This window comes from Agromyces sp. NSFZ, from assembly GCF_056156205.1.
Map to the genome: position 1 here is coordinate 2,078,846 of NZ_CM149585.1, position 112,309 is coordinate 2,191,154.

Annotated in this window: 106 protein-coding genes, 1 tRNA gene and 1 other RNA gene (2 of these 108 cut by a window edge); 53 read left to right on the plus strand and 55 right to left on the minus strand. The window is 70.3% G+C overall.

The features are described from left to right. Positions 1-1,195: the 3' portion of a hypothetical protein gene (locus tag ACVFI9_RS09820; RefSeq protein ID WP_474766116.1), read on the plus strand. It extends 26 nt beyond the left edge of the window; 1,195 of the gene's 1,221 nt are visible here — the last part of the coding sequence; its start codon lies off the left edge, out of view; its stop codon occupies positions 1,193-1,195. Further along, positions 1,192-3,885 (plus strand): multicopper oxidase domain-containing protein, encoded by a 2,694-nt coding sequence (locus tag ACVFI9_RS09825; protein ID WP_474766118.1) that lies wholly within the window; start codon positions 1,192-1,194, stop codon positions 3,883-3,885. Before ACVFI9_RS09820 ends, ACVFI9_RS09825 begins: the two co-directional genes overlap by 4 nt. Positions 3,886-3,897: 12 nt before the next feature. On the opposite strand, the gene ACVFI9_RS09830 is transcribed toward ACVFI9_RS09825, so the two are convergent. Further along, the gene (locus tag ACVFI9_RS09830) at positions 3,898-4,266 is read right to left on the minus strand and encodes a VOC family protein (RefSeq protein ID WP_474766120.1); all 369 of its coding nucleotides are present in this window, start codon (positions 4,264-4,266) and stop codon (positions 3,898-3,900) included. A 95-nt stretch (positions 4,267-4,361) separates the two neighbouring features. Here ACVFI9_RS09830 and ACVFI9_RS09835 point away from each other — a divergent pair, with 95 nt between their 5' ends. The 4 genes from ACVFI9_RS09835 (at position 4,362) to rnpB (ending at position 6,930) form a co-directional block, all read left to right on the plus strand. Beyond that, positions 4,362-4,823, plus strand: a complete 462-nt coding sequence (locus ACVFI9_RS09835) for a MarR family winged helix-turn-helix transcriptional regulator (protein ID WP_474766121.1) — start codon at positions 4,362-4,364, stop codon at positions 4,821-4,823. Between the two features lie 67 nt (positions 4,824-4,890). Then, positions 4,891-5,685, plus strand: a complete 795-nt coding sequence (locus ACVFI9_RS09840; protein ID WP_474766225.1) for a Nif3-like dinuclear metal center hexameric protein — start codon at positions 4,891-4,893, stop codon at positions 5,683-5,685. A 37-nt stretch (positions 5,686-5,722) separates the two neighbouring features. Then, complete coding sequence (locus tag ACVFI9_RS09845) at positions 5,723-6,460, plus strand: zinc ribbon domain-containing protein (RefSeq protein ID WP_474766123.1); 738 nt, start codon at positions 5,723-5,725, stop codon at positions 6,458-6,460. Positions 6,461-6,535: 75 nt separating this feature from the next. Continuing rightward, an RNA gene (rnpB, locus tag ACVFI9_RS09850) (RNase P RNA component class A) lies at positions 6,536-6,930 on the plus strand. A gap of 171 nt (positions 6,931-7,101) precedes the next feature. Here the strand turns inward: rnpB and ppgK are convergent. Together ppgK and map are read right to left on the minus strand one after the other, a co-directional pair. Further along, positions 7,102-7,857: a polyphosphate--glucose phosphotransferase gene (gene ppgK / locus ACVFI9_RS09855; RefSeq protein WP_474766124.1), complete on the minus strand. Its 756-nt coding sequence runs from the start codon at positions 7,855-7,857 to the stop codon at positions 7,102-7,104. Between the two features lie 43 nt (positions 7,858-7,900). Continuing rightward, positions 7,901-8,764 carry a type I methionyl aminopeptidase gene (map, locus tag ACVFI9_RS09860; protein WP_474766125.1) on the minus strand — a complete coding sequence of 288 codons (864 nt, stop codon included), beginning with the start codon at positions 8,762-8,764 and terminating at the stop codon, positions 7,901-7,903. 11 nt (positions 8,765-8,775) lie between these two features. Between map and ACVFI9_RS09865 the strand changes: the two genes are divergently transcribed. Beyond that, positions 8,776-8,961 carry an SPOR domain-containing protein gene (locus ACVFI9_RS09865; protein ID WP_474766126.1) on the plus strand — a complete coding sequence of 62 codons (186 nt, stop codon included), beginning with the start codon at positions 8,776-8,778 and terminating at the stop codon, positions 8,959-8,961. Between the two features lie 117 nt (positions 8,962-9,078). Here the strand turns inward: ACVFI9_RS09865 and panB are convergent, their stop codons facing one another. Next, entirely contained in the window at positions 9,079-9,966 is an 888-nt protein-coding gene (panB, locus tag ACVFI9_RS09870; protein WP_474766127.1) for a 3-methyl-2-oxobutanoate hydroxymethyltransferase, read from the minus strand. Between the two features lie 87 nt (positions 9,967-10,053). Between panB and ACVFI9_RS09875 the strand changes: the two genes are divergently transcribed. Both ACVFI9_RS09875 and ACVFI9_RS09880 read left to right on the plus strand, forming a co-directional pair. Then, positions 10,054-11,391 (plus strand): glutamine synthetase family protein, encoded by a 1,338-nt coding sequence (locus ACVFI9_RS09875; RefSeq protein ID WP_474766128.1) that lies wholly within the window; start codon positions 10,054-10,056, stop codon positions 11,389-11,391. A gap of 10 nt (positions 11,392-11,401) precedes the next feature. Beyond that, positions 11,402-14,419 (plus strand): bifunctional [glutamine synthetase] adenylyltransferase/[glutamine synthetase]-adenylyl-L-tyrosine phosphorylase, encoded by a 3,018-nt coding sequence (locus ACVFI9_RS09880; RefSeq protein WP_474766130.1) that lies wholly within the window; start codon positions 11,402-11,404, stop codon positions 14,417-14,419. Positions 14,420-14,643: 224 nt separating this feature from the next. Here the strand turns inward: ACVFI9_RS09880 and glnA are convergent, their stop codons facing one another. Continuing rightward, positions 14,644-16,068 (minus strand): type I glutamate--ammonia ligase, encoded by a 1,425-nt coding sequence (glnA, locus tag ACVFI9_RS09885; RefSeq protein ID WP_474766131.1) that lies wholly within the window; start codon positions 16,066-16,068, stop codon positions 14,644-14,646. Between the two features lie 139 nt (positions 16,069-16,207). Between glnA and ACVFI9_RS09890 the strand changes: the two genes are divergently transcribed. Beyond that, a complete protein-coding gene (locus ACVFI9_RS09890; protein WP_474766132.1) occupies positions 16,208-16,642 on the plus strand; it encodes an RDD family protein in 435 nt (144 codons plus the stop codon). A 78-nt stretch (positions 16,643-16,720) separates the two neighbouring features. On the opposite strand, the gene ACVFI9_RS09895 is transcribed toward ACVFI9_RS09890, so the two are convergent. The 3 genes from ACVFI9_RS09895 to lipB all read right to left on the minus strand — a co-directional run bounded on the left by ACVFI9_RS09895 (position 16,721) and on the right by lipB (position 19,145). Continuing rightward, entirely contained in the window at positions 16,721-17,443 is a 723-nt protein-coding gene (locus tag ACVFI9_RS09895) for a DUF4191 domain-containing protein (protein WP_474766133.1), read from the minus strand. A 74-nt stretch (positions 17,444-17,517) separates the two neighbouring features. Beyond that, positions 17,518-18,507, minus strand: coding sequence for a lipoyl synthase (lipA, locus tag ACVFI9_RS09900; protein WP_474766135.1), 990 nt, complete (start codon positions 18,505-18,507; stop codon positions 17,518-17,520). Continuing rightward, positions 18,504-19,145 carry a lipoyl(octanoyl) transferase LipB gene (gene lipB / locus ACVFI9_RS09905; protein WP_474766137.1) on the minus strand — a complete coding sequence of 214 codons (642 nt, stop codon included), beginning with the start codon at positions 19,143-19,145 and terminating at the stop codon, positions 18,504-18,506. The genes lipA and lipB overlap by 4 nt, the downstream gene beginning before the upstream one ends. Positions 19,146-19,270: 125 nt before the next feature. Here lipB and ACVFI9_RS09910 point away from each other — a divergent pair, with 125 nt between their 5' ends. Beyond that, positions 19,271-20,881, plus strand: coding sequence for a protein kinase family protein (locus tag ACVFI9_RS09910; protein ID WP_474766138.1), 1,611 nt, complete (start codon positions 19,271-19,273; stop codon positions 20,879-20,881). Here the strand turns inward: ACVFI9_RS09910 and sucB are convergent. The 3 genes from sucB to ACVFI9_RS09925 form a co-directional block, all read right to left on the minus strand. Continuing rightward, positions 20,878-22,542 carry a 2-oxoglutarate dehydrogenase, E2 component, dihydrolipoamide succinyltransferase gene (gene sucB / locus ACVFI9_RS09915; protein WP_474766139.1) on the minus strand — a complete coding sequence of 555 codons (1,665 nt, stop codon included), beginning with the start codon at positions 22,540-22,542 and terminating at the stop codon, positions 20,878-20,880. The two genes, ACVFI9_RS09910 and sucB, sit on opposite strands and share 4 nt — an antisense overlap. 67 nt (positions 22,543-22,609) lie before the next feature. Further along, on the minus strand, positions 22,610-23,983 hold the full coding sequence (gene lpdA, locus ACVFI9_RS09920) for a dihydrolipoyl dehydrogenase (protein ID WP_474766140.1): 1,374 nt from the start codon (positions 23,981-23,983) through the stop codon (positions 22,610-22,612). Between the two features lie 97 nt (positions 23,984-24,080). Beyond that, positions 24,081-25,547 carry a leucyl aminopeptidase gene (locus ACVFI9_RS09925; RefSeq protein ID WP_474766141.1) on the minus strand — a complete coding sequence of 489 codons (1,467 nt, stop codon included), beginning with the start codon at positions 25,545-25,547 and terminating at the stop codon, positions 24,081-24,083. Positions 25,548-25,634: 87 nt separating this feature from the next. Between ACVFI9_RS09925 and ACVFI9_RS09930 the strand changes: the two genes are divergently transcribed. The 4 genes from ACVFI9_RS09930 to ACVFI9_RS09945 all read left to right on the plus strand — a co-directional run bounded on the left by ACVFI9_RS09930 (position 25,635) and on the right by ACVFI9_RS09945 (position 30,236). Further along, on the plus strand, positions 25,635-26,561 hold the full coding sequence (locus ACVFI9_RS09930; protein ID WP_474766143.1) for a proteasome assembly chaperone family protein: 927 nt from the start codon (positions 25,635-25,637) through the stop codon (positions 26,559-26,561). 264 nt (positions 26,562-26,825) lie between these two features. Further along, positions 26,826-28,232, plus strand: a complete 1,407-nt coding sequence (locus ACVFI9_RS09935; protein WP_474766144.1) for an RNA polymerase sigma factor — start codon at positions 26,826-26,828, stop codon at positions 28,230-28,232. Between the two features lie 7 nt (positions 28,233-28,239). Then, positions 28,240-29,496 carry a Mur ligase family protein gene (locus tag ACVFI9_RS09940; protein ID WP_474766145.1) on the plus strand — a complete coding sequence of 419 codons (1,257 nt, stop codon included), beginning with the start codon at positions 28,240-28,242 and terminating at the stop codon, positions 29,494-29,496. Next, positions 29,493-30,236, plus strand: a complete 744-nt coding sequence (locus ACVFI9_RS09945; RefSeq protein ID WP_474766147.1) for a type 1 glutamine amidotransferase — start codon at positions 29,493-29,495, stop codon at positions 30,234-30,236. The genes ACVFI9_RS09940 and ACVFI9_RS09945 overlap by 4 nt, the downstream gene beginning before the upstream one ends. A gap of 281 nt (positions 30,237-30,517) precedes the next feature. Here ACVFI9_RS09945 and ACVFI9_RS09950 read toward each other — a convergent pair whose 3' ends face one another. Then, positions 30,518-30,754, minus strand: a complete 237-nt coding sequence (locus tag ACVFI9_RS09950) for a DUF7455 domain-containing protein (protein WP_474766149.1) — start codon at positions 30,752-30,754, stop codon at positions 30,518-30,520. Between the two features lie 143 nt (positions 30,755-30,897). Here ACVFI9_RS09950 and ACVFI9_RS09955 point away from each other — a divergent pair, with 143 nt between their 5' ends. After that, on the plus strand, positions 30,898-32,976 hold the full coding sequence (locus ACVFI9_RS09955) for a DNA gyrase/topoisomerase IV subunit B (protein ID WP_474766151.1): 2,079 nt from the start codon (positions 30,898-30,900) through the stop codon (positions 32,974-32,976). Here the strand turns inward: ACVFI9_RS09955 and ACVFI9_RS09960 are convergent, their stop codons facing one another. Continuing rightward, positions 32,977-34,314: an FAD-binding oxidoreductase gene (locus tag ACVFI9_RS09960; RefSeq protein ID WP_474766153.1), complete on the minus strand. Its 1,338-nt coding sequence runs from the start codon at positions 34,312-34,314 to the stop codon at positions 32,977-32,979. Between the two features lie 335 nt (positions 34,315-34,649). Next, on the minus strand, positions 34,650-37,124 hold the full coding sequence (locus ACVFI9_RS09965; RefSeq protein ID WP_474766154.1) for a DNA gyrase/topoisomerase IV subunit A: 2,475 nt from the start codon (positions 37,122-37,124) through the stop codon (positions 34,650-34,652). A 72-nt stretch (positions 37,125-37,196) separates the two neighbouring features. On the opposite strand from ACVFI9_RS09965, the gene ACVFI9_RS09970 reads away from it, so the two are divergent. Next, a complete protein-coding gene (locus ACVFI9_RS09970; protein WP_474766156.1) occupies positions 37,197-38,345 on the plus strand; it encodes an alkaline phosphatase family protein in 1,149 nt (382 codons plus the stop codon). A 38-nt stretch (positions 38,346-38,383) separates the two neighbouring features. Here ACVFI9_RS09970 and ACVFI9_RS09975 read toward each other — a convergent pair whose 3' ends face one another. Then, on the minus strand, positions 38,384-38,968 hold the full coding sequence (locus ACVFI9_RS09975) for a DUF3043 domain-containing protein (protein WP_474766158.1): 585 nt from the start codon (positions 38,966-38,968) through the stop codon (positions 38,384-38,386). Between the two features lie 37 nt (positions 38,969-39,005). Between ACVFI9_RS09975 and ACVFI9_RS09980 the strand changes: the two genes are divergently transcribed. The 5 genes from ACVFI9_RS09980 to ctaF all read left to right on the plus strand — a co-directional run bounded on the left by ACVFI9_RS09980 (position 39,006) and on the right by ctaF (position 44,134). Further along, the gene (locus ACVFI9_RS09980) at positions 39,006-40,430 is read left to right on the plus strand and encodes a M20/M25/M40 family metallo-hydrolase (RefSeq protein WP_474766160.1); all 1,425 of its coding nucleotides are present in this window, start codon (positions 39,006-39,008) and stop codon (positions 40,428-40,430) included. A 100-nt stretch (positions 40,431-40,530) separates the two neighbouring features. Next, positions 40,531-40,881: an iron-sulfur cluster insertion protein ErpA gene (gene erpA, locus ACVFI9_RS09985; protein ID WP_474766161.1), complete on the plus strand. Its 351-nt coding sequence runs from the start codon at positions 40,531-40,533 to the stop codon at positions 40,879-40,881. A gap of 200 nt (positions 40,882-41,081) precedes the next feature. After that, positions 41,082-41,978 (plus strand): aa3-type cytochrome oxidase subunit II, encoded by an 897-nt coding sequence (gene ctaC, locus ACVFI9_RS09990; RefSeq protein WP_474766163.1) that lies wholly within the window; start codon positions 41,082-41,084, stop codon positions 41,976-41,978. Further along, the gene (ctaD, locus tag ACVFI9_RS09995) at positions 41,975-43,711 is read left to right on the plus strand and encodes an aa3-type cytochrome oxidase subunit I (RefSeq protein WP_474766165.1); all 1,737 of its coding nucleotides are present in this window, start codon (positions 41,975-41,977) and stop codon (positions 43,709-43,711) included. Before ctaC ends, ctaD begins: the two co-directional genes overlap by 4 nt. Continuing rightward, the gene (gene ctaF, locus ACVFI9_RS10000; RefSeq protein WP_474766167.1) at positions 43,712-44,134 is read left to right on the plus strand and encodes an aa3-type cytochrome oxidase subunit IV; all 423 of its coding nucleotides are present in this window, start codon (positions 43,712-43,714) and stop codon (positions 44,132-44,134) included. It begins immediately after the preceding gene. Positions 44,135-44,208: 74 nt separating this feature from the next. Here ctaF and ACVFI9_RS10005 read toward each other — a convergent pair whose 3' ends face one another. From ACVFI9_RS10005 to ctaE, 6 genes are read right to left on the minus strand one after another with little or no spacing between them, the layout of a single operon-like run. Beyond that, positions 44,209-44,862 (minus strand): methyltransferase domain-containing protein, encoded by a 654-nt coding sequence (locus ACVFI9_RS10005; RefSeq protein WP_474766168.1) that lies wholly within the window; start codon positions 44,860-44,862, stop codon positions 44,209-44,211. Between the two features lie 20 nt (positions 44,863-44,882). Continuing rightward, on the minus strand, positions 44,883-45,734 hold the full coding sequence (locus ACVFI9_RS10010; RefSeq protein WP_474766170.1) for a methyltransferase domain-containing protein: 852 nt from the start codon (positions 45,732-45,734) through the stop codon (positions 44,883-44,885). A gap of 32 nt (positions 45,735-45,766) precedes the next feature. Beyond that, positions 45,767-47,404, minus strand: a complete 1,638-nt coding sequence (qcrB, locus tag ACVFI9_RS10015; protein WP_474766172.1) for a cytochrome bc1 complex cytochrome b subunit — start codon at positions 47,402-47,404, stop codon at positions 45,767-45,769. After that, positions 47,401-48,477: a cytochrome bc1 complex Rieske iron-sulfur subunit gene (qcrA, locus tag ACVFI9_RS10020; protein WP_474766174.1), complete on the minus strand. Its 1,077-nt coding sequence runs from the start codon at positions 48,475-48,477 to the stop codon at positions 47,401-47,403. Before qcrA ends, qcrB begins: the two co-directional genes overlap by 4 nt. A 38-nt stretch (positions 48,478-48,515) precedes the next feature. Continuing rightward, complete coding sequence (gene qcrC, locus ACVFI9_RS10025; RefSeq protein ID WP_474766176.1) at positions 48,516-49,310, minus strand: cytochrome bc1 complex diheme cytochrome c subunit; 795 nt, start codon at positions 49,308-49,310, stop codon at positions 48,516-48,518. A gap of 51 nt (positions 49,311-49,361) precedes the next feature. Next, complete coding sequence (ctaE, locus tag ACVFI9_RS10030; RefSeq protein WP_474766178.1) at positions 49,362-50,000, minus strand: aa3-type cytochrome oxidase subunit III; 639 nt, start codon at positions 49,998-50,000, stop codon at positions 49,362-49,364. Positions 50,001-50,130: 130 nt separating this feature from the next. Here ctaE and trpD point away from each other — a divergent pair, with 130 nt between their 5' ends. Next, on the plus strand, positions 50,131-51,183 hold the full coding sequence (gene trpD, locus ACVFI9_RS10035) for an anthranilate phosphoribosyltransferase (protein WP_474766180.1): 1,053 nt from the start codon (positions 50,131-50,133) through the stop codon (positions 51,181-51,183). A gap of 60 nt (positions 51,184-51,243) precedes the next feature. Here trpD and glpK read toward each other — a convergent pair whose 3' ends face one another. After that, positions 51,244-52,764, minus strand: a complete 1,521-nt coding sequence (gene glpK, locus ACVFI9_RS10040; RefSeq protein ID WP_474766182.1) for a glycerol kinase GlpK — start codon at positions 52,762-52,764, stop codon at positions 51,244-51,246. Between the two features lie 102 nt (positions 52,765-52,866). Further along, a complete protein-coding gene (locus ACVFI9_RS10045) occupies positions 52,867-53,592 on the minus strand; it encodes an MIP/aquaporin family protein (RefSeq protein WP_474766227.1) in 726 nt (241 codons plus the stop codon). Positions 53,593-53,859: 267 nt separating this feature from the next. Here ACVFI9_RS10045 and dhaK point away from each other — a divergent pair, with 267 nt between their 5' ends. The 3 genes from dhaK to dhaM are packed head-to-tail and all read left to right on the plus strand — an operon-like array spanning position 53,860 to position 56,254. Further along, positions 53,860-54,861 carry a dihydroxyacetone kinase subunit DhaK gene (gene dhaK / locus ACVFI9_RS10050; RefSeq protein ID WP_474762092.1) on the plus strand — a complete coding sequence of 334 codons (1,002 nt, stop codon included), beginning with the start codon at positions 53,860-53,862 and terminating at the stop codon, positions 54,859-54,861. Between the two features lie 9 nt (positions 54,862-54,870). Then, a complete protein-coding gene (dhaL, locus tag ACVFI9_RS10055) occupies positions 54,871-55,518 on the plus strand; it encodes a dihydroxyacetone kinase subunit DhaL (RefSeq protein WP_474762093.1) in 648 nt (215 codons plus the stop codon). Position 55,519: 1 nt separating this feature from the next. Then, positions 55,520-56,254: a dihydroxyacetone kinase phosphoryl donor subunit DhaM gene (gene dhaM / locus ACVFI9_RS10060; protein ID WP_474762094.1), complete on the plus strand. Its 735-nt coding sequence runs from the start codon at positions 55,520-55,522 to the stop codon at positions 56,252-56,254. Between the two features lie 33 nt (positions 56,255-56,287). Here dhaM and ACVFI9_RS10065 read toward each other — a convergent pair whose 3' ends face one another. Next, positions 56,288-57,052: an SDR family NAD(P)-dependent oxidoreductase gene (locus tag ACVFI9_RS10065; RefSeq protein WP_474762095.1), complete on the minus strand. Its 765-nt coding sequence runs from the start codon at positions 57,050-57,052 to the stop codon at positions 56,288-56,290. Between the two features lie 65 nt (positions 57,053-57,117). On the opposite strand from ACVFI9_RS10065, the gene ACVFI9_RS10070 reads away from it, so the two are divergent. Further along, a complete protein-coding gene (locus tag ACVFI9_RS10070) occupies positions 57,118-57,453 on the plus strand; it encodes a hypothetical protein (protein WP_474762096.1) in 336 nt (111 codons plus the stop codon). Positions 57,454-57,456: 3 nt separating this feature from the next. On the opposite strand, the gene ACVFI9_RS10075 is transcribed toward ACVFI9_RS10070, so the two are convergent. Further along, on the minus strand, positions 57,457-58,398 hold the full coding sequence (locus ACVFI9_RS10075; RefSeq protein ID WP_474762097.1) for a helix-turn-helix transcriptional regulator: 942 nt from the start codon (positions 58,396-58,398) through the stop codon (positions 57,457-57,459). Between the two features lie 94 nt (positions 58,399-58,492). Here ACVFI9_RS10075 and ACVFI9_RS10080 point away from each other — a divergent pair, with 94 nt between their 5' ends. Then, a complete protein-coding gene (locus ACVFI9_RS10080; protein ID WP_474762098.1) occupies positions 58,493-58,882 on the plus strand; it encodes a VOC family protein in 390 nt (129 codons plus the stop codon). Positions 58,883-58,939: 57 nt separating this feature from the next. On the opposite strand, the gene ACVFI9_RS10085 is transcribed toward ACVFI9_RS10080, so the two are convergent. Beyond that, entirely contained in the window at positions 58,940-59,551 is a 612-nt protein-coding gene (locus ACVFI9_RS10085) for an SRPBCC domain-containing protein (RefSeq protein WP_474762099.1), read from the minus strand. Between the two features lie 2 nt (positions 59,552-59,553). Further along, entirely contained in the window at positions 59,554-59,904 is a 351-nt protein-coding gene (locus ACVFI9_RS10090; RefSeq protein ID WP_474762100.1) for an ArsR/SmtB family transcription factor, read from the minus strand. 186 nt (positions 59,905-60,090) lie between these two features. Here ACVFI9_RS10090 and helR point away from each other — a divergent pair, with 186 nt between their 5' ends. From helR to ACVFI9_RS10105, 3 genes are all read left to right on the plus strand, one after another. Further along, the gene (gene helR / locus ACVFI9_RS10095) at positions 60,091-62,235 is read left to right on the plus strand and encodes an RNA polymerase recycling motor ATPase HelR (protein ID WP_474766229.1); all 2,145 of its coding nucleotides are present in this window, start codon (positions 60,091-60,093) and stop codon (positions 62,233-62,235) included. A 218-nt stretch (positions 62,236-62,453) separates the two neighbouring features. Beyond that, positions 62,454-63,293, plus strand: coding sequence for an AraC family transcriptional regulator (locus tag ACVFI9_RS10100; protein ID WP_474762101.1), 840 nt, complete (start codon positions 62,454-62,456; stop codon positions 63,291-63,293). 63 nt (positions 63,294-63,356) lie between these two features. Beyond that, positions 63,357-63,938 (plus strand): dihydrofolate reductase family protein, encoded by a 582-nt coding sequence (locus ACVFI9_RS10105; RefSeq protein ID WP_474762102.1) that lies wholly within the window; start codon positions 63,357-63,359, stop codon positions 63,936-63,938. 29 nt (positions 63,939-63,967) lie between these two features. Here the strand turns inward: ACVFI9_RS10105 and ACVFI9_RS10110 are convergent, their stop codons facing one another. The 7 genes from ACVFI9_RS10110 to ACVFI9_RS10140 form a co-directional block, all read right to left on the minus strand. Next, complete coding sequence (locus tag ACVFI9_RS10110) at positions 63,968-64,189, minus strand: amphi-Trp domain-containing protein (RefSeq protein ID WP_474762103.1); 222 nt, start codon at positions 64,187-64,189, stop codon at positions 63,968-63,970. A gap of 726 nt (positions 64,190-64,915) precedes the next feature. Then, on the minus strand, positions 64,916-65,536 hold the full coding sequence (locus tag ACVFI9_RS10115; RefSeq protein WP_474762104.1) for a dihydrofolate reductase family protein: 621 nt from the start codon (positions 65,534-65,536) through the stop codon (positions 64,916-64,918). Further along, on the minus strand, positions 65,536-66,039 hold the full coding sequence (locus ACVFI9_RS10120) for an SRPBCC family protein (RefSeq protein ID WP_474762105.1): 504 nt from the start codon (positions 66,037-66,039) through the stop codon (positions 65,536-65,538). The genes ACVFI9_RS10115 and ACVFI9_RS10120 overlap by 1 nt, the downstream gene beginning before the upstream one ends. Positions 66,040-66,042: 3 nt before the next feature. Next, on the minus strand, positions 66,043-66,384 hold the full coding sequence (locus ACVFI9_RS10125) for an ArsR/SmtB family transcription factor (RefSeq protein ID WP_474762106.1): 342 nt from the start codon (positions 66,382-66,384) through the stop codon (positions 66,043-66,045). Positions 66,385-66,460: 76 nt separating this feature from the next. Next, positions 66,461-67,693: an RNA polymerase sigma factor gene (locus ACVFI9_RS10130; RefSeq protein ID WP_474762107.1), complete on the minus strand. Its 1,233-nt coding sequence runs from the start codon at positions 67,691-67,693 to the stop codon at positions 66,461-66,463. Further along, positions 67,690-68,019, minus strand: coding sequence for a YciI family protein (locus tag ACVFI9_RS10135; RefSeq protein ID WP_474762108.1), 330 nt, complete (start codon positions 68,017-68,019; stop codon positions 67,690-67,692). The genes ACVFI9_RS10130 and ACVFI9_RS10135 overlap by 4 nt, the downstream gene beginning before the upstream one ends. 148 nt (positions 68,020-68,167) lie before the next feature. Next, positions 68,168-68,650 carry a MarR family winged helix-turn-helix transcriptional regulator gene (locus ACVFI9_RS10140; RefSeq protein ID WP_474762109.1) on the minus strand — a complete coding sequence of 161 codons (483 nt, stop codon included), beginning with the start codon at positions 68,648-68,650 and terminating at the stop codon, positions 68,168-68,170. A gap of 22 nt (positions 68,651-68,672) precedes the next feature. On the opposite strand from ACVFI9_RS10140, the gene ACVFI9_RS10145 reads away from it, so the two are divergent. From ACVFI9_RS10145 to ACVFI9_RS10165, 5 genes are all read left to right on the plus strand, one after another. Further along, positions 68,673-68,921, plus strand: a complete 249-nt coding sequence (locus ACVFI9_RS10145; protein WP_474762110.1) for a hypothetical protein — start codon at positions 68,673-68,675, stop codon at positions 68,919-68,921. 86 nt (positions 68,922-69,007) lie between these two features. Further along, entirely contained in the window at positions 69,008-70,522 is a 1,515-nt protein-coding gene (locus ACVFI9_RS10150; RefSeq protein ID WP_474762111.1) for a deoxyguanosinetriphosphate triphosphohydrolase family protein, read from the plus strand. Positions 70,523-70,642: 120 nt separating this feature from the next. Then, positions 70,643-71,086 carry an iron chaperone gene (locus tag ACVFI9_RS10155; protein WP_474762112.1) on the plus strand — a complete coding sequence of 148 codons (444 nt, stop codon included), beginning with the start codon at positions 70,643-70,645 and terminating at the stop codon, positions 71,084-71,086. 334 nt (positions 71,087-71,420) lie between these two features. Next, positions 71,421-71,789: a hypothetical protein gene (locus ACVFI9_RS10160; protein WP_474762113.1), complete on the plus strand. Its 369-nt coding sequence runs from the start codon at positions 71,421-71,423 to the stop codon at positions 71,787-71,789. Continuing rightward, positions 71,786-73,357, plus strand: coding sequence for an FAD-dependent monooxygenase (locus ACVFI9_RS10165; RefSeq protein ID WP_474762114.1), 1,572 nt, complete (start codon positions 71,786-71,788; stop codon positions 73,355-73,357). Before ACVFI9_RS10160 ends, ACVFI9_RS10165 begins: the two co-directional genes overlap by 4 nt. A gap of 23 nt (positions 73,358-73,380) precedes the next feature. Here ACVFI9_RS10165 and ACVFI9_RS10170 read toward each other — a convergent pair whose 3' ends face one another. From ACVFI9_RS10170 to ACVFI9_RS10180, 3 genes are read right to left on the minus strand one after another with little or no spacing between them, the layout of a single operon-like run. Continuing rightward, the gene (locus ACVFI9_RS10170) at positions 73,381-75,729 is read right to left on the minus strand and encodes an ATP-binding cassette domain-containing protein (protein WP_474762115.1); all 2,349 of its coding nucleotides are present in this window, start codon (positions 75,727-75,729) and stop codon (positions 73,381-73,383) included. A gap of 2 nt (positions 75,730-75,731) precedes the next feature. Further along, a complete protein-coding gene (locus ACVFI9_RS10175) occupies positions 75,732-76,142 on the minus strand; it encodes a VOC family protein (RefSeq protein WP_474762116.1) in 411 nt (136 codons plus the stop codon). A gap of 4 nt (positions 76,143-76,146) precedes the next feature. Continuing rightward, the gene (locus ACVFI9_RS10180) at positions 76,147-76,596 is read right to left on the minus strand and encodes a helix-turn-helix transcriptional regulator (protein WP_474762117.1); all 450 of its coding nucleotides are present in this window, start codon (positions 76,594-76,596) and stop codon (positions 76,147-76,149) included. 128 nt (positions 76,597-76,724) lie between these two features. On the opposite strand from ACVFI9_RS10180, the gene ACVFI9_RS10185 reads away from it, so the two are divergent. Then, positions 76,725-77,192, plus strand: coding sequence for a hypothetical protein (locus ACVFI9_RS10185; protein ID WP_474762118.1), 468 nt, complete (start codon positions 76,725-76,727; stop codon positions 77,190-77,192). Between the two features lie 133 nt (positions 77,193-77,325). Beyond that, positions 77,326-77,934: an HdeD family acid-resistance protein gene (locus ACVFI9_RS10190; protein ID WP_474762119.1), complete on the plus strand. Its 609-nt coding sequence runs from the start codon at positions 77,326-77,328 to the stop codon at positions 77,932-77,934. Positions 77,935-78,033: 99 nt separating this feature from the next. Here the strand turns inward: ACVFI9_RS10190 and ACVFI9_RS10195 are convergent, their stop codons facing one another. Both ACVFI9_RS10195 and ACVFI9_RS10200 read right to left on the minus strand, forming a co-directional pair. Continuing rightward, positions 78,034-79,680: a RecQ family ATP-dependent DNA helicase gene (locus ACVFI9_RS10195; protein WP_474762120.1), complete on the minus strand. Its 1,647-nt coding sequence runs from the start codon at positions 79,678-79,680 to the stop codon at positions 78,034-78,036. Positions 79,681-79,760: 80 nt separating this feature from the next. Beyond that, positions 79,761-80,528 carry an SDR family oxidoreductase gene (locus ACVFI9_RS10200; RefSeq protein WP_474762121.1) on the minus strand — a complete coding sequence of 256 codons (768 nt, stop codon included), beginning with the start codon at positions 80,526-80,528 and terminating at the stop codon, positions 79,761-79,763. A 141-nt stretch (positions 80,529-80,669) separates the two neighbouring features. Here ACVFI9_RS10200 and ACVFI9_RS10205 point away from each other — a divergent pair, with 141 nt between their 5' ends. From ACVFI9_RS10205 to ACVFI9_RS10225, 5 genes are all read left to right on the plus strand, one after another. Beyond that, positions 80,670-81,146, plus strand: coding sequence for an NfeD family protein (locus ACVFI9_RS10205; RefSeq protein ID WP_474762122.1), 477 nt, complete (start codon positions 80,670-80,672; stop codon positions 81,144-81,146). Positions 81,147-81,214: 68 nt separating this feature from the next. Continuing rightward, the gene (locus tag ACVFI9_RS10210) at positions 81,215-81,691 is read left to right on the plus strand and encodes an NfeD family protein (protein WP_474762123.1); all 477 of its coding nucleotides are present in this window, start codon (positions 81,215-81,217) and stop codon (positions 81,689-81,691) included. A 29-nt stretch (positions 81,692-81,720) separates the two neighbouring features. Next, complete coding sequence (locus ACVFI9_RS10215; protein ID WP_474762124.1) at positions 81,721-82,680, plus strand: SPFH domain-containing protein; 960 nt, start codon at positions 81,721-81,723, stop codon at positions 82,678-82,680. 9 nt (positions 82,681-82,689) lie between these two features. After that, positions 82,690-83,442, plus strand: coding sequence for a glycerophosphodiester phosphodiesterase family protein (locus ACVFI9_RS10220; protein WP_474762125.1), 753 nt, complete (start codon positions 82,690-82,692; stop codon positions 83,440-83,442). Positions 83,443-83,528: 86 nt separating this feature from the next. Beyond that, positions 83,529-83,891, plus strand: coding sequence for an RNA polymerase-binding protein RbpA (locus tag ACVFI9_RS10225; RefSeq protein WP_474762126.1), 363 nt, complete (start codon positions 83,529-83,531; stop codon positions 83,889-83,891). Here ACVFI9_RS10225 and lnt read toward each other — a convergent pair. The 9 genes from lnt to ACVFI9_RS10270 form a co-directional block, all read right to left on the minus strand. Next, positions 83,848-85,416, minus strand: coding sequence for an apolipoprotein N-acyltransferase (gene lnt / locus ACVFI9_RS10230; RefSeq protein WP_474762127.1), 1,569 nt, complete (start codon positions 85,414-85,416; stop codon positions 83,848-83,850). The genes ACVFI9_RS10225 and lnt overlap by 44 nt on opposite strands. Before the next feature lie 29 nt (positions 85,417-85,445). After that, positions 85,446-87,875 carry a DEAD/DEAH box helicase gene (locus ACVFI9_RS10235; protein ID WP_474762128.1) on the minus strand — a complete coding sequence of 810 codons (2,430 nt, stop codon included), beginning with the start codon at positions 87,873-87,875 and terminating at the stop codon, positions 85,446-85,448. 26 nt (positions 87,876-87,901) lie between these two features. After that, the gene (gene tatC / locus ACVFI9_RS10240) at positions 87,902-88,690 is read right to left on the minus strand and encodes a twin-arginine translocase subunit TatC (protein ID WP_474762129.1); all 789 of its coding nucleotides are present in this window, start codon (positions 88,688-88,690) and stop codon (positions 87,902-87,904) included. A 14-nt stretch (positions 88,691-88,704) separates the two neighbouring features. Then, entirely contained in the window at positions 88,705-88,977 is a 273-nt protein-coding gene (tatA, locus tag ACVFI9_RS10245; RefSeq protein ID WP_474762130.1) for a twin-arginine translocase TatA/TatE family subunit, read from the minus strand. A gap of 99 nt (positions 88,978-89,076) precedes the next feature. Beyond that, the gene (locus ACVFI9_RS10250; protein WP_474762131.1) at positions 89,077-90,099 is read right to left on the minus strand and encodes a helix-turn-helix transcriptional regulator; all 1,023 of its coding nucleotides are present in this window, start codon (positions 90,097-90,099) and stop codon (positions 89,077-89,079) included. Beyond that, positions 90,099-91,127, minus strand: a complete 1,029-nt coding sequence (locus ACVFI9_RS10255; RefSeq protein ID WP_474762132.1) for a helix-turn-helix transcriptional regulator — start codon at positions 91,125-91,127, stop codon at positions 90,099-90,101. The genes ACVFI9_RS10250 and ACVFI9_RS10255 overlap by 1 nt, the downstream gene beginning before the upstream one ends. A gap of 50 nt (positions 91,128-91,177) precedes the next feature. Further along, positions 91,178-92,113 (minus strand): FKBP-type peptidyl-prolyl cis-trans isomerase, encoded by a 936-nt coding sequence (locus ACVFI9_RS10260; protein WP_474762133.1) that lies wholly within the window; start codon positions 92,111-92,113, stop codon positions 91,178-91,180. Positions 92,114-92,156: 43 nt separating this feature from the next. Then, positions 92,157-93,203, minus strand: a complete 1,047-nt coding sequence (locus ACVFI9_RS10265; RefSeq protein WP_474762134.1) for a tRNA (adenine-N1)-methyltransferase — start codon at positions 93,201-93,203, stop codon at positions 92,157-92,159. Next, positions 93,200-93,874 carry an HAD family hydrolase gene (locus ACVFI9_RS10270; RefSeq protein WP_474762135.1) on the minus strand — a complete coding sequence of 225 codons (675 nt, stop codon included), beginning with the start codon at positions 93,872-93,874 and terminating at the stop codon, positions 93,200-93,202. Before ACVFI9_RS10270 ends, ACVFI9_RS10265 begins: the two co-directional genes overlap by 4 nt. A gap of 75 nt (positions 93,875-93,949) precedes the next feature. Between ACVFI9_RS10270 and ACVFI9_RS10275 the strand changes: the two genes are divergently transcribed. Then, a complete protein-coding gene (locus ACVFI9_RS10275) occupies positions 93,950-94,891 on the plus strand; it encodes a PAC2 family protein (protein WP_474762136.1) in 942 nt (313 codons plus the stop codon). A 47-nt stretch (positions 94,892-94,938) separates the two neighbouring features. On the opposite strand, the gene ACVFI9_RS10280 is transcribed toward ACVFI9_RS10275, so the two are convergent. Together ACVFI9_RS10280 and ACVFI9_RS10285 are read right to left on the minus strand one after the other, a co-directional pair. Beyond that, the gene (locus tag ACVFI9_RS10280) at positions 94,939-95,745 is read right to left on the minus strand and encodes an undecaprenyl-diphosphate phosphatase (protein WP_474766230.1); all 807 of its coding nucleotides are present in this window, start codon (positions 95,743-95,745) and stop codon (positions 94,939-94,941) included. 57 nt (positions 95,746-95,802) lie between these two features. Then, complete coding sequence (locus tag ACVFI9_RS10285; protein ID WP_474762137.1) at positions 95,803-97,128, minus strand: M20/M25/M40 family metallo-hydrolase; 1,326 nt, start codon at positions 97,126-97,128, stop codon at positions 95,803-95,805. 114 nt (positions 97,129-97,242) lie between these two features. On the opposite strand from ACVFI9_RS10285, the gene ACVFI9_RS10290 reads away from it, so the two are divergent. From ACVFI9_RS10290 to ACVFI9_RS10315, 6 genes are all read left to right on the plus strand, one after another. Beyond that, positions 97,243-97,326 (plus strand) — tRNA-Leu (locus ACVFI9_RS10290). A gap of 133 nt (positions 97,327-97,459) precedes the next feature. Continuing rightward, a complete protein-coding gene (locus ACVFI9_RS10295; protein WP_474762138.1) occupies positions 97,460-98,182 on the plus strand; it encodes a hypothetical protein in 723 nt (240 codons plus the stop codon). After that, the gene (locus ACVFI9_RS10300) at positions 98,179-99,726 is read left to right on the plus strand and encodes a DNA polymerase Y family protein (RefSeq protein ID WP_474762139.1); all 1,548 of its coding nucleotides are present in this window, start codon (positions 98,179-98,181) and stop codon (positions 99,724-99,726) included. Before ACVFI9_RS10295 ends, ACVFI9_RS10300 begins: the two co-directional genes overlap by 4 nt. Before the next feature lie 35 nt (positions 99,727-99,761). Beyond that, positions 99,762-103,178, plus strand: a complete 3,417-nt coding sequence (locus ACVFI9_RS10305; protein ID WP_474762140.1) for an error-prone DNA polymerase — start codon at positions 99,762-99,764, stop codon at positions 103,176-103,178. A gap of 44 nt (positions 103,179-103,222) precedes the next feature. After that, positions 103,223-104,473 (plus strand): MFS transporter, encoded by a 1,251-nt coding sequence (locus ACVFI9_RS10310; RefSeq protein WP_474762141.1) that lies wholly within the window; start codon positions 103,223-103,225, stop codon positions 104,471-104,473. Positions 104,474-104,571: 98 nt separating this feature from the next. Then, positions 104,572-105,084: a hypothetical protein gene (locus ACVFI9_RS10315; RefSeq protein WP_474762142.1), complete on the plus strand. Its 513-nt coding sequence runs from the start codon at positions 104,572-104,574 to the stop codon at positions 105,082-105,084. Here the strand turns inward: ACVFI9_RS10315 and ACVFI9_RS10320 are convergent. Continuing rightward, the gene (locus ACVFI9_RS10320; protein ID WP_474762143.1) at positions 105,081-105,617 is read right to left on the minus strand and encodes a GNAT family N-acetyltransferase; all 537 of its coding nucleotides are present in this window, start codon (positions 105,615-105,617) and stop codon (positions 105,081-105,083) included. The two genes, ACVFI9_RS10315 and ACVFI9_RS10320, sit on opposite strands and share 4 nt — an antisense overlap. A gap of 9 nt (positions 105,618-105,626) precedes the next feature. After that, on the minus strand, positions 105,627-105,791 hold the full coding sequence (locus ACVFI9_RS10325; RefSeq protein ID WP_474766232.1) for a hypothetical protein: 165 nt from the start codon (positions 105,789-105,791) through the stop codon (positions 105,627-105,629). 303 nt (positions 105,792-106,094) lie between these two features. On the opposite strand from ACVFI9_RS10325, the gene ACVFI9_RS10330 reads away from it, so the two are divergent. After that, on the plus strand, positions 106,095-106,967 hold the full coding sequence (locus tag ACVFI9_RS10330) for a DUF3097 domain-containing protein (protein WP_474762144.1): 873 nt from the start codon (positions 106,095-106,097) through the stop codon (positions 106,965-106,967). A 176-nt stretch (positions 106,968-107,143) separates the two neighbouring features. Further along, complete coding sequence (locus tag ACVFI9_RS10335; protein WP_474762145.1) at positions 107,144-108,235, plus strand: VIT1/CCC1 transporter family protein; 1,092 nt, start codon at positions 107,144-107,146, stop codon at positions 108,233-108,235. 80 nt (positions 108,236-108,315) lie between these two features. Here the strand turns inward: ACVFI9_RS10335 and ACVFI9_RS10340 are convergent, their stop codons facing one another. After that, on the minus strand, positions 108,316-108,792 hold the full coding sequence (locus tag ACVFI9_RS10340) for an Lrp/AsnC family transcriptional regulator (RefSeq protein ID WP_474762146.1): 477 nt from the start codon (positions 108,790-108,792) through the stop codon (positions 108,316-108,318). A gap of 161 nt (positions 108,793-108,953) precedes the next feature. Here ACVFI9_RS10340 and ACVFI9_RS10345 point away from each other — a divergent pair, with 161 nt between their 5' ends. Continuing rightward, complete coding sequence (locus ACVFI9_RS10345) at positions 108,954-110,123, plus strand: trans-sulfuration enzyme family protein (RefSeq protein ID WP_474762147.1); 1,170 nt, start codon at positions 108,954-108,956, stop codon at positions 110,121-110,123. Positions 110,124-110,167: 44 nt separating this feature from the next. Here ACVFI9_RS10345 and ACVFI9_RS10350 read toward each other — a convergent pair whose 3' ends face one another. Further along, a complete protein-coding gene (locus ACVFI9_RS10350) occupies positions 110,168-111,598 on the minus strand; it encodes a UDP-glucose dehydrogenase family protein (RefSeq protein WP_474762148.1) in 1,431 nt (476 codons plus the stop codon). 70 nt (positions 111,599-111,668) lie between these two features. Further along, positions 111,669-112,309, minus strand: partial view of a right-handed parallel beta-helix repeat-containing protein gene (locus tag ACVFI9_RS10355; RefSeq protein WP_474762149.1) — the 3' portion only. 478 nt of this gene lie beyond the right edge of the window; only the last 641 of its 1,119 coding nucleotides appear in the window; the start codon falls outside the window, past its right edge — the gene reads right to left on this strand; it ends in the stop codon at positions 111,669-111,671.

The window sequence follows — 112,309 nt, forward strand, 5'->3', positions numbered from 1 at the left end:
AGCGGGCGACGCCCGCGTCGACGCACGGGACATCCCGGCCCTCGCGGATCGTCGCATCGGTGACCACGGCCGACGCCCGGTTCCCCTGCGTGCCGTCTGGATGCTCCCTGCCGCGGTCGGGCTCCTCGCGGGACTCGATGCGGCGCTGCTCCTGCTCGGACTGCCGGCACCGATCACCTCGGAGCGGCTCGCGCAGGTGCACGGGATGGTGCTCGTGCTCGGCTTCGTCGGCACGCTCGTAGCCCTCGAGCGGGCCACCGCCCTCGGTCGATGGATGGGATTCGCCGCGCCGGCGCTCCTCGGCGCCGGCGCCGTGCTGCTCGTCCTCGACATCGTGCCGCTCGTCGTGGGAAAGGCCGTGCTGGTCGCGGGCTCCGCCGCGTTCACGCTCGTGTACCTGCCACTGTGGCGTCGCCAGCGCGACGCCGCACTGCTCACGCAGCTGCTGGCCGCCGCACTCGGCTGCGCCGCGGCGATCCTCTGGCTCGGTGACGTCGCGGTCGATCGACTGTTCCCGTGGCTCGTCGCGTTCGTGGTGCTCACGATCGCCGCCGAACGGGTCGAGCTCGCGCGCATCACCATGGGGCCGCGCGCGGGCGAGCGCCTGCTGCTCGCGGGCTGGGCGATCGTGGCGGCGCTCGTCGTCTCGCTCGTCTCGGCCGACGTGGGCGCGACGCTGCTCGGCGCGACGCTCGCGGTGCTCACCGTCTGGCTCGTGCGACACGACGTCGCCCGGCGCACGATCAGGGCGCGCGGCGTGACCCGGTTCATGGCCGCGTGCATGCTCGGCGGCTATGCGTGGCTCGCCGTCGCCGGCGGCATCCTCCTCGTCGGCCACCCGGATGCGAGGCCGGGCTACGACGCCGTGCTGCACGCGGTGTTCCTCGGCTTCGCGATGTCGATGATCATGGCGCACTCCACCACGATCCTCCCGGCCGTGCTGCGTCGGCCGCTGCCGTACCGGCCGGTGTTCTGGGTGCCCGTCGTGCTGCTGCATGCGGGGCTGGTCGTGCGGATCGCGCTCGGCGACGGGCTCGGCGGCATGCCCGCATGGCAGCTCGGGGGAGTGCTGAACATCGCGGCGCTCGTGCTGTTCCTCGTGCTCTCGGTCGGCAGCTCCGTGATCGGCGAGCCGCCTCGTGCCGAGCGGCGGCGCGTGGCGGCCGACGGCGCCGCCGGGAGCGCGGCGTCGTGAGCGCCCCGCCCCGCTCACGCGGCTTCCAGCCCCTGCGCGACCTGCCGACGGTCCTGTGGCTCGTCCTCCTCCTCGTCGTCGTGTTCGCGCACCGCGACCTGCCGGCGCCGCGGTGGCTCATGCTGCACCTGCTGCTGCTCGGTGCCGTGACCCATGCGATCCTCGTGTGGAGCCAGTACTTCTCCTTCGCGCTGCTGCGTACGAAGCAGGGCGCCGCCGACCGCACCCGTCAGTCATGGCGGCTCTCGCTCTCGAACTCGGGGGCGCTGCTCGTGCTCGTCGGGGTTCCGACGGGCATCTGGGCGCTCACGCTGGCCGGTGCGGCGGCCCTCGTGTCGGCGGTGGTGTGGCACGCCGCGAGCCTCGTGGCGAGGGTGCGCGGGGCCCTGCCGGGCCGATTCGGTGGCACCGTGCGGTACTACGTCGCCGCGGCGTCGTTCCTTGTCGTCGGCGCCGGACTCGGAACATGGCTCGCGCGCGGGCTCGGCGCATCCGACGCCGAGGGCCTGGTGCTCGCGCACGCGCTCATCAACCTCCTCGGCTGGGTGGGGCTCACCGTCGCCGGAACCCTCGTGACGCTGTGGCCCACCATGCTGCGCACGCGAGCCGACGAGCAGGCGGGACCCGCCTCCGTTCGAGCGCTCCCCGTGCTCGCCGGTGCCGCCGCGGTCGCCGCGGTCGGTGCCGCCGCCGGGCTGGAGCTCGTCGTCGCCGTCGGACTGCTCGGGTATGCGGCGGGCCTCGGGCTCATCGCCGTCGGCATGCTGCGTGCGGCGCGCACGGCACCCCCGCGCAGCTTCGCCGCAGGCTCGGTGGGCGCCGCGGTGCTGTGGTGGGCGGGTTCGCTCCTGGCGATCGCGATCGCCGCGCTCGGCTCCTGGGCGACGGGCGTCGGCTTCGCACCGGTGCATGGCCTCGTCGATGCCGTCGTGCCGTTCATCGCCGCCGGCTTCGCCGTGCAGGTGCTCATCGGCGCCCTGAGCTACCTGGTTCCGGTGGTGCTCGGCGGCGGCCCGACCCCGGTGCGCGCCGGTACGAGGATGCTCGATCGCGGCGCGGCGCTGCGTCTCGCGACGGCGAACGCCGCGCTCGTGGTGTGTGCGCTCCCGGTGAGCAGTCTCATGCGAGTGGTGGCCTCCGTGCTCTACGTCGCCGCCATCGCGTCGTTCCTGCCGCTGCTGTTCGCCGCCATGCGCGCGCAGCGCCGCGCCAAGGCTGCGATCGCGCGCGCCGGCGCGCCCGGCGCGCCGACCGGGCCGGATCGTCCGCACGGCCCGATCACGCCCGAGGGGGACCGCCTGCCCGGCCAGCGGGCCGGGCAGGCGATGCTGGGGCTCATCGTGGTCGTGCTCGCGGTCGTCGCCGCCGCGGCGGCGCAGCCTCAGGCGCTCGGACTTGCGACCGGCAGCTCAGGGAGCGTGCTCACCGCCGCCACCGCCGCCGCCGACCGGACGCCGGTGCAGACGGTCGAGGTGACCGCCGCCGACATGCGATTCACGCCCGACCGCATCGAGGTGCCGGCCGGTACCCGACTCGTCATTGAACTCACGAACGCCGACGACGAGCAGCTGCACGACCTGGTGCTCGAGAACGGCGTGCGCGCCCCGCGACTCGCGCCCGGCGACTCGGCGCGGCTCGACGCCGGCGTCGTCACCGGCGACCTCGAGGGGTGGTGCTCGATCGTGGGCCACCGCGCCATGGGCATGACGCTCGACATCGTCGCGACGGGCGCATCGTCCGAGTCCGCCGCAGGGCACGACCACGCGGCATCCGGCGTCCGCGCCTCGGACGCCGCGGCCGACGCGGCCTACGATCCGACCGCCGAACCCGGCGACGGGTTCACGCCGCACGAGGCCGAACTGGAACCGCTGCCCGCATCCGACGGGCCGGTGACGCACCGAGCGACCTTCACCGTGACCGAGCAGGTCGCCGAGGTGGCGCCCGGCGTGCGCCAGACGCTCTGGACCTTCAACGGCGCGGCACCCGGGCCGACGCTGCACGGGCGCGTGGGCGACCGGTTCGAGATCACGCTCGTCAACGACGGAAGCATCGGGCACTCGATCGATTTCCACGCGGGCGCGCTGGCACCCGACGAGCCGATGCGCACGATCGAGCCTGGCGAGCGGCTCAGCTTCTCGTTCACCGCCGAACGGGCGGGCATCTGGATGTACCACTGCGCCACGATGCCGATGAGCGCGCACATCGCGAACGGGATGTTCGGCGCGCTCGTCATCGAGCCCGACGGGTTGCCCGAGGTCGACCGCAGCTTTCTGCTCGTGCAGTCGGAGTCGTACCTCGGGCCGCCGGACGGCGAGGTCGACGTCGAGCAGCTCGCCACCGGCGATCCCGACCTCGTGATGTTCAACGGCTACGCCGATCAGTACGCCCACGCGCCCCTCGCCGCTCGCGTGGGGGAGCGGGTGCGGGTGTGGGTACTCGACGCCGGGCCGGTTCGAGCGACGAGCTTCCACGTCGTCGGCGCGCAATTCGACACGACGTGGTCGGAGGGCGCGTACCTGCTCGATGCCCGGGACGGCGGCGACGGCGGCGCACAGGTGCTTCCGCTCCTGCCCGCCCAGGGCGGATTCGTCGAGCTCGCGTTCCCCGAAGCGGGCCACTACCCGTTCGTCTCGCACGTCATGATCGACGCCGAACGCGGTGCGCGTGGGATCTTCGAGGTCAGCGAGTGACGGCCGACGGCGTCAGCGGCCGTCGTGCACCGTGATGGCGTAGCCGTCGGGGTCGAGGAAGCTGAAGGTCGCGCCGAACGGCCCATCGAGGGGCGGTGCCACGATCGGCACGCCGCTCGCGGCGAGCGCGTCGTGCAACGCCCGCGCATCGTCGGCGTGGAGCCACAGCGCGACGCCGAGCCCGGGTCGCTCCGCCGCCTCGAGGTCGACGCCCGGAAGCGGCTCGCGCACCGCGAAGGGGATGGGGCTCGTGTCGAAGACCACCGCCCCCGGCGGGGATGCGACCGCTCGGGTGAGCCCGAGGTGCCGTTCGTAGAAGGCCGCCGCTCGAGGCAGGTCGAGCACCTGCAGGGCGATGAAGTCGGGTCCGGTCACGTTCATGGTGGTCTCCGTGTTTCTCACTCGAATCGGATGTCAGGAAAGTGACACCCGCATGTCAGGATCCTGACATTCTGAATGTATGTCAAGCTACTGACATGCGACCGACGATGGAGGACCTCGGCGAGGTCATCGGCTACGTCCTCAAACGAGCCCAGTCAGCACTGCGGGCACGCATCGACGAGGCACTGCGACCGCTCGGGCTGACCACGCCGCAGTACGCGTGCCTCGAACTGCTGCAGCGGACGCCGGGCATCTCGGGGGCGGAGCTCGCGCGGGGCGCGTTCGTGACCCGGCAGACGATGAACGTCGTGCTCCGCGGGCTCCAGGACCGAGGCCTCGTGACCCGCGCCGATGAAGCGCCATCCGGCCGCGCGCGACCGGTCACGCTCACCGGCGAGGGCGCGCAGCTCCTGGCCGAGGCAACCGACCGGGTCGCCGCGATCGACCAGCTGATGATCAGCGGCCTCTCCGACGCCGAACGACTCGACCTCCTCGACTACCTCGGGCGGTGCATCACGGAGCTCGAGGGACGGCCCGACGGCCGGTCGCCCGCCTGACGCGCCCGGTTCCACCTGGTACGGCGACGATAGGCTGGGGCGCGTGCCAGTCGTACTCGCCGAGGTCATGTCCACGATCGATCGGCTGTGGCCCATGGAGGGCGCCGAACCCTGGGACGCACCCGGCCTCGTCACCGGAGACCCGGATGCCCCGGTCCGACGCGTGCATCTCGCCGTCGACGCGGTCGGCAGCACGGTCGACGAGGCCATCGAGGCGCGCGCCGACCTGCTCATCGCCCACCACCCGCTGCTCCTCCGCGGGGTCACGACGATCGCCGAGGACCGTTACAAGGGCGCCCTCCTCGCACGGCTGATCCGGGCGAACTGCGCCCTCCTCGCGGCGCACACCAACGCCGACGTCGTGGAACACGGCACCTCGGCGGTGCTCGCCGACCGCCTCGACCTCGTCGACGTGCGCCCGATCGTACCCGGCACCGACCCCTCTCTCGGCCTCGGGCGCGTCGGCCGGCTCGCCGAACCCACCACGCTCGGCCGACTCGCGCGCCGCCTCGCCGAGATCCTGCCCGCGACGGCCACGGGCGTCCGTGCGTCGGGCGGCTTCGACGATCCGGTTCAGACGGTGGCGCTGTGCGGCGGTGCCGGCGATTCCCTCCTCGGCGACCCTTCGGTGCGTGCTGCCGACGTGTACATCACCGCCGACCTCCGGCACCACCCGGCATCCGAGGCCCGTGAGCAAGCGCTCCTCGGCGGCGGGCCCGCGCTCATCGACGTGTCGCACTGGGCGAGCGAGTGGCTCTGGCTCGACGCGGCCGCCGCCGAGCTCCGCACGGCGCATCCCGAACTCGACGTGCAGGTGAGCGAACTCCGCACCGACCCCTGGGACTTCCAGGTCGTGCAATGATGACCACTTCCCCCTCCGACCCCACGAGGAGCACCACGTGAAGGCAACCCCCGCCGACCAGCAGGAACTGCTCAGGCTCCAGGCGCTCGACACCCGCCTCCAGCAGCTCGCACATCGGCTCGGTTCCCTCCCGCAGGCAGCCGAGCTCACCGAGCTCGGCAAGCGCGACACCGCCGTGCGCGGCCGGCGCGCCGAGGCGATGGGCACCCTCGAGACGGCTCGCGGCGAACTCACTCGGCTCGAGTCCGACGTCGCGATGGTCGAGGCTCGCATCGCGCGCGACGGCGACCGGCTGCAGCACACCTCTTCGGTGAAGGATGTCACCGCCCTCGAGTCCGAGCTCGCGTCGCTCGCGAAGCGGCGCTCCGACCTCGAAGACCAGGAACTGGTCGTCATGGAGCGCGTCGAGGACGCCGAGCGCGAGCTCGCCGCGATCGACGAGGATCGCGCGTCGATCGCGGCAGCCATCGAGAAGCTCGAGGCCGAGCGCGACGAGGCGGCTGCCGGACTCGCCCTCGAGCGCGACGCCGCCGAGCGTGATCGCGTCGTCGTCTCGGGCGAGGTGCCGGCCGAGCTGCTCGCGTTCTACGAACAACGACGCGCCCGCGGTGCCGGCATCGGCGCGGCACTGCTGCGCCAGCGCACCTGCCAGGGCTGCAACATGACCCTCACCGGCTCCGATCTCGACACCGTGCGCAGGGCCGCAGCCGATGACGTGCTGCTCTGCCCCGACTGCGACCGCATCCTCGTGCGCACGGAGGAGTCGGGCATCTGAGCGGGCGGTCGCGGTGCCCCGATGGACGCCGACGAACCGGAGGTCCGGTTCCGGCCGGTACTCTGGAAGGGCGAGTGGGTCGGCAAGACGGCCGCGTCATCCGGATCCTGCGCCTTCGGGCGTGGTGACGGATGCCGAGGAACGTCCGGGCTCCACAGGGCAGGACGGTGGGTAACACCCACCCGGGGCAACCCGCGAGACAGTGCCACAGAAAGCAGACCGCCTCGGGCTTCGGCCCGCGGTAAGGGTGAAACGGTGGGGTAAGAGCCCACCAGCGGCCGCGGTGACGCGGTCGGCTCGGTAAACCTCGTCCGGAGCAAGGCCAGACAGGGAACCATGGGGCGGCCCGCCCCGTTCCCGGGTAGGCCGCTGGAGGGTCACGGCGACGTGGCTCCGAGAGAGATGGCCGTCCAGCCGGTGTCGCGCAAGCGCCCGGTGAACAGAACCCGGCGTATCAGCCGGCCCGCTCGCACCCTGAGGCGTGGCGCCGCCTGAAGCGATCGCGCAGCGATCGCGCAGCGATCGCCGGCGGCGACACGCCACAGGGTGCGCCGTCGAGAGGTTTCGAGCGTCATGGCGTCGGCGGGAGCCCGACCCCGTGCGCTCCGAGAACGGCGTGATGTCGAGAACGAGTGCCGGACTCAGTGCGTCGCCAGCGACGCCGCACCGAGGATGCCCGCGTTGTTGCGGTGCACCGCCGGCACGATCGGGGTCTGCAGGTCCAGCAGCGGCAGGAACTGCTCGTGGTGCTTCGACACGCCGCCGCCGACCACGAACAGGTCGGGCGAGAAGAGGGACTCGAGGTGCGAGTAGTAGCGCTGCAGGCGCTCCGCCCACTGCTGCCAGCTCAGCGACTCGCGTTCCATGGCCGAGTACGCGGCACGACGCTCGGCATCGTGTCCGTCGAGTTCGAGGTGCCCGAGTTCCGTGTTCGGCACGAGCGCACCGTCGTTGATGAGCGCCGACCCGATGCCGGTGCCGAGGGTGGTGAGGATCACGACGCCGTCGACCCCGGCCACCGCGCCGTATCGGAGTTCGGCGATGCCCGCGGCATCCGCATCGTTGATGAAGTGGATCTCGCGCCCGAGCGCCTGCTCGAAGAGCTCCTCGGCGGGCAGGCCGATCCACTCCTCGGAGATGTTCGCCGCCGAGAGCGTGCGGCCGTGCTTGACGACGGCGGGGAAGCAGAGGCCCAGCGGCAGCTTCGTGCCGTCGGCTTCCTCGGCGATGCCCGCGAGCAGTTCCTCGGCGGCGTGCAGGATGTCGCGGGGCCGACCGCCCTCGGGCGTGCGCACCTTGAACCGCTCGCTGACGAGCTGCCCGGTGCCGAGGTCGACGACCGCCCCCTTGATGCCCGTGCCGCCGATGTCGATGCCGATCGCGTGGTCAGTCGCCATGGCGCCACACTATCGCGGGGGTCCCCGGCAGCTGAGCGCAGGGTCAGGGAAGCGTCAGGATCTCGGCACCGCGCTCGGTGACGACGAGGGTGTGCTCGAACTGCGCGGTGAGCGACCGGTCGCGCGTCACGACCGTCCAGTCGTCGTCCCACACGTCCCAGGTGATGGCCCCGAGGGTGAGCATCGGCTCGATCGTGAACACCATGCCGGGCTCCATGACCGTGTCGAATTCGGGGGCGTCGTAGTGGGGGATGACGAGCCCCGTGTGGAACGCCCGGCCCACGCCGTGCCCGGTGTAGTCGCGCACGACGCCGTAGCCGAACCGCTTCGCGTACGCCTCGATCGCGCGGCCGATGACGTTCACCTGCCGACCCGGGGCGACGGCCCGGATGCCACGGGCGAGCGCCTCGCGGGTGCGCTCGACGAGCAGCGCCGTCTCGTCGCGCGGCTCGCCCACGACAAACGTGTGATTGAGGTCGCCGTGGTATCCGTCGAGGTAGGCGGTGACGTCGAGGTTCACGAGGTCGCCGTCGTCGAGCACGGTGTCGTCGGGGATGCCGTGGCAGATGACCTCGTTCACCGACGTGCACGACGACTTCGGGTAGCCGCGGTATCCGAGCGTCGACGGGTAGGCGCCGCGGGACACCACGAAGTCATGGGCGATGCGATCGAGTTCGTCGGTCGTGACGCCTGGCCTGATGGCGGATGCCGCGGCCTCGATCGCGCCCGCGGCGATACGCCCTGCGGCGCGGATCCGCTCGATCTCCTCGGGCGTGTATCGGTCGCCGTCGCGGTTCGGCGTGGGCGCAGCGCGACCGACGTACTCGGGGCGTGCGATACCCGGCGGCACCTCACGGATCGGCGACAGGCGACCGGGGATCAGGTGGCCGGAGGGGTCCTTGGGCATAGGATCAGCCTATGGCCGAGGACGTCGAACACCTGTTCTGGTACAACATGAGGACCGGTGGGGTCGAGCAGGGCTTCCAGTCGCCGGCGGTCGAACGGGTAGGGCCGTTCGAGACCCGCGAGGAGGCCGAACGAGCCCTCGAGATCCTGCGCGCGAACAGCGCGAAGTGGGCCGAGGAGGAGGCGGCCGAAGACTGACCGGCCGCTGTCACCGTCGCGCAATCGCGCCTCCCGTGTTCCCGTTCCCGCGTCGCGTGGCCGGCGCAGCGGCAACGCGACGCGGGAACGGGAACACGGGGTGAACCCCCGGAACGCTTACTCGTAGCTGTGCTCGGCGTCGGGGTAGCTGCCCGACTCGACGTCGGCGCGCCATGACCGCGCCGCCTCGCCGAGGACGCCCGCCAGGTTCGCGTACTGCTTCACGAACTTCGGCACGCGCCCGATGGTGAGACCCGCCCAGTCGGTCCATACGAGCAGCTGCCCGTCGGTGTGCGGTCCCGCCCCGACGCTGATGGTCGGGATCTCGAGGAGCTCGGTCACCTGCCGCGCGGCATCCGCCGGCACCATCTCGAGCACGACGGCGAAGGCACCCGCCTCCTGCACCGCCTTCGCGTCGGCGAGGAGCTGCTGCACGCCTTCGCCGCGACCCTGGATGACATGGCCGCCGAGGCCGTGCTCGCTCTGCGGCGTGTAGCCGATGTGGCCCATGACGGGGATGCCCGCGCCGACGATGCGCCGGATCTGCTTGGCGCTGCGTTCGCCGCCCTCGAGCTTCACCGCGTGGGCCCCGGTCTCCTTCATGAACCGCACGGCGGTCTTGAGCGCGTCCTCCGGGCCGTTCTCGTACGAGCCGAACGGCATGTCGGCCACGACGAAGGCACGTTGCACGGCACCGGCGACGGCCCTCGTGAGCGGGATGAGCTCGTCGAGCGTCACCGGCAGGGTGGTGTCGTAGCCGAGCACGGTGTTGCCCGCCGAGTCGCCGACGAGGAGGAAGTCGATGCCCGCCTCGTCGAAGATGCGCGCCGTGAGCATATCGTAGCTCGTGAGGCCGGTGATCTTGATGCCCTCGCGCTTGGCGTTCTGGAAGTGCCGCGTGCGCACGCGCTTCGGTCCTCCGGTCGCCGCGGCGCCGCCGTACGGATTCGTCTCGGCAGGGGAGGAGCTCGCGGATGCTGGGTCGTTCACAGGCTGCTCTGGCATGTCGCCAGTCTGGCACAACGGGACATCCCGCCCGGCGCTGCGCCCGTCGCCGAACGGCTACCCTGAGAGGTGCGAGAGAGGGTGTGGATGGATAAGCAGCGCGACTTCGTTCTCCGGACCATCGAGGAACGCGGGGTCAAGTTCGTCAGGCTCTGGTTCACCGATGTCGTGGGCACACTGAAATCGGTCGCGATCGCGCCGGCCGAGGTCGAGGGCGCGTTCACCGAGGGCATCGGGTTCGACGGCTCGGCCATCGAGGGGCTCAGCCGCACCTACGAGTCCGACCTGCTGGCGTTCCCGGACCCGACCACCTTCCAGACCCTGCCGTGGCGTGGCGACATCGACCCCACGGCGCGCATGTTCTGCGACATCACCACGCCCGACGGCGAGCCCGCAGTCGCCGACCCGCGCAACGTGCTGAAGCGCACGCTGGCTCGCGCGGCCGATCGCGGCTTCACGTTCTACACGCACCCCGAGATCGAGTTCTACCTGCTGAAGGCGTCGAAATACGGGCCCGACGGCCCGCAGCCGGTCGACTCGGCCGGATACTTCGACAACGTGCCCGGCGGCACCGCGCACGACTTCCGCCGACGCTCGGTGCGCATGCTGGAAGACCTCGGCATCTCGGTGGAGTTCAGCCACCACGAGGCCGGGCCGGGCCAGAACGAGATCGACCTCCGCTACGCCGACGCCCTCACGACGGCCGACAACATCATGACCTTCCGCACCGTGGTGAAGGAGGTCGCCATCGAGCAGGGCGTCTACGCGACGTTCATGCCGAAGCCCTTCTCGCACAACCCCGGCAGCGGCATGCACACGCACCTCTCGCTCTTCGAGGGCGACGCGAACGCGTTCTTCGAGGCGGGCGCCCAGTACCAGCTGTCGAAGATCGGCCGCCAGTTCATCGCCGGCCTGCTGCGCCACGCCAACGAGATCTCGGCCGTGACGAACCAGTTCGTGAACTCGTACAAGCGCCTCTGGGGCGGCGACGAGGCGCCGAGCTTCATCTGCTGGGGCCACAACAACCGCTCCGCCCTCGTGCGCGTGCCGCTCTACAAGCCCAACAAGGGCCAGAGCGCGCGCGTCGAGTACCGCGCCATCGACTCGGCGGCGAACCCCTACCTGGCCTTCTCGCTGCTGCTCGCAGCCGGGATGAAGGGCATCGAGGAGGGGTACGAGCTGCCGTCAGAGGCCGAAGACGACGTGTGGGCGCTCACCGACAGCGAGCGCCGTGCGCTCGGCTACCACCCGCTGCCGGCGAGCCTCGACCACGCCATCGAGTACATGGAGGAGTCCGAGCTCGTCGCCGAGACGCTCGGCGAGCAGGTCTTCAACTACGTGCTCGCGAACAAGCGGGCCGAGTGGCGCGACTACCGCTCGCAGGTGACGCCCTTCGAGTTGCAGCGCAACCTCGAGATCCTCTGACGCGAGACGGATGTCACGACAGGCGCCAACCCTCGGACGGCTCGCTCGCGCGGGCTTCGACGATCTCGACCGGGCGTCCGCCTCGCTCGAGGAGGTCGCCGCTTCGACGGGAATCGACGAGGAGCGACTGCTGGCCGCGCTCGCGCACTCGGGCGACCCCGACGAGGCGCTCGCGGCGATCCGACGGCTCGAGGAGCGGGCGCCGGAGCAGCTGATCGAGGTGCTTCGCCAGGATGCCTCCGCCGAGCGCCTGACGCGGCTGCTCGGGGCGTCGCGAGGATTCGCCGACTTCCTGCTGCGGCATCCGGCCGAACTCGCCGTGCTGCAGCAGGAGCCGATGCACCCGCTGGCGGCCGATGACGCGCGAGCCGTGGTGACGGCCGCGCTCGACGGCGTCGACGTGCCGCAGGCCCAGTTCGCCGATGCGGCGACGGCGGCCGTGCGGGTGCGCTACCGGCGACTCCTGGCGGGCATCGCGGTCTACGACCTCACCCGCCCGAGCACCATCGAGGCGGTCGACACCGTCGCGGCGGGGCTGGCGGATCTCGCGGGTGCCGCACTCGACGCCGCCCTCGCGGCGGCTCGCCGGGTCGTCGCCCGCGCCGAGGGCGAGCCTGCGGCGCCCGGCCGGTATCCCGCGCGGGAGGTCGAGGCCACCCGACTCGCGATCATCGGCATGGGCAAGGCCGGTGCGCGCGAGCTCAATTACGTGAGCGACGTCGACGTGATCTTCGTGGCGGAGTCCGCCGACGAGGACATCGTGTCGACGGCGCGCGCGATCGACATCGCCACCCGGCTGGCGATGGTCACGATGCGGATGATCGCCGAGCACGGCATCGAGCCGCCCCTGTGGGAGGTGGATCCGAACCTCCGGCCGGAGGGCAAGGACGGCGCGCTCGTGCGCACGCTCGACTCGCACCTGCAGTACTACGACCGCTGGGCGAAGAGCTGGGAGTTCCAGGCGCTCCTCAAGGCACGGCCGCTCGCCGGCGACCTCGAGCTCGGCGGTCGCTACGCCGCCGGGGTCGCACCCAAGGTGTGGGCCAGCTCGGCTCGCGACGGGTTCGTGGAGTCGGTGCAGCGCATGCGCGAACGCGTCACCGAGCACATCCCCGCCGACGAGGTCGACGTGCAGGTGAAGCTCGGCCCGGGCGGCCTGCGCGACATCGAGTTCACCGTGCAGCTGCTGCAGCTCGTCCACGGGGCGAGCGATCCCGGGATCCGTCAGCCCGGGACCCTGCCCGCCCTCGCGGCCCTGGCCGAGCGCGGCTACGTGGGCCGTGAGGAGGCGGCGGAGTTCTCACGCGACTACCGGGTGCTGCGGGTGCTCGAGCACCGGCTGCAGCTCGATCGGCTGCGTCGCACGCATCTCATGCCGCGCGAACCTGCGCGGCTGCGCATCCTCGCCCGAGCCTCGGGCCTCGCACGGAATGCCGAGGACCTCACCGCGCTCTGGCAGGGCACCCGACAGCGGGTTCGCGGCCTGCACGAGCGCCTGTTCTATCGGCCGCTCCTCTCCGCGGTGGCCGCGCTGCCCGCGGGCGGGCTCGAGCTCACGAGCGCGCAGGCCGAGGCGCGACTCGCGGCGATCGGCTTCCGCGACCCCAAGGGCGCCCTCGCCCACATCGGCGCGCTCACGGCCGGCGTCTCGCGCCGCGCGACCATCCAGCGGCATCTCATCCCGGTGCTCATCTCGTGGTTCGCCGAGGGCGCCGATCCCGACTACGGGCTGCTCGCCTTCCGTCGGCTGAGCGATACGCTCGGCACCACGCACTGGTACCTGCGACTGCTGCGGGACTCGTCGGATGCCGCGCTGCGCCTCACCCGGGTACTGTCGGGCTCGAGGTTCGCCGGCGAGCTGCTCGAGCGCAGCCCCGAGGCGGTCGCCTGGCTCGAGGACGTCGAGGAGCTGCGCCCGCGACCGCTCGCGGCGCTCGAGGACGAGAAGCGAGCCGTGATCGCGCGGCACGGCGATGCGGATGCCGCGGCGAAGGTGCTCCGCGCCATCCGCCGCCGCGAGGTGTTGCGCCTCGCACTCTCGGCGATCCTCGACGTCTGCACCGTCGAGGAGCTCGGCCGCGGACTCTCGGACGTGACCGAGAGCCATATCGCCGCCCTCGTCGAGGCGATCCGCGGGAGTGATCCCGACGGTGTGGAGTTCGCCGTCATCGGCATGGGCCGTTTCGGCGGACGCGAGCTCGGGATCGGCTCCGACGCCGACATCGTCTACGTCTTCAGGCCCACGGATGCCTCGCCGGAGGCCGCACAGGCGAAGGCGCTGCGCATCGTGTCCGAGCTCGTCCGCCTCAGCGAGGACGCGCGTCTGCCGTTCGAGCTCGACGCCGACCTGCGGCCCGAGGGCCGCAACGGCGTCGTCGCCCGCTCGCTGGATGCGTACCGTGCGTACTACGCCAGGTGGTCGCTGACCTGGGAGGCGCAGGCGCTGCTGCGGGCGCGCGGCGTGGCGGGCGACGCCGCGCTCATCCACGACTTCACCGAGCTCGCCGACAGCGTGCGGTACCCGGCCGAGATCTCGGACCACGACATCCGCGAGGTCAAGCGCATCAAGGCCCGGGTGGAGAACGAGCGCCTGCCGCAGGGCGCCGACCCCACGAGGCACCTGAAGCTCGGACGCGGTTCGCTGTCGGACGTCGAGTGGTTCGTGCAGCTCGTGCAACTCGAGCACGGTGCCGCCGAGTCGTCGTTGCGCACGACTTCGACGCTCGAGGCGCTCGAGGCGGCCGTCGAGCACGGCTACGTCACGTCGTCCGACGCGAGCGTGTTGCGGGCCGCCTGGGTGTTCGCGTCGCGCGCGCGCTCGGCGCTCACGCTCTGGCTCGACCGGACCACCGACGTGCTGCCCGTCGACCGTTCACAGCTCGAGGGCGTCGCCCGCATCATGGGCTATCCGCACGGATCGGCGAGCCGCCTCGAGCACGACTACCTGCAGGTCACCCGGCGCGCCCGGGCGGTCTTCGAGCGCGGCTTCTACGGCGTCGAGCCGCGGCGCGAGCCCACCACGAGCTGACCTGCCGGGCACTACGGCTGGTAGCGGACGGCATGCGCCACGAGCACGGTCGGCAGCCAGGTGTCCACGCCTCTCACGGTACGCCAGCATTCTCGAACACGAGGAATCCTCAACCATCGCGTCATGGCGTCGCCGAGTCGACATCCACCGACGGTCGGCACGAGCGAACGAACGACGGCCCCGCACCACTCGGTGCGGGGCCGTCGTCCTGGGGGGAGCAGGGATCAGACGCCGTAGTACAGCTCGAACTCGAACGGGTGCGGGCGCTGCGCGAGCGGCTTGATCTCCTTCTCGCGCTTGTAGTCGATCCACGTCTCGATGAGCTCGCGAGTGAACACGCCGCCCTCGAGGAGGAACTCGTGGTCGGCCTCGAGCGCGTCGAGCACGGCGTCGAGGGTGCCGGGAACCTGCGGGATCGCCTTGGCCTCCTCGGGCGGCAGCTCGTAAAGGTCCTTGTCGACCGGCTCGTGCGGCTCGATGCGGTTGCGGATGCCGTCGATGCCGGCCATGAGCTGCGCGGCGAAGGCGAGGTACGGGTTGCCCGAGGCATCCGGAGCGCGGAACTCGATGCGCTTGGCCTTGGGGTTGGTGCCTGTGATCGGGATGCGGATGGCCGCCGAGCGGTTGCCGGCCGAGTACACGAGGTTCACGGGAGCCTCGAAGCCGGGCACGAGACGGTGGAAGGAGTTCACGGTCGGGTTCGTGAACGCGAGCACGGCGGGCGCGTGCTTGAGCAGGCCGCCGATGTACCAGCGCGCGGTGTCGGACAGGCCACCGTAGCCGGCCTCGTCGTAGAACAGGGGCTTGCCCTCGTTCCAGAGCGACTGGTGGGTGTGCATGCCCGAGCCGTTGTCGCCGAAGAGCGGCTTCGGCATGAACGTGGCCGTCTTGCCCCACTCGTTCGCGGTGTTCTTGACGATGTACTTGAACTTCAGGATGTCGTCGGCCGCGTGCACCATCGTGTCGAACTTGTAGTTGATCTCGCCCTGGCCGGCCGTGCCGACCTCGTGGTGCGAGCGCTCGACGTCCAGGCCGACCTCGATGAGCTTGAGCACGATGTCGTCGCGGAGGTCGGCGTGCTGGTCGACCGGCGAGACCGGGAAGTACCCGCCCTTGAACGGGGTCTTGTTGGCGAGGTTGCCGCCCTCCTCGACGCGGCCCGAGTTCCAGGCGCCCTCGCTGGAATCGACCGAGTACGAGCTCGAGTGCTGGTTCACCTCGTAACGAACGTCGTCGAAGATGTAGAACTCCGCCTCGGGGGCGAAGAACGCGGTGTCGGCGATGCCGGTCGAGGCGAGGTACTTCTCGGCCTTCTTCGCGACCTGACGCGGGTCCTTCGCGTAGATCTCGCCGTTGCGCGGGTTGTAGATGTCGAAGACCATGACGAGCGTGCGCTCCGCACGGAACGGGTCGACATAGGCGGTGGAGACATCCGGGATCAGCTGCATGTCCGACTCGTGGATCGACGCGAACCCGCGGATCGAGGAGCCGTCGAACAGCTGGCCGACCGTGAAGAACTCCTCGTCGACGGTCGACGCCGGGATGTTGAAGTGCTGCTGCACACCCGGCAGGTCGGTGAAGCGGATGTCGAGGAACTTGACATCCGTCTCCTTGATGAAACTGAGCACTTCAGACGAATCACTGAACATGTGACGAACACTCCAAGGGGGCGGGTGGGGACCGGACGAACTTGCACAGCCGTAAGCGACGGTATCGGTGCGCGATTACCCGACCGTGACGCGGATGTTTCGGCCATGTTACGCGGGGCCCGGTCGGTAGAATCGAGCCGTGCCAGCAACCGAGCCTCGAACCTCCGGCGAACTCGAACCCAGTCGGTGGCCGGGGGAGCGACTGGGACTTCCCGAGACGGGCCCGAACTCGGTCGGCCGCCTGGGCCGGCGTCTCGCGGCGCTCGCCATCGACTGGGCGTCGGCGATGATCCTCGCCCTGGTCTTCCTGCCGTACGACTCGGCGCTCTACTCCTGGCTCACGCTCGGCATCTTCGCCGTGCTGCAGGTGCTCTTCATCCCCACGATCGGCGGGAGTGTCGGCCATCGGCTCGTCGGGCTCCGCGTGGTGCCCGTCTCGGGCGGCTGGGTCGGCTTCTGGCGCCCCGTCGTGCGCACGGCGCTGCTCGCCATCGTGGTGCCGGCGGTCATCTGGGACTCCGACCAGCGCGGCTTCCACGACAAGCTCGCGGGCACGGTGCTCATCCGGGCGTGAACGGCGAAGCGGCATCCGCCGACGACGGATGCCGCTTGCCACACGAGCCGGGCCGGGCGGAGTGCCGGGCGGGCCGGGTCAGCGCATCTTGCCGCGCTGCGGCCGCACCTTCATGGGATCGACGCCCTTCGGGATGGGCAGTTGGGTCTGCAGCGAGTTCAGTCGGTTCGCGACCGCGAGCACCTCGGGCTTCGTGAGCGTGCGCTTCGTCTTGCGCAGCGTAGCGGGGAGGCGGTACAGCTCGATGGAGCCCTCTTCATGGCCCACCGAGATGAGCGTGATCGGAACGTTGGGAAGCACGCGTGCGACCTTGCGCTGCTCGTCGTCGAGCATGCGCTTCGTGCGGCTGACCGGACCCTCGCTGATGAGCGCGACCCCGCCGCGTCCGACGGCCCGGTAGACGGCGTCCTGCGTCTTGCCGTTCACGGCGACGGGCATCTCGTTGCCCGTCCAGCCACCGCGGAGTCCGCTGCGGAGGACGGCCCCGACGGCACCCGGCTGGCCGTCGATCTGCGAGTACGCGGCGCGCTCTGCTCGGCGTCCGAGGACGACGAGGGCGAGCAGGATGCCCGCGAGCACGCCCGCCACGATCCACAACGCGATCGTGAAGCCGTTGCCCTCGCCGAGCCACAGCGCGAGCGCGAGGCCCACGAGCACGGGAGCGAGGAAGCTGAGGAGCATGAGCCACTGCGCGCTCGAATCATAGCGGCGGGTCATCTGGAAGACCTGCCACATCTGCTTCATGCGGCCGGGCTCTTTGCGGGGTTTGGGGGTGGACCCCGCGTCCTTGGTGCGTGCCATGGTGACTAGGATACCGGCGTGCGAACGCCGCCTCCGACCGTGTTCTCGCAGGGCGGAGGCGGCACCCGGATGCCTCAGCCGACCGCCTGCGCGAACCCGAGCGACGTGTCGGCGAGATGGGCGAGCGCCGGCGGCAGCTCGCGTCCCTTCGCCTGCATGGACTGCGCCCAGAGGCGGCCTGCGCGGTACGACGAGCGCACGAGCGGCCCCGCCAGCACGCGGAGGAAGCCGAGCTGCTCGGCCTCCTCCTTGAGCTCCACGAACTCCTCTGGCCGTACCCACCGATCGACCGGCAGGTGCCGGGGACTCGGCCGGAGGTACTGCGTGATCGTGATGATGTCGGTGCCCGCGTCGCGCAGGTCGCGGAGCGCCTGCGAGACCTCGGCTCGCTCCTCGCCCATGCCGAGGATGAGGTTGGACTTCGTGATCAGCCCCGCGTCGCGGCCCTGCGTGATCACGTCGAGCGAGCGCTCGTAGCGGAAGGCCGGCCGGATGCGCTTGAAGATCCGCGGCACCGTCTCGACGTTGTGGGCGAAGACCTCCGGCCGAGCCGAGAACACCTCGGAGAGGAGCTCGGGGTTGCCCGAGAAGTCGGGCACGAGGATCTCGACGCCGGTGCCGGGCGACTGGCGGTGGATCTCGCGGATCGTCTCCGCATACAGCCACGCGCCCTCGTCGGGCAGGTCGTCGCGGGCGACCCCCGTGACGGTGGAGTACCGCAGCTGCATGCGCACCACCGACTCCGCGACGCGACGAGGTTCGTCGACGTCGTACTCGGCCGGCTTGCCCGTGTCGATCTGGCAGAAGTCGCATCGCCTCGTGCACTGCGAGCCGCCGATGAGGAAGGTGGCCTCTCGGTCCTCCCAGCACTCGTAGATGTTGGGACAGCCGGCCTCCTGGCAGACCGTGTGCAGTTCCTCGCTCTTCACGAGGTGCTGGAGCTGCCGGTACTCGGGACCCATCTTCGCGCGCGTCTTGATCCACTCGGGCTTGCGCTCGATCGGCGTCTGGGCGTTGCGGACCTCGAGGCGCAGCATCCGGCGCCCCTCGGGTGGGGTGCTCATGCGGCGACCGCCGCCTCGGCCTCGGCGAGGAACCGCTGGGTGATCGGCTCGACGAGCTGCTCGGGCGTCACTTCGCGGCCGAGCTCCTGCGTGATGGTGGTGACTCCGGCATCGCGGATGCCGCAGGCGACGATGCGGTCGTAGGGCTCGAGCGAGTTGCTGCAGTTGAGCGCGAACCCGTGCATCGTGACGCCGTCGGCGACGCGGATGCCGATCGCGGCGATCTTGTTCTCGAGGCCCGGCGGCCCCACCCAGACGCCCGAGCGGCCATCGACGCGACGGCCGTCGACACCGAGGTCGGCGAGGACGTCGATGAGGATGCCCTCGAGCCGGCGCACGTAGCCCACCACGTCGATGGGTTCGGCCAGGTGGAGGATCGGGTAGCCCACGAGCTGGCCCGGGCCGTGCCAGGTGATCTTGCCGCCGCGGTCGACGTCGATGACGGGGGTTCCGTCGGTCGGCCGTTCATCGGGCGCGGTGCGCTTGCCGGCGGTGTAGACGGAGGGGTGTTCCAGGAGGATGACGGTGTCGGGGCGTTCGCCCGCGACGACCGCGCGATGGACGGCGCGCTGAAGGTCGAGACCCTCGATGTACGGCACGGAGTTGGCGCTTAGCCCCGCGACGACGAAGTCGAGCATGCGGACCAGTCTAGGCGGCTCCCGCGGGTGCTCGACTCCTCCTCCACACGCTCGAGTCGTGGATCATCGTCCTGCCACGCCGACGCGGCGGCCGACTGCCGTCCCTTCTCACCGAGGATGTCGGCATGAGCCGGGACCGCCGTCAGCCGCACGTCGCCGCCGCGTCATCCGTACGCCCGGCCGCACCGGCGCCGCTCGCCGACGGCCTCGCGGGCTACCGTCTGCTGCGGAGGATCGCCTCAGGTGACCGGGCCGACGTCTACCTCGCGACGACGGATGCGGCATCCGATTCCCATGGCGAAGCCACCGCCGGGCCGACGGATGCACCGACGGCCCTCGTCGCGGTGCGGGTCTATCCCGCGCACGTACCCGACGACACCGTCGCGGCCGAGATCGAGGCGATGTCGACCGACACGAGCGGGAGCCTGCCCGCCCTCTTCGATGTCGCCGGATTCGACGACGGACGGTGCTGCCTGGCCGTGGAACGCGTCTCCGGCCCGTCGGTCGCCCGGCTGCTCATCGACCGCAGCCTCTCCGCCGGCGAGGCGGTCACGATCCTCGCGCCCATCACCGTGGCCGTTGCCGAACTCGCGACCAACGGGTTCGTGCACACGCGACTCTCGGCCGGCGACGTGCTGCTCGACGAAGCGGGCCGACCGCGGCTCATCGGGCTCGGAGCCCTCGGTCGCCTCCCGGGGCCCGAGCACGCCGCCGAGCGCACGGCACTGCTTCGCGAGGGCCACGCCGCCCTCGCCGAGCTGCTCGAGGAGGTCGGGGCGGCCGTTCGGCCGGCCGGCGCGCTCGACGCCGCCATCGCCCTCGTTCGGGCCAGGCTCCGGGAGCGGCCGTTCCTGCGGTGCGAGGCCGAACTCGAGCGCCTCCTGTTCGCGGCCGCCGTGCCCGAGCCGATCCAGGGTGTCGCCGTGCGGGCGGCACGGGCGGCGTGGGTTCCGGCCCGCGTCACCATGCCGGTGCAGGCGGGCGCGGGCGAGGGCCGTGCGCAGCTCGGGCCGGCGCAGGAGGCGCCCGTGCACCGAGCCGGCGGCGTTCGCCGGTTGCTCGGCCTGGCGCAGCTGCCCGAGGATCTCCATGAGCGCCTGACCGACGCGACGACGGCGTCTTCGACGGCGCGTCTGCGCGAGCGCTTCACCGCGGCATTGCGCGCACGCCGCGGCGCCCTGACCATCGGGGGGCTCCTGGGCGGGGGAGCGCTGGTGCTCCTGCTCACCCTCGTGCCCCCGGCGACGGCCGACGGCGGCAAGCCGGGTCATGATGCGGCGACCGCTGCGACCGGCGCTCCCGTGGCGTCGGCCGACGTGCCGGCCGCGGCGACCGCCGCCGAGTCGCCCGAGACGCCGGGTGAACCGACGGCATCCCCGGTTCAGCGAGCGCTGCCTGGATCCGAAGAGGCCCGCGGCAAAGATCCGATCGCCGCTGCGCGCTGGTTACTGGAGCGGCGCACCGAGTGCTTCGCCACCCTCGACCTCGACTGCCTCGACGAGGTGCTCCAACGCGGTTCGGCCATCGAGATCGAGGATCGAGCGGCGCTCCTCGCCGCTCGCGACGGCGCCGCGGCGCCCGCCGTGACGTTCGATGCGTCGGAGGCGGTCGTCACCGTCGAGATGGGCGATGCCGTGCTGATCGCGATCTCGCGCGCCGGGCCCGAACGCGAACCGGCCTCGCTCCTCGTGGTGAGGGGCGAGGCCGGATGGCGTCTGCGCGAGATCTTCGACTAGATCCCGAGCACCGACTCGAAGTCGCCCTCCTCCAGCCGCTCCTTGACCGCGGTCAGGAAGCGGGCGGCGTCGGCGCCGTCGATGATGCGGTGGTCGTACGAAAGTGCGAGGTAGATCATCGAGCGGATCGCGATCGCGTCCGAGCCGTCCTGGCTGACGACGACCGGTCGCTTCACGACGATGCCCGTGCCCAGGATCGCCGACTGCGGCAGGAACACGACGGGCGTGTCGAACAGCGCACCGCGCGAGCCGGTGTTGGTCAGCGTGAAGGTGCCGCCCGAGAGCTCGTCGGGCTTCAGCTGGTTGTTGCGCGTGCGGTCGGCGAGGTCGGCGATCTGCGCGGCGAGGCCCGCGATGTCGAGGTCGCCCGCGTTGCGGATCACCGGGGTGAGCAGGCCGCGCTCGGTGTCGACCGCGATGCTCATGTTCTCGGTCGGCGGGTAGACGATGCTGTCGCCGTCGACCGTCGAGTTGATGATCGGATAGGCGCGAAGCGCCTCGGCCGCCGCGAGGGCGAAGAACGGCAGGAAGGAGAGCTTGTTGCCGGTCTTCTCCAGGAACGCGCCCTTGACCCGATCGCGTAGCCGGGCGACACGCGTCACATCCACCTCGACGACCGTGGTGAGCTGCGCGGTCGAGGTCATGGAGACCACCGCGCGCTCGGCGACGACCTTGCGCAGTCGCGTCATCGGCACGGTCGTGCCGCGCAGCGGCGACGTCGCGAGCGGGGTGCGCGCAGGCGCGGCGGCGGCCGCGGGAGCGGCGTTGGCCGAGATGACGTCCTGCTTGCGGATGCGGCCGCCGACACCGGTGCCCGTGACGTTCGCGAGGTCGACGCCCTGCTCGTTCGCGAGCTTGCGCACGATCGGGGTGACGTAGCCGCTGGGTCCGGCGTGCGATCCCGACGGCGCTGCGGCAGCCGGGGCCGGAGCCGGGGCGGCGGGCGCTGCCGCGGGAGCGGGAGCGGGAGCGGGTGCCGGAGCAGCGGGTGCCGCCGCGGGAGCGGGAGCAGGAGCGGCCGGCGCCGCCTCGGGGGCGGGTGCCGGAGCGGCCGGCGCCGCCTCGGGGGCGGGTGCGGGAGCGGCCGGCGCCGCCTCAGGCGCGGGAGCCGCAGCAGCCGGTGCCGCCTCGGGGGCGGGAGGAGGAGCGGCCGGTGCCGCCTCGGGGGCGGGTGCCGGAGCAGCCGGTGCTGCCGGGGGCGCTGCGGGAGCAGCCGCAGGTGCGGCGGGCGCGGCCTCAGGTGCCGGTGCCGCAACGGGAGCGGCCTCCGCCGCCGGCGCCGGTGCAGCCTGCGGTGCCGCCGCGGGCGCGGGCGCCGGTGCGGCGGGTGCGGCCTGGGCGGGCGCGGCTTCCGCCGGAGCGGCCTCAGGTGCAGCCGGAGCCGCCGCTGCGGGGGCCGCCGCCTCGGGCGCGGCAGCGGCCGAGCCGTCGCCGATCGTGACCAGGGGCGTGCCGACCTCGACGGTCTCGTCCTCCTGGACGAGGATGGCTTCGATGACGCCCGCCACGGGCGATGGGATCTCGGTGTCGACCTTGTCGGTCGAGACCTCGAGCAGCGGCTCGTCGACCTCCACACGGTCGCCGACGTTCTTCAGCCATCGGGTGACCGTGCCCTCCGTGACACTCTCGCCGAGTGCCGGGAGGCTGACGGATTCGCTCATGCGCTTGTCTCCTTCACAGCGTGTGACGCTTTCTAGCTTATTGCAGTCGAAATTCCGGGACGCCGGGTCAGCTCACGTGGAGCGGCTTGCCGGCGAGCTTGAGGAAGGCCTCGCCCATGGCCTCGTTCTGGGTCGGGTGGGCGTGGATGAACGGCGCGATGTCCTCGGGGTACGCCTCCCAGTTCACCGCGAGCTGGGCCTCGCCGATGAGCTCTCCGACGCGGGAGCCGATCATGTGCACGCCGACGATGGGACCGTCGTTCACGCGCACGACCTTGATGGACCCGCTGGTCTCGAGGATGTGGCTCTTGCCGTTGCCGGCGAGGTTGTACTCGTACGACGAGACCTGGTCGGCGCCGTACTTCTCGGCCGCGCGTGCCTGGGTGTAGCCGATGGAGGCGACCTCGGGCTCGCAGTAGGTGACCTTGGGGATGTTGACGTCCTCGACGAGGATCGGGTTCAGGCCCGCGATCTCCTCGGCGACGAAGATGCCCTGCGCGAACCCGCGGTGCGCGAGCTGGAGGCCGGGCACGATGTCGCCGACCGCGTAGACGCCCGGCACGTTGGTGGCGAGGCGCTCGTCGGTGATCACGAAACCGCGGTCCACCGTGATGCCGGCCTCTTCGAACCCCAGTCCCTGCGTGGCGGGGCCGCGGCCGACGGCGACGAGCAGCAGCTCGGCCTCGACGGTGTCGCCGTTCTCGAGGGTCACGACCACGCCGTCGTCGTGCTGCGTGACGCCCTGGAAGCGGACTCCCAGCTTGTACTCGATGCCGCGCTTGCGGAAGGCGCGCTCGAGCTGCTTGGAGACCGACTCCTCCTCGTTCGGCACGAGGTGGGGAAGCGCCTCGATGATCGTGACCTCGGAGCCGAACGACTTCCAGACGCTCGCGAACTCGACGCCGATCACGCCGCCGCCGAGGACGGCGACCTTCTTCGGCACGAAGTCGAGCTCGAGCGCCTGCTCGCTCGTGATGACGCGGCCGCCGATCTCGAGGCCCGGAAGCGAACGCGAGTACGAGCCCGTGGCGAGGATGACGTTCTTGCCGACGATGCGGTCGTCGCCGACCTGCACGGCGTTCGATGCGACGAGCCGCCCCTCGCCCTCGATGACGGTGACGCCGGCGGCCTTCACGTGCGCGCCGAGACCCTTGTACTTGCCGGCCACGATCTTCTCGCGGTACGCGGTCACGGCGGCGATGTCGATGCCCTCGAAGACCGAGCGCACGCCGAACTTCGCGGAATCGCGCGAGTTGTCGGCGATCTCGGCCGCGTGCAGCAGCGCCTTCGTGGGGATGCAGCCCCGATGCAGACACGTGCCACCCAGCTTGTCCTTCTCGACGAGCCCGACGGTGAAGCCCAGCTGCACGGCACGCAGCGCCGCCGCGTACCCTCCGCTGCCGCCACCGAGGATGACAATGTCAAAGTTCTGCTCGGACAACCGCAATCTCCCTTGCGCACCAGATCTGCGACACGGCCGACCCCCGGGGAAACAGGGGGCAGGGTGTACGGGCGACGAACTCGCCCATACGACCTTACTACCCTGCCGAGAGGTCCTCGCCCAGCCGGATGAGCGCCCGAACGGCGACGCCCGTGCCCCCGGAAGCGGTGTATCCCCACGCCCCGCCGGTGTTGAACGCGGGGCCGGCGATGTCGAGGTGGGCCCATGGGATCCGGTCGCTCGAATCCGTGCGCTTCCCGATGAACTCGCGGAGGAAGACGCCGGCGAGGAGCATCCCGGGCACGGTCGTTCCGAGCTTGGTGTTCGTCAGGTCCGCGATGTCCGACTTGAGGAGCGATCGGAGGTCTCCGGGCAACGGCATCGGCCACACCGACTCGCCGACGGCGTCGGCGGCTGCGCGCGTGCGCGCGACGAGGGCGTCGTCGCCCATGAGCCCCGAGACGCGGTGCCCGAGGGCCACGACCTGAGCGCCGGTGAGGGTCGCGACATCCACGATCGCATCGGGTTGCTCGGCACTGGCGGCGGCGAGGCCGTCGGCCATCACGAGCCGCCCCTCGGCGTCGGTGTTGAGCACCTCGACGGTGGTACCGCCGTGGGTCCGCAGCACGTCGTTCGGCCGCAGGGCCGTGCCCGACGGCAGGTTCTCGGCCAGGCACAGCCAGCCGGTGACCCGGATGGGGACGTCGAGTTCGGCGAGCGCGACCAGCGCCGAGAGCACGGCCGCTGCGCCGGCCATGTCCATCTTCATGCCGACCATCGAGGCCATGGGCTTCAGCGAGAGTCCGCCGGAGTCGAACGTGATGCCCTTGCCGACGAGGGCGAGATGCACGGATGCCCTGTCGGGGGCGTACTCGAGGCGCACGAGCCTGGGGCCGCGGCTCGAACCCCGGCCCACGGCGAGGATGCCTCCGAAGCCGTCGGCCTCGAGGTCGGCCTCGTCCCAGACCCGGGCGGAGATGCCGGCCGTGCGCCCCGCTTCGACCGCGAGCTCGGCGAGGTGCTCGGGGGAGAGGTCGCCGGGCGGGGTGTTCACGAGGTCCTTGGTTCGCGCGACCGCGGTCACGATGGAGCGCACGCGCTCGAGCCGGACGCCCGAGACGTCGGTGTGCAGGGTCACGCGGCCGACGGGCGCCTTCGCCTCGGCGCGGTACCCGTTGAACGCGTAGGCACCGAGGCCGGCGCCTTCGAGCAGCGCCTCGGCGGAGTCGACGTCGGCGGCGGGAATGGCGACGGCGACCGAGCCGACGCCGGCGAGCTGGCGTACCGCGCTGCCGGCGGCCAGGCGGAGGCCCGTGGCATCCGACCGCTCGCCCATGCCCGCGACGGCCACGATCGCCGGCCCGGCGCCCTGCGCGGGGAGGCGCGTGAGCTCGTCGGCTGCGCCGCTCGCTCCGAGCTTCGACAGGAGCGGAGCCACCCATCCGTACTCGGCCGGTGCGAGGAGCTCCACGCCGGAATCTGAGGGTCGGGCGGCGAGCAGGAGCACGTCGGCCTCGGAGGCGCTGACGGGATCGGTGGAGCTGGCGAGATCGGGGACGGTCATGCAGCCGATGGTACGTGTTCGCTCCGAGCGTCACGCCGCAGCGCCGCCGGCGGCCGAGCCGCGACGGCCCGTCAGTAGGCTGAAGACATGCGCGATCCCCGTTCCCTGTACGAGTTGAATCCGGACGTCGTGGTTCCGCCCGGACTCCCGCTCGTCGCGGGACTCACCGGGTTCGCCGATGCCGGCGCCGCGGTGGCGCAGACCACTGAGTACCTGCTCTCGACGCTCGAGAGCACCGTCGTGGCCACCTTCGACGCCGACGAGCTGCTCGACTACCGGGCGCGCCGGCCGATCATCCTGTTCGCGGCCGACCACCTCACCGACTACCGCCCGCCAAGACTCAGCCTCGATCTCGCGCGCGATGAGCTCGGCCAGCCGTTCCTCCTCCTCACGGGGTACGAGCCCGACTTCCAGTGGGAGCGATTCGGCTCCGCCGTGCTCGGCCTCATCGACGATCTCCAGGTGTCGTCGACGACGTGGATCAACTCGATCCCCATGCCGGTGCCGCACACCCGGCCGATCGGCATGACGGTGAGCGGCAACCGCAGCGACCTCATCGAGGCGATGTCGGTGTGGCGCCCGACCACGCAGGTGCCGTCGAATGCGCTGCACCTCGTCGAGTACCGCCTGCAGGAACGCGACCACGCGACCACGGGCTTCGTCCTGCTCGTCCCGCACTACCTCTCCGACACGGAGTACCCGGTCGCCGCGGTCGCCGCCCTCGAGGCGATCAGCGCCTCGACGGGGCGCATCTTCCCGACCGACGCCCTGCGCGAGCAGGGGCGCGAGTTCGTCGCGCGCATCGACGAGCAGGTCGCCGAGAACAGCGAGCTCGCCAAGCTCGTCGGCACGCTCGAGGAGCGCCACGACTCCTACATGGAGGGCACGTCACTGCGGTCACCGCTCACCGACGAGGCGGGCCAGCCGCCGTCGGCCGACGAGATCGCGGCGGAACTGGAGAAGTTCCTCGCCTTCCGCCGCACCCGCGACGACGAGTCGCCGCTCGGCGGCTGACGCGGGGAGAACGCCCCTGAGCGGGAATTCCCGGCGCCCCGGATTCGTTGTCATCACTGGGAGAAGCGGGCGATGAACGCGCTCGCGGAGGCGTGACTGTATAATGGGGGCAGGACCCGTTCTGGTCCGCTGGCACGACACGTTTCGCGCCGAACAAGCGGACTTGACATGGGTCCTCATAGTGTCCGAAAACGACCGGGCCGAGAACACGAGCCGCGCGTCCATGAGGGCACGCGCCGCTCGACGGTAGGAGAGGTTCAACGAATGGCAACGACGAAGGCTGCGACGTCGGCGAAGAGCGAGGCGGAGAAGCCCGCTGCGACGCGTGCGACGGCCGCGAAGTCGAGCGCCGCGAAGACGAAGACGCCCGCGAAGGGCGCTGCCAAGACGGCGACGAAGAGCGCTGCGTCCGCGGGCAAGACGCCGCGCACGAGCACCGCGAAGTCGACGGCCAAGCCGCGCGGCAAGGCGAAGGCCGGAGGCGCCGGCGCCGATGAGGACGAGATCGAGCCCGAGGAGCTCGACGACGTCGAGGTCGACACCGACATCGAGGTCGAGGCGGAAGCCGTCGACACCGAGGCGGTCGACGCGGACGCGACGGAGACGCCCGACGCGGCATCCGTCGCCGACACCGACGACGACACCGACGAAGAGGCGAAGCCCGTCGCGGTCGAGCCGCACCCCACCGGCGCGCTCGTGCTGCGCGCGGTCGACGACGAGGACGAGGTCCCGGTGTACTCGTCGGCCATCACCGGTGCGACCGCCGACCCCGTCAAGGACTACCTCAAGCAGATCGGCAAGGTCGCGCTCCTGAACGCGGCCGAAGAGGTCGAGCTCGCCATGCGCATCGAGGCCGGCCTCTTCGCCGAGGAGAAGCTGTCGCACATGTCCGACGCCGAGAAGCGCTCGCAGCTCGGTCGCGAGCTGCAGTGGGTCGCGAAGGACGGCCAGCGCGCCAAGAGCCACCTGCTCGGGGCGAACCTGCGTCTCGTGGTCTCGCTCGCCAAGCGCTACACAGGCCGCGGCATGCAGTTCCTCGACCTGATCCAGGAGGGCAACCTGGGCCTCATCCGTGCGGTCGAGAAGTTCGACTACACCAAGGGCTTCAAGTTCTCGACCTACGCCACGTGGTGGATCCGCCAGGCCATCACGCGCGCGATGGCCGATCAGGCGCGCACCATCCGCATCCCCGTGCACATGGTCGAGGTCATCAACAAGCTCGCCCGCGTTCAGCGCCAGATGCTGCAGGACCTGGGTCGCGAGCCCACGCCAGAAGAGCTGAGCCGCGAGCTCGACATGACCCCGGAGAAGGTCATCGAGGTGCAGAAGTACGGCCGCGAGCCCATCTCGCTGCACACGCCCCTCGGCGAAGACGGCGACAGCGAGTTCGGCGACCTCATCGAGGACACCGAGGCGGTCGTGCCGGCCGACGCCGTGGGCTTCACCATGCTGCAGAAGCAACTGGAGTCGCTCCTCGACTCGCTGAGCGAGCGCGAGGCGGGCGTCATCCGCATGCGCTTCGGCCTCGGCGACGGCATGCCGAAGACGCTCGACCAGATCGGCGACACCTTCGGCGTCACGCGTGAGCGCATCCGCCAGATCGAGTCGAAGACCATGGCGAAGCTCCGCCACCCGTCGCGCTCGCAGTCGCTCCGCGACTACCTCGAGTAGGCCGCCGGTGCGCTACGCGCCGGCGATCCTCGTCGGCAGGCTCGTCCGATTCGCCGCCCGGCTGCGTAAGCCCGGCGGCGGATCGGCGATTCCGGGCCTGATCGTCAATCGGATCGCGCCGGGCTACCTCAAGCGAACGCTTTCGGGCTTCCCGCAGGGCCTCGTGGTCGTCTCGGGATCCAGCGGCAAGTCGACCACCACGAAGATGCTCGTCGCGATCCTGCGCGCGCACGGGGTCGACGTGTTCACGAACCCATCGACGGCGAACATCAGCCAGGGGCTCACGTCCGCGCTCCTCGAGCGCGCCGACTGGCGGGGCCGCGTGCCCGGCGACATGGCCGTGCTCGAGATGGACGAGGGTCACGGCGCCCTGGTCATGCAGGGGGTCGACGCGCGGGCCGTCGCCCTCACGAACGTCATGGTCGACCAGATCGATCGGTTCCATGACTCCGACATGGTCGCGGCCATGCTCGCGAAGATCGCCGCACGCGCGAACGAGTCGATCATCGTGAACGCCGACGACGCGTACCTCGAGCGGCTCGCCGCTCAGGTGTCGCCGGATGTCGCGGTGCATCGCTTCGGCGTCTCGCAGGCGGTCGTCGACGGCGCACCCCGTGGGCTCGGGTACACCGAGTCGACGGCGGCCCGGCTGGAGCCGGGCGGTGGCGTCATCGTCGAGGGCGTCGACGGTCGCACCGCACTCATCAACGACGGTCGGTCGTTCATCACGACGTCGCTGCCCGCCCGCGGCGTGCATTACGCCGTCGACGCGGCCGCCGCGTACACGACGGCCAAGGCGGTGCTCGGCGAACGATTCTCCGCGAGCACCGCGAACCAGGCGCTCGGCGCCATCCCACCCGTGTTCGGTCGGGGCGAGCGCGTGACCGTGCGCGGCCAGGAGGTCGAGTTCGTGCTCGTGCAGAACCCGACGAGCTACCAGCTCAACGTCGACAGCATCGAGCCGGGCACCGAGCAGATCCTCTTCGCCATGGGCTCCGACGTGCGCGATCCCTCGTACTTCTGGCCGACGGATGCCTCGTCGCTTCGCCGGGTGGCGATCGTGAGCGGCTCGAAGTCCGCCGAGGCGGCGCTCATGCTCGCCTACGACGGCGTGGAGATCGACCGCGTGGACTCCGACCTCGCGCGCGCACTGGACGACTTCCTCGCCCTGCCCGCCCCGGCGAGGGGCGTGAAGACCATCGTCTTCACGGCCGACTCGATGCGTCGCACGCGGGCCCACCTCGGACTCTCGGGAGCGGAATGACCCTCACCATCGTCGCGCTGCTGCCTGCGCACCAGAACACGAACGGCGACGCCGAGAACGCGGCTGTCCTGCGCCGGCGCGCCGAGTGGGCGGGGCTCGACGCGCGGGTCGTCGCCGTGGACGCGCGGGAGCAGCTTCCCGAACGCGTCGACGCGATCGTGCTCGGATCGGGCAGCGACTCATCCATCGAGCGGAGCCGCGCCGTGCTGCTCACGATGCACGACGAGCTGCGCACCTGGGGCACCGAGGGCGTGCCCATCCTCGCCGTCGGAACCGGCTGGGAGCTCTTGAGCTGGGGCATCGAACGTGCCGACGGCTCGAGCATCGAGGGCCTCGGCATCCTGCCCGGCCGCGCCGTGCCGTCGCCGGCCCGGGTCACCGGCGACCTCGTCGTCGCCTCGCCGCGGTTCGGCACGCTCGTCGGCTTCGAGAATCACGCCCGCGACTACGTCGGCGCCGAGGGTTCACCCCTCGGGCGGGTGCGCTCCGGCACCGGGAACGGGCGCGCGTCGGGCCAGGAGGGCGTCGTGATGGGCTCCGTCGTGTGCACCCACCTGCACGGACCCGTGCTCGCGAAGAATCCGGCGTTCGCCGACCACCTCCTCGGCATCGCCGCCGAGCGCGCCGGCCTCACATACGAGCCCGGCCCGCGCGCCGCCGTCGTCGACGCGTACGCGACCGCCGCCAGGGAGGCGCAGCTCGGCGCCGTGCGCGCGGCAGCACCGCTCACGCACGCGTAGTCGCGGCATCCGTCGCCTCGCATCGCACGTCACGGTGCCGAATCCCGGGTTTCGGCGACTCGACCCACCCGAACCCGGGATTCGGAAACGGAGTAGTCAGCGCGAATCCCGGGATTCGGCGACTCGACCCACCCGAACCCGGGATTCGGAAACGGAGTAGTCAGCGCGAATCCCGGGATTCGGCGACTCGACCCACCCGAACCCGGGATTCGAAACCGGAGTCGTCGCGCAACGCGGAACGCCCCGGCCGAAGCCGGGGCGTTCCGTCGTGAATCGGTGTGTCAATCGCGGTCGTCGGTGAGCAGGCGGCTCGACTCGTCGTGCCAGCTGTGCGCGATCTGGGAGAGCTTCTCCTGGTGCTTGCGGCCGTGGTGGGCGCAGAAGAGCAGCTCGCCGTTGGCCACGACGACGCGGATGTAGGCCTGCGCGCCGCAGGCGTCGCAGCGGTCGAGCGCGGTGAGCTCATACGGGGTGTCGAGTTCATCGACCGCACCGGTGGTCTCGGTGTACTGGGTCATGGCTCCTCCTCCTGCTCGACCTCGTGTTCCGTTCCTCAATGAAAGCACGGCAAACGGGGTGATCCTCCCGTTGCGGCTGGCATTTCGCTGTGCGCGTAGCGCCTCGCGCGTCGTGTCCTCCGGCGTCAGTAGGCTTGACCGACGTGAGCTCCGACTATTCCGCCCGCCATCTCTCCGTCCTCGAGGGCCTCGAGGCGGTCCGCAAGCGACCCGGCATGTACATCGGCTCGACCGACTCCCGAGGCCTCATGCACTGCCTGTGGGAGATCATCGACAACTCGGTCGACGAGGCGCTCGCGGGCCACGGCAACGAGATCGGGGTCGTCCTGCACCCCGACGGCAGCGTCGAGGTGCGCGACCGCGCACGAGGCATCCCCGTCGACGCCGAGCCCAAGACGGGACTGTCGGGCGTCGAGGTCGTCTTCACCAAGCTGCACGCCGGCGGGAAGTTCGGTTCCGGCTCGTACGCGGCCTCCGGCGGACTGCACGGCGTCGGGGCATCCGTCGTCAACGCCCTCTCCGAACGACTCGACGTCGAGGTCGACCGAGACGGCCGCACGTGGGCCATGTCGTTCCACCGCGGCGAGCCCGGCATCTTCACCGACACGGGGGAGCCCACCCCCGATGCGCCCTTCACGCCGTTCGAGGAGCACAGCGAGCTCCAGGTCGTCGGCAAGGTCGCGAAGGGCGTCACGGGTACGCGCATCCGGTACTGGGCCGACCGGCAGATCTTCACCAAGGGCGCCGAGTTCCAGACCGACGAACTGCTCGCCCGCGCTCGTCAGACCGCGTTCCTCGTGCCGGGCCTCACGATCGACGTCACCGACGAGCGCGGCGCCGAGCCGCACACGACCTCGTTCCAATTCGAGGGCGGCATCTCCGAGTTCGTCGAGCACCTGGCGACGGATGCCCCGCTCACCGACGTGTGGCGTCTCACGGGCACCGGCGGCTTCACCGAGACCGTGCCCGTGCTCACCGAGGGCGGCGCCATGGTCCCCACCGAACTGCAGCGGGAGTGCCACGTCGACATCGCACTGCGCTGGGGCACCGGCTACGACACGATCGTGAAGTCGTTCGTGAACATCATCGCCACGCCCAAGGGCGGTACGCACCACACGGGCTTCGAGCAGGGGCTCCTGAAGTTCCTCCGCCAGCAGGTGGAGCAGAACGCGCGCCGCCTGAAGGCCGGAAACGACAAGCTGGAGAAGGACGACGTGCTCGCCGGGCTCACGGCCGTCGTCACGGTGCGCCTGCCCGAGCCGCAGTTCGAGGGTCAGACGAAGGAGGTCCTCGGCACTCCGGCCGCGCGCGCGATCGTGGCCAACGTGCTCACGAAGGAGCTCGGGGCGCGGTTCTCGTCGCCGAAGCGCGACGACAAGGCGCAGTCGGCGCTCCTGCTCGACAAGGTCGTCGCCGAGATGAAGTCGCGCATCTCGGCGCGGGCGCACAAAGAGACGCAGCGGCGCAAGAACGCGCTCGAGAGCTCGTCGCTGCCGGCCAAGCTGGTCGACTGCCGGTCGACGGATGTCGCGCACAGCGAGCTCTTCATCGTCGAGGGCGACTCGGCGCTCGGCACCGCGAAGCTCGCACGCGACAGCGAGCACCAGGCGCTGCTGCCGATCCGCGGCAAGATCCTCAACGTGCAGAAGGCGAGCGTGTCCGACATGCTCGGCAACGCCGAGTGCGCCTCGATCATCCAGGTGATCGGCGCCGGGTCCGGTCGTAGCTTCGACCTCTCGGCCGCGCGGTACGGCAAGGTCATCATCATGAGCGACGCCGACGTCGACGGCGCCCACATCCGCACCCTGCTGCTGACCCTCTTCTTCAGGTACATGCGGCCGATGATCGAGGAGGGCCGCGTGTTCGCCGCCGTCCCTCCGCTGCACCGGGTGGTGGTGATGAACCCCGGCTCGAAGCCGAACGACACCATCTACACGTATTCCGAAGCCGAGCTGCAGGGCGTGCTCGCGACGCTGAAGAAGCAGGGCAAGCGGTACCAGGATCCGATCCAGCGCTACAAGGGCCTCGGTGAGATGGATGCCGATCAGCTCGCGACGACCACCATGGACAAGCGCAAGCGCACGTTGCGCCGCGTCGGCATCGGCGACGCCGAGAACGCCGGCCGCGTCTTCGAGCTGCTCATGGGCAATGAGGTCGCCCCGCGCAAGGAGTTCATCATCGACAGCTCCGATGCGCTCGAACGAGACCGCATCGACGCATGATCACTCGCCGGCCGACGGCCGGATGTTCTGGTTGAGGTGGAACACGTTGTCGGGGTCGTAGACGTCCTTGACGGCGGTCAGCCGGTCGAGCTTCTCCCTCGAGTAGGCGCGCCGGATGCCGCGTTCGCCGTCGTCGCCGAGCACGTTGACGTACGCGCCGCTCGCGAAGCGGTCCATCGTCGCGGCGTATCGCCTGGCCGCGTCCATGCGCGCGTCATCTTCGGCCGGGTCGTGCCAGCGGGCTGCTGCGACGAACTCGAACGCGGTGTCACGTCGTGAGAACGCGGTCTCCTCGTCGGGCACGTCGGCGATGGCCCCGCCGTACGCCTGCAGGCTGACGTTCGGCATCAGTTCGCGGTCGCGGGCCAGGAGCGCGTCGATGAGGTCGTCCTCGAGCGCGTCGAAGTAGTGACCCTTCCAGTACCGTCGCCAGGCGTGCCCCTCTTCGTCGTCTTCGCGGGTCTGGAGCTGCAGATACGACATCGGCTGGATCACGCGCTCGGCGGGCTCCGCGGCGTCGGCCACGGCGCGCGCGAGCTCGGCGGTCACCGCGGCACCGTCATCGGGGTCGCCGACCCAGACGAGGCCCAGCGCGACGGTGCCGTTCGAGATGGTGGCGTTCCACGTCGCCTGCCGCGGCGCCGTGGCGGCCAGGTCGCGCCATCGTCGCATCGGTCCGCCCGCCTCGGCCACGGGGTAGCGGAGCTCCGCCGCGAGGGCGTCGCCGGGCTCCGGGTGCAGCGCGAACTCGAACTCGGTGACGACCCCGAAGTTGCCGCCGCCCCCGCGCAGTGCCCAGAACAGGTCGGGGTGCTCGTCGGTGCTTGCGCGCAGGGTCGCCCCGTCGGCGGTGACCACCTCGAACGCGGTCACGTTGTCGCAGGAGAGTCCGTGCTGTCGGGCCAGCCAGCCCATGCCACCGCCGAGGGTCAACCCGCCGACGCCCGTGTGCGAGACGTTGCCGGCGGTGGTGGCGAGGCCCAGCGCCTGAGTCGCCACGTCGAGCGCGCCGAGGAGTGCTCCGCCCTGCACCCACGCTCGCCGCTGCGCCGGGTCGACGACCACTCGCCCCATCGGTCGCAGGTCGAGCATCAGGCCGTCGTCGGGCACGGCGTGGCCGACGATCCCATGGCCGCCGCAGCGCACGCCCACCTCGAGGTCGCGTTCACGGGCGAACCGCAGGGCCGCGGCGACGTCGGCCGCATCGGCGCACTGCGCGATGTACCGCGGCCGCCGATCGATCATGGCGTTCCACACGGCCCTCGCGGCGTCGTACTCGACCTCGTCGGGGGAGAGCACCCGCCCCGAGATCGTGGCTTGCAGCTCCGCTTGCGTCATGGGTCACCCCTCACCCGGATCCAGCCGCACGTCGCGGCGGATGCCGCGGCCTCGACGACCACGCCCGAATATGCCTGCCGGTCGGGCCCGCGTCAAGTGCGACCACTGGCCCGACCGAACGGGAAGCACGAGTCGATGCCATCTGCACCGCGGGTCGGCGAAGGCGGTGCGGATGGCATCGACTCGCCGGGCCCTCGAGGCGTGCGCCAGCCACCTGCGCACGTCAGCCGCCTGCGCGCGGCAGGGACGCCGCGCGTCAACCCGACGCCGCGCGTCAGCCAGGTGCGCGTCAGCCAGGTGCGCGTCAGCCAGGTGCGCGTCGGCAGTGACGCGCGTCAGCCGATGCGCGACCCGACCGCGGCGACGACCGCCTCGAGCGGCTGCCCCGACGCATCGCGCTTGGCCCCGCCGTCGGGCAGTTGCCGCGCAGTGCCGTCGACGCCGACCGCGAGGGCGGGGGAGCGGCCCACCCAGGCGAGGTGCAGCGCGTCCTCGCCCTTCAGGAATCGTTGCGCGCGCACGCCACCCGTCGCCCGGCCCTTCGGCGGGAACTCGGAGAACGCGCTGACCTTGGCGCTACCGGGGTCGGTGCCGAGGAGCGTCTCGTTGCTCGCCGCGATCGTGACGACCACGGCGTCGGACGCGGCTTCGGCCGGCACGCTCGAGAAGTGGATCACGTGCGCGCCGGCGGCGAGGTTGATGCCCGCCATGCCGCCCGCCGGGCACCCCTGCGGGCGCACCGAGGCGGCGGGGAACCGCAGCAGCTGCGCATCGGATGCCACGAACACGAGCTCGTCGCCCTCGTCGCCCTGCACCGCACCGACGACCTCGTCGCCCGCCTTCAGGCCGATGACCTCGAACTCGGGCTTGTTGGGGTAGGCGCCGGTCGCCACGCGCTTGACCACGCCGAGCCTCGTGCCGAGCGCGATCGACCGCTCGGCGTCGAGCGAGACGATGGCGAGCACCTTCTCGTCTTTGTTCGGGAGGGCCAGGTAATCGGCCACACGGACCCCGGCTCCGAGTTGCACCGACGTCGGCGGCAGCATGGGGAGATCGACGGGCGTGAACCGGATGAGCCGTCCGAGGCTCGTGACGGCGCCGATCTCGGCCCGGCTCGTCGTGTCGAGCGTGGAGCGGATCGCGTCGTGCTTGCTCCGCCGCGCAGGCGGCGTTATCGTGACGGGCCCGTCGGCGCCGTCGGGCAGGTCGACCCGGGCGATGCGGCCGGTGGCGCTGAGGAGCACCCGGCACGGGACATCCATCACCTCGAGGTTGACCGGTGCGTGCTTCGCCGACGCGCGGGCGATGCTGGGGCGTGCGTCGGTGAGCAGGGTGCGTCGGGGCGTGCCGTATCGCTCGGCGACCTCCTCGAGCTCGTCGGAGACGAGCATCTCGATGCGGTGCCGGTTCGCGAGGATCTCCTCGAGCTCGGCGATCTCGGAGCGGAGCCGGTCGCGCTCGGCTTCGAGCTCGATGCGGGAGAACTTCGTGAGGCGGCGCAGACGCAGCTCGAGGATGTACTCGGCCTGCAGCTGGCTGAGGTCGAAGACGTCCATGAGGCGAACGCGCGCCTGGTCGGCCTCGTCGCTCGTGCGGATGACCTGGATGACCTCGTCGATGTCGAGTATCGCGATGAGGAGGCCCTCGACGAGGTGCAACCGCTCCTTGCGCCGCGCGAGCCGGAACTGCGAGCGCCTCGTCACGACCGAGATGCGGTGCGCCACGTAGACCTGCAGGAGCTCGCGCAGCCCGAGCGTCTGCGGGCCGCCGTCGACGAGTGCGACGTTGTTGATGTTGAACGACTCCTCGAGCGGCGTGAGCCGGTAGAGCTGCTCGAGTACCGCCTCGGGGTTGAAGCCCGTCTTGATGCCGATGACGAGACGCAGGCCCTTGGTGCGGTCGGTGAGATCGGTGACGTCGGAGATGCCGCTGATCTTCTTGGCGTTCACGCCGTCTTTGATCTTCTCGATGACCTTCTCGGGGCCGACGAGGTACGGCAGTTCGGTGACCACGAGGCCGACCTTGCGTGCGGTGATGTTCTCGACCGAGACCTTGGCGCGCGTCTTGAAGCTGCCGCGGCCGGTCGCGTAGGCGTCCTTGATGCCGGCGAGCCCGACGATCGTGCCGCCGGAGGGCAGGTCGGGTGCCGGCACGAACTCCATGAGCTCGTCGAGGGTCGCGTCGGGGTTCGCGATGAGGTGCCGTGCCGCGCCGACGACCTCGATGAGGTTGTGGGGCGCCATGTTCGTGGCCATGCCCACGGCGATGCCGCTCGCCCCGTTGACGAGGAGGTTCGGGTAGGCGGCGGGCATGACCTCGGGCTGCTGGGCCGAGTTGTCGTAGTTCGGCACGAAGTCCACGACGTCTTCGTCGAGGCCTTCGGTCATCGCGAGCGCCGGCGCGGCGAGCCGCGCCTCGGTGTAACGCGGCGCCGCAGGGCCGTCGTCGAGCGACCCGAAGTTGCCGTGCCCGTCGATGAGCGGCACCCGCAGGGTGAACGGCTGCGCCATGCGCACGAGCGCGTCGTAGATGGCCGTGTCGCCGTGCGGGTGGTACTTGCCCATGACGTCGCCCACGACGCGCGACGACTTCACGTGCCCGCGGTCGGGGCGCAGGCCCATCTCTGACATGCCGAACAGGATGCGTCGCTGCACGGGCTTGAGCCCGTCGCGGGCGTCGGGAAGCGCCCGGGAGTAGATGACCGAATAGGCGTACTCGAGGAACGAGCCCTGCATCTCGGTGGCGACGTCGACGTCTTCGATGCGTTCGGCGATCGGCTCGTCTGCGGGCGGGTTCTTGGCTCGGGTCATCCGTCGTCTCTGGGTGAGGTGCTCGGCACGTGGGGGAATGGGCCGCGCCCGGCCTGTGCCAGACTGGGCGCGATGCCTGCAATGCTACCGGTGCCCGCCGTCAGTGCCCCGAGGCTTGCCGGGGTGCTCGGCAGTTCGCTCGCCAGCCTCGACGCGCAGGCGAACGCGTTCGATCTGCCCGCGGCATCCGGTGCCGTGGTCGTGCTCGTCGACGGGCTCGGGGCGGCGAACATCCAGGCCCGTGCCGGTCACGCCCGATTCCTGGCGGGGCGGATGTCGCGACGCGACGTGATCCGCACGGTGCTGCCCTCGACGACCGCGGCGGGCATCGCGAGCTTCACCACCGGGCGGATGCCGGGCGAGCACGGACTCGTCGGATACCGGGTGCTCGACCGCGCCAACGACCGCGTCGTGAACCAGCTCACCGGCTGGGACGCCCGGATGCCGCCGGAGACCTGGCAGCGCGTGCCGACGCTCTTCGAGACGGCCCGGGAGTCCGGCATCTCGAGCTTCGCCGTGGGCTCGGCCAAGCACATCGGGTCGGGATTCTCACGCGCGGTGCTGCGCGGCACCGAGTACCGGGCGGGTTCGACGATCGCCGAGTCGTTCGCCGCGGCGCTCGACGTGGCGCGGAGCGAGCCGAGGGCCCTCGTGTACGTGTACGTGTCGGAGCTCGATCGCATCGCGCACGCGCACGGCTGGGAGTCCGATCGCTGGCTCGCGACGCTCGAGCAGCTCGACGCCGAGGTCGCCTCGTTCGAGCGAGACCTGCCTCGGGGCGTGGGGCTGCTGCTGACGGCCGACCACGGCATCATCGACGTCCCGGCGCATCGCCACGTGTTCGTCGACGCGCGACCCGAGCTGCTCGACGGCGTGCGGCACGTCGCCGGCGAGCCGCGATTCCTCTCGCTCGCCCTCGAACCCGGGCTCGACGAGGCCGCGCGCGCGGCGCTCCTCGATGGCTGGCGCGCGGCGGAGGGACATCGCGCCTGGGTGCTCGGACGGGATGAGGCGATCGAGGCCGGCGTGTTCGGTCCGGTCGCCGACGAGGTGCGGGACCGCATCGGCGACATCCTCATCGCGGCGCGCTCGGGCGTCGCCTACTACGACCGCCGGGAGGCCAACCGGCAGGGCGAGTCGATGGTCGGCCAGCACGGCTCGCTCACCGACGAGGAGACCCGCGTGCCGCTCATCCGCGGGGGAGCGTACGCGCGCACCTGACGACGATCGACGCGGCCCGCCCAGGGCCGGCGCGCGATTCAGACGGGGTACTGACCGCGCTTGACCTGCGGCTTCGGCAGGCGCAGCGGGCGAAGCTGGAGAGCCCGCATCGCGGCGTACCAGCGCACCCGTTCGACCTTGTCCTCGCCGAACTTCGCCTTCAGCTTGCGGGTGAGGACGAAGCCGAGGATGACGACGTCGACCACCGCGATGAGGAAGAACGCCCAGAGCGCCATGATGCCGATCGCCTGCACCTCCGCGCTCGGCACGAACGTGAGCAGGATGATCAGGAACATGAACGGGATGAGGATCTCGCCGATGCTGAAGCGGGCGTCGACGTAGTCGCGCACGTACTTCTTCTGCGGTCCGCGATCGCGCGTGGGCAGGTACTTGTCCTCACCCATCGCCATGCCGACACGCGCACGTTCGCGCGCGGCCGCCTGCTGGGTCCGCGCCTGCTTCGCCGCTTCCTTGCGGTCGTTCGGCACGAGCGGGCGCTTGCGCGCGGCCTCGCGCTCGGCACGGCTCGGCGTGGGCGCGCCCTTGCCGGCCTTCGGGGTGACGGATGCCTCGTCGTCGGCGCCGGCCTCGGGCGCAGGGGTGTTGGTGGGGTGTTTTGCCACGGGAGTCCTCGAATCGGTTGCCCTTAAGATTACCGGCATGACCCAGACCGAACCCACCGGATCCGCGGTCGTCGACGCCCACGAGGCCGTCGACGCCGTCCGCACCGCCGTCGACGCCGGATTCCCCGCGACCGTCGCCGATCTCGCCCGCCTCGTGCGCATCCCATCCGTCTCCTGGCCCGCCTTCGATCCCGCCCACGTGGCGACGAGCGCCGAGGCCGTCGCCGAGCTGCTCCGTGGCACGGGCGTGTTCGACGTGGTGGACGTGCGCCGGGCGCCGGTCGCCGACGGGTCCGAACTCGGGCAGCCGGCCGTGGTCGCGAGCCGCCCGGCCCGCAACGGTCGGCCGACGGTGCTGCTCTACGCGCACCACGACGTGCAGCCCCCCGGCAAGGACGAGGACTGGGAGACGCCGCCGTTCGAGCCGACCCAGCGCGGCGATCGCCTGCACGGTCGCGGTGCCGCCGACGACAAGGCCGGCATCATGGCGCACGTCGGCTCCATCCGGGCCTTCGCCGAGGTCGCGGGGGACTTCGACCTCGGCCTCGCGGTCTTCATCGAGGGCGAGGAGGAATGGGCGTCGCGCTCGTTCGCGAACTTCCTGCACGAGAACCGCGACCTCCTCGCCGCCGACGCCATCATCGTGGCCGACTCCGGCAACTGGGACCTCGAGACGCCCGCCATCACCGTCGCGTTGCGCGGCGCCGTGGCCTTCAACCTCCGCATCGACACGCTCGCGCACGCGTCGCACTCCGGCATGTACGGAGGTGCCGCTCCCGATGCGATGATGGCGGCCATCCGCCTGCTCGACTCCATGTGGGCCGAGGACGGCTCGGTCGCCGTCGAGGGGCTGCGCAGCGCCGACCTCGAGACCCCGCCCTACGACGAGGCGCAGCTCCGCGCCGAGGCCGGGTTGCTCGAGGGGGTCACGCCGATCGGCGCCGCCACCCTGCTGTCACGCATCTGGGCGCAGCCGTCGATCACCGTGACCGGCATCGACGCACCGGATGTCGCGAACGCGTCGAACACGCTCGTCCCGGGCGTGCGCGTGCGGGTGAGCGCCCGCATCGCGCCCGGGCAGGACGCCGGGGAGGCGTTCGACGCCATCCGCACCCACCTCGAGGCGCACGCTCCGTTCGGCGCCCACCTCGCCTTCGAGGACGTCGACCGCGGTCAGGCGTTCCTCGTCGACACGAGCGGGTGGGCGGTGACCGAGACGCGCGCGGCCATGGCCGAGGCGTGGGGGAGGGAGCCCGTCGAGATCGGGGTGGGCGGCTCCATCCCGTTCATCGCCGAACTCGTCGACGAGTTCCCCGACGCGCAGATCCTCGTGACCGGCGTCGAGGACCCCGACTCGCGCGCGCACAGCCCGAACGAGTCGCTCCACCTCGGCGTGTTCAAGCGCGCACTTCTCGCGGAGGCGCTGTTCTTCGCGAGGCTCGAGGCTCGGACGGGTTCCTGAGCGCTCCCGACGATTCCCGAGCGCGCATGGGGTGGACACCCATGTGCGCCGGTTACCATGGGATGAGAGATCCGCGTTACCCGACGCACTGAGGAGAGACATGAGCGACACGATCACCGAGACGATCCACGGCGTGAAGCTGACCGACACCGCCGCAGGCAAGGTCCGCAGCCTCCTCGAGCAGGAGGGCCGCGACGACCTCCGGCTGCGCGTCGCAGTGCAGCCCGGCGGATGCTCCGGCCTGATCTACCAGCTCTACTTCGACGAGCGCCTGCTCGACGGCGATGCGGTCGTCGACTTCTCGGGCGTCGAGGTCGTCGTCGACAAGATGAGTGTGCCGTACCTCGATGGCGCCTCGATCGATTTCGAGGACACCATCCAGAAGCAGGGGTTCACGATCGACAACCCGAACGCGCAGGGCAGCTGCGCCTGCGGGGACTCGTTCCACTGATCCGGGCCTGAAACCACTCCCGAAGGGAGGCCGCGTGAGCGGCCTCCCTTCGGCGTTTCAGCCGATTGCAGGCGAATTCGCCGCTCGAGAGGCCGGACACCGTCCTCCGGTGCACACCCCGGCGGCCGAGTCGGAGTAGGCTAGTGACCGATCACCGCGCTTCACTGTGAAGCGCCTTCGAGTCTCCCGAAAGGTCACCGGTGCGCCACAATCGCCGTCTCCGATGGGCTGCTATTCCGATTGCAGCGTCGCTCAGCCTCGTCCTCGCCGGATGCACGCAGGCCCAGCTGAACGGATTCCTTCCGGGGTTCGAGGAGGGAGCCGGTCCGACCACCAATCACACCGAGCGCATCTCCGGCCTCTGGGTGACGTCGTGGATCGTGCTCCTCGTGGTCGGCCTCCTGACGTGGGGGCTCACGATCTGGGCGGTGATCGCGTACCGCCGTCGCAAGGGCCAGACCGGTCTTCCGGTGCAGCTGCGCTACAACATGCCGATCGAGGTCTTCTACACGATCGTGCCGCTCATCTTCGTGCTCGGGTTCTTCGCCTTCACGGCGCGCGACCAGGCGGCGATCGAGCAGCGCTTCGCCGAAGACGAGATCGACGTGAGCATCGAGGTCATCGGCAAGCAGTGGTCGTGGGACTTCAACTACGTCGATGAGGACGTCTACGAGGTCGGCATCCAGGCGCAGCCCACCGACGAGGGGCCCGCCGGTTCGGTCACCGACATCCCGACGCTGTACCTGCCCGTCGGGCAGAACGTCGAGCTCAAGCTCGAGGCGCGCGACGTGATCCACTCGTTCTGGGTCGTGGACTTCCTCTACAAGAAGGACATGATCCCCGGCCAGACGAACTACATGTCGTTCGTCCCCGAGCGCGAGGGCACCTACGCCGGCAAGTGCGCCGAACTCTGCGGCGAGTACCACTCGCTCATGCTCTTCAACGTCGAGGTCGTCTCCCAGGAGGAGTACGACGCGTACATCGAGTCCCTCCGCGACGCCGGCCAGGAGGGCCAGCTCTCCGTCGAATACGATCGCCGCCAGAACCAGCCCGGCACGGGCGCGCCCGAACTGAAAGAGGAGCACGAAGCCGAATGAGCACCACGACCGCACCGGCTCGACCGCAGTCGAGCAGCCTGCCGTTCGGTACCTCCAAGGTCGAGCGCAAGGGCAACACCCTCGTCAGGTGGATCACGACCACTGATCACAAGGTCATCGGGTACCTCTACCTGATCACCTCGTTCATCTACTTCTGCATCGGCGGCGTCATGGCGCTGATCATCCGCGCCCAGCTGTTCGAGCCCGGGCTCGAGATCGTGCAGACGCGCGAGCAGTACAACCAGCTGTTCACCATGCACGGCACGATCATGCTGCTGATGTTCGCGACGCCGCTGTTCGCGGGCTTCGCGAACGTGCTGATGCCGCTGCAGATCGGCGCGCCCGACGTCGCGTTCCCGCGTCTGAACGCGCTGGCGTACTGGTTCTTCAACTTCGGTTCGCTCATCGCGGTCGCGGGCTTCTTCACGCCGCAGGGCGCCGCGTCGTTTGGCTGGTTCGCGTATCAACCACTCGCCTCGACGACCTTCTCTCCGGGTATCGGCGGCAATCTCTGGATGGTCGGCCTCGGCCTGTCGGGCTTCGGCACGATCCTCGGTGGCGTGAACTTCATCACGACGATCATCACCATGCGTGCGCCCGGCATGACCATGTTCCGCATGCCGATCTTCACCTGGAACACGCTCGTCACGTCGATCCTGATCCTGATGGTGTTCCCGGTCCTCGCGGCGGCGATCCTCGCCGCGGCGGCCGACCGCATCCTCGGAGCACACATCTACGATCCCGCCAACGGCGGTGTGATCCTGTGGCAGCACCTCTTCTGGTTCTTCGGCCACCCCGAGGTGTACATCATCGCGCTGCCGTTCTTCGGCATCGTCTCCGAGGTCTTCCCGGTCTTCAGCCGCAAGCCGATCTTCGGATACAAGACCCTCATCTACGCGACGATCGCCATCGCGGCGCTGTCCGTCACCGTGTGGGCGCACCACATGTACGTCACCGGATCCGTGCTGCTGCCGTGGTTCGCGTTGATGACCATGCTCATCGCTGTGCCGACGGGCGTGAAGATCTTCAACTGGGTCGGCACGATGTGGCGGGGATCCGTCACGTTCGAGACCCCGCTCGTGTGGGCGATCGGCTTCCTCATCACGTTCGTGTTCGGTGGTCTCACCGGCGTGATCCTCGCGTCGCCGCCGCTCGACTTCCACGTCTCCGACACCTACTTCGTGGTGGCGCACTTCCACTACGTCGTGTTCGGCACGGTCGTGTTCGCGATGTTCTCGGGCTTCTACTTCTGGTGGCCCAAGTGGACCGGCAAGATGCTCAACGAGACGCTGGGCAAGTGGCACTTCTGGCTGCTGTTCATCGGCTTCCACACGACGTTCCTCATCCAGCACTGGCTCGGTGTGGTGGCCATGCCGCGTCGGTACTACTCGTACCTGCCGGAAGACAACGTCACGTGGATGAACCAGCTGTCGACGGTCGGCGCGGCCATCCTCGCCGTCTCGATGGTTCCGTTCTTCCTGAACGTGTACATCACGGCCCGCCGGGCGCCCAAGGTCACGGTGAACGACCCATGGGGCTACGGCCGCTCGCTCGAGTGGGCGACCAGCTGCCCGCCGCCGCGACACAACTTCACGTCGATCCCGCGCATTCGCTCCGAGTCGCCGGCGTTCGACCTCAACCACCCCGAGGCGGGCATCCCGGTCGGCATCGGCCCGGCCAAGGACGCACCAGACGCCCCCGTGTACGACGCCGCGACGAAGGAAGTCAAGTAGATGCGCGCGAATGTCATCCTCTTCTGGATCCTGTTCGTCTTCTTCGCCCTGTCCGCCGTGGTCTACGCGTACTGGACTTGGCTCGACGAGCTGCAGCCCGGCATCGAGCCCGCGGGAACCGTGGCGCTCGCGCTCACGGCGGTGTTGGCGGCGTTCATCGCGTTCTATCTCGGTCGCGTGCACAAGGCGCAGGGCGCCGAGCTGCCCGAGGATCGTCTCGACGCGAACATCGACGACGGCGACCCCGAGCTCGGGTTCTTCAGCCCCTGGAGCTGGTGGCCCATCACGCTCGCAGCCGCCGCGGCGCTCGGCTTCCTGTCGTTGGCTGTCGGCTGGTGGATGTTCCCCATCGCCTTCGTGCTCTTCCTCGTGGCCATCGTCGGGTGGGTGTACGAGTACTACCGCGGCAACTTCGCCCGCTGACGCAAGCACGCCTGAGAACGGAACGCCCCGGCAGTCACGCCGGGGCGTTTCCCGTTTCTCGCACGGCATTCCGATCACGTGCGCGTCGCCGCGATGACCCACCAACTCGGTCCGGCACGCAAGCGGTGCAGCGCGAAGCCCGCCTCACGGAGGACTCGGTACATCGCGTCGGGGGAGTGGACATAGCCGCGATAGTCTCGACCGCGTATCCGCATCCAGGCGTTGCCCATGCCCACCATGGCGAGCGTGAGCCACGTTCGGGGCGGATGGCTGAACACGACGGCACGGCGGGCGTGCGCCGCGGCGGCCGCGAGGAGCTGTAAGGAGTCGGGGTAGCAGCAGACGACGCGGTGGAGGACCACGTAGTCGGCCGTGCCGACGTCGGCGGCGTTCGATGCCAGGTCGAGACCCACATGACGCGTCGCCCGATCCGCGAAGCCACGCTCGGCGAGCAGGGCCCCCGCGTCGGACTCGTAGGCACCGGACAGTTCCAGGTTGGTCGTGGCGGCCGCTCCGCGCGCGAGCAGCTCGAGCTGGATCTCACCCACACCGCCGCCGATCTCGAGCACGGTGCGGTCCGCCAAGCCCATCGAGGCGAGGCGGTCGACGATCGGCCGCTCGACGGTGGTGAGTCCGTGCCGTCGGTACCGTCGCGCGCGATCATGAGCGAAGCGCTCGTCGAACACGCTCTCGTAGCGGGCCGATCCCGGACAGCAGCAATCGGGCATGTGGCCAGTATGCACCCGCCTCAGCCCGGCGGCGACGCGAGTTCGAAGGTGAGGACATCCACCGCGATCGTCACGTCGATCGTCCGCTCGACGGAGCCGACGGCGAGTGCGGCGGAGTGGTGTGCCGACGGGCCCATTCCCGCGAGCAGCGAGCGAGTGCCGGGGCCCGTCTCGATCAGGTACTGCACCTTGTGGGCGCCACGTCGTGCAAAGCCGGCGGCGGTGAGCAACTCCGTCACGGCGTGCGTCTTCGCCGCAGGGATGTCGAGGAGCAGATCGAGCTCACGCAGCTCCCGCAGGTGGTCTGCGCGCGGAACGACCACGACGAGTCGACCGCCCGGCCGCAGGACCCTGGCGAACTCGCTCGGAGAGCGAGGCGCGAACACGTTCAGGATCACATCGGCGACCTGGGTGCGCAGCGGCAGGGGTCGCCAGATGTCGAGTACGACGCCCGTGGCGCCGGGAAGCGACCGCAGTGCAGACCGAACCGCGTGCGGCGATCGGTCGGCGACGAGGAAGGTCGCGTCGGCCCGGGCCTCATCGAGCTGTGCCGCGTAGTACCCGGTGCCGCAGCCGAGGTCGGCGACCCGAGGCCGTCCGCCCGAGTACGCCGCGCCGTCGGGCAGCGCCGCTCGCGTGAGCTCCTCGGCGATCGGCAGGTAGGCGCCGCGGCCGAGGAGCGCGGCACGCGCGGAGAGCATGTCGCGGTCGTCGCCGACGGTGCGTGGCGCCTTGGGATCCAGCAGGGTGAGGTAGCCGTACCTGGAGCGATCGAACCGATGGCCGTGCTCGCATCCGAGGACGCGCTCGTCGACGGGCGCGAGGTCGGCGAAGCAGTTCGGGCACCGGAACCACGTCGAATCGATCGACATGGTGCCCGGTGCCCGAATCGCGGCCGGTCGGCTCAGTGCTGGCTGGTGGTCTCCACGGCCTCCTGGTGCGTGTGGTGCGCCGCCTCGAGCTCACCGCGGGTGACCGGCGCGATGCGGTCCTCGAAGAACCATCGCGACAGCGCGGCGCGGAGGCGCTGACCGCCCGTGATCTTGCCGCGGGCGTTCGGGCGCAGCATGAGCGGCTCGTAGGACTCGAAGCTCACGAGGCGCCAGCGGTCGTACTCGTCGAGGGGCTGGTGCACCTCGATGAACTCGCCGCCCGGCAGCTTCACGATGCGACCCGACTCGTAGCCGTGCAGGACGATCTCGCGGTCCTTCTTCTGGAGCGCGATGCAGACGCGCTTGGTGATGAAGTAGGCGATGAACGGTCCGATGATCACCACGGCCTGCAGCGCGTGGATCACGCCCTCCATGGTCAGCAGGAAGTGCGTCGCGAGGAGGTCGGAGCTGGCCGCCGCCCAGAGGCCGGCGTAGAACGTGACACCCGCGGCGCCGATCGCCGTACGGGTGGGCGCGTTGCGCGGACGGTCGGCGATGTGGTGCTCGCGCTTGTCGCCCTTGATCCAGGCCTCGATGAACGGGTAGAACATCACGGTCACGATGAAGCCACCGAGCACGACGAGCGGGACGATGATGTTGAACGACCAGGTGCGGTCGAGCCACACGAACTCCCAGCCCGGCGGGATGAGTCGCAGGGCACCGTCGGCGAAGCCGATGTACCAGTCGGGCTGCGTACCGGCGGAGACGGGGGACGGGTCGTAGGGGCCGTAGTTCCAGATCGGGTTGATCGTGAAGAGCGACGCGATGAGCGACACGACACCGAAGATGATGAACATGAAGCCGCCGGCCTTGGCCGCGTAGATCGGCAGGATGGGCGGGCCGACGGAGTTCGTCGGCTCGCGTCCGGGACCGGCGAACTGCGTGTGCTTGTGGATGAACACGTAGCCGACGTGCACCGCGATGAGCGCCACGACGAGGGCGGGCAGCAGCAGGATGTGCAGCGTGTACAGGCGGCCGACGATCGCCGTGCCCGGGAACTCTCCGCCGAAGAGCAGGAACGACGTCCACGTGCCGATCAGCGGGATGCCCTTGACCATGCCGTCGATGATGCGGAGGCCGTTTCCGGAGAGCAGGTCGTCGGGGAGCGAGTACCCGGTGAAGCCCTCGGCCATCGCGAGGATGAAGAGGAGGAAGCCGAACACCCAGTTGATCTCGCGGGGCTTGCGGAATGCGCCCGTGAAGAACACGCGGAGCATGTGCAGGCCGATGGCCGCCACGAACAGCAGTGCCGCCCAGTGGTGCATCTGGCGCACGAAGAGCCCGCCGCGGATGTCGAACGAGATGTCGAGCGTCGACGCCATCGCCACCGACATCTCCACGCCCTTGAGCGGCACGTAGGAGCCGTCGTAGTGCACCTCGGCCATCGACGCCTGGAAGAAGAACGTCAGGAAGGTACCGGAGACGAGGATGACGATGAAGCTGAAGAGTGCGACCTCGCCGAGGAGGAACGACCAGTGGTCGGGGAAGGCCTTGCGACCGAGGCCCTTGATCGCGACCGCGATGCCGGTGCGGTCGTTGACGTATTCCGATGCCGCCGCCGTGAAGGAGCGCTTCTCAGGCGCGGTTGCTCGGGTCGATGCGGTGCTCAATGACGCTCCCAGAAGCTCGGGCCGACGGGTTCGGTGAAGTCGCTCTGTGCGATGAGGTAGCCCTCATCGTCGACGGCGATCGGAAGCTGCGGCAGCGGGCGCTTGGCCGGGCCGAAGATGACCTCGCAGTGGTTCGTCACGTCGAACTGCGACTGGTGGCAGGGGCAGAGCAGGTGGTGCGTCTGCTGCTCGTAGAGGGCCACGGGGCATCCGACGTGCGTGCAGATCTTCGAGTAGGCGACGATGCCCTGGTACGACCAGTCGGCTCGCTCGGGCGACTCCTTGAGGTCGGTCGGGTCGAGGCGCATCAGGAGGACGGCGGCCTTGGCCTTCTCCTCGAGCCTGCCGTGCTCGAGGTCGTTGAGGCCCTCGGGGATCACGTGGAATGCGCTGCCGAGCGTGACGTCGGAGGCCTTGATCGGCACGCCCGACGGGTCGAGCGCGAGGCGCGTGCCCTGCTTCCACATCGTGTGGCTGAGCAACGCGACCGGGTCCTGGTCTTGGGGGGCGAAGCCACGGAAGAGCACGATGGCCGGCAGCGGGAGCGCGATGAGCGCACCGATGAGGCTGTTGCGGATGACCGTGCGACGGCTGAAGCCCGACTCCTCGTCGGCCTGGCGGAAGACCTCCACGGCGCCCTGCCTGGTCGCCTCGGTGGAGCCGATGGGGTGGCGGGTGTCGATCGACTCGGCCGAGGTCATCAGCGACTTGCCCCAGTGCACCGCGCCGAAGCCGATGCCGAGGAGCGCCAGCGTGACGCCGAGTCCGATGAACATGTTGTTCAGGCGCACGGCACCGACGTCGTTCGACTCGATGGGGAACAGCATGTACGCCGCGATGGCCCAGACACTGCCGAGGATCGAGAGGTAGAACAGCGTGAAGACGGTGCGCTGCGCGCGTCCCTCGCGCTTGGGGTCCTCGTCGGTGACACGAGGACGGTGCGGCTCGAAGCCGGGGTTCTCGAACGCATCGCGGGGGATGACTGCCGTGCCGGTCGAACCGGCGAACTCCTGCTCGGCGTGCGACGAGTCGGCAGCGACGAGCTCGGCGCCGCTGTGGTCGTCCTGGGCCATGGTTCTCCTTCTTCAGCTGCTTCGGTGCCGGGCGTGCGCTAGTTGGACTTCGCCGTGATCCACACGGTGATCGCGACGATCGCGCCGAGACCGAATATCCAGATGAACAGGCCCTCAGCGACCGGACCGAGCGAGCCGAGCTCGAAACCGCCGGGGGAGCGGTTGTCTTGGACGTACTTGAGGTACGTGATGATGTCGCGCTTGTCTTCGGGCGAGATGTTCAGGTCGTTGAAGACCGGCATGTTCTGCGGGCCGGTGACCATGGCCTCGTAGATGTGCACCCCCGAGACATTCGTCAGCGCGGGAGCGAACTTGCCCTCGGTGAGCGCGCCGCCGGCGCCGGCCACGTTGTGGCACATGGCGCAGTTGATGCGGAACAGCTCGGCGCCGTTGGCCGCATCGCCACCGCCGTTGACGAGGTGCTCGGCGGGGATGTCGGGGCCGGGCCCGAGCGACGCCACGTAGTAGGCGAGCTGCTTGACCTGCTCATCGGTGAACTGCGGCGGCTTGACCTGCGCCTGCGGGCCCTGCATCTGCATGGGCATGCGGCCGGTGCCGACCTGGAAGTCGACGGATGCCGCGCCGACGCCGATGAGGCTCGGTCCGGCGTCGGTGCCCTGCGCCTCCAGGCCGTGGCACGTCGCGCAGTTCGCCTGGAAGAGCTTCTTGCCCTCCTCGATCGTCTCCTGAGACGTGGGCTCGGCCTCGGCCTGAGCCACGGAGCCGGTGCTCAGCGCCGCATACGCCCCGCCGGTGAAGACGAGTCCGAGGGCCAGCAGCGCAACCGTGGCGATCGGATGACGGCGGCCGGTGCGTCGCGTCGAGCGGTTCATCGATTTCTTCCTGTTCACGGTCATGCTGTTCGTGGCGCTCCTGCTGCGGGCTTACTTGAGGACGTAGATGACGAGGAACAGGCCGATCCACACGACGTCGACGAAGTGCCAGTAGTACGACACCACGATGGCGCTGGTGGCCTCGCGGTGGCCGAAGTTCTTGACGGCGAACACGCGACCGATGACGAGGAGGAACGCGATCAGACCACCCGTGACGTGCAGGCCGTGGAAGCCGGTGGTGAGGTAGAACGCGGAGCCATAGGCGTTCGAGTCGATCGCGATGCCCTCGGAGACGAGCTGCGCGTACTCCCAGATCTGGCCGGCGACGAAGATGGCGCCCATGGCGTAGGTGAGGAAGAACCACTCGACCATGCCCCACTGCGTCGGCTTCCAGCCGGTGGCATAGGGCTGGAGCCGCTCGGCCGCGAACACGCCGAACTGGCAGGTGAACGACGACAGCACGAGGATGATCGTGTTCGTCAGCGAGAACGGGAAGTTCAGGCGATCCGCCTCGAACCCCCACAACTCGGGCGACATCGACCGCAGCGTGAAGTAGATCGCGAACAGACCAGCGAAGAACATGACCTCGCTGCCGAGCCAGACGATCGTGCCCACCGCGACGGTGTTCGGTCGTTTGATCACGGGCGCGCTCGCCTGATAAGTGATTGAGGTGCTCGTCACGCACACCATTATGGCTGAAATCGCGGCTGAGTTTTCGTCAGCCCGGACACCCGTGTCCGTTCGACCATCGGGGTCTCCCGAGATTCCGGTGTGCCGGAGCCGGGAATCTGCCCAGAATCAGGGCGGATAGGATCATTGCATGCCCACCCGACAGCATTGGCCGACCATCATCTCCGCGCTCCTGGAGGGCGAAGACCTCAGCGTGTCGGACGCCGCGTGGTGCATGGAGCAGGTCATGACCGGCACCGTCACCCCGGCGCAGCTGGCCGGATTCCTCGTCGCCCTCAGCGTCAAGGGCGAGACGGTCGACGAGATCGTCGGGTTCCGCGACGCGGTGCTCGAACACGCGGTGCCGCTGCCCGTCGACCCCATGGCGCTCGACATCGTGGGCACCGGCGGCGACCGGTTCGGCACGGTGAACGTCTCGACCATGGCCTCGGTCGTGGCCGCGGCATCCGGAGTCCCCGTGATCAAGCACGGCAACCGGGCTGCGAGCTCGTCGTCGGGCTCGTCCGATGTACTGGCCGCGCTCGGGCTCGACCTCTCGCTGCCCGCCGAACGTGTGGCAGAGGTGCTCGGCGAGGCCGGCATCACGTTCGCGTTCGCGGGTGCCTTCCACCCGGGCTTCCGGCACGCGGGGCCCGTACGCTCCGAGCTCGGCGTCCCCACGGTGTTCAATTTCCTCGGACCGCTGTGCAACCCGGCGCGCCCCGAGGCCTCCGCGGTGGGCGTCGCGAACCTCGACCGAGTGCCGCTCATCGTCGGCGTGTTCCAGACGCGCGGCGCCACGGCGCTGGTGTTCCGCGGCGACGACGGCCTCGACGAGCTCACCACCACCGGGCACAGCCACATCTGGGAGGTGTCGCGCGGCATGGTCAAGGAGCACGATCTCGACCCGCGGGAGCTCGGCATCCAGCGCACGACGATCGAGGAGCTCGTCGGCGGCGACGCCGCCCACAACGCCGAGATCGTGCGGCGCGTGCTCGGCGGCGAGCGCGGGCCGGTGCGCGACATCGTCGTGCTCAACGCCGCCGCGGGCCTCGCGTCGTTCGAACTCGCGAAGGACCCGACCCAGTTCCAGCGCGCCGTGCTCGACCGGTTCCACGACAAGCTCGCGGTGGCCGAGGAGGCCATCGACAGCGGCGCCGCGGAGCGCAAGCTCGAGGAGTGGATCGCCGCCACGAAGCGGTGACGACGAAGGGCCCCGCGGATGCCGCGGGACCCTCGCCTCACCACCGGAGCAGGCTCGGCGTCAGCCGTGCGACACGTCGTCGTCGACCCAGTCGAACGTCTTCGTGACGGCCTTCTTCCAGAGGCGCAGCTGACGGTCGCGCTCGGCGGCATCCATCTTGGGCTCCCAGCGGGAGTCCTCCTGCCAGTTGGCGCGCAGCTCGTCGAGGCTCGACCAGAACCCGACCGCCAGGCCCGCGGCGTAGGCGGCACCGAGCGCGGTCGTCTCCGCGACGACCGGTCGCACCACGGGAACGCCGAGGATGTCGGCCTGGAACTGCATGAGCGTGTTGTTGGCGATCATGCCGCCGTCGACCTTGAGCTCGGTGAGGTCGACGCCCGAGTCGGCGTTGACCGCGTCGAGCACCTCCCTGGTCTGGAACGCCGTCGCCTCGAGCACCGCACGGGCGATGTGGCCCTTGTGCACGTACCGGGTGAGGCCCACGAGCGCGCCGCGCGCATCGGGCCGCCAGTACGGCGCGAACAGGCCCGAGAACGCCGGCACGAAGTACGCGCCGCCGTTGTCGTCGACCGTCTTGGCCAGCTCCTCGATCTCGGCGGCATTGGAGATGAGCCCGAGGTTGTCGCGCACCCACTGCACGAGCGACCCCGTGACCGCGATCGCGCCCTCGAGCGCGTAGTGCGGCTTGTCGTCGCCGAGCTTGTAGCCGAGCGTCGTGAGCAGGCCGTTCTTCGAGTGCACGATCTCCTCACCCGTGTTGAAGATGAGGAAGTTGCCGGTGCCGTACGTGTTCTTCGATTCGCCCGGATCGAACGCGGCCTGCCCGAACGTGGCGGCCTGCTGATCGCCCAGGATGCCCGCGACCGGCACCTCGCGCAGCAGGCTCGACGGCTCGACCGTGCCGTACACCTCCGACGAGGCCTTGATGGCGGGCATCATCGAGCGCGGCACGCCGAAGGCGGCGAGGATGTCGTCGCGCCACTCGAGGGTGGCGAGGTCCATGAACATGGTGCGGCTCGCGTTCGTGACATCCGTCGCGTGCACGCCGCCATCGGTGCCGCCCGTGAGGTTCCAGAGCACCCAGCAGTCGGTGGTGCCGAAGAGCAGGTCGCCGGCCTCGGCCTTCTCGCGCGCGCCCTCGACGTTCTCGAGGATCCACACGATCTTCGTGCCCGAGAAGTAGGTGGCGAGGGGGAGCCCGACATCCTGCTTGAAGCGCTCGACGCCGCCGTCGGCGGCAAGGCGGTCGACGATGGGCTGAGTTCGGGTGTCCTGCCACACGATGGCGTTGTAGACCGGCTCGCCCGTGTTCTTGTCCCAGACGACCGCGGTCTCGCGCTGGTTGGTGATGCCCACGGCGGCGATGTCGTGCCTGGTCAGGTCGGCCTTGCCGAGCGCCTGGCCGATGACCTCGCGGGTGTTCCGCCAGATCTCCATCGGGTCGTGTTCGACCCAGCCGGCCTTGGGGAAGATCTGCTCGTGCTCGAGCTGTCCGGTGGCGACGATCGAGCCGCGCTTGTCGAAGATGATCGCGCGCGACGAGGTCGTGCCCTGGTCGATCGCCAGGATGTAGTCAGCCATGACTTCCTCTCAGATGGTTCGGATGCCCCGCCGACGTCGGCGAGGCAGGGAGTGCCCGCGAAACCCCGCGGGGCCGGTCCTCGCGGACCGGCCCCGCCGGGTTCAGCCGAGCAGCGGCAGGAGTGGGATGGCGGCCCAGCCGGCGAGGAGTCCGCCGATGATCGGGCCCACGACGGGGACCCACGAGTACGACCAGTCGGACGATCCCTTGCCCCGGATGGGGAGGATGGCGTGCGCGATGCGCGGGCCGAGGTCACGCGCCGGGTTGATGGCATACCCCGTCGGACCACCGAGCGACGCGCCGATGCCGATCACGAGGAGGGCGACGGGCAGTGCGCCGAGGGCCGCGAGCCCCGAGGCATCCCCCTGACGTCCGAACCCGATGACCACGAAGACGAGCACGAACGTGCCGATGATCTCGGTGATGACGTTCCAGGCGTACGAGCGGATCGCCGGGCCGGTGGAGAACACGCCGAGCTTCGCCGCGGGCTCCGGTGCCTCGTCGAAGTGCTGCTTGTAGCCCAGCCACACGATGACGGCGCCGAGGATGCCGCCGAGCAGCTGTGCCCCGATGAAGGCGAGCACCGACACCACGTCGACCGGCACCGTCGTGCCGAACGCCGGGTTGCCGAACTCGGTGGCGCCGTTCGCGACGAGGCCGAGCGTGACCGCCGGGTTGATGTGCGCGCCTGAGGCATAGGCGACGATGACGCCGGCGAAGACCGCGAGTCCCCAGCCGACGTTCACCATGAGGAACCCGCCGCCGAAGCCCTTCGTCTTCGCGAGGGCGACGTTGGCCACCACCCCGCAACCGAGGAGCACCAGCATCGCGGTTCCGACCAGTTCGGAGAGGAACAGCACACCGAGATCGTCCACGTTGACCTTCCATCCTTTTCGCTTGGCCCTCAGGGCTTCGCCCGGGGGCGGAACACTGCCCACCATACTCAGCGAGCGTTCAGGTGGGAATGGTTCCTCCGATTTCGACGGAGGCCCTTCCGGCGGGCTGCGGCGCGGGCGTAGGTTGACGGGGGAGTGCTGCGTCGGCGCCGATGCACGGCCCGCTCGGTGCGCCGCAGCGATGGGGAAGGGGTTTCCGTGAAGAAGATCATCAACGACCCGAAGCGCGTCGTCGACGAGTCTGTCGCCGGCTTCGGACTCGCCCACGCCGACATCGTGCGCGTCACGATGGACCCGATCCATGTCGTGCGTGCCGACGCGCCGGTCAGCGGCAAGGTCGGCATCGTGAGCGGCGGCGGGAGCGGCCACGAACCGCTGCACGCGGGGTACGTCGGCTTCGGCATGCTCGACGCGGCCGTGCCGGGCGCGGTGTTCACCTCCCCGACGCCCGACCCCATCCTCGCCGCGACGAAAGCGGTCGACGGTGGTGCCGGGGTGCTCCACATCGTGAAGAACTACACGGGCGACGTGCTCAACTTCGAGACGGCCGCCGACCTGGCCTCGGCTGAGGACATCACCGTGCGTGCGGTCGTGATCGATGACGACGTCGCCGTGAAGGACTCGCTCTACACCGCGGGTCGTCGCGGCGTCGGCGGCACGGTGCTCGTCGAGAAGATCGCGGGCGCCGCAGCCCAGCGCGGCGACTCGCTCGACCAGGTCGCCGAGATCGCCGAACGCGTGAACGCGAACGTGCGGTCGATGGGTCTCGCCCTCACCCCCTGCATCGTGCCGCACGCCGGCGAGCCGAGCTTCACGCTCGCCGATGACGAGATCGAGGTCGGCATCGGCATTCACGGCGAACCCGGCCGCGAGCGCATCAAGCTCGAGCCCGCCGACCGGCTCGTCGACCGGCTCATCGAGCCCGTGCTCGACGATCTCGGCGCCGCCGACGGCGACCGTGTGCTGCTGTTCGTGAACGGCATGGGCGGCACGCCCCTCATCGAGCTCTACCTCGCGTACCGTCGCGCCGCCGAGGTGCTGCAGGAACGCAACGTCGCGATCTCCCGCTCGCTCGTCGGGAACTACATCACGTCCCTCGAGATGCAGGGGATGTCGATCACGGTTCTGCGGCTGGATGACGAGATGATCGAGTTGTGGGATGCCCCGGTGCAGACGGCGGCACTCCGGTGGGGACGATAGGGAGGCACTGTGGCGCTGGACATCACCTGGGCGGTCGACTGGGTCAGACGGAGCGCGGACGTCATCGCCGAGCACCGGGTCGAGCTGATCACGCTCGACCGCGAGATCGGCGACGGCGACCACGGCGAGAACATGGACCGTGGCTTCCAGGCGGTGCTCCCGAAGCTCGACGACCTCCCCGCCGGATCGACACCCGGTGATGTCCTGAAGCTCGTGGCCACGACGCTCATCTCCACGGTCGGTGGCGCGGCCGGACCGCTGTACGGCACGGCGTACCTCAAGGGCGCCGTCGCGGCCGGCTCCGCGACGTCGCTCGACGGTCCGGCGATCGCCGCGGTGCTCACGGCGGCTCGCGACGGCATCGTCCTGCGAGGCAAGGCCGAGTCGGGCGACAAGACCATGGTCGACGCGTGGACTCCGGCCGTCGACGCTGCCGAGGCGGCGGCCTCGAACGGGTCGGATGTCGCGGAGGTGCTCGAGGCGGCGGCGGATGCCGCGGCGGCCGGATCCGACGCGACCATCCCGCTCGTCGCCCGCAAGGGTCGGGCCAGCTACCTCGGCGAACGGTCGGCCGGGCACCGCGATCCCGGTGCCCAGTCGACGGCGCTGCTGCTTCGCGCGGCCGCCGATGCGGCGTCCGGCGCCGCGGGAGCCTGAGGTGGGGGCATCCGGCAACGTCGGGTTGGTCTTCGTCTCGCACTCGGCCCGCATCGCCGAGGGACTGGTCGAGCTCGCCAGGCAGATGGCGCCCACCGCGACCCTCGTGGCCGCGGGCGGCACCGATGACGGACGCATCGGCACGAGCTTCGACCTGGTCAGTGCCGGGATCGCCGAGGCCGATTCGGGCGCCGGCGTGGTCGTGCTCTGCGACCTCGGATCGGCGATCCTCACCGCCGAGACGGCCCTCGACTTCCTCGACGACGAGCAGCGCGACCGGGTGCGCCTCGTCGACGCCCCGCTCGTCGAGGGAGGGGTGGCCGCGGCGGTCGCCGCCGAGGCGGGCGACGACCTCGAGCGCGTGGTCGCGGCCGCGCAGAGCGCACTCGGGCCCGCCTCGGGTTCGGACGCCGGCGAGCGCGGCGCCGCCGAGGCATCCGCTGCCGTTGCCGGCGCCGGGCCTGCCGCGACCGCGGCCGCAGCACATCATCGACAGATCACGCTCGTGAACGCCGATGGCCTGCACGCCCGCCCGGCCGCCGAACTCGTGAAGCTCGCGAGCACGTTCCCGCAGAAGGTCACCGTGAACGGCACCGACGCGAAGAGCCTGCTCGGCATCATGTCGCTCGGGCTCACGAAGGGTGCGACGGTCGAGATCGCGAGCGACGATCCCGATGGACGCGAGGCCGTCGATGCCATCGCGGCGCTTGCGGAGTCGGGGTTCGGCGAGCACTAGCCTCGTCAGGGTCGGAATGCCGTCCCCGAGGGGTCACTTCCCGCCCGAGACGCGGATGTCGGCGCCCGACGTGTACGAGGCATCCGCCGAGAACAGGTACGCGACGGCGCCCGCGATCTCGTGCACCTCGCCCGGTCGACGCATGGGGATGCGCGGGGCGCGTTCATCGGGCGCGTTCGGCCGGCCTGCGGCCGCATGGATCTCGGTGCGCGTCGTGCCGGGTGAGACGGTGTTCACGCGCACGCCTACCGGTCCGAACTCCTGGGCCGCGCCGATCGTCAGCGCGTTGAGGGCGGCCTTGCTCATCGCGTACGGGATGTACGTGTTCGGCGCGCCGGAGGTGGCAGCACCCGACGAGATGTTCACGACGCATCCGCCGGCTCCGCCGCCGTCAGTGGCCATGTGCGCGATCGCCGCCTGCGTGAGCAACAGGGGAGCGAGGACGTTCACCCGGAAGACGAGCCCGGCCTCGTCGATGGGCGCATCGAGGAACCCGCCGATCCGGCCGGTGATGCCCGCGTTGTTGACGAGGCCGGTCACGGTGCCGAACTCGGCGACGGCGGCGGGAACCACCGTGGCGGCCTGCTCGAGGTCGGCGAGGTCGACGCGGAGCAGGAGCACGCGGGCGCCGGATGCCTCGCACGCGCGCACGACTGCCGCGGCATCCGTCGACCGATCGCGGTAGGTCAGCACGAGGTCATGCCCGTCGGCGGCGAGTCGCTCGGCGATCGCGGCACCGATGCCGCGGCTCGCGCCGGTGATGATCGTGACGGGGCGAGGCGCCTGATTCATCTGCATGACGGCCAGCCTATGCGGGCGCGGCACTCTGGCGCGGCGATGGGCAGCGGGCGTACCATCGGGCCATGGCACGCGAAGAGGCGAGCCCGCCTGAGGGCAACACGTTCACACGATTCTTCGATCGCGTCGACCGGGCCCTGCTGCCCGCGTTCGGCCCGCCGCCGATCGTCGTGGACCGCGACGACGAGGACACCACGCCGCTCGATGAGCGAGCATGCCCGATCTGCGGGCATCCCATGTTCGAGCACGTCGTCGATCACTCGACGCCGAACACCGTGCTCATCTGCCCCACGGAGGAACGACTGCCCGAGCACGAACCCACGACGGGTCCGCTGAACGAGCTCGGCATGCCCGCCTCGGGGCGTCGACAGGAGCGATTCGAGCAGCGCAGCTCGGGCTGACCGTCAGGAGTTCCGTCGCACGAGCGCCTCGCCGAGGCGCCGCAGTTCGCCGCGCAGGGAGGTCGGCTCGAGGATCTCGACGTACTCGCCCCACCCGGCGAGACCGCGGGCGAGCAACTGTTCGGTCGGGGCGCTCACGCGCACGCGGGAGCGGACGGGATCGACGGATGCCTCGGCGACGGCCCGCTGGCCGAACTGCGTTTGGAGCAGCGGCACGATTCCGGTGTCGACGAGGATGGTGGCGGTCGCCGCCGCGCGGTGCTCGTCGACGGCCGTCGTGACGCGTTCCCAGACGTCGGCGAGGTCGAGTCCGTCGGGACGTTCGGCCGGCACGTCCGTCGCCTCGGCATCGAGGATCCGGTCGACGCGATAGGTTCGCTCGGCGCCGTCGACGCCGGCGAGCAGGTACCAGCGATCCTGCTTGCGCGCGAGACCCCACGGGTCGACGAGCCGGTCGACCGGGTCACGGTTCCACGCGGCGTACCGGACACGTACACGGCGGCGCGCGACCACGGCCGACTCGAGCACGCTGAGGAGCGCCGGGCGCTCAGTGGGCGGGTGACCCCAATCGCCGGGATCGAGGACGATCGCCTCGGCAGCGGACGCGGCATCCGCTCGGAAGGTCTCGGGCAGGGCGCGCACGAGCTTGCGCAGCGCCGCCTTCGCATCGGGATCGACGGATGCCGCGGGCCCGACCAGCAGGAAGAGGGCGCGTGCCTCGGGGGCGGTGAGGCCGCTCAGGTCAGTGCGCGCGCCGCCGAGCAACTGCCAGCCGCCGCCACGGCCGGGCTGCGGGTAGACCGGGATGCCTGCGGCGGAGAGCGCCTCGAGATCGCGGCGCGCCGTGGCGACCGAGATCTCGAGTTCCTCGGCGAGTTGGGCAGCGGTCACCCGTCCCCGTGCCTGCAGTGTGAGGAGGGTGGCGACGAGGCGGTCTGCGCGCATGTTCCGATTCTGCCCGAAAAAGTAGTCATGAGATGAGCACTTCTGCGTTCGAAGATTGGTGCAACAGACCGACACCACACCGGAGGAGCACGACATGCTCAGGGGATTCGCCACCGTCAGCTACTACGCCACCGACCTCGCCGCGGCATCCGCCTGGTATTCGGAGGTGCTCGGCATCGACCCGTACTTCGAGCGACCCGGGTACCTGGAGTTCCGGGTCGGGGACTACCAGCACGAACTCGGCATCATCGATGCGAAGTACCGGCCGAACACGCCCGCGCAGCCGGGTGGCGAGGTCATCCATTGGCACGTCGACGACCTGCAGGGCACCTACGAGCGGCTGCTCGAGCTCGGCGCCACCAGCTACCAGCCACCCACCGAGCATGGGCCCGGATTCACGACGGCGTCGGTCGTCGACCCCTTCGGCAACGTGCTGGGCGTCATGTACAACCAGCACTACCTCGACGTGCTCGCCCGCGGGTGACGTCCGACGCCGGGGTCGGCGCCGCCGGGGGGCAGGACCGTGCCGAGGCATCCACCGTCAGGACGGAAGCACGGTGTACTGCGCGACGGCGGCCTCGCGTGCGCCGGCAACCTCCTCGGCCGTCGCCGTCGACGACGACTCGATGGCCGTCGTCCAGCGCTCGATCGAGCCGCGGTTGAACTCGATCACCTCTGGCGAGTTCGCGGCCTCGAGGGGGTCGCCGACGGCCTCGCCGCGCAGGTGGAGGCCGAGCCCGAGCAGCGCACCGTCCCAGCCGGGGCCGACGAAGAGCGCGCCGGCTCCGCTTCCGGCCATGGCGAGAGGCACGGTGTGCACGAGCTCCAGCGTCGTGCCACGCTGGGCGTCGGTCAGCCGCACGTCGAGCACACTGTCGGGTCCACCGAAGGTCACCTGCAGCGACGTGGGCCGGTCGCAGCGACGGATGTCTCCGCCGGCGTTGCCCTCGAGTTGGAAGGTCCCTCCCGCTCGGAGGTCGCCCACGATCGGGTAGAACCAGCGGGGGAGACGCTCGGGGTTGGTCAATGCGTCCCAGACGTCGTCACGGTCGGCGTCGTACGTCCTGGCGACGGTGACCGAGACGGTCTCTGCCGCAGGGTCGCGCGCCACCGAGCGATGGATGGCCGCGAGTTCTTCGAGCAGGTCGAACATGGTCAGTCTTCTTTCGAGGAGTGAGGTTTGCGCTCGTCGTGGCGCCCCCTGGCGAGTTCAGTGCCGAGCGCATCGAGTCGCTGATTCCAGAAGGCGCGGAATGGCTCGAGCCAGCGATCCACGTCCTGCAGGGGAGCGGCCTCCACGGCGTACAGCCGGCGGGTGCCCACGGCGCGGACGCGCGCGAAGCCGTTCTCGCGGAGCACCCGCAGGTGCTGCGAGACCGCGGGCTGGCTGATGCCGAATTCCGAGGCGATGACAGCCACGATCTGGCCCGACGACTGCTCGTCCTCGAGGAGCAATTCGAGGATCCGCCGGCGCACCGGGTCTCCGAGGATGTCGAACGCGTGCACAAGGGGAGAGTATCAGCCGTGACTTAATTAAGTCCAGACTTATAGAGAGATCCGGCGGACGGTGCACGATGCGGACGAACGCCGACGTGCGACGGGGCATCCGAAGTTCCGCGTCTTCCTGCATTTCCAGTTTAACGGTGGGTGGGGGACTTGCCGCAAGACGGGGGTCGTGGCAGAGAATCGTGGATCGTGACTGCGAATCTGCGCGCGTTCAACCTGCCGGAACGACTCGCCGCGAAGGCCGCACCGGCGTTGATCGCCAACGACGAGGGGCATTTCGACGCCATCGCCGAGCGCATCGACGAGTCGATCGCGGAGCTCACGCGACGTCTCGACGCCGAGCGCCGGGCCGCTGGCGGCGGCGGACAGGCGGCGATGGATCGCGACCTCGAGATCCATCGGCTGGCGTCGCAACTGCGCCTGCTGCGCCGGTTCGGCCTCGACCTGTGCCTCGGTCGCATCGTCCGCAACGACGGCGAGACGGTCTACATCGGTCGTCGTGGGCTCACGGATGCCACGGGCCGCCGCCTCCTGGTGGACTGGCGGGCGCCCGCGGCCGAGCCGTTCTTCGCCGCGACCCATGCACGACCGATGGGACTCGTGAGCCGACGCAGGTACCGATGGACGGGCGGCCGGATCAGCGACTACTGGGACGAGGTGTTCACTGCCGAAGGCTTCGAGCGGCACGCGGCGCTCGACGACCAGTCGGCGTTCATCGCGAGCCTGGGCACCAGCCGGTCGCCCCGCATGCGGGACGTGCTCAGCACGATCCAGGCCGACCAGGATGCGATCATCCGTGCCGGCTCCCGGGGTGCGCTCGTGGTCGACGGCGGCCCCGGTACCGGCAAGACCGTCGTCGCGTTGCACCGTGCGGCCTATCTGCTCTACGCCGACCCGCGCCTCGCGCCGAACCACGGGGGAGTGCTGTTCGTCGGCCCGACCCCGGCGTACCTGGCGTACGTCGACGACGTGCTGCCGAGTCTCGGTGAGGAGAGCGTGCAGATCTGCACCCTCAGCGATCTCGTCGCCGAAGGCGCGACGACGAGCCCCGAGGAGGACCCGGATGTCGCGGTCCTGAAGTCGTCGGGCAAGCTCGTCGGCGCGATCGAGGCGGCCGTCAGGTTCTACGAGGAGCCGCCCACTCACGGACTGACGGTCGAGACGCCGTGGGCCGACCTCTGGCTCGGGCCCGCGGATTGGGCCGAGGCCTTCGGCTCGGCGGAGCCCGGCAGCGCGCACAACGACGCTCGTGACGAGGTGTGGGCAGCGCTGCTCGACATCCTCATCGACCGGTTCGAGGACGAGGACGTGCCGCCGCACCTCATCCGGCGGTCGCTGGTGCAGAACGAATCGCTGACTGCCGCCTTTGCACGGGCATGGCCGCTGCTCGACCCCGCCGGCGTCGTCGGAGACCTGTGGTCGGTGCCGGCATACCTTCAGCGATGCGCCCCGTGGCTGGAGGACGAGCAGGTTGGCATGCTGCAGCGCATGGATGCGCGCAGCTGGACCGTCTCGGACCTTCCCTTCCTGGACGCCGCGCGGCAGCGGATCGGCGATCCGGATGCCGCACGCCGTCGACGCCGGCGAGAGGCGGCCCTCGCCGCCGAACGGCAGCGCATGGCAGACGTGGTGGACGACCTGATCGCCGCCGACGATTCCGAGATGCTCGTGATGACGATGCTTCGCGGGCAGGACTTCCAGAACACCCTCGACGACGAGGCCGGCCTCCCGAACACCGACCCCGACCTGCTCGCCGGTCCGTTCGCGCACATCATCGTCGACGAGGCGCAGGAGCTCACGGATGCGGAGTGGCAGATGCTGCTGCTGCGATGCCCGTCTCGAAGCTTCACCATCGTGGGCGACCGTGCACAGGCGCGGCACGGGTTCGCGGAGTCCTGGGAGGAGCGGCTGCGGCGGATCGGACTCGGGGGAGTGAGCCTCGCCTCGCTGAGCATCAACTACCGCACTCCCGAGGAGGTCATGGCGGAGGCCGAGCCGGTGATCCGGGCAGCGCTCCCGGATGCCAACGTGCCGACGTCCATTCGCAGCAATGGACGTCCCGTCGCGCACGCGTCGAGGTCGGAACTGGACTCGATCGTGGAGACGTGGCTCGGCACCCACCCCGAGGGGATCGCGTGCGTGATCGGTGATCCGACGCATCCGTCGTCCTCGCGGGTCCGGTCGCTGCGGCCGGAGCAGTCCAAGGGCCTGGAGTTCGACCTCGTCGTGCTCGTCGCCCCTGAGACCTTCGGCGACGGGATCGAAGGCGCCGTCGACCGGTACGTCGCGATGACCCGGGCGACGGAGCAGCTCGTGATCCTCGGCTCGTGAACCGCTCGTGCGGCCCGACCGGTGATGCTTCCGCACCGTTCCGGTCTGTACACCGACTCCCGACGCAGGGGAGCGGCATCGACGACGTGATCGCCGCGAACAGCGATATCGGCGCCATCGTCTCGCAGCTCTACCGCATGCTCTGAGCCTCCGTCCCGCTCCATGCTGATGACGGATTCACGGGTACGGCTGCCGCGGGCATCGGCGATACTGAGTGCATGGAGTACGTGGCCCGAGTGCCGCGACCGCCGCTGGACGGGCTGATCGACGACCTCTACTACTTGGAGGGCACCCCACCGTACTCCCGGTTGATGCTGCCGGCGGCACCCGCGCCTTTGCTCATCGTCAACCTCGGGGCGCCGTTTCTCATCCGTGCAGGCAGCGACGTAGAGGCCGTGGAATACATCGACGGCTGCGCGGTCACTACGCCCACCCGTGCTTGGGAGTTCGGCTACCCAACCCCGACCCGGTCCGTCGGCGTCCACTTCAAGCCGTGGGGGCTGGCACCGCTTCTTCCGATGCCCGCGGCCGAGCTGTGCGACCGACCGGCGACGGTGGAGCAGATCTGGGGCCGGTCCGCTATCGCTGACTTGCGACACCGACTGACCTTGGCGGATGCACCGCACGAAATGCTGATGTTGCTCGAGGAGGAACTGGTGCGACGGTTGCGCACGATCGACGGCCTGGACATCGTCCGCCACATGAGCAGCGCCATCGCGGAAGCCGGCGGAGCGGTGCCGATCAGCAACCTCGGCCCGGCAGCCCGGGCCAGTGGCACGTACTTGGCGAAGCGGTTCAAGGAGGTCATCGGCGTCACGCCGAAGCGGCTGGCGCGCAGCTATCGATTCACCGCCACCGTGTTGGCGATCAACGTAGCCGCACCTATCGACTGGGGCGACGTTGCCGCTCGCGCAGGCTACTTCGACCAAGCCCACTTCACCCACGAGTTCCGGGAGTTCACCGGCCTCACGCCGACGCGGTACATCGAAGCCCGGCAACGCTTCCTACGGGAACACCCCGACCACGCGCTGGATGGCTGGCCCCTGCCGGCCGATTGATTTCTTACAAGAGCGACCACTCACGACACACGAGACTTGGGACTCCAAACAGAGGAGGAACCCATGGGGAAAGTGGTCATGAATGCGTCGGTGTCGGTGGATGGCTTCATTGCGGCTGAGGACGACGATCCCGGTCCACTGTTCGAGTGGTTGGTCAGCGGTGACGTGCCGTTGGACGACAGCGGCGTTCTGAACGTGTCGCAAGCGTCCTACGACCACATCCGGCCGTACTGGGACGAGATCGGGGTGACGATCGCCGGTCGCCACGTCTTCGACATCACGGACGGGTGGGACGGGACGCCTCCGAGCGGGGTCGACCACGTCGTCGTCGTGACGCACCGGCCGGAGCCCGAGGGCTGGGCCCCCGACGCGCCGTTCTCCTTCGTCGACGGCATCGAAGCGGCCGTGGCCAAGGCGCAGGAACTCGCGGGTGACCGCACTGTCGAGGTCGCCGCCGGCGACGTCGGTGGCCAGGTGCTTGCCGCGGGTCTGGTCGACGAGGTGCGCATGGATGTCGCACCCGTAGTCTTCGGGTCGGGCAAGCGCTACTTCGGGTCAGTCGATTCGCAGCATCTGTTGGAGGATCCCGACGTGGTGGTTCAAGGTAACCGGGTGCTTCACCTGCGCTTCCCGGTGCGGCGCTGACGGAGCTGAGGCGGTCCCGAGCCCTGTGGTCACCAGGTGAGCTCGACCTCGAGTTCGTTCTCGCCCTCGTCGCCGAGCTCCACCTCTACCTTGAGGTTGACCTCGTCGGGGACGCGCACCGTGATGAGCCGTCCCGCGCGCTGGAACTCGACCGAGTTGTGCTTCGCCAAGGCGTCGGCGAGCGCGTGGAGCTTGGCGGCGGCCCCCTCGCGACTCATGCGCTGGGTGTCGTCGATATCGAACAGGTCCATGGTGTCTCCCTGGTGTCGTCTTCTCGACCGTACCGACCTCGGAAGTCCCGCGCACTCGCGACCGGGCTCGCGACGCTGAACTCCTCGATCCGGCGCCCTCGATACCCAACGCCGGATTCCGCCGGTCGGGGAGTCGGCCGTTGCCTTCCCAGCGTACTCACAGGTTCGTCGCGACATTCGCACGGCGTCGCGCTCAACGCTGACATCGCGGGGCGCGCACGCTTCGCATGGTCTGCGGTGTTGCGCGTGTGATGACAGCACGGATAGCTACAAGGCGCCGAAAGCCGGGTTTCGACATGTTGGCTGGCAGGAATGACGTGTTCGCTGTCAAAAGGCAGGGGGGCGTCCGATTCTGCGATCGGGAACGCAAACCGACATAATGTGCATTATCGGCGCGCATCTTCGTGAGGAGAGACCTGACTGTTCTCGCTCGAACCGAAGCTCCGTGATGCTTGCCAAGACTGAAGTTGATGCCATCTGCACCGCTGATCGCCAGAAGTCGTGCAGATGGCATCAACTCGTCGCTGTCAGGCATCCGCGGTCCGCCTCCGAGCGCATCCGAACCCGGACCCCCGGAATCGCTGCTCCCCTGTATGCGCGCGAGGCGCGCTCGCGCGGAACGCGAGCACAAGACGCGGTCGGAGCTCATCCGGGACGCGCTGGGTGCGTACGCCGAGTGAACGTCCATCGGTTGAGACCGCCTGCGAACTCGAGCCTGGCGGCCGTCTACCGCTGCCTGACGTCGTAGGTCAGGTGCGTCACCCGCGCAGAGTGTCCGGCCCGGACCTGCTCCAGTGCCACCCGGCTCGCGTCGCTTCCCTCGAACAGGCGGATTCCGGATCCGAACAGCACGGGCGACAGCGCGATCGAGAACTCGTCGACCAGTCCGGCGTTGACGTACTCGACGATCGTCGCCCCGCCGCCGGCGATGCGGACGTCGCGGTCGCCGGCAGCCTCGCGGGCCCGGTCGAGCGCCGACTCGATGCCCTCGTCGACGAAATGGAACGTGGTGCCACCCGGCCGCTCCCACGGGCCGCGCTGCTCGTGCGTCACGACGAACACGGGCGTGTGGAACGGCGCCTCCTCGGGCCACATCCGCTCACCGGCGTCGAACATGCGCTTGCCCATCACGCTCGCGCCGGTGCGCTCGAACGTCTCGCGCGCAACGTCGTTGTCGCGTCCCTCCTCACCGCCGTTTCCGAGCTTTAGGTTCTCCCGGAAGAACCGCGTCGGGAAGATCCATCGCTGCAGCTCCATCCAGCGCTGACCCATCAGCTCATCGCTCGACTCGGGCGCGATGTACCCGTCGAGCGACATCGACACGCTGACGAACACCTTTCCGGCCATCAGCCCTCCACTCCCGCCCGAACGAGCTCGGCGACGTAGGCAGCCAGGTTGCCCAGGGTCTGCCGACCGCCCTCGATCGCGTGGTACTTCTCGACCGCCTCGGCGCGCAGCTCCGCGGTGGGGAACACCGTGCGCATCTCGATTCGCGTCGAGCCACCGTGGGGCTCGAACGTCAGGACCGATTCGAACGCGTTCGGGTCGCCGCGCGACTCACCGTGTCGCAGCGCGATGCGCTCGGGCCGCACGATCTCGGTCCACGTGATCCACTCGTCGTAGTCCGTCCCGTCGGGCCCGTGCATCACGAAGTCCCACTCCCCGCCGACGCCGAACTCGAACGACTGCGTGGTCGTGGTGAACCCCTCGGGTCCCCACCACCGCGACAGGTGCCGCACCTCGGTGAACGCCTCGAACACCAGCTCCCGCGGGGCGTCGATGACCCGGGAGATGACGATCTCGCGGTCGGCCACCGACTGCGACGATGCTCCTCGTTCCGTCGTTTCCATCAGCTACTCCTCCTGCCTTTCCTGCTTCAACTCCTGCACGTAGGCGTCCAGACGGCCGAAGCTCTCGTTCCAGAACCGCTCGAACCCGCCGGTCCACTCGTGGACCGCACGCAGCCCATGGGCATCCAGCCCGTACAGTCGCTGCTTGCCTGCCTTGCGGTCCCGCACGAGGCCGACCTCTCGGAGCACCCGCAGGTGTTTGGATGCCCCCGGCTGCGGCATCCCCAATTCCTGTGCCAACTCACTCACCGGCCGCTCCCCCGCCCGCAGCAGCATCAGGATGTCGCGGCGTCGGGGCTCGGCGATGGCGTTGAAGACGTCCGACGTCGTCGCTGCGCGTGCCATGGACTCAACATATACCCATATGGGTAGATGTTCAAGATCGCACTCCTCCGCCGTCCCGGGCAGCGGAGCGGCCGCACTACCCCAGCTGGTCGCGACGGCGCACCAGGTACGCGGTCTCCGCGGTGTTGCCTGCCAGGTCGATGGCGCGGTCGTACGCCGCACCTGCCTCCTGGCTCCGACCCAGTCGACGCAACAGGTCGGCTCGGGTCGCGTGGTACGCGTGGTATCCCGCCAACTCCCCCACTAGGCGGTCGACGGCGGCCAGCGCGACATCCGGACCATCGATCTCGGCGACCGCGACGGCTCGGTTGAGGGCGACGATCGGCGACGGGTCGAGCGTGACGAGCTGGTCGTAGAGGGCGAGGATCTGCGACCAGTCGGTGTCGCGGATGTCGCGGGCGGACGTGTGCACGGCGTTGATCGCCGCGAGGATCTGGTAGCGGCCGGGGGCCTCACCGGTGACCAGGCGCTCGCGGACCAGCCGGTGCCCCTCGGCGATGAGCGCGGCATCCCAGGCGCCGCGATCCTGTTCGTCGAGGCTGACGAGCTCGCCACCGGCCGAGACGCGTGCGGGGCGCCGGGCCTCGGTGAGGAGCATCAATGCCAGCAGCCCGGCCACCTCCCCGTCGTCCGGCATGAGCTCGCGGATCAGCCGCGTGAGCCGGATCGCCTCGCCCGTCAGCTCGCGGCGTACGGGATCCGTGTCGGGCCCGGTCGCCAGGTAGCCCTCGTTGAAGACGAGGAAGAGCACCGACAGCACGCCGGAGACCCGTTCGGGCAGATCGTCGGCCACCGGTACTCGATACGGGATGCGAGCCGCCGCGATCTTGGACTTGGCCCGGGTGATCCGCTGCCCGATGGTGCCCTCCTGAACCAGGAAGGCACGAGCGATCTCCGGCACGGTCAGGCCGCCGACCATCCGCAGCGTCAGGGCCACCCGCGCCTCCATCGAGAGCGCCGGATGACAGCACGTGAAGATGAGCCGCAGCCGGTCGTCGTCGACGGCGCCGAGCGGCTCTGGCACGTCGTGGTCGGACAGCATCCCAGCCTCCCGATGCTTCTCGATGCGCTTGTGCTCGCGTCGGATGCGGTCGATCGCCTTGCGATTGGCGGTCGTCGTCAACCACGCGCCCGGGTTCGGCGGCACGCCGTCGGCGGGCCATCGTTCGACCGCGATCGCGAACGCCTCGGCCGCCGCCTCTTCGGCGACGTCGAGATCACCGAAGCGGCGCGTCAGCGAGGCGACCACCCTCGGCCACTCCCCCGGGTACGCGCGGCTGATCGCGTCGCGCGCGTCGCCGCCGCTCATTCCACCAGGAACGGTCGGACCTCGACCTTCCGGTTGCAGGCCTCCGATCCGTCGGCCGCGAGCGCGAGCGCCTCGTCGAGGTCGGCGGCCTCGATGATCCAGAAGCCGGCGAGGTATTCCTTCGTCTCGACGAACGGCCCGTCGGTGAACAGCGCCGCCCCATGCCGGTTGTCGATGACCGTGGCGGTCGTGGGCACGCCGAGGCCGCCGGCGAAGACCCAGTGGCCCTCGGCTCTGAGTCGGTCGTTGAAGGCGTCGATGGCGGCCATCTCGGACGGGGTGGCAAGACCCGCGGTGGCGTCGATCACGGAAACCAGGTACTGCATGCGTCGATCATCTCCTGCGTTCGTCGGCGGCGCGTCACGGCGCCGTTCACCCCTGCTACGAACGGGCCGGCCCGGATCCGACAACCTCGGCTGCAGTCTCCCACCCGCACCGGTCGACCGCATCAGCCGTGGAGCGGCGCGTGGGGGGTTATCCCTCAGCCACTCCCCCGGGGCGCGGTGCGATGCGTTCGAGGATCGAGGTCAGACGTGCGTGCAGGTCGATGAGTTCGTCGACGTCGATGCCGAGCGCCTCGACCACCTGGCCCGGCACCTGTTCGGCGCGTCGGCGCAACGCCTCCCCCTGCGGAGTGAGCTTGAGCGCCAGCTGCCGCTCGTCCTCGGTCGATCGTTCGCGAGCCACCAGTCCCCCGGCTTCGAGTCGCTTCACGAGTGGCGACAGCGTCGCCGGTTCGAGACGCAGCGTGAGCGCGATCTCCCGCAGCGATCGAGGCTGCCGCTCCCACAACGTCAGCATCACGAGATACTGCGGATGCGTCAGCCCCAGCGGTTCGAGGATCGGCCGGTAGGCCGCGATCACCGATCGCGAGGTCACTGCCAGTGCGAAGCAGAGTTGACGTTCGAGCGACAGCACATCGGAGCCGGCGAGTTCGGCCGTGATCGCGCGTTCCATATTCGTTAGTATACTAACGGTTATGGGACACACGGAATCGGGATTCGACAGCATGAACCCGTTCGTCGGCAAGCGCGGCTTCTTCAATCGGCTCAATCGCGTCGTGTACATGTTCACCGGGCCGGCGCAGATCGGCATCGGCCGCCCCGAGGCGCCGTACGTTCCGCCCGCTGATCCCCGTTGCCCGATCTGCGGCGCGCCGATGGACCAGCACCAGGTCGACCGCTCGGGCGAGCGCACCCAGCTGTACTGCCCCAAGCCGGCCGCGTAGTTCGGACCGCGAGGTCGCTCGCCGCCGTAGATTGAAGAGCGAGCGGGCGCGGCATCCGTCGACCCGCCCTCCGAAGGAGGCACCGGATGACCCGCGAACGCGCCACCCGACTGGTCGCCGAGCCGCGCAGCAGCGTGGAGGTCACGGGCGAGCATTCGCAGTTCCGACTCGACCTCGAGCGCATCCGCTTCTCCCCCTACTTCTCGCGGCTGTCGGCCGTCACCCAGGTGATCGCGCAGCCCGGCGCCGGCCCCCTCATCCACAACCGGCTCACCCACTCGATCAAGGTGACGGCCGTGGCACGCGCCATCGCGGTGGGACTGGCGGATGACTCGTCGCCGGCGCGCGACCTCGTGCGGGAGCACGGCTGCGACGCCGTCGTCGTGCAGGCCGCCGCCAGCGCGCACGACCTCGGGCACCCGCCGTTCGGGCACCTCGGCGAGCGCGTGCTCGACCGGCTGGCGCGTGAGAGCCTCGGCATCGCCGACGGCTTCGAGGGCAACGCCCAGACGTATCGCATCATCACCGCGCTCGACGTCTGCGAGGCGGCGCCTCGTGGCCTCAACCTCACGGCGGCCGTTCGCACCGCCGTCGCGAAGTACCCGTGGACTCGCTTCGTCGAGCCCGAGGGCGTGAACGACGGACTCCCCCGCGGTCTCCGGCGGGTCGCGGGCGGAGTCGAGGTCGTGAAGTTCTCGGCCTACGACCTCGACGCCGACGACCTCGTCGCCGCACGACGCGGACTGCCGCCGATGGTGCAGTCGCTCGAGTGCTCCATCATGGACATCGCCGACGACATCGCCTATTCGATCCATGATGTCGACGACTTCTATCGCGCGGGCCTCCTGAGCCACGGCGCGGTCGCACGCGAGTTCCGCGGCTGGATCGGTGGCTGGGGCGATCTCCAGGGGCTGTCGGAGGCCGAGCTGGAGTCGCGCGCCGCGCCTCCCGGTGCGGCGCTCGAGCGGCTCCGCCGCAAGTTCCAGCGCGACGATCCCTGGATCGCCGACGACGATACGTTCGCGGAGGCGGTCGGCGTCGTGGCGGACGACCTCGTCGACGGCCTGCTCGCCACGCCGTTCGACGGGTCCATCGCCTCGGAGCGGGCGCTGTCCTCGTTCACGAACCGGTGGATCGGCCACCTGCAGACCTCGGTCGTGCCGGCGCCGGGCGGGATCATGCGTTCCGGGCTCGTGACCCTCGACCGTGGCGCGTGGCACGAGGTGGAGATCCTGAAGTTCGTGCACCGGCATTTCATCCTCGACCGGGCCGACATCGTCATGTACCAGCGCGGGCTCAGCCGCGTGCTCACCCGGGCGGTCAAGGGCCTCGCCGCCTGGATCACCGACGACTACGACCGGAACCGAGTCCCGCAGCGTCTCCGGGAGCTCGTGGACATCGCCACAGAGGGCTACGCGCGGCTGCGGGCGGCGCCGCCCGAGGGTGTCCCGGTGCCCGAGGCATCCGACGTCCTCACCCTCGGGGTCGGACGAGGCGTCATCGACTACGTCGCCTCCCTCTCCGACGACCAGGCGCTGGCCGTCTCGGAGGCCATCGACGGTCGCCCCGACCGCCTGTGGGACATCGGCCAGAACCTCTGAACCCATGCCGCCCGATCGATCAGGAATGAAGAAGCGGGCGCGACGGGCGCCCGAATACGCTGGCACCGACGCCCCACCCGGCGCGGCGTCCACGACGAGGAATCGGAAGGGGTAACGACGATGGCCGAGAAGACCGGTGCGTCCGCAGGGCTGACCAAGGAGGAGCGCGATGCGGTGAAGCAGCGCGCCAAGGAACTTCGCGAACAGGAGAAGGCCGGCAAGAACCGGGCGGCCGGCGAGAAGTCGGTGCTCGATGCCATTGCGCAACTCGAGCCCGACGACAAGGCACTCGCCGAGGGCTTCTACCGCGTGGTCTCCGACGTCGCGCCCGATCTCGTCCCCAAGACCTACTACGGGATGCCCGGCTTCGCGAACGGCGACGGCAAGATCGTGGTGTTCATGCAGCCGGCTCACAAGTTCAAGACTCGCTACGCGACCATCGGGTTCGAGGACAGGGCGAACCTCGATGACGGCGATGTCTGGCCGGTCGCCTTCGCGGTCCGCGAGTGGACCCCTGCCGTCGAGCAGCGGTTCACCGAACTCGTTCGCACGGCCGTCGGCTGAGCTCGCGCGAGTCGGTTCGCCGAGCAGATCGACGACGCGCGGGGTCGAAAGACCCTTGCGACCCCACGCGCACGAGCGACGATGAGAGGGTTGTGCGACGACCGATCACGCACCGGGGGGCGAGACGATGTCGAGTGGCTCTGGACCGGCGCCGAGAGCACTCGCGTGGCGTGCAATCGCACGCTGCGTCGGTGCGAGCCTGGCGCTGCTGGCTCGCCGGCGGGTGCATCTGCCTCGCGGCGAAGTGGGCCGTGTACTGCGATTCGCGAACGGGAGCACCGCCCGTGTCTACCGCGAGACCACGGTCGATCGTCCCGCGCCCACGGAGCCCTGCGTGCTGGTCGTCGCCTTCAAGCTCCGCCTGCTCCGCGGGCGTCGGATGCACCGCCTGTTCGAACTCGAGAGCATCCTGAACACTCCGCTCTTCATCGGATTCCCCGGGTATGTGTCCAAGCTCTGGTGCACGCACGACGACGCTGGCGTCTATCGAGGACTCTACGAATGGGACGGCGCAGATCGCGCGCGGCACTACGCCTCGGCGCTCTGGCGGGTACTCGAGTTGGGCTCGGTCCGAGGCTCGATCCGCTTCCACGTCCTCCCGGGACTGCGCCGCGACGAGGTGCTCGAGAATCCGGCTCTGATGAACGTGCCCGACATCGAGCGGACGGATCGGTCGTGGTGGCGCCTCGTCGGGGCGACATGACCGCCGAGACCGACGTCCTGGTCGTCGGAGCGGGCCCGACCGGCCTGACGGCCGCGCTCGAGGCCCACGCCCACGGCGCGAGCGTCCGCATCGTCGATCGGCGGGCCGAGCGTTTCCGACCCACGCGCGCCATGATGCTCCACGCGCGGGCCCTCGAGTGCCTGCGTCCGCTCGGGGTCACCGACGCGCTCCTCGACCGGGCGGACACGGACCCGCGGGCGCACGTCCACCTCGGGCGGCGCACGGTGAGGGCCGGGCTGGGCCGGGTCGACCTCGCCGACACCGCGTTCCCGCACCTGTCCCTCATCCGGCAGGCGGAGGTCGAGGAGGTGCTGTGGGCCGCCCTGGGCGAACGTGGAGTGCACGTGGAGTGGGGTGTCGAGTTCATCGAGCTCCGCTCGGGGTCGGCCTCGAACGACACCGTCTCCGCCGTCCTCCAGACCGAGTCGGGCGAGGTGGTGAAGCACGCGTGCCGGTTCATCGCCGGATGCGACGGGCAGTCGAGCACCGTGCGCCGCGCGATGGGTGCGGATTGGAACGGTGCGCCGTACCGAGTGGAGGCGGTCCTCGCCGACGTGGAGGTCGACGGGCCCCTCGAACCCGGCGCCCTCCACGTCGCGGTCGGCGGCTCGGGGCTCGCGTTCCTGTTCGCGCTCGGCGAGGGCGCGACGTGGCGCATGCTCGCGACGCGTCTGGCGGGCGACGTGGGTCCCGACGCGCCGTTCGGGCAGTTGGGTGAGCGCGTGCCGCAGGAGGAACTGCATCGCCTGATCGAGGAGTCGCGACTCGGTGCGACCATCTCCGACGTGCGCTGGTCCGCACGGGTGCCGCTCCAACGACGCGTGGCGAATCCCTTCCGTCGCGGACCGCTGTTCCTCGCGGGCGATGCCGCGCACGCGCACTCGCCGGCCGGCGGCCAGGGGATGAACAACGGGATCCTCGACGCGGTCAACCTGGGATGGAAGCTCGGACTCGCATCCGCCGGAAGCCCGGGCGAGGAGCTGCTGACGTCCTACGACCGGGAGCGCCGTCGTGCCGCCCGCCAGGTCCTGGCGCTGACGCGCCTCATCTTCTTCGCCGAGGCGTCGCCCAACCCGGTCGCACGGCTCATCCGAAGCGCGTTCCTTCCGTTGAGCGCGCCCCTGCTTCCGACGCTGCTCCGCCGGCGCCGCCTCACCGCCGCCGCCGTGCGGCTCCTGTCGCAGCCGTACGTGAACTATCGCCACAGCAGCCTCTCGACGGATGCCCGGCCGCGGGCGGCACGCTGGCCTCGGGCCGGCGACCGGCTCCCCGACCAGACGGTGCAGGTCGGGGCGCGTTCGATGCGCCTCCATGAGCTGACGGCGACCCCCGGCATCCACGTCCTCCTCGAACGGGACGCCCGGTGGGAGCGAGCCGCAACCGCCGTGGGGTCGGCAGGGAGCCTGGTCCACGTCCACCGACTCACGAGCCATCACGGACGAGCCGCCGTGGCGGTGCGCCCCGACGGCTACGTCGGTTTCAGGTGCGGCGAGGCCGACCGGCGGCTCGATGACTGGCTGGGCATGGTCGGCCGGCGATCGAGCTGATCGACGGTCAGGGCCGCCGCGCGTCAGGCGCCGACGTACTGTGCGAGGTGCTCGCCAGTGAGGGTGGAGCGGGCCGCGACGAGGTCTGCAGGCGTGCCTTCGAACACGATCCTGCCGCCGTCGTGACCGGCGCCCGGCCCGAGGTCGATGATCCAGTCGGCGTGGGCCATGACCGCCTGGTGGTGCTCGATGACGATGACCGACTTGCCCGAGTCGACGAGCCGGTCGAGCAGGCCGAGCAACTGCTCGACGTCGGCGAGATGCAGGCCGGTGGTCGGCTCGTCGAGGATGTAGACGCCGCCCTCGTCGCCCATGCGGGTGGCGAGCTTGAGTCGCTGCCGTTCACCGCCCGAGAGCGTCGTGAGCGGCTGCCCGATCGCGAGGTACCCGAGACCGACGTCGGCGAGCCGCGCCAGGATCGCGTGCGCCGCCGGCGTTCGTGCGTCGCCGCTGCCGAAGAACTCCTCGGCCTCGGTCACCGGCATCGCGAGCACCTCGCTGATGTCGCGCCCGCCGAGCCGGTACTCGAGCACGGATGCGTCGAACCGCTTGCCCTCGCACACCTCGCACGTGCTGGCGACGCTCGCCATCGGTCCGAGGTCGGTGTAGATGACGCCGGCGCCGTTGCAGTTGGGGCAGGCGCCCTCCGAGTTGGCGCTGAACAGGGCGGGCTTCACGCCGTTGGCCTTCGCGAACGCCTTGCGAATGGGATCGAGCAGCCCGGTGTACGTCGCCGGATTGCTGCGGCGCGATCCCCTGATCGCGGCCTGGTCGATGGTGACGACCCCGTCGCGGCCCGACACGGATCCCTGGATCAGCGAGCTCTTTCCCGAGCCGGCGACCCCGGTGACGACGACGAGCACGCCGAGCGGGATGTCGACGTCGACCTGCCGCAGGTTGTTCGCGTCGGCGCCGCGCACCTCGAGTGCGCCCGATGCGCTGCGGACGGAGGGCTTCACCGCGGCGCGATCGTCGAGGTGCCGGCCGGTGAGGGTGCCGCTCGCGCGCAGCGCGTCGACCGTGCCCTCGAACACCACTTCTCCGCCGGCGGCGCCGGCGCCCGGACCGAGGTCGACGACGTGGTCGGCGATCGCGATCGCCTCGGGCTTGTGCTCCACGACGAGCACCGTGTTGCCCTTGTCGCGCAACTGCTGCAACAACTCGTTCATGCGCTGGATGTCGTGCGGGTGCAGGCCGACGGTGGGCTCATCGAACACGTAGGTGACGTCGGTGAGCGACGAACCCAGGTGCCGGATCATCTTCGTGCGCTGCGCTTCGCCGCCCGAGAGCGTGCCCGACGACCGGTCGAGCGAGAGGTACCCGAGCCCGATCTCCACGAATGAGCCGAGCAATTCGCGCAGTGAGGTGAGCAGTGGCGCGACGGATGGCTCGTGCAGTTCGCCGATCCATTCCGACAGGTCGCTGATCTGCATCGCGCACGCATCGGCGATGTTGATGCCGTTGATCCGGGACGCCCGGGCGGCGTCGTTCAGACGAGTGCCGCCGCACTCTGGGCACGGGGCGAAGGTCACGGCTCGTTCGACGAAGGCGCGGATGTGCGGCTGCATCGCATCGATGTCCTTCGAGAGCATCGACTTCTGCACCTTCGGCACGAGCCCTTCATAGGTGAGGTTGATGCCGTTGACCTTGACCTTGGTGGGCTCGCGGTAGAGGAGATCGTGTCGTTCGGCGTCGGTGTACTCGCGGATCGGCTTGCGGGCGTCGAAGAAGCCCGACTCCGAGAACACCCGCGTCGACCAGCCGTCGGCCGTGTAGCCGGGGACCGTGATGGCCCCTTCGGCCAGCGACCTGCTCTCGTCGACGAGCTGCGACAGCTCGATCTCGGTGACCGTGCCCATGCCCTCGCAGCGCGGGCACATGCCGCCGAGGACCGTGAAGCTGCGCTCGAGGGTCTCCTCGTCGCCGCGCTCGATCGTGATCGCGCCACTCCCCCGCACCGACGGCACGTTGAACGAGAAGGCCTGCGGCGATCCGATGTGCGGGCGCCCGAGTCGACTGAACAGGATGCGCAGCAGCGCGTTCGCGTCGGTCGCCGTGCCCACGGTCGAGCGGACGTTCGTCCCCATGCGCTCCTGGTCGACGAGGATCGCGGTCGTGAGCCCCTCGAGGACGTCGACGTCGGGGCGCGCGAGCGTCGGCATGAAGGCCTGCACGAACGCGCTGTAGGTCTCGTTGATCATGCGCTGAGACTCCGCGGCGATGGTGTCGAACACCAACGAGCTCTTGCCCGAACCCGAGACACCCGTGAAGACCGTCAACCGACGCTTCGGGATCTCGACGCTGACGTCCTTGAGGTTGTTCTCGCGGGCTCCGCGCACGCGGATGAGATCGTGGCTGTCGGCGACGTGCATCCTCAGACGCGCTCCTGGATACGAATCATGTTGCCCGAGGGGTCGCGGAACGCGCAGTCCCGCACGCCGTACGGCTGGTCGGTGGGTTCCTGCACGACCTCGGCTCCGCCCGCCTCGAGCTTCGCGAAGGTGTCGTCGACGTCGTCGGTGGCCAGGTTGACGCCGAAGTAGCTGCCCTTCGCCATGAGCTCGGCGATGGTGCGACGTTCGTCTTCGGTCAGGTCGGGCAGCGCCGCCGGCGGGTGCAGCACGATCGACGTGTCGGGCTGACCCGCGGGCGCGATGGTGATCCATCGCATGCCCTGATAGCCGACGTCGTTGCGGACCTCGAAGCCGAGGAGGTCGCGGTAGAACGCGATCGACGCGTCGGGGTCGGTGTGCGGAAGGAAACTGTGATGAATCGTGAGGTCCATGCCGTCACGCTAGCCGGGGCTCGAGGGTCTGCGCTTCTCGATTCCTGATCGGTCGGGTCACCTGCTTCGCGGTGCAGGCGGGCATGCCCGCGGTGGCCTGCGCCTCCTGCTCGCGGTACACGCTGGGCGGTACGCCGACGAGTTCGGTGAAGCGCGTGCTGAACGTGCCGAGCGAGGAGCATCCGACCGTGAAGCAGACCTCGGTGACGCTGAGATCGCCGCGGCGCAACAACGTCATCGCCCGCTCGATGCGACGCGTCATGAGGTAGGAGTACGGGGAGACTCCGTAGGCGAGCCGGAACTGCCGGCTGAGGTGACCGGCCGACATGTTGGCCCCTCGCGCCAACGCCTCGACGTCGAGCGGCTGCGCGTACTCCCGGTCGATGCGATCGCGCACTCGGCGCAGCCGCACGAGATCGCGCAGACGCTGCTCCTCATCGGTGGTCCTGCTCACCTGCCAGATCGTGGCACGTCCCACCGACGTTGTCCAGCGTCCGCCCGACGCTCGGGGTGGTCCCGCCGAGGGGGACGGGGCTAGGTTGGGGGTGTTGCTCGCGCGGGGTGCGAGATCGCGAATCGGGGGTGACGCACGTGTGGCGTGTCGTACTGCTGGTCCTCACGGCGTTCTGCGTGGTCTCGGCCATCGCGGGCTTCGTCTATCTCGGACCCGGTGGTGCCGTCGGCTGGTCGCTCGAGTTCCTCGAGGGCACCGCGTTCGACAGCTACCTCTGGCCGGGGCTCATCCTCCTGGTCGTGGTGGGCGGAACCCAACTGCTCGCCTTCGTGCTCCTCGCGATGCGGCGCCCGACCGCGCCGCTGTGGACAGCCGTGGCCGGGTTCGCCATGGTCATCTGGATCATCGCCGAGCAACTCCTCTTCCGTGTACCCGACGTGAGCGGCGACTGGATCCTGCTCCCCGTGCTCCAGGTCGTGTACTCCGCGATCGGTCTCGCGGAACTCGGGTGCGTGCTCGCGCTCCTCGGGCTCTTCGATCGCGAGCATGTGCGAGCGGTCATGCAGCGGCACGCTGCGACCAGGCAGCGAGCCTGAGCCTTTCAGGAACCCTGACGCAGCGGACCGAGGCGACGACACGCCGGGGACGCGCGGCCTCACATCCAACACTCAGGTGGTGTGGAGGTCTAGCCTGACCGTGCCATCAGTGGCCGTTCTGAAAGGACCCGTCATGTCGACATCGCAGTCCAACACCATGTTCGCCGCGTTCTCCCTCGATTCGGCGAGCATGTCGAAGTCCACCATCAACACCGTGCGCACGGCGCTCGGAGTCTCAGGGGCGGTCGCGCTCATCGTCGGCCTGCTGATCACGTTCTGGCCCAAGGGCTCCGCGGTCGCACTCACCATCATGATCGGCATCTACCTGCTGATCGCCGGCATCGCCTACCTCGGCCTCGGGATCTTCTCCAAGGGCATCACGGGTGGCGCGAGGGCGCTCGACATCATCCTCGGTGCGCTCTTCATCATCGGCGGCATCCTCGCCCTCGCGAACCCGACCGAGACGGCGGTCGTCCTGGGCATCTTCCTCGGCGTGCTCGTCGGCATCCTGTGGATCATCGAGGGCGTCGTCTCGCTCGCGCAGTCGGGCGACGCGCCGTCGAGGGGTTGGGCGATCTTCTTCGGCATCCTCGGCGTGGTCGCCGGCATCGTCCTCCTGTTCTCCCCGCTGTGGGGCGCCGTCATCCTGTTCATCATCCTCGGCATCGCCCTGATCGTCCTGGGCATCATGCAGATCGTGCGTGCGTTCACGTTCGGCCGCGGGGTGAACGTCACGGCGTAGCGCCGGGCATCCCATCGCCGCGCAGCCAGGGAAGGCCGGTCGGGAGTCGACAGACTCGCGGCCGGCCTTCGTCGACGTGACGGATGCCGCCGCCGAACCTCAGAGCGCGGTGAGCAGGTCGCCCTCGACCACCGCTTCGATCGAGAGCACGCGGTATCCCTCGGCGTCGAAGAACACCGTGATCCGGTCGGACTCGACGCTCATCACCCGGCCGTCGCCCCACTCCCGGTGACGGACCGCCTGATCGAGCCGATACTCGCCCGACGCCGCGTCCGCGCCGTGGCCGAGCTCGCGCTCCCGCTCGTGGGCCGCGCCGCTGTCGCACGTGTCGCAGTTGCCGCACGGCCGGGCGACCTCGACGCCGAAGTACTCCAGCAGGTACACGCGACGGCATCGCGAGGTCTCGGCGTAGCCACGGATCATCGCCAGCCGCGACTCGTCGATGCGCTTGCGCCGGTCGACCACCTCGTCGACGAGCACGAGCGCCCGGTCGGGGTCGAGGCCGGGATGCCCCACGACCCCGTCGTCGGCCGCGGCTGCGGCATCCGCTTCCACCAGGATGTTGAGGATCGACGTGACCGCCCGGGCAGGCAGGTCGAGTTCGGCCGCCAACTCGCGCCCCGATCGCGCACCGTCGGCGACCGCGAGCGCCGCGGCCACGGCTCGCACGCGATCCTCGCGAGGGCGGCCAGAGGCGAAGAACGACCGCAGCCCGAGGTCCTCCTGGCGGTAGTGCAGCGTCGCCGTCGCGGGCTGACCGTCGCGTCCGCCGCGGCCGACCTCCTGGTAGTACGCGTCGAGGGATTCGGTGATGTCGCCGTGCACGATGAAGCGCACGTTGGGCTTGTCGACGCCCATGCCGAAGGCGCTCGTGGCGACGACGACATCGAGCTCGTCGGCGAGGAACGCCTGGTGCACCTCCCCTCGAGCCCGGGCGCCCATGCCCCCGTGGTAGGCGGCCGCGCGCACACCCTCCTCGCGGAACCGCTCGGCGAACCGCTCCGTGTCGGCACGGGTGGCGACGTACACGAGACCGGGCTGCTCGGCCGAGAGCGCGGACTCGACGACCGCGTCCTCCTTGGCGGACGCGTGCTCATGGCGAACCACGGCGAGGTGGATGTTGGGGCGGTCGAAGCCGCCCACGAGCACTCGCGGATCCCGCATGCCGAGACGCTCGACGATCTCCTCGCGCACCGGCGCCGAACCGGTCGCCGTGAGGGCGACGACGGGCGGATGACCGAGCGCCTCGACGGTGGCGCCGAGCCGAAGGTAGTCGGGCCGGAAGTCGTGGCCCCACGACGACACGCAGTGCGCCTCGTCGACCACCATCAGGGACACGCCGACGGCCGCGAGTTCGTCGACGACCTCGGGCTTGGCCAGCTGCTCGGGGGCGAGGAAGATGAACTCCGCCTCACCGGAGGCCACGGCCTCCCACGATCGTTCGTTGGCGCCGTCGCTGTGCGATGAGTTCACAGCCACCGCCGTGCCGTCGCCCGAGGCACGTTCGAGGTGTCGCACCTGATCGGCCTGCAGGGCGATGAGCGGCGAGACGACGAGTGTCGGTCCGTCGAGCAGGTGCGCGGCGATCTGGTACACGGCCGACTTGCCGTACCCCGTCGGCATCACGACGAGGACGTCACCGCCCCCGACGACGGCCTCGATCGCCTCGGCCTGGCCCGGCTTCAGCGTCGTCCAGCCGAACCGCTCCTCGGCGATCCGGTGCATCCGGTCGGTCGTACGACTCACGCCACTCCCCCGTCGTCCAGCGTCGTCAGCGCCTCGGCGCCGGTCGGCACAGCCCTCGCGATGCTCGGCTGGGTGCGCGGTCAGCCCTCGCGAGCGAAGCCCGCGGTGTCGCCGACGTACCTGGTGTGGTCGGCCGGCACGGGGTCCACCGCGGCTCGGGCGACCTCGGCGGCGAATTCGGACACGTTGTAGAGGCGCCCGGCATCCGCCTTGCGCGCCTGGATGGCACCCGGGTTCGCCCGCTCGAGGAGCGTCGCCGTGATGGTCCCCTCGATCATGTCGCCGGACACGACGACGAACTCGACGCCCGCGGCCTCGAGCTCGGGCAGCTTCGCCCGCAGTGCATCCTCTCCGGCACGCTTCGAAAGCGCCACCGGCTCGTATTCGGGCATCGTCGGCGTCGTGCGGATGAAGTGCGCCTGGTGGCTGGTCACGAACACGATGCGCGCCCCGGTCGCGAGGTGCGGCAGCGCGCCCTCGACCACGTTGACCTGCGCGTCGCGATTGAGCCGCATGGCGTAGTCCTCGCCCATGCCGGTCTCCATGCCGCCGGAGGCATTCAGCACCAGGATGTCGATCTGACCGAACTCGGCGACGGCACGCTCGAACATGGCCGCGACGGACGCCGCATCGGTCAGGTCGGCCCCGACGGCGATCGCACGCCCACCGGCCGCCTCGATCTCGGCGACCACCTTCTCGGCCCGCGGCGCCTTGCTGCGGTAGTTCACCACGACGGATGCCCCGGCGCCCGCGAGATACCGCACGGTGTCGGCGCCGATGCCGCGTGACGAGCCGGTGACGAGGGCGACGCGGCCGTCGAGCGAACCGGGGGCGAGTGGGTTGGTCACGGCGTGGCTCCTCGTGGCTCTGGTGGCGGACCCGACGGTCCTGGCGATGCGCCGAACCGAGACTATCAACTCGACTCCTGCGCAGTGCCGCCTGCTAGTTTCGGAACGAGCCGCAGCGGGCTCCGGGCGAGGGAGATCGACGTGGATGTGCTGACCCAGTACGCGTGGATCGTCTGGTTGGTGCTGATCCTCGTCTTCGCCACGATCGAGATCTTCACGCTCGAGATGACGTTCCTGATGCTCGCCCTCGGCAGCGTCGCCGGCCTCCTCTCAGGGCTCTTCGGCATTCCGTGGTGGGCGCAGTTCATCGTCGCCGCGGTCATCTCGCTGGCCCTCATCCTCACCCTACGGCCGCCACTGCTGCGGATGCTGCGCCAACGAAGCGACCCGTCGCGCAGCAACATCGACGCCCTCATCGGCGCTGAGGGTTCGGTCATGCGCACCGTGACGCCGTCGGGCGGTCAGATCCGGCTCCGGAACGGAGACGTGTGGACGGCCCGCCTGTCGCCGATCACCGAGCAGTCGGATCTCGCGACCGGCCAGCGGGTGCTCGTCACCGGAATCGACGGCGCGACGGCGGTCGTCGTGCCGATCGAACGCAGCACGCCGAGCCCCTGAACGCCATCCCCGCTGGGGCATCGCACGGTGCTAGGTTCGAGGCAACAGGACGTCGGAGGGGCGATCGCATGGTGGACCTGACCCAGTACACCTGGATCGTCTGGCTCATCCTGATCCTGGTCTGCGTCATCATCGAGCTCCTCACGCTCGAATTCACGTTCCTCATGATCGCGTTCGGCTCGGTGGCCGGACTCGGCGCCGACCTGCTCGGATGGGAATGGTGGGTGCAGATCCTCGTCGCCGCCGCCGTGTCTGTGCTGCTCATCCTCACGATCCGCCCGGTCATGCTGCGTTACATGCGCCGAGGCGCCGACCCGACGCCGAGCAACGTCGCCGCCATCCTCGGCATGTCGGGACGCGTCATCGCCTCGGTCTCCGAGACGACCGGCCTCGTCAAGCTCGCCAACGGCGAGACCTGGACGGCGCGTCTCGCGCCCGACGCCGTCGAAGAACCCGTCGTCGGCGCCGGGGCATCCGTCAAGGTCGTGCTCGTCGATGGCGCGACCGTCGTCATCGTCCCCATCGAGCGCGACGTCAGCGCCTGACCTCACCCCCCAACCGCACAGGAGCTCGCATGATCAGCATCGATGGTTTCGTCGGCCAGATCTTCGTCGTCATCCTCTTGATCGTCGTCGCGGTCTTCGTGATCGTCGTGCTGATCCGTGCCATCCGCATCATCCCGCAGGCATACGCGGGCGTGGTCGAACGCCTCGGGCGCTACCACAAGACGCTCTCGCCGGGCCTCAACATCCTCGTGCCCTTCATCGACCGGGTGCGCCCGCTGGTCGACATGCGCGAGCAGGTCGTCTCGTTCCCGCCGCAGCCGGTCATCACCGAGGACAACCTCGTGGTCTCGATCGACACGGTGGTCTACTTCCAGGTGACGGATGCCAGGGCCGCGACCTACGAGATCGCGAACTACCTCGGGGCGGTCGAACAGCTCACCACCACCACGCTTCGGAACGTCGTCGGCGGACTCAACCTCGAAGAGGCGCTCACGAGCCGCGACAACATCAACGGTCAGCTGCGCATCGTGCTCGACGAGGCCACCGGCAAGTGGGGCATCCGCGTCTCCCGTGTCGAGCTGAAGGCGATCGACCCGCCCCACTCCATCCAGGACTCGATGGAGAAGCAGATGCGCGCCGAACGCGACCGCCGGGCGCTCATCCTCACCGCCGAGGGAACGAAGCAGTCGGCGATCCTCACGGCCGAGGGCGAGCGGCAGGCCGCCATCCTCAAGGCCGAGGGAGACGCGAAGGCCGCCGTGCTGCGGGCGCAGGGCGAGGCCGAGGCGATCCTCACGGTGTTCGACGCCATCCACAAGGGCGACCCCGACCCGAAGCTGCTCGGCTACCAGTACCTGCAGATGCTCCCGCAGATCGCGAAGGGCGAGGCGAATAAGCTCTGGATCGTGCCGAGCGAGCTCGGCGAGGCCTTGAAGGGCATCGGCCGGGCGTTCACCCCGCAGCCGGGCCCGGCGACGGATGACACTCGCCCGCCGGCAGGGACGGCGTCGCCGCTCGACCGCCCGTAGACGCCCCTCGTGTCGACGTACTTCGACCTGCCCGCCCCGCGGGTGCTCGCACACCGCGGACTCGCGATCGACGCCCCCGAGAACACCCTGCTCGCATTCGAGCGAGCCGCCGCCGTGGGGGCGCCCTACGTCGAGACCGACGTGCACGTCTCGGCCGACGGGGTCGCCGTGATCGCGCACGACCCGTCGCTGAGCCGCGTCGCCGGCCGTTCGATCAGCGTGTCCCGACTCACCATGGCCGAGTTGCGGCGCGTCGACCTCGGCTACGGCCAGGGGTTCGCCTCGCTCGAGGAGGCGCTCGACGCGTTCCCCGAGCTCCGGTTCAACATCGACGTCAAGGTCGCGGGCGCCGTGGCGCCCGCGGTGGCGGCGATCGGGCGCACCCGGGCCGCACCGCGGGTGCTGCTCACGAGTTTCTCAGAGCATCGTCGGCTGCGGCTCGGCGACCTCGTACCCGAGTCCGTGACGTCGGCCGGCCGGCGAGGCGTGATCACGACACGGCTCGCCTCGATGCTCCGATGGCCGGCGGCCGTGGCACTGGCGCGTCGCGGCGCCGCTGCACTGCAGATTCCCGAGCAGGTGGGCCCGTTCCGACTCGTCACACCGCACTTCGTCGAGGCCGTGCACCGGGCGGGCGCCGAGGTGCACGTGTGGACCGTCAACGACCCGGCCGACATGACCCGGCTGCTCGACCTCGGGGTCGACGGCCTCGTGACCGACCGGGCCGATCTCGCCGTGGCGCTCATCGCCTCGCGAAGCTGAGAATTCCCCGGCAATCACCCAGTCCCCGGCAAGGGAATGCCCAGCTTGATCGTTTATACCTGAGAGACGATCGAGAGGAGTACGCCATGGCGGACCGGAGCCTTCGAGGCATGCGAATCGGTGCACAGAGCCTGCAGAGTGAAGACGGCGTGGTCTTCGCCGACCGTGCCGACTACACGTACCGCTGTGAGACGTGCGGTCGAGAGACCGTGATGACCTTCTCGACCGAGGCCGAGCTTCCCGAGACGTGGGAATGCCGGTACTGCGGCGCCAACGCCACCCTGCTCGTCGACTCGCAGCCCGTCGAGATCGACCGTTCGGGTGAGAAGGTCGCCCGCACCCACTGGGACATGCTGCTCGAGCGGCGCACCCGTGCCGAGCTCGAGGAGATCCTCGAGGAGCGGCTCACCTACCTTCGCGCTCGCCGCGGTCAGCAGAAGAGCGCCTGACCCCCGTCGCGCGACGTGCCATGACGCCAACGGCGACGAGGCCGCCCAGCGCACCGACGACGAGCAGGAACGGGACGCCCGCCCCGAGCACGACGGCGGGCGTCAAGCCTGTCCGCAGCTCGACGTCGGTCACCATCGACCCCTGCTCGTAGGCGGGCAGTGCATCGATGGTGCGGCCGGTCGGGTCGATGACCTGGCTCGTGCCCACGGTCGAGATGTTCACGACCGAACGACCCGTCTCGATCGCCCGGAGTCGCGCGATCGCGAGCTGCTGCTCGTTCTCGTCGGTGCCGCGGAAGTCGGCGTTGTTCGTCTGGAACAGGTACACCTCCGCTCCGCCCCGTGCTCCCTCCCAGATCAGGCCGTCGTAGATGACGTCGAAGCAGATCGCGAGGCCGGCCGCGGTGCCGTCGAGATCGAACACCGGCGAGTTCGAGCCTGGCGAATACCCGCGTTGGATGAGCCCGGTGAGGTCACCGGCGATCGCGTCGTAGAACCAGCGGTCGGGGATGTACTCGCCGAACGGCACGGGGTTCCGCTTGTCGTAGCTGTCGACCGCCCGCTCGCCCGCGCGCCACAGCAATGAGGTGTTGTAGAACCGCTCGTCGCGGGTGGTCACCGTGTTGAGCACGACGGGCGCATCGAGGTCCTCGCTCAGGGAGTCGAAGATGCGCGCGACCGATTCGCTGCGGGTCGGGTCGATGTCGGATCCGCCCTCGGGCCACAGCAGCACGTCGATGCCCTGCTCGTCGAGGATCGGCTCGGTCGCCTCCAGTTGGGCGGCCAGCACGTCGCCGGGCTCGCGTTCGTCGAAGTACCCCGCCGGTCCGTTGCCCTGCACGCTGGCGACACGGAGTTCACCGGCCGCGTCGGTGGGCCACGCGGGCACCGCGACGGCGACGGCGACCAGCGCGACCACGGGGATCGCCGTCCGCAGGTCCTGCCAGCCGCGCATGCGCACCCACTCGATGAGGCCCGCGACGATCGCCACCATGATGAACCCGAGACCGGTCGACCCGACCCACGAGACGACCTGCGCGAAGGGGCTCTCAGCCTGACTGAGTGCCGCGCGACCCCATGGGAACCCGCCGTACGGGATCGTGCCCGTCGCGGCCTCCCGCACGATCCACAGCCCGGCGACGAGCAGCGGCAGCCAGACGAGCCGCGCCCAACGTGACGTGGTCGCCCGCGGCACCCATCGGTACGCGAGCGTGACGAGCACGGCGCCGCCGCCGACGAACAGCGACTGGAAGATGGAGAGCGCCAGCCACGGGATCGGCCCGAGGTAGAGCGAGGTCCATGAGACCTGCTGGAGGTAGAACGCGAGGCCGAATGCGAGGCCGAGGTGGAACGCCGCCCACGAGGAGCGGCCGATCAGGCTGACGAGGGCGAGCGCGATGCCCACGAACGCGAGCGGCCAGATGCTCGCGCCCGGGAACCCGAGGTCGTAGAGGAGCCCTCCGGCGATCGATGCCAGGACCGCAGCCCAGAGCGGCATGAGGGGTCGCTGATCGCGTTCGGGCACCAGATCAGCCTAGGCGAACCGCCACCGCGTCAGGCCACGGAGCCGTACGCGACCACGCCGCGGCGCACCGCGTCGATCGCGGCGCGGGCCGTGGCGCCGAGTTCGGCGTCGGCGACGATCGAGATCTGGTCGAGGAGGTCGACGACCTGTTTCGTGAGCCGCACGAAGTCTCCAGCCGCGAGCTCCGTCTCGGCGAGCACACGGCCGAGGTCCGCACCGCTCGCCCAGGCGTGCATCCCCAGCGCGAGCGCAGGCGACGGTTGCTCGGTGCCCGACAGGCGGTGCTCGCGCTCCAGGTCGTCGAGCTCGCTCCAGACATCCGTCGTGCGATCGTATGCGTCACGGAAGCGGCCCCGGGGCATCCGGAACTGCTCACCGCGGTCATCGCGACGCGGCTCGTAGACGAGCGCCGCGGCCATCGCGGCGAGCGAGGGGACGTCGAGGCGGTCCCAGAGGCCGAGGCGCAGGCTCTCGGCCACGAGCAGGTCGCGCTCCCCGTAGATACGCTTCAACGTGCGGCCGGGGGCCGCCGACACGAGCTCGCCACGCGCGTCGCGCTCGAGGTAGCCGAGCGACTCGAGCACCTCGGTCACCCGGTCGAACCGCTTCGCCACCTGGCCCGTGCGCGTGCGGATCTGGCGCGACAGCTGGTCGTGCTCCTGCTTGAGGCGCCACCACCGCTCGGCCCACCGCGAATGCTGCTCGCGTTCGGCGCAGCCGTGGCAGGGATGCGCCCGCATCGCCTTGCGGACGCCGTTCAGCTCTCGCTGCAGCCGCTCGCGCTGCGCGTGCGTGGGGTTGCCCTTCGATCCCTGTCGCTCGAGCTCGCCGATGCGCCGGCGGATCGCGGCGTACTCGCCGAAGTCGCCGAGATGGCAGCGCATGGCCTCCTCGAAGCCGGCCATCGACTCCTCCTGCTTCCGCAGGGTGCGCGCGAGATCGACGACCGCGCGATCGGCCTGGAACTGGGCGAACGAGAGCTCGAGGATCTGCCGGGTGCGCTCCCGCCCGAACTGATCGATGAGGTTCACCGCCATGTTGTACGTCGGCTTGAAGCTCGAGTTCAGCGGGTAGCTTCGGCGGGACGCGAGCGAGGCGACCGACTCGGGATCCAGTCCGTCGACCCACTGGATGACCGAGTGCCCCTCGACGTCGATGCCGCGGCGGCCGGCGCGCCCGGTGAGCTGGGTGTATTCCCCCGGCGTGATCGGCACGCGGGCCTCGCCGTTGAACTTCTCGAGCTTCTCGAGCACCACCGAGCGAGCCGGCATGTTCACCCCGAGCGCAAGCGTCTCGGTGGCGAACACGACCTTCAGGAGCTTGAGTTGGAAGAGCTCCTCGACGACCTCCTTGAAGGCCGGCAGCATCCCTGCGTGGTGCGCGGCGACCCCGCGCTCGAGTCCCTCGAGCCACTCCCAGTACCCGAGCACGGCGAGATCCTCGTCGCGGAGCATGCGCGCCCGTTCCTCGACGATCGAGCGGATCTCGTCGCGTTCGCCGGCATCGGTGAGCCGGATGCCGGAGCGGAGCACCTGGCGCACGGCCTGGTCGCATCCCGCCCGCGAGAAGATGAACACGATCGCCGGCAGCAGGTGCTTGCTGTGCAGCAGCTCGATGACGTCGGGTCGGTCGAGCCGTCCGTTGGCCTGCCCTTGCTGGTGGAACCGGCCGCGATCGCTGCCCCGCCGTCCCCGTGTCGACCGCGACGAGATCGACCGTCCGCCCGAGCGCGCCAGGCGCTGCAACTCGGGATTCACGCGGTTCGTGGCGGCCTGGCCCGAGGAGTCGAACAGGTCGATGAGCTTCGCCTTCACGAGCACGTGCTGCTCGAGCGGTACGGGTCGGTCCTCGGAGACGATGACGTCGGTGTCGCCTCGAACGGCCTGCAGCCAGTCGCCGAACTCCTCGGCGTTCGACACCGTGGCGCTCAGGGACACGAGCCGCACCTCCTCGGGGAGGTGGATGATGATCTCCTCCCACACCGCGCCGCGGAAGCGGTCGGCGAGGTAGTGCACCTCGTCCATCACCACGTAGGCGAGTCGGCCGAGCAGCGGCGAATCGGCGTAGAGCATGTTGCGCAGCACCTCGGTGGTCATCACCACGATGCGGGCGCTCGAGTTGATATTGGTGTCACCGGTGAGCAGGCCCACCTCGGCGGCGCCCCACTCGTCGGCGAGCTCCTGGTACTTCTGGTTGCTCAGCGCCTTGATCGGCGTCGTGTAGAACACCTTTGCGCCGGGCTCCTGCATGGCGAGGAACACCGCGAACTCGGCGACGACGGTCTTGCCGGCCCCGGTGGGCGCCGCGACGAGCACGCTCCGGCCCTCGTCGAGCGCGGCGCATCCGGCCCGCTGGAACGGGTCGAGGTCGAAACGGAGCCGTGCGGCGAAGTCCACGAGCCGTGGCTTCCGACGCTGCTCGCGTGCGATCGCATATCGTTCGGCCGGGGAGAGGCTCATCACCCCTCCAGCCTAGACAGGCTCGGCTAGACGGCCGCCCCGAACTCGAGCTGGTTCCTGCGCGCGACGCGCTTGTCGTGCACGTGCGCGATGCCCCACGCCGCGAAGTACAACCCCACCATGGGGATCGCGAGCATGAACATCGAGACGACGTCGGCCGAGGGAGTGGCGATCGCCGTGAACAGCACGATGACGAGGATGGCGATGCGCCACGACTTGATGAGCGCAGCGGCGCTGAGGATGCCGGCGAAGTTCAGCAGCACGAGGAACACCGGCACGACGAAGGCGATGCCGATCGCCACCACGAGCTTCAGCACGAAGTCGATGTACTCCTTCGCCGTCAGAAGCGTCTCACCGCCTTCGGGGACGAAGCTCGTCATGAGCTTCACGATGTTCGGAAGGACGAACCATCCGGCGGCGCATCCGGCGAAGAAGAGCGGGATCGCCGAGGCGAAGAAGGCGAACGTGAACTTGCGCTCGCGCGTGTTGAGCCCGGGGACGAGGAAGGCGAAGATCTGGTAGAGCCACACCGGGCTGGAGATCACGATGCCGATCGTGAACGCGATCTGCAGCATGAGGTCGAACGAACTGGAGATCGTCTGGAAGATGATCGCGGTGTTGTCGCCGCGCGCTTCGGCGACCCGGTTCACCGGGTCTTGGAGCGCATCCCAGACGAAGAGGTCGGTCAGCACCCACCCGGCGATGCCGCCGACCACGATCGCGATCGCCGAGATGAAGAGACGCTTGCGAAGCTCGATGAGGTGCTCACCGAGCGACATCCGCTTCTCGCGGTTCTTCTCCCCGCGATCTTTCACCGCGGACACCGCGGTCAGCGGCTCGTGCCGGTGTCGGCCTCGTCGGTCTTGGCCTTCGCACCGGCGCTGCCGCTCGCCTCAGGTGCCGTCGGAGCAGCCGGCGCAGCCGCATCGCGCGCTGCCGTGCCGTCAGCCGCCTCGTCCTTGTCGGAGCGCACCTCGCTCTTCAGGATCTTCATCGACTGGCCGAGGCTCTTGGCGAGGGCCGGGAGCTTGGGCGCGCCGAAGAGCAGCAGGATGACCACGAGGATGATCAGCGCGTGCCAACCAGTGAAGCCTTGCCACATAGGTGTTCGTCCGTTCTCCGGGGGGGATCGTCCCGTCAGTCTAACCGCCCTGCGCGACTGCGCGACGATCGGGTTGCCCAACGTCCGCTGACCGGAGGGTCACGGCCCGTCGGGGCCGGTCGTCGCAGGTGCAGCGGCGGATGGCTCGTCGTCGCGATATCCGGCGAGGCCCGCCTCGGCCCACTCCGCGACCGCAGTTCGCGCCTCGGGGGGTGAGACCACCGTGACGAGACCCGGAAGGCCCGCGACGAGCCGTTTCAGCCCGTGCACGTGGGCCAGGCGAAGGGTCACGCGCAGCCGACCCTCGACCTCGTGCGTGCGCGAGTCGGCGAGGTAGTCGGCCAGCAGTGGCAGGGTGGAGGGCGATACGTCGACCACCACGTCGAGGTCGGAGTCGGACCGCTGGAACAGGGTGTCGGGAACCTGGTGCTGGGAGTGGTCGCCCACCGGCTCGTCGGTGACCACGAGGTCGCTCATCCGGTCGACGCGGAAGTTCCGCACGTCCTGGCGGGTGTGGCAGAACGCCTGCAGGTACCAGTCGGCGTCCTGCGAGATGATCCGCAGCGGGTCGGCGCGACGCCGGCTCCCCTCGCCCCGAGCGTTCAGGTAGTCGAACTCGATCTGGCGCCCCACCGCGACGGCCTGGCGGATCGCCGCGAGCGAGGCATCCGCCTCGGTCTCGGCGACGGCGAGCCGGCTCGGCGTCGCCGACGCGCCCGCGGTGAGTTTGGCCATCAGTGAGGCGAGCGAGGCGCTGCCCGCGTTCTCGGGTGACGCGGAGAGGTACTGGAGGCCGGCGATGAGCGCCGCCGCCTCGCGTGCCGAGAGCCGTGGCGCGTCGTCGATCGCGACGTGGTGCACGATCACGATGACGTCGTCGTCCTCGAACGACTCCCAGTCGATGTCGAAGAGGTCGTTCGGCTGGTACGTGCCCGTGGAGCCCGGCAGGCCCGAGGTCGCGATGAGGCGCACCGCGTCGCGGATCTCGACTTCGGTCATGCCGAAGTGCGCCGCGGCATCGGACACGGAGACCACCCGCTGCTCGAGCAGGTACGGCACGAACGCGAGCAGGAAGACGAGCTTGTCGGGGCCCTTCAGCGGCCTCGTGCGGCGGGCGGCCATCACGTGGCTCCTTCGTGGCGTTCATCGCGGTGCGCCGCCGCGACGGTCGCGAGCCGCTCTCGCACGGCCTCGCGCAACGACGCGGGATTCACGACGTGCACCTCGGGCCCGTAGGCGGCCAGTTCGTCGGCGAACACCGCGGCATCGGTGTAGTGGAGCCGAATGACCCCGGCGTCCTCGTCGCGGAGCACCGCTCGCTTGCCGAGGCGCACCTCCGCGTCGGTGCCGGCGGCGACGGCGAGATCGGCCGCATTCCGCAGTCGCAACTCGTCGAGCTCGGCGAGGATGCGGTCCTGGATGCCCGGCGGAGGCGGGTCGAAGGTCATCCCGGGTACCGGTTCCACCTGTCCGATGATCCGGGAGAGCAGGAAGGTGCGGGGGCCGGCCGCATCGCGATCGAAGGCGTGCAGGTGCCAACGGCCCTCATGCAGGACCACCGCGAGCGGATTGACGGTGCGCAGGCGGGGCTCGGCCTCCCCCGGCTTGAAGTACCGGAACCGCACGGTCTGCCGACGATCGAGGGCCTGGCGGAGCGGCTCGAAGGCGGCGTCGCGCACGCGCAGCCTCGGAGCGTAGCCGATGACGGGGTCGCGCGGCTCGATGCCGAACGAGCGGAGCTTGGTGAGGGCGCGCTGGGAATCGGCCGAGAGGGACGCCTCGCGCCACACCTCGGCGGCGAGGCCGAGCAGCGTGAGCTCGTCGGGCGTGAACCGGACCTCGTCGGGCAGGTCGTACTGACCCTTCGGGATGCGGTAGCGCAGCGCCTGGTTGTCGCCGGGACGATCGGGCGACTCCACGGTCTCGAGGGGGATGCCGAGCTCGCGGATGTCGTCCTTGTCGCGCTCGAACTGGCGCTCGAGGTTGGCGTTGCCGCCCGACTCCGAGTACCGCTCGGCATAGCCGCGCACCGAGGAGAGGATCTCGGACTTCAGGAGACCGGTCTCGGTCGCGAGGAGCGCGAGCACGAGGCTGAAGAGTCGGTCTTCGACCGGAATCCTCGACGCTCCCGCTTCCCCTGCGCCAGCCACAGGAGCGATCATACTCATGCGGGAGGGGGCCCCGACGGCTGCCGGCCGGGTCAGACGACCCCCAGGATGTCGACCACGAAGAAGAGCGTCGAACCGGCGGGCACCTGGGCGTTGCCCTGGTCGCCGTAGCCCTCGGACGGCGGCACGATGACGCCGATCTGCGAGCCGACCGTCTGGCCGACGAGCGCGTCGGACATGCCGGGGATCACGTTGCCCCCCTCGCCCACGACGAACGTGGCGGGCCGGCCCTGCTCCCAGCTCGAGTCGAAGACGGAGTTGTCGTCCCAGAGCACGCCCGTGTAGTGCACGACGACGGAGTCGCCGTCTTCCACGGTCTGGCCGACGCCCTGCTTCAGCACCTCGACCTCGAGCTCCTCGGGCGGCGTCGACTTCGGCACGGTGATGCCGGGGCGGCCGTCGGGTGCGAGCACGACGGCGGGGAACTCGTCGCGGCTCAGGCGCACCGACCCGTCGGCACGGGAGAGGAAGGCCCGCTCGACATCGATCACGAAGACGATGCTGTCGCCGGGCTCGATGCCGATCGAGGGATTGCCCTGCTCGCCGAAGGCGTCCTCCTCGGGCACGACCGCCACGACCCGCGAGCCCACCCGCGCGCACGAGAGCGCCTTGTTCAGCCCGGGCAATGCACCTTCGGCGTACGTGACGGCGATGGGCTCCTCGTCGCCGAAGCCGGCGGTCTGGAGCTCGTCTCCGGTCGTGCCGTTGTACACGGCCAGCCCGATGAGCGCCTGCTGGCCCTCGTGGATGCGTTCGCCCTCGCCCGCGATGACCTCGGTGCACTGCGTCTCGCCTGGCACGAGCGGCGTCGGGAACTCGACGCGCGGCGCGTCACCGAAGTCCCCCTTCACGGTCACGACGTCGGACGACTGCCCGGCCGAGGCCTGCGGCGTGGGCGCCGAGGCGCAGCCTGCGAGCGCGACGGCGACGAGTCCGGCGGTGGCGATGAGCGCGAATGACGAGCGCACTGATCCTCGATTCTTCGATGGGTCGCGGAGGGGCGTTGGTAGCCTAGCGGGCTTCTTCCGCCGGGTCGTCGGGCAGATCGGTGTCGGTACCGGCACCGGGTTCGTCGTCGGCGGCGCGAGAGCGCGCGGCCGCGGCATCCGCTGCCCGTACGCGCTTGCGGAGCGCCTTGTCGCTCACCTGGCGCTCGCCCAGCGCGCCGGGCGTCCACGCCTCGACGTCCTCGTCGCTGAACTCGGTCTTCGACGGGCGCCGCTTGAGCTCTGGCAACTCGGTGCCCGGCGCGAGCCGGCGAGCGGTGATGAGGAAGCCGGTGTGCGCGATCATGCGGTGGTCGGGTCGCACGGCGAGCCCCTGCACGTGCCAGCCGCGCACCATCGTCTCGTTCGCGACGGGCTCGGTGTACCAGCCGGTCGCGCGAATGGCCTCGGCCACCCGGGAGAGCTGCGTGACGGTGGCGATGTAGCAGAGCAGCACGCCGCCGGGCTTGAGCGCGGTCGAGACGGCGTCGATGCACTCCCACGGCGCGAGCATGTCGAGCACGACCCGGTCGACGGATGCCTCGGCCACCTGTTCGGGCAGGGCCTGTGCGAGGTCGCCGAGCGTGATCGACCAATTGTCTGGGTCGGCGCCGTGGAACGTCGCCACGTTGCCGCGCGCGACCTCGGCGAACTCCTCGCGACGCTCGAACGAGTGCAGGCGACCCGCGGGCCCGATCGCGCGGAGCAGCCAGAGCGACAGGGCACCGGAGCCGACGCCCGCCTCGACCACGGTGGCGCCCGGGAAGACATCGGCCTGCGCGAGGATCTGCGCCGCGTCCTTGGGGTACACGATCGCCGCGCCGCGCGGCATCGACATCACGAAGTCGCTCAGGAGCGGGCGGAGGGCGAGGTACTCGACGCCCACCTGGTTCTTCACGACCGAGCCGTCGGGCAGGCCGATGAGGTCGTCGTGCGCGATGGGGCCCTTGTGCGAGTGGAAGAGCTTGCCGGGCTCGAGGGTGATGGTGTGCATGCGACCCTTGGGGCCGGTCAGCTGCACCCGGTCGCCCGCCCGGAACGGCCCGCTGCGCTCGCCGCGACTCTCGATCATGCGCGCGCCCGACGGAGGTCGAGGAGAGCGCCGAGGTCGGCGACGGTGCGGCCCGCGAGCGTCGGCCAGAGCACGTGCGAGGGCGCATCGTCGAGGGAGAGGATGTTCGGCACCCCCACGGCGATGGTGCCGGCATCCCATGCCGATGTGAGCCCGGCGGGCGAGTCCTCGATGGCGACGCACTGGCGCACGTCGACGCCGAGCTCCTCGGCGGCCTTCAGGTACGGCTCGGGATGGGGCTTCGCGTGCTCGACGGCGTCGCCCGTGACGAGGGCGTCGAAGGCATGGAACGGGATGGCGCGCACCACGTCGTCGGCCATCGACCGCACCGACATCGTGACGAGGGCGGTGGGCACGGACGCCTCGCGCAGCGCCTCGAGGAGTTCGCGCGCGCCGGGCCGCCACGGCACGCCGTGGTCGGCGAGCTGTTCCTGCACGCGCGCGGTGAGCCGCGCCACGATCGTGTCGGCGTCGAGGTCGACGCCGACGGACTGGAAGACGGCGGCGGCCTCCCAGAGCCCGCTGCCGACGAGCCGGAGGCCGTCTTCATGCGTCCATCGGCCGCCGAAGGACTCGACGAGCTCCTCCTCGGCCGCCATCCAGTAGCGCTCGGTGTCGACGAGGGTGCCGTCCATGTCCCAGAGGACGGCGGCGGGGAGGCGAGTGGTCACAACCCGCAAGTCTACGGGCACGGCCTATTGTGGAGGTGTCGCCGGTCCACCGGCGCGGGAAGCGGGGCACCAGGAGTGAAACAGCCGGCCGGTTTCGAGGGCGGAAGGCTGCTCGTCGTCGCGTTCGAGGGTTGGAACGACGCCGGGGAGGCGGCCACCGGCGCGGCCAGGCTCCTGGTCGAGCGCCTCGGCCTCGTCGAGATCGCCGCGGTCGATCCCGAGCTCTACTTCGACTACCAGTTCACCCGGCCGACGGTCGTCGTCGGCGACGACGGCAACCGGCGCATCGAGTGGCCGGGCGCCGCCATCCTCGGCCCGAGCGGCATGCCCACCTCGAACGCCGAGGAACGCGTCACCGGTCCGGGCGCCGAGACCCTGCACGTGCTCATCGGCGCCGAACCCGCCCGCAGCTGGAAGGGTTTCGCGGCCGAGCTCGTGGACGCCGCGCTGACCGCCGACATCGAGGGCATCGTGCTGCTGGGCGCCATGCTCGCGGATGCCCCGCACACGCGCCCGCTCTCGGTGTTCGCCTCGAGCGAGAACGCGGAGGTGCGCCAGGCGCTCGGCGTCGACCGGTCGAGCTACGAGGGACCGGTGGGCATCCTCAGCGTCATCGCCGACCAGGCCGAGCGCGTCGGGATCCCCACGGTGTCGCTGTGGGCGTCGGTGCCGCACTACGTGCACAACGCGCCCTCCCCCAAGGCGGTGCTCGCGCTCCTCGGCAAGGTCGAGGAGCTCACCGGGCTCAGCATCCCGCGCGGCAACCTCGAGACCGAGGCCAAGGCATGGGAGGCCGGCGTCGATGCGCTCGCGGCCGACGACGAGGACATGGCGGGCTACATCACGCAGCTCGAGCAGGCGCGTGACGCCGTCGACGCACCCGAGGCGAGCGGCGAGGCGATCGCCCAGGAGTTCGAGCGATACCTCCGGCGTCGCGGCGACGGACCCGAGGGTCGTGCCGACGGCCGCGGCGACGGTCCGCGCGACGAGCCCCGGCGGCCGCGCGACGGCGGCTGAGCCGCGAACCGGCGACCGCGGCATCCGCTCGCCCGCTCGGCGTCGGGTCAGGCGTCGATGGTGCCCGTGGCGAGCAGCCAGAACAGGAGCCCGCCGAGCGCGATGCGGTAGATCACGAACGGCAGGAAGCTGTGCTTCGAGATCCACGCCATGAAGAAGTGGATGATGAGGATCGCGACCACGAACGCGACGATCGTCGCGGCGGCGGTCTCGAGCGGGCCGTACACGGCGGGCTCGCCCCAGCTCTTGAACAGCTGGTAGAAGCCCGACCCGAACACCGCGGGGATCGCGAGGAGGAACGCGTATCGTGCGGCAGCCGCGCGCTGGTAGCCGAGGAGCAGTCCCATCGTGATGCTTCCGCCCGAGCGTGAGACGCCGGGGATGAGCGCCATGGCCTGGGCGAATCCGAACAGGATGCCGTGCGGCACGGTGAGCTCGTCGAGGATGCGATGCTTCGCGCCCGCCCAGTCGGCGAGGCCGAGGATGATGCCGAAGACGACGAGCATGGTCGCCACGATCCAGAGCGAGCGGAAGGTCGTCTCGATCTGGTCCTGGAACAGGATTCCGAGCACGACGATCGGGATCGAGCCGACGATGATGAGCCAGCCGAGCCGCGCGTCGGGGTCGTGGCGCGGGATGCGGCCGAACAGGGCCTTGAACCAGTGCGAGACGATGCGCACGATGTCCCGCCAGAAGAACACCACGACGGCCGTCTCGGTGCCGATCTGGGTGATGGCCGTGAACGCGGCACCGGGGTCTGCGGCGTTGGGCAGGAACTCCCCCAGGATGCGCAGGTGGGCGCTGGAGGAGATCGGGAGGAACTCGGTGAGGCCCTGCACGAGGCCGAGGATCATCGCTTCGAGCACGGGGAGATGGACCTTCCGAGAGTCGGGAATCGAGACCGGTCGTGGTCAGTAGGCGAGCAGCAGGTCGCGCAGGACCCGCCTACCGAAGGATAGTGCGTCGAGCGGAACGCGCTCGTCGACGCCGTGGAACATGGCTGGGAAGTCGAGCCCCTCCGGCAGCCGCAGCGGCGCGAATCCGTAGCCGGCGATGCCGAGCCGGCTGAGCGACTTGTTGTCGGTTCCGCCCGACAGGAGGTACGGGAAGACGGGCGCGCCGGGGTCGTGAATCCCGATCGAATGCCGCACGGCGTCGACGAGCGGGCCGGTGGTGGAGGCCTCGAGTCCGATGTCGCGGTGCACGATGCGGATCTCGATGTCGTCGCCGACGAGCTCCTGGATCTCGGCGAGCACGGCGTCCTCCTCGCCGGGCAGCGTACGGATGTCGACGAGCGCCTCGGCGTGGTCGGGAATGACGTTGTGCTTGTAGCCGGCGTCGAGGGCGGTCGGGTTGGCGGTCGTGCGAAGGGTCGCCGTGATGAACCCCGACGCCGAACCGGTGGCGAGGGCGAGTTCGTCCGGCGAGGTGCGCTCGGGGTCGACGCCGAGCACGTCCGCGATCTCGCCGAGGAGTTCGTGCGTGGTGTCGGTCAGCCGAAGCGGCCACTCCCTGCGGCCGATGCGCGCGATGGCCTCGGCGAGCTTCGTGACGGCGTTGTCGCGGATGAGGCGGGAGCCGTGGGCGGCGACCCCGCGGGCGATGAGTCGCACCCAGATGAGCGACTTCTCCCCGGTCTGCAGCAGGTAGGCGCGCGTGCCGTCGATCGTGATCGAGTATCCGCCGACCTCGCTGATCGCCTCGGTGGCGCCCGCGAACAGCTCGGGGTGGTGATCGACCAGCCAGCTCGCGCCGAGTCCGCCGCCAGCCTCCTCGTCGGCGAAGAACGCGACGACGATCTCGCGCTCGGGCAGCGAGCCTGCGCCGATGATGTCGCCGAGCGCGGTGAGCATCATGGCGTCCATGTCCTTCATGTCGACCGCGCCGCGACCCCACAGCATGCCGTCGTGGATCTCGCCCGCGAACGGGTCGACGCTCCAGGTGCGTGCGTCGGCAGGCACGACGTCGAGGTGGCCGTGCAGCACCAGCGCCGGCTTCCCGGGGTCGCGCCCGGGCACCCGTGCGACGACGCTCGTGCGCCGCGGTTCGGACTCGAACAGCTGCGGCGCGAGGCCCAGGGCGGCGAGCTTCGCCTCGACGTACTCGGCGGCCTCGCGTTCGCCGTTGGCCCTGCCCTCGCCGTAGTTCGAGGTGTCGAAGCGGATGAGGTCCCGCGCGATCGCCGCGGTCTCCTCGAGCTCGGCGTTCGGCTGCTGGACTGCGGATGTCGGGGCCATGCGTTTCACCGTAGCGGGCGGCCGTGAGGGGTGGCCACGCGTGTTCGAGGCCCCTCGGAATCCGTGCTAATGTCTTCTTTCGGGCCTGCGGGAGACCGAAGGCCCGAACACAACGCGCGGGTGGCGGAAATGGCAGACGCGCTAGCTTGAGGTGCTAGTGCCCTAACGGGCGTGGGGGTTCAAGTCCCCCCTCGCGCACGCGTTGTGAGAAGGCCCGGATCATGCCGATCCGGGCCTTCTCTCGTTCCCGGCTCCCCTGCTCGGGGGGATGGACGCACGGCCTTCCGGACTTGCCACATTCGAACATGTGTTCGAACATTGAGTGGTGACGATGACCACTCCCCGACCCGCTCCGGCCGCCTCGGCGACCGGGCCGGCACGCGTCGAGGAACTGCAGGCCCGCATCCGCGGGATGCAGGCAACGCGCCTCGACTCCAAGGCCGTGCCGACGCATCCGGCCCTGGCCGAGGTGCTGCCGGGCGGTACCCTGCGCGAGGGCACGGTCGTGCAGGTCGTGGGGTCGACGACCCTGCTCATGGCCCTCCTCGCCGGGCCCAGCTCGAGCGGACGATGGGTCGCGGTGGCGGGCATGCCCGAGTTCGGCGTCGAGGCCGCGGCGCGATTCGGCATCGCCCTCGACCGACTCGTGCTCGTGCCCGATCCAGGGCGGCAGTGGCTCACCGTCGTGGCGGCGCTCGCCGACGTCATCCCCGTCGTCGCGGTGCGACCGTCGGGCCGGCTCTCCCCCGCCGAGGCGAGCCGTCTCCAGGCTCGGCTCCGCCAGCGCGGCTCGACCCTGCTCGTCGCGGGCGAGTGGCCGGGCAGCGACGCCCGCCTCGGCCTCGAGGCGAGCGAATGGCAGGGGCTCGAGCAGGGCCACGGGCACCTCGCCGAGCGCGAGGTCGTGGTGAGCGTCGCCGGTCGCGGCGAGTTCGTGCGCCGCTCCCGCTCCCGGCTCCGGCTGCCCGGGCGGCACCTCGAGTTCACCCCCGTCGCCGCCGAGGTCGCCGAGCCGATCCGCCTCGACGACTTCGAGCGGAGGGCCACCGGATGACCACCGACCTCGGCCGCACCATCGTGCTGTGGTGCCCCGACTGGCCCGTCTTCGCGGCCTGCCGTGAGACTGGCCTCGATCCGGCCGCGCCCGTCGCGCTCACCGAAGCCGGCCTCGTCTTCGCCTGCTCGCCCGCCGCGCGCCGCGACGGCGTGGCCCGCGGGCTGAAGCTCCGCGAGGCGCAGTACCGCTCCCCCGGACTCATCGTGCAGGAGTACGACGCCGACCTCGACGCACGCGTCTTCGAACCCGTCGTGCGAGCCGTCGAGGCCGCCGTGCCCGGCGTGCAGCTCATCCGGCCGGGCACGCTCGCCATGCGCGCACGCGGTCCCGCCCGGTACTACGGCGGTGAGGATGCCGCGGCGTCGGCCCTCCTCGCCACGGTCGTCGAGCACGGGGTGCCGGGTGCCAGGGTCGGCGTCGCCGACGGACCGTTCGCGGCCGAGCAGGCGGCGCGTGCCACGGGCGCGTCGCCCATCGGGGTCGTGCCGCCCGGGGCATCCGCCGCCTTCATCGCGCCGCTGCCCGTCGCCCTCGTGGTCGACGCCCGCACGGCCACCCTGCTGAACCGGCTCGGCGTGCGCACGCTCGGCGAGTTCGCCGCCCTGCCCGCCGCCGACGTACGGCGCCGGTTCGGCGCCGCCGGCGCGTTCGCGCACGACCGCGCCGCCGGGCGCGAGCAGGCCCGCGTCATCGCTCGCACGCCCCCGCCCGAATTCGAGGCCGAGCAGCACTTCGAACCCCCGCTCGACCGCATCGACCAGCTCGCGTTCGCGTTCCGTGTGGGCGCCGAGGAGTTCATCGACCGCATGCGTGCCGTGCGCCTCGTCTGCACGGGCCTGCGCATCGAGCTCGACGACGAGCGCGGCGGGCACTCGAGTCGCAGCTGGCTGCATCCGCGCTGGTTCACGCCGGCCGACGTCATCGACCGCATCCGCTGGCAGCTGCAGGGCGCGGGCGGCGGCGGCGACGCGGGCCTCGACTCCCCCATCGTGCGGCTGCGCGTCATCCCCGAGCGCATCGACTCCACGGGCAACCACGAGGAGGGGCTCTGGGGCGGCGGGCCCGACGAGCGCGTGCACCACGGGCTCACACGCGTGCAGAGCATGCTCGGACACGAGGCCGTCGTGACCCCTTCGATCGGCGGCGGCCGCATGCTCGCCGACCGGCAGGTGCTCGTGCCGTGGGGCGACCGGCCTCCCGAACGCACGAGCGAGGCGCCGTGGCCCGGCAGCCTCCCCGCCCTCGCGCCCGCGAGCGTCTTCCGCGAACGGCCGCCGATCGCGCTCCTCGACGCGCGTGGGGCCGTCATCACGATCGACGATCGCGGGGTGATCTCGGCGACGCCCGATCGGTTCGCCGTGGGCGGCGGCGAGGCCGCCCCGGTGCGCGCATGGGCCGGCCCATGGCCCGTCGTCGAGCGCTGGTGGGACGCCGAGCACGCCAAGCGCGTGCACCGGTTCCAGATCGTCGACGACGACGGCTGCGCATGGCTCCTCGTGCGCGACCGCGACGGCTGGTGGGCCGAGGCGAGGTACGACTGATGGGCCGGGTGCAGCGGATGGGCGGGGTGTGAGCCGTGGGCTGGAACAATCCGGGCATCCCGTGGTCGGAGCTCGAGCGCAAGCTCTCCGACCGGCGTCGGCCGGGCGGGCCGACCGTCATCGCCGACGGCGGCGACAGTCCCGCCTGGAGCCGGAAGCGGCATCCGTACCGCCCGTCCGACGGCCTCGAGGCGCCGGCCGGGCCCATCGTGCCGTACGCCGAGCTGCACGCGCACTCGACGTTCAGCTTCCTCGACGGCGCCTCCACGCCCGAGCAGCTCGTCGAGGAGGCGCACCGGCTCGGCCTCTCGGGGCTCGCCGTCACCGACCACGACGGCTTCTACGGCATCGTGCGCTTCGCCGAGGCCGCCGAGAGCTTCCCCGAGCTCCAGACGGTGTTCGGCGCCGAGCTCTCGCTCGGGCTCAGCGAGCCGCAGATGGGCGTCGCCGACCCCGAGGGCGAGCACCTGCTCGTGCTCGCGCGCGGCGAGGAGGGCTACCACCGGCTCGCGAGCGCCATCACCGCGGGCCAGCTCGCGGGCGGTGAGAAGGGACGGCCGGTCTACTCGCTCGAGGAGCTCGCCGAGCGCGCGGGCGACGAGTGGGTCGTGCCGACCGGATGTCGCAAGGGCGCGGTGCGGCGCGCGCTCGCGCACGACGGGCCCGATGCCGCGCGGCGCGAGCTCGACCGGCTCGTCGCGCTCTTCGGTCGCGACCACGTCGTCGTGGAACTGTTCGACCACGGGCATCCGCTCGACCAGGACGCGAACGACGCGCTCGCCGAGCTCGCCGCGCGCGCCCACCTGCCGCTCCTCGCCACGAACGCCGTGCACTACGCGACCCCCGGCGAGCACCGGCTCGCGTCGGCGCTCGCCGCCGTGCGGGCCCGGCGCAGTCTCGACGAGCTCGACGGCTGGCTCCCCGCCTCCGACGGCCTGCACCTGCGCTCGGGCGCCGAGATGATGCGGCGGTTCGAGCGGTACCCCGGCGCGGTCGCACGGTCGGTGACGCTCGCCGGCGAGCTCGGCTTCCGGCTGCGCAGCGCCCGTCCGCGCCTGCCCCGCCAGGAGGTGCCCGACGGCCACACGCCCATGAGCTGGCTGCGCGAGCTCGTGTGGGCGGGTGCCGAGAAACGCTATCCGGGCGTGCCCGAGCACGTGCGTGAGCGCCTCGCACGCGAACTCGACATCATCGAGCAGAAGGACTTCCCCGGGTACTTCCTCATCGTCTACGACCTCGTGCGCGAGGCGCGCAGCCGTGGCATCCTCTGCCAGGGCAGGGGGTCGGCGGCGAACTCGGCGGTCTGCTACGTGCTCGACATCACCGCGGTCGACTCGATCTTCTTCGACCTGCCGTTCGAGCGGTTCCTTTCGGCGCTCCGCGACGAGGAGCCCGACATCGACGTGGACTTCGACTCCGACCGCCGCGAGGAGATCATCCAGTACGTCTACGGCAAGTACGGTCGCATGAACGCGGCGCAGGTCGCGAACGTCATCAGCTACCGTCCGAAAGCCGCCGTGCGCGACATGGCGAAGGCGCTCGGCTACTCCACAGGCCAGCAAGATGCCTGGTCGCGCCAGGTCGAGCGGTGGGGCGCGGTGGTGTCGACCGACGACCACGACATCCCCGGGCCCGTCGTCGAGCTCGCCGAGCAGCTGCTCACCTTCCCGAGGCACCTCGGCATCCACTCGGGCGGCATGGTGCTCACCGACCGGCCCGTCGGCGAGGTCTGCCCCATCGAGCACGCCCGCATGGAGAACCGCACCGTGCTGCAGTGGGATAAAGACGACTGCGCGTGGATGGGACTCGTGAAGTTCGACCTGCTCGGCCTCGGCATGCTCGCAGCGCTCCAGTACACGTTCGACCTCATCCGCGAGCACACGGGCGAGGAGTGGGAGCTCGCCACGATCCCAAAGGAGGAGGAGGCGGTCTACGACATGCTCTGCCGCGCCGACTCGATCGGCGTGTTCCAGGTCGAGAGCCGCGCGCAGATGGGCACGCTCCCCCGACTGAAGCCGCGCTGCTTCTACGACCTCGTCGTCGAGATCGCCCTCATCCGCCCCGGTCCCGTGCAGGGCGGCGCGGTGCATCCGTACATCCGGCGACGCACGGGCGAGGAGCCCGTCAGCTACCTGCACCCGAAGCTCGAACCCGTGCTCGCCCGCACCCTCGGTGTGCCGCTGTTCCAGGAGCAGCTCATGCAGATGGCCGTCGCCGTGGGCAACTGCAGCGCCGCCGACGCCGACCTGCTGCGCCGGGCCATGGGCTCCAAGCGTGGCATCGAGAAGATCGAACGGCTCCGCTCGAAGCTCTACGCCGGCATGGCCGAGAACGGCATCGCCCCAGACGTGGCCGACTCCATCTACGAGAAGATCGAGGCATTCGCGAACTTCGGCTTCGCCGAGAGCCACGCCCTCAGCTTCGGGCTGCTCGTCTACGCGAGCTCGTGGCTGAAGCTGCACTATCCCGCCGCCTTCCTCGCCGCCCTGCTGCGCGCCCAGCCCATGGGCTTCTACTCGCCGCAGACGCTCACGGCCGACTCGCGTCGGCACGGCGTCGAGGTGCTCCGTCCCGACATCCTGCGGTCGGGCGCGAGCGCGGGCCTCGAGGCGGTCGACGACAGCGCTGTCAGCAGACGGCGCGAGTCGACCGGCATGGCGACATGCACCGATCCCATGCAGCCGCCCATCGGCGCCTTCCACCGCGACGCCCCCGACCGGTCGGTCGAGCACCGGCGCGACGGCGCGTTCGCGGTGCGGCTCGGACTCGCCGACGTCACCTCCATCGGCACGACCGTCGCCGAGCGCATCGTGGCCGAACGCGAGGCGCGCGGGCCGTATCGCGACATGGCCGACGTCGCCCGGCGCGCGGCCCTGAACGCCGAGCAACTGGAGGCGCTCGCCGCAGCCGGCGCGTTCGACGGGTTCGGCCTGCAGCGTCGCGAGGCGCTCTGGCTCGCCGGTGAGGCCGCCCAGGACCGCGAGGAGTACCTCGCCGGATCGGTCGTCGTCGTGCAGCCGCCGCTCCTGCCGATGCTCACCGACGCCGAGCAGGTGATCTACGACCTGTGGGCCACGGGCATCTCGCCCGACGACCACCCTGTGCGGCACATCCGGGAGGGGCTCGACGAGCGCGGCGCCGTGCGAATCGATCGGCTGCGCGACCTCGAGAGCGGGCGGCGCATCGAGGTCGGCGGAGTCGTCACGCACCGCCAGCGGCCGGCGACGGCGAGCGGCATCACCTTCCTGAACCTGGAGGACGAGTCGGGCACCCTCAACGTCATCGCCGGGGTCGGGGTGTGGAACCGGTACCGGCGGGTGGCGCGAGAGGCGCCCGCGATGATCGTGCGCGGCATCCTCGAGCGCTCGCCAGAGGGCGTCACGAACCTCGTCGCCGACCGGTTCGAACGCCTGGTCATGTCGGCGCCCGCGAAGTCGCGCGACTTCCGCTGAGCGCGCAGCTGTCGCCGAGAAACGGGCGGGCGTACCATGACCCCATGGGTCGAGTCCGATCCACACCCCGCACCACCTCGACGCCATCGTCCTCACACGCCGAGCGACTCTTCACGCCGCAGTTCATCGCGCTGACGGTCGCCGAGCTCGCCTACTTCACTGCCGGCGGCGTCGCCATCTTCGCCCTGCCCCTCTACGTGACCGGGCCGCTGGGTGGCGACGAGGTAGGTGCCGGCATCGCCTACGGCGCCTTCGCGGTCTCGGCGCTCCTCCTGCGACCGTTCGCCGGTCGTCTCTCCGACGTGTATGGCCGCCGGCCGATGCTCCTCGGTGGCGCGATGCTCGCCGCGGCCAGCCTCGCGTTGATGACGACGGTCCACGACATCGTGCTGATCGTCTTCCTGCGACTGCTCGCCGGCGTCGGCGAGGCCGCGTTCTTCGTGTCCGGATTCGCCGCCCTCGCCGACCTGGCGCCCCCGAAACGACTCGGAGAGGCACTGTCGTACAACTCGCTCGGGCTGTACCTCGGACTCGCGCTCGGTCCCCTGCTCGGCGAGTCCCTGGTGCGGATGTGGAGCTACGAGGCGGCGTGGATCGGCGCGGGCGTGCTCGCCGTGCTTGCTGCAGGGCTGTCCATCCTCGTCGGGGAGACGATGCAGGAACGCCCGACCGCCCACGGGCGGCAGCCCATCATCCACCGTCCGGCCGTGCCCCTCGCCATCGGCTTCTTCACGAGCCTCATCGCAGCCGGCGGCTTCCTGGCGTTCGCCTCCCTCTACACGATGCAGATCGGCCTCGACGCCCTCAGCACGGCGCTCTTCCTCTACGGTGCGGTGGTCGTGACCTGCCGCATCGCCTTCGCCCGGGTTCCGGACCGCCTGCCGTCGCTGCCGCTCGCAGCCGGATCACTCGGCACGATGGGGCTGGGGCTCGTCATCATGGTGGCCTGGCAGTCGGTCGCCGGACTCCTGATCGGCGTGGCGGTGCTGGCTGTCGGCATCTCCTTCAGCACGCCGGCGTTCTTCTCGGCGATCTTCGCCACGGCGACGCCCAGCCAGCGCGGTGTCGCGTCCGGCACTGCGACGGCGACGATCGACCTCGGCCTGGGCCTCGGTCCGATCGCCCTCGGCTTCGTCGCCCGATCGTCGGGCATCCCCTGGGCGTTCGCGGCCGCCGCCGCGGTGGCGTTCGCCGGCGGCGCTTGGACGCTCCTCCTCGCCCGGCGACGTCGCGAGGCCGCACGCATCACGGGCCCCGAGGCCGCGGCGACCGAGGCCGGGGCCGAGCCGGCCTGACGGCTGCACACGCGTTCCCGGCGTGTCCGAATGGCGCTGTCAACCCGCTGCACTCGGGCGCGATCGCCGCGTAGATTGGCCGGACTCCGGGGGGGATCATGCGCACACACCGTTTCGCTGCAGCGGCACTCGTCGCCACGCTGTCGCTCTCGTCGTGCGCATCGCCGGGTTACGACCACGACACCTCGCAGGGCCTGCGCGAGCACATCGTCGCGATCAGGGAGGCGAGCGCGGCCGGCGACTGGCAGCGCGCGCTCGACGGGCTCGAGAGCATGGCGGCCGAGCTCTCCGAGGCCCGCAAGGAGGGCAAGGTCGACGATGAGCGGTTCGACACGATCACGCTCGCCATGGAGCGGGTTCGCCTCGACCTCGAGATCGCCATCGCCGCGGCGGCGAGCGAAGCCGAGCGGCAGCGGCTGCTCGACGAACAGGCTCGCCTCCAGGAGCAGATCAGCTTGCTGCAGAGCCAGGGTGGTGGAGGTGGCGACACGGACGCCCCTCAGAAGGACGAGGGTGGCAAGAAGGACGACGGCGACAAGAAGGACGACGGGAAGAAGCACGAGGGCGACACGAAGGACGAGCCGAAGACCGAGGGCAGGGGCAAGGATTAGGCCCGGCCGCCCGGCTGGAGATCCCTGGCCATGAGCACCCGTCGCCCATGCCGCAGCAGGCCGAACTCGGCTTCGATCCGGACCAGCCCACGGTGGAACGGCGAGTCGATGGGCGCGCGCACCGCGAAGCCGCAGGTCTCGTAGAACGGCCGGTTCCACGGAACATCCGCGTAGGTCCGAAGCGTCATCAGGTCGTTGCCGCGGGTGGATGCCTCCGCGATCGCGGCTTCGACGAGTGCCCGTCCGTGTCCGCGGCGCGCATGCTCGGCGAGCACGGAGAGCTGCTCGAGATGGGCGGCGCCCTCGACCTCGATGACGTGGACGAATCCGATCGCGGGGCCGTGCTCGTCCTCGGCGACGACCAGCACGAATCCGGGTTCGGCGACCCGTTCGGCTCCAGCCGTGGTCGGTTCCCCGCCGAAGGGATCCGGCCCGAGGACATCGTCGAAGCGCGCATCGGCCGCCCGTTCGATGTCGGGCAACGCAGCGACGTCACGCTCCGTCGCCGGCCGGATGCTGCGCACGATGGCCATCACGACAGCCTAAGCCGACGGTGACGCCGACGGACGACTCACCATGCGGATCACGCGCACGCCGTGCTCGATCTGCACACCGCCGTCTGCCACGAAACCGTGCTTCCGGTAAAATGCCTGCGCGCGAGGGTTGGGGTCCGCGACCCAGGGCACGACCTGCTCCTGCGGGTCGATGACGGCGTCGAGGAGCGCGGCGCCGGCGCCCGAACCGTGCGCGACCGGCGCGAGAGCGCTCCTCGGTCAGGACGGCGGTCCAGAAGCGTCGGCGAGCCACCGCGAACGCCGGATCGTCGAGGAGTTCGTCGGGCATCAGGCCGCGATAGGTCTCCTGCCAGGAGCGCACATTCACGCGCGCCATCTCCGCGGCGTCCTCCACACGCGCCGGACGCACGCGTATCGACGAGTCCATCCTCGAACGCTACTCCCGGGGTCGTGTCGGTTCGCCGTCCGGTTTCCGATGTCGGCTAGCCTCGTCCGGTGCCGATCACGACCCACGACCCCAATGGACCCGATCGCTACGGCGACGACGTGCTCGCCGGCGACTGGCGGGCGCGCGGGCGCCGGGTCATCCCGAAGGTCGAAGCCGTCCGCGACCTCGTCGTGGAGCTTGCCGCAGACGGCTACGTCGGGGCGGTCGTAGGCCTCGACAAGCAGCACGTGGTGCTCGAGGATCGCCTCGGACGCAAACGGCTCTTCCCGCTGGGCCACGGCTTCCTCATCGACGGCGAGGCCGTCGAGCTCGTGCGTCCCGCACCGAAGGCACCCACCGGTCGCGCCCGAACGGCGTCGGGATCGTACGCCGTCGAGTCCGCACCCGCCCGCGTGGCGCTGCCGAGTCGCATCTTCGTCGAAGGCCGGCACGATGCCGAACTCGTCGAGAAGGTGTGGGGAGCCGACCTCCGCATCGAGGGCGTCGTGGTCGAGTATCTCGAGGGCGTCGACGTGCTCGAAGCGCAGCTCGACGAGTTCCGGCCCGGCCCCGGGCGGCGCGCGGGCATCCTCGTCGATCACCTCGTGCCCGGCTCGAAGGAACAGCGCATCGCCGACGCGGTGGCGCACGGCCCGCACGGCCGCCATGTGCTCGTCGTGGGACATCCGTTCATCGACATCTGGCAGGCCGTGAAGCCGACGCGCCTCGGCCGCGACGCCTGGCCGGTCATCCCGCGCAGCACCGAGTGGAAGCACGGCGTGTGCGAGGCCTTCGGGTGGCCGCACGCCGAGCAGGCCGACATCGCCCGCGCGTGGCAGCACATCCTCAGCCGGGTGCGTGGCTACGGCGACCTGGAGCCCGCCCTCCTCGGGCGCGTCGAGGAGCTCATCGACTTCGTCACGGCGCCGCAGGGGCACTGAACGAAGCTCCGGCACGGCGGCGTTCGGCGCTCCGAAATGCTGCCAATCCGGGCGAACCGGGCGGATGCCGCGCGCCGCGCCGCTATGGTTGCTGAGGCCGCTCAGGCGGCGATGACGTGACGGGGCGCGGGCGACCCTGCGGGCGTCCGCCGCTCCCGGGGGAAATGTGGAGCAGGATGAACGAGGACGAGCGGGCGGGCTCTCCCGCCGACCGGGCCAGGTGGCGCCGCTACCTCGCCGACGAGCGTGCGGAGGCCGCGGTCTACCGAGAACTCGCCGCCCGTCGAGAGGGTGAGGAGCGGGAGATCCTCCTCGCGCTGGCGGCCGCAGAGGGCCGGCACGAGGCGCACTGGCTCGCGCTGCTCGACGGCGACGATTCGGGCGTGCCGCGCGCCGACCTGCGGACGCGGATGCTCGCTGCGCTCGCCCGCCGTTTCGGCTCGATCTTCGTGCTCGCACTCGCCCAGCGCGCCGAGTCCCGCTCGCCCTACGCCGGCGACCCCGACGCGACAGCGGCCATGGTCGCCGACGAGCGCATCCACGGCGAGGTGGTGCGCGGGCTCGCCGCCCGGGGTCGGCGTCGCCTGGCGGGCACGTTCCGTGCGGCGGTGTTCGGCGCGAATGACGGGCTCGTCTCGAACCTCGCGCTCGTCCTCGGCATCGGTGCGACCGGCGTGCCGGCACCGGTCGTGCTCTTCACGGGCATCGCGGGCCTGCTCGCCGGGGCGCTCTCCATGGGCGCCGGCGAGTACGTCTCGGTGCGATCGCAGCGCGAGCTGCTCGAGGCATCCGCCCCCGACCCGACCGCGAGGGAGGCGCTCGTCGACCTCGACATCGACGCCAACGAACTCGCCCTCGTGTACCGCGCCCGCGGCATGGGCGTGCAGGAGGCCCAGGAGCAGGCGGCGCTCGTGGTCGCGCGTGTGCAGGCGGCCGGCCGGCACGCGGCGACCGACGCCCTCTCGGTGGCGGAGCACGACGACGAGGCGGTCGGCACCGGTGTCTCGGCGGCGGTCTCGAGCTTCTGCTTCTTCGCATCGGGCGCCCTGATCCCCGTGCTGCCGTGGATCTTCGGCCTCAGCGGCACGACCGCGGTCATCGCCGCCACGGTGCTCGTGGGCATCGCCCTGCTCGCCACGGGCGCGATCGTCGGGGTGCTCTCGGGTGCCTCGCCGCTGAAGCGCGCGCTGCGGCAGCTGGGCATCGGGCTCGGCGCAGCGGCGCTCACCTACCTGCTCGGCCTGGCCTTCGGCACCACGCTCGCCTAGTCCCGCCTGCTCCGAATCCCGGGTTCTTGCGGGTGGACCCGCAAGAACCCGGGATTCGGGAGGGAGGAAGGTGGCGCCCGTCAGCTGACGAGCTTGTTCCAGCCGTCGCCGTCGACATGCTCGAAGATGAGGTTCGTCTCGGTGTGCGCGACCGCCGGATGCCCCGTGAGGTGAGCGAGCACGAACTCGCGGAGCTCCTCGGCATCGCGTGCCGCCACGTGCAGGAGGTAGTCGTCGGCGCCCGCCATGTGGAACACGCCGAGCACGCCCGGCAGGTGCGGCACCTGCGAGCGGAACGCGTCGATCTCGCTGCGGTCGTGCTTCGCGAGCCGTACGGCGATGAGCGCCTGCAGCGACACCCCGAGCGAGGCGAGGTCGACGTCGACGCGGTAGCCGCGGATGGTGCCGAGGCTCTGCAGCCGGCGCAACCTGAGCGACACCGTCGACTCGGCGACGCCGACCTCGGCGGCGAGGGCGGCACCCGACGCCCTCGCGTTCGTCGACAGTGCCTGCAGGAGGGCCCGGTCGACTCGGTCGAGTTCGGCTCGTTGCGCCATCGGTGGACCTCCTGGACGTGTGCGTGATTGCAGATGCTTCGAGATTTCGACTCTATCGCATCGAATCTTCAAGCCGAGTTGCCGTTCATGATGCATTCTGCTTCATTCGAAGGATGCAGACATCGTCGTCGAAGTTCGAGACCCGAGCCGTTCATGGCGGAATGGACGGGGTCCGCGAGAGCGGTTCGCACGTTCCCGCCATCGACCTCTCCACCACCAACCCGCTCGGCTCGGTCGAGACCGGCGGCCTCTCCTACGAGGAACTCGCCACCGGCCAGGACCTCGGCGAGGGGCGATCGGCGGTCTACCAGCGGCTCTGGCAGCCGGGTGTGGCGCGATTCGAGGATGCACTCGCCGGCCTCGAGGGCACCGAGGGCGCCGTCGCGTTCGCGAGCGGCATGGCCGCGCTCTCCGCGACGCTCATCGCGACCGTCACGGTCGGACGCCCGCACGTCGTCGCCGTGCGTCCGCTCTACGGCGGCAGCGACCACGTGCTCGACAGCGGACTGCTCGGCACCCGCGTGACCTGGGTCGACGCCGACGGCATCGCGGGCGCCATCGAGTCCGACACCGGGCTCGTCATCGTCGAGACGCCCGCCAACCCGACGCTGGAACTGCTCGACCTCCGTCGCGTCGCCGATGCCGCGGGCGAGGTGCCGCTGCTCGTCGACAACACGTTCGCCACGCCGGTCCTGCAACGACCGGCCGAGCACGGGGCGACCCTGGTGCTGCACAGCGCCACCAAGTACCTCGGCGGACACGGCGACGCCATGGGCGGCATCGTGGCCGGCGACCGGGAGTGGGTGGAACGGCTCCGGCGCGTGCGTGCCCTCACCGGTGGCCTGCTGCATCCGATGGGGGCGTACCTGCTGCACCGCGGGCTCCGCACCCTGCCCTTGCGGGTGCGCGCCCAGCAGGAGACCGCACGCGTGCTCGCCGAGCGCCTGAGCGCCCACCCGGCCGTCGCGCGCGTGCACTACCCGGGCCTCCCTGGGCAGGATCCGGCAGGACTCGTGGGAACGCAGCTCGAGGGGCCCGGCTCGGTCATCGCCGTCGATCTCGCCGGCGGCTTCGAATCGGCGGCCCGCTTCACCGAGTCGTGCCTGCTGGTGACGCACGCCGTCTCGCTCGGCGGGGTGGACTCGCTCGTGCAGCATCCGGCCTCGCTCACCCACCGCCCGGTGGCCGGCGAGGCGAAGCCCGGCGCGGGCGTCGTGCGGATCTCGGTGGGCCTCGAACACCTCGACGACCTGACGGCCGATCTCATGGCGGCCCTCGACGCGGCCGCAGTCGGCGGCGCCGACAGCGCACGCGCTGCCGACGCCGCCTGAGGCGGGCGGGCCGACTCCGCCCGCCGAGGCGACTCTCCGTCCCCTCAGGCGGAGAGCGCCTCGCTCTCATCGCGGGCATCGACGGCGAGCGACACCGTCTCGGGCTGCGACGGACGCCCGAGGGCGCGGAACTCCCAGCCGGCAGCCCGGTAGGCGTCGGCGTCGAGGGCGTGCCGGCCGTCGACGATCTTCCGCGACGTGACCATGCGACCGAGCTCGGCTGGATCGGCCTGTCGGAACTCGTCCCACTCGGTCAGGAGTGCGACGACGTCGGCGTCGGCGACGGCCTCGGCCATCGAGTCCGAGTACTCGAGGTCGGGATAGGCGCGATGCGCGTTGGCGTTCGCCTCGGGGTCGTACACGCGCACGTCCGCGCCCTCGAGATAGAGCATGCGCGCCACGTCGAGGGCGGGAGCATCCCGAACGTCGTCGGAGTTGGGCTTGAACGCCGCACCGAGCGCGCCGATGCGCTTGCCGGCGAGCTCGCCGCCCGCGAGTTCGCGGATCAGGTCAACGATGCGCAGGCGGCGCCGGTTGTTGATGTCGTCCACCTCGCGGAGGAACGCCACCGCCTGCCCGACGCCGAGCTCCTCCGCGCGATGCGTGAAGGCCCGGATGTCCTTGGGGAGGCATCCGCCGCCGAAGCCCAACCCCGGCTTCAGGAAGCGACCGCCGATGCGATCGTCGTGCGAGAGTGCCCTGGCCAGCAGGTTCACGTCGGCGCCGGTGGCCTCGCACACCTCGGCCATCGCGTTGATGTACGAGATCTTCGTGGCGAGGAACGAGTTCGCGGCGACCTTCACGAGCTCGGCGGTCGCGAGGTCGGCCACGATGAGCGGGGTGTCGTCGTCGAGGATGGGCCGGAAGGCCGCGGCGAGCTGCCGCTCCGCCCAGTCCGAGGCGACGCCGAAGACCAGTCGATCCGGATGGAGGGTGTCCTGCACGGCGAAGCCCTCGCGAAGGAACTCGGGATTCCAGGCGACCTCGAGCTCGGCGCCGAGCGGCGAGGTGTCGGCCACGAGCGTCGTGAGGCGTTCCGCCGTGCCGATGGGCACCGTCGACTTCCCGACGAGCAGCGCCTTGCGGGTGATCCGCTCGGCGAGCGCGACGAACGCGGCGTCGACGGCGGAGAGATCGGCCGCGTGGGAACCCTCGGTCTGCGGCGTGCCGACGCACACGAAGTGCACGTCGCCGAACTCGGCCGCCTCGTCGAAGTCGGCGGTGAACCTCAGCCGGCCCGAGTCGAGGGCCTCCGCGAGCCGCTCCTGCAGCCCGGGCTCGAAGAACGGCACGGTGCCGGAGCGGAGTGCATCGACCTTCGCCTCGTCGACGTCCACTCCGAGGACCTCGTAGCCGAGGACCGTCATGCAGATCGCATGGGTGGCGCCGAGGTATCCGGCGCCGATCACCGTCAGGCGCGGGTGCTCGACGACGGGCGTATGGGAATGGGCGTTCATGGTGTCGGGGTTGGACATGGCGGTCTCCTCGCGGATCGGATGATGAGTCGGGTGCTCGTTCGGGTTGGCTGTTCGGTTTCTTCCGGCGTCAGTCGCGGCACTCCACGTTGGTGAGCTCGGCATCCGGGCCGGACACCGTGTTGCCGCACTCGACGACGTTGTCGCGCTCGGGTTCGAGCGCGAACGCGACACCGGAGCCGGTGAGTTGCGCGCTGTTCTCGCGGAACACGTTTCCCGTGCCCCAGCCGTCGAGGATCTCGTGCGTCTGGAAGCCGTCGGCCGCCGAATTCGTGCCGGTGTTGCCCTCGATGATCCAGTTGTTCCCCTTCACGTCGACCCAGGAGTCCGCTTCGACGAGGGCGGCCCCGTCGAAGGTGTTCCCGCGCAGGATCCCGTCGCTCGTGCCCTCCTTGATGTCGACGGCCTCCGACGTCGTCGCCGTGATCGTGTTGCCCTCGATGAGGTTGCGGTCGCTCGGGTCCGGCTCGCAGTCGCTGATGTCGCACCAGTTGCTCTCGGCCGTGCCGATGTAGATGCCCTCGCCGAACTTCGGCTTGCGCAGGCCGGTGTCGCTGATCGTGTTGCCGATCACCTGGTTTTCGGTGCTCGCCGCCCGGAGGTGGATGGCCTCGTCCCCGGTTCCGGACACCGTGAGCCCGCGGATGACCGAGTTCGTCGTCCCGTCGGCCATCACGCCCTTCTGTCCGTTCTGCACGGCGAAGCCCTGGA

Excerpts from the sequence above, each read along its gene's own strand:
- ACVFI9_RS09830 (WP_474766120.1), bottom strand. The coding sequence starts at position 4,266 with ATGAACGTGACCGGACCCGACTTCATCGCCCTGCAGGTGCTCGACCTG.
- ACVFI9_RS09835 (WP_474766121.1), top strand. The coding sequence starts at position 4,362 with ATGCGACCGACGATGGAGGACCTCGGCGAGGTCATCGGCTACGTCCTC.
- ACVFI9_RS09840 (WP_474766225.1), top strand. The coding sequence starts at position 4,891 with ATGTCCACGATCGATCGGCTGTGGCCCATGGAGGGCGCCGAACCCTGG.
- ppgK (WP_474766124.1), bottom strand. The coding sequence starts at position 7,857 with ATGGCGACTGACCACGCGATCGGCATCGACATCGGCGGCACGGGCATC.
- map (WP_474766125.1), bottom strand. The coding sequence starts at position 8,764 with ATGCCCAAGGACCCCTCCGGCCACCTGATCCCCGGTCGCCTGTCGCCG.
- ACVFI9_RS09865 (WP_474766126.1), top strand. The coding sequence starts at position 8,776 with ATGGCCGAGGACGTCGAACACCTGTTCTGGTACAACATGAGGACCGGT.
- panB (WP_474766127.1), bottom strand. The coding sequence starts at position 9,966 with ATGCCAGAGCAGCCTGTGAACGACCCAGCATCCGCGAGCTCCTCCCCT.
- ACVFI9_RS09875 (WP_474766128.1), top strand. The coding sequence starts at position 10,054 with ATGGATAAGCAGCGCGACTTCGTTCTCCGGACCATCGAGGAACGCGGG.
- ACVFI9_RS09880 (WP_474766130.1), top strand. The coding sequence starts at position 11,402 with ATGTCACGACAGGCGCCAACCCTCGGACGGCTCGCTCGCGCGGGCTTC.
- glnA (WP_474766131.1), bottom strand. The coding sequence starts at position 16,068 with ATGTTCAGTGATTCGTCTGAAGTGCTCAGTTTCATCAAGGAGACGGAT.
- ACVFI9_RS09895 (WP_474766133.1), bottom strand. The coding sequence starts at position 17,443 with ATGGCACGCACCAAGGACGCGGGGTCCACCCCCAAACCCCGCAAAGAG.
- lipA (WP_474766135.1), bottom strand. The coding sequence starts at position 18,507 with ATGAGCACCCCACCCGAGGGGCGCCGGATGCTGCGCCTCGAGGTCCGC.
- lipB (WP_474766137.1), bottom strand. The coding sequence starts at position 19,145 with ATGCTCGACTTCGTCGTCGCGGGGCTAAGCGCCAACTCCGTGCCGTAC.
- ACVFI9_RS09910 (WP_474766138.1), top strand. The coding sequence starts at position 19,271 with ATGAGCCGGGACCGCCGTCAGCCGCACGTCGCCGCCGCGTCATCCGTA.
- sucB (WP_474766139.1), bottom strand. The coding sequence starts at position 22,542 with ATGAGCGAATCCGTCAGCCTCCCGGCACTCGGCGAGAGTGTCACGGAG.
- ACVFI9_RS09925 (WP_474766141.1), bottom strand. The coding sequence starts at position 25,547 with ATGACCGTCCCCGATCTCGCCAGCTCCACCGATCCCGTCAGCGCCTCC.
- ACVFI9_RS09930 (WP_474766143.1), top strand. The coding sequence starts at position 25,635 with ATGCGCGATCCCCGTTCCCTGTACGAGTTGAATCCGGACGTCGTGGTT.
- ACVFI9_RS09935 (WP_474766144.1), top strand. The coding sequence starts at position 26,826 with ATGGCAACGACGAAGGCTGCGACGTCGGCGAAGAGCGAGGCGGAGAAG.
- ACVFI9_RS09945 (WP_474766147.1), top strand. The coding sequence starts at position 29,493 with ATGACCCTCACCATCGTCGCGCTGCTGCCTGCGCACCAGAACACGAAC.
- ACVFI9_RS09950 (WP_474766149.1), bottom strand. The coding sequence starts at position 30,754 with ATGACCCAGTACACCGAGACCACCGGTGCGGTCGATGAACTCGACACC.
- ACVFI9_RS09960 (WP_474766153.1), bottom strand. The coding sequence starts at position 34,314 with ATGACGCAAGCGGAGCTGCAAGCCACGATCTCGGGGCGGGTGCTCTCC.
- ACVFI9_RS09965 (WP_474766154.1), bottom strand. The coding sequence starts at position 37,124 with ATGACCCGAGCCAAGAACCCGCCCGCAGACGAGCCGATCGCCGAACGC.
- ACVFI9_RS09970 (WP_474766156.1), top strand. The coding sequence starts at position 37,197 with ATGCCTGCAATGCTACCGGTGCCCGCCGTCAGTGCCCCGAGGCTTGCC.
- ACVFI9_RS09980 (WP_474766160.1), top strand. The coding sequence starts at position 39,006 with ATGACCCAGACCGAACCCACCGGATCCGCGGTCGTCGACGCCCACGAG.
- erpA (WP_474766161.1), top strand. The coding sequence starts at position 40,531 with ATGAGCGACACGATCACCGAGACGATCCACGGCGTGAAGCTGACCGAC.
- ctaD (WP_474766165.1), top strand. The coding sequence starts at position 41,975 with ATGAGCACCACGACCGCACCGGCTCGACCGCAGTCGAGCAGCCTGCCG.
- ctaF (WP_474766167.1), top strand. The coding sequence starts at position 43,712 with ATGCGCGCGAATGTCATCCTCTTCTGGATCCTGTTCGTCTTCTTCGCC.
- ACVFI9_RS10005 (WP_474766168.1), bottom strand. The coding sequence starts at position 44,862 with ATGCCCGATTGCTGCTGTCCGGGATCGGCCCGCTACGAGAGCGTGTTC.
- ACVFI9_RS10010 (WP_474766170.1), bottom strand. The coding sequence starts at position 45,734 with ATGTCGATCGATTCGACGTGGTTCCGGTGCCCGAACTGCTTCGCCGAC.
- qcrA (WP_474766174.1), bottom strand. The coding sequence starts at position 48,477 with ATGGCCCAGGACGACCACAGCGGCGCCGAGCTCGTCGCTGCCGACTCG.
- qcrC (WP_474766176.1), bottom strand. The coding sequence starts at position 49,310 with ATGAACCGCTCGACGCGACGCACCGGCCGCCGTCATCCGATCGCCACG.
- ctaE (WP_474766178.1), bottom strand. The coding sequence starts at position 50,000 with ATGGTGTGCGTGACGAGCACCTCAATCACTTATCAGGCGAGCGCGCCC.
- trpD (WP_474766180.1), top strand. The coding sequence starts at position 50,131 with ATGCCCACCCGACAGCATTGGCCGACCATCATCTCCGCGCTCCTGGAG.
- glpK (WP_474766182.1), bottom strand. The coding sequence starts at position 52,764 with ATGGCTGACTACATCCTGGCGATCGACCAGGGCACGACCTCGTCGCGC.
- ACVFI9_RS10045 (WP_474766227.1), bottom strand. The coding sequence starts at position 53,592 with ATGCTGGTGCTCCTCGGTTGCGGGGTGGTGGCCAACGTCGCCCTCGCG.
- ACVFI9_RS10065 (WP_474762095.1), bottom strand. The coding sequence starts at position 57,052 with ATGCAGATGAATCAGGCGCCTCGCCCCGTCACGATCATCACCGGCGCG.
- ACVFI9_RS10070 (WP_474762096.1), top strand. The coding sequence starts at position 57,118 with ATGGCACGCGAAGAGGCGAGCCCGCCTGAGGGCAACACGTTCACACGA.
- ACVFI9_RS10075 (WP_474762097.1), bottom strand. The coding sequence starts at position 58,398 with ATGCGCGCAGACCGCCTCGTCGCCACCCTCCTCACACTGCAGGCACGG.
- ACVFI9_RS10080 (WP_474762098.1), top strand. The coding sequence starts at position 58,493 with ATGCTCAGGGGATTCGCCACCGTCAGCTACTACGCCACCGACCTCGCC.
- ACVFI9_RS10085 (WP_474762099.1), bottom strand. The coding sequence starts at position 59,551 with ATGTTCGACCTGCTCGAAGAACTCGCGGCCATCCATCGCTCGGTGGCG.
- ACVFI9_RS10100 (WP_474762101.1), top strand. The coding sequence starts at position 62,454 with ATGGAGTACGTGGCCCGAGTGCCGCGACCGCCGCTGGACGGGCTGATC.
- ACVFI9_RS10105 (WP_474762102.1), top strand. The coding sequence starts at position 63,357 with ATGGGGAAAGTGGTCATGAATGCGTCGGTGTCGGTGGATGGCTTCATT.
- ACVFI9_RS10110 (WP_474762103.1), bottom strand. The coding sequence starts at position 64,189 with ATGGACCTGTTCGATATCGACGACACCCAGCGCATGAGTCGCGAGGGG.
- ACVFI9_RS10115 (WP_474762104.1), bottom strand. The coding sequence starts at position 65,536 with ATGGCCGGAAAGGTGTTCGTCAGCGTGTCGATGTCGCTCGACGGGTAC.
- ACVFI9_RS10120 (WP_474762105.1), bottom strand. The coding sequence starts at position 66,039 with ATGGAAACGACGGAACGAGGAGCATCGTCGCAGTCGGTGGCCGACCGC.
- ACVFI9_RS10125 (WP_474762106.1), bottom strand. The coding sequence starts at position 66,384 with ATGGCACGCGCAGCGACGACGTCGGACGTCTTCAACGCCATCGCCGAG.
- ACVFI9_RS10130 (WP_474762107.1), bottom strand. The coding sequence starts at position 67,693 with ATGAGCGGCGGCGACGCGCGCGACGCGATCAGCCGCGCGTACCCGGGG.
- ACVFI9_RS10135 (WP_474762108.1), bottom strand. The coding sequence starts at position 68,019 with ATGCAGTACCTGGTTTCCGTGATCGACGCCACCGCGGGTCTTGCCACC.
- ACVFI9_RS10140 (WP_474762109.1), bottom strand. The coding sequence starts at position 68,650 with ATGGAACGCGCGATCACGGCCGAACTCGCCGGCTCCGATGTGCTGTCG.
- ACVFI9_RS10145 (WP_474762110.1), top strand. The coding sequence starts at position 68,673 with ATGGGACACACGGAATCGGGATTCGACAGCATGAACCCGTTCGTCGGC.
- ACVFI9_RS10150 (WP_474762111.1), top strand. The coding sequence starts at position 69,008 with ATGACCCGCGAACGCGCCACCCGACTGGTCGCCGAGCCGCGCAGCAGC.
- ACVFI9_RS10155 (WP_474762112.1), top strand. The coding sequence starts at position 70,643 with ATGGCCGAGAAGACCGGTGCGTCCGCAGGGCTGACCAAGGAGGAGCGC.
- ACVFI9_RS10165 (WP_474762114.1), top strand. The coding sequence starts at position 71,786 with ATGACCGCCGAGACCGACGTCCTGGTCGTCGGAGCGGGCCCGACCGGC.
- ACVFI9_RS10170 (WP_474762115.1), bottom strand. The coding sequence starts at position 75,729 with ATGCACGTCGCCGACAGCCACGATCTCATCCGCGTGCGCGGAGCCCGC.
- ACVFI9_RS10175 (WP_474762116.1), bottom strand. The coding sequence starts at position 76,142 with ATGGACCTCACGATTCATCACAGTTTCCTTCCGCACACCGACCCCGAC.
- ACVFI9_RS10190 (WP_474762119.1), top strand. The coding sequence starts at position 77,326 with ATGTCGACATCGCAGTCCAACACCATGTTCGCCGCGTTCTCCCTCGAT.
- ACVFI9_RS10210 (WP_474762123.1), top strand. The coding sequence starts at position 81,215 with ATGGTGGACCTGACCCAGTACACCTGGATCGTCTGGCTCATCCTGATC.
- ACVFI9_RS10215 (WP_474762124.1), top strand. The coding sequence starts at position 81,721 with ATGATCAGCATCGATGGTTTCGTCGGCCAGATCTTCGTCGTCATCCTC.
- ACVFI9_RS10225 (WP_474762126.1), top strand. The coding sequence starts at position 83,529 with ATGGCGGACCGGAGCCTTCGAGGCATGCGAATCGGTGCACAGAGCCTG.
- ACVFI9_RS10235 (WP_474762128.1), bottom strand. The coding sequence starts at position 87,875 with ATGAGCCTCTCCCCGGCCGAACGATATGCGATCGCACGCGAGCAGCGT.
- tatA (WP_474762130.1), bottom strand. The coding sequence starts at position 88,977 with ATGTGGCAAGGCTTCACTGGTTGGCACGCGCTGATCATCCTCGTGGTC.
- ACVFI9_RS10250 (WP_474762131.1), bottom strand. The coding sequence starts at position 90,099 with ATGGCCGCCCGCCGCACGAGGCCGCTGAAGGGCCCCGACAAGCTCGTC.
- ACVFI9_RS10265 (WP_474762134.1), bottom strand. The coding sequence starts at position 93,203 with ATGATCGAGAGTCGCGGCGAGCGCAGCGGGCCGTTCCGGGCGGGCGAC.
- ACVFI9_RS10280 (WP_474766230.1), bottom strand. The coding sequence starts at position 95,745 with ATGATCCTCGGCCTCGTGCAGGGCCTCACCGAGTTCCTCCCGATCTCC.
- ACVFI9_RS10285 (WP_474762137.1), bottom strand. The coding sequence starts at position 97,128 with ATGGCCCCGACATCCGCAGTCCAGCAGCCGAACGCCGAGCTCGAGGAG.
- ACVFI9_RS10295 (WP_474762138.1), top strand. The coding sequence starts at position 97,460 with ATGACCACTCCCCGACCCGCTCCGGCCGCCTCGGCGACCGGGCCGGCA.
- ACVFI9_RS10300 (WP_474762139.1), top strand. The coding sequence starts at position 98,179 with ATGACCACCGACCTCGGCCGCACCATCGTGCTGTGGTGCCCCGACTGG.
- ACVFI9_RS10310 (WP_474762141.1), top strand. The coding sequence starts at position 103,223 with ATGGGTCGAGTCCGATCCACACCCCGCACCACCTCGACGCCATCGTCC.
- ACVFI9_RS10315 (WP_474762142.1), top strand. The coding sequence starts at position 104,572 with ATGCGCACACACCGTTTCGCTGCAGCGGCACTCGTCGCCACGCTGTCG.
- ACVFI9_RS10320 (WP_474762143.1), bottom strand. The coding sequence starts at position 105,617 with ATGGCCATCGTGCGCAGCATCCGGCCGGCGACGGAGCGTGACGTCGCT.
- ACVFI9_RS10335 (WP_474762145.1), top strand. The coding sequence starts at position 107,144 with ATGAACGAGGACGAGCGGGCGGGCTCTCCCGCCGACCGGGCCAGGTGG.
- ACVFI9_RS10340 (WP_474762146.1), bottom strand. The coding sequence starts at position 108,792 with ATGGCGCAACGAGCCGAACTCGACCGAGTCGACCGGGCCCTCCTGCAG.
- ACVFI9_RS10345 (WP_474762147.1), top strand. The coding sequence starts at position 108,954 with ATGGACGGGGTCCGCGAGAGCGGTTCGCACGTTCCCGCCATCGACCTC.
- ACVFI9_RS10350 (WP_474762148.1), bottom strand. The coding sequence starts at position 111,598 with ATGTCCAACCCCGACACCATGAACGCCCATTCCCATACGCCCGTCGTC.